At 68.7% G+C, this 111396-nt stretch carries 110 protein-coding genes and 1 pseudogene (2 of these 111 only partly in view); 41 read left to right on the top strand and 70 right to left on the bottom strand.

The annotated features are described in order from the left end of the window. Both MRBLMI13_RS10430 and MRBLMI13_RS10425 read right to left on the bottom strand, forming a co-directional pair. On the bottom strand, positions 1–209 hold the 5' end (the start) of the coding sequence (locus MRBLMI13_RS10430; protein ID WP_042538041.1) for a LamB/YcsF family protein. Its footprint begins 556 nt before the window's first position; 209 of the gene's 765 nt are visible here — the first part of the coding sequence; the start codon lies at positions 207–209; its stop codon lies beyond the left edge, outside the window. Positions 210–213: 4 nt separating this feature from the next. Further along, a complete protein-coding gene (locus MRBLMI13_RS10425; protein WP_042538044.1) occupies positions 214–1491 on the bottom strand; it encodes an NRAMP family divalent metal transporter in 1278 nt (425 codons plus the stop codon). Between the two features lie 174 nt (positions 1492–1665). Here MRBLMI13_RS10425 and MRBLMI13_RS10420 point away from each other — a divergent pair, with 174 nt between their 5' ends. Further along, positions 1666–2322 (top strand): GntR family transcriptional regulator, encoded by a 657-nt coding sequence (locus MRBLMI13_RS10420; protein WP_367822337.1) that lies wholly within the window; start codon positions 1666–1668, stop codon positions 2320–2322. 34 nt (positions 2323–2356) lie between these two features. Here MRBLMI13_RS10420 and MRBLMI13_RS10415 read toward each other — a convergent pair whose 3' ends face one another. Then, on the bottom strand, positions 2357–3022 hold the full coding sequence (locus MRBLMI13_RS10415) for a TetR/AcrR family transcriptional regulator (RefSeq protein ID WP_367822335.1): 666 nt from the start codon (positions 3020–3022) through the stop codon (positions 2357–2359). Positions 3023–3160: 138 nt separating this feature from the next. On the opposite strand from MRBLMI13_RS10415, the gene MRBLMI13_RS10410 reads away from it, so the two are divergent. After that, positions 3161–3955, top strand: coding sequence for a DUF1266 domain-containing protein (locus MRBLMI13_RS10410; protein WP_367822333.1), 795 nt, complete (start codon positions 3161–3163; stop codon positions 3953–3955). A 98-nt stretch (positions 3956–4053) separates the two neighbouring features. Here the strand turns inward: MRBLMI13_RS10410 and MRBLMI13_RS10405 are convergent, their stop codons facing one another. From MRBLMI13_RS10405 to MRBLMI13_RS10385, 5 genes are all read right to left on the bottom strand, one after another. Next, the gene (locus MRBLMI13_RS10405) at positions 4054–5049 is read right to left on the bottom strand and encodes a LacI family DNA-binding transcriptional regulator (protein WP_079112134.1); all 996 of its coding nucleotides are present in this window, start codon (positions 5047–5049) and stop codon (positions 4054–4056) included. Positions 5050–5105: 56 nt separating this feature from the next. Further along, positions 5106–6536 (bottom strand): GH1 family beta-glucosidase, encoded by a 1431-nt coding sequence (locus MRBLMI13_RS10400; RefSeq protein WP_367822331.1) that lies wholly within the window; start codon positions 6534–6536, stop codon positions 5106–5108. A 5-nt stretch (positions 6537–6541) separates the two neighbouring features. Then, complete coding sequence (locus MRBLMI13_RS10395) at positions 6542–7432, bottom strand: carbohydrate ABC transporter permease (RefSeq protein WP_367822329.1); 891 nt, start codon at positions 7430–7432, stop codon at positions 6542–6544. Beyond that, positions 7429–8517, bottom strand: coding sequence for a carbohydrate ABC transporter permease (locus MRBLMI13_RS10390; RefSeq protein ID WP_367822327.1), 1089 nt, complete (start codon positions 8515–8517; stop codon positions 7429–7431). Before MRBLMI13_RS10390 ends, MRBLMI13_RS10395 begins: the two co-directional genes overlap by 4 nt. A 168-nt stretch (positions 8518–8685) precedes the next feature. Further along, positions 8686–9993, bottom strand: coding sequence for an ABC transporter substrate-binding protein (locus MRBLMI13_RS10385; RefSeq protein WP_367822325.1), 1308 nt, complete (start codon positions 9991–9993; stop codon positions 8686–8688). A gap of 157 nt (positions 9994–10150) precedes the next feature. Between MRBLMI13_RS10385 and MRBLMI13_RS10380 the strand changes: the two genes are divergently transcribed. The 3 genes from MRBLMI13_RS10380 to purQ all read left to right on the top strand — a co-directional run bounded on the left by MRBLMI13_RS10380 (position 10151) and on the right by purQ (position 11778). Further along, positions 10151–10681, top strand: coding sequence for an adenine phosphoribosyltransferase (locus MRBLMI13_RS10380; RefSeq protein WP_042538063.1), 531 nt, complete (start codon positions 10151–10153; stop codon positions 10679–10681). Between the two features lie 144 nt (positions 10682–10825). Beyond that, positions 10826–11074: a phosphoribosylformylglycinamidine synthase subunit PurS gene (gene purS, locus MRBLMI13_RS10375; protein WP_079112131.1), complete on the top strand. Its 249-nt coding sequence runs from the start codon at positions 10826–10828 to the stop codon at positions 11072–11074. Beyond that, positions 11071–11778 carry a phosphoribosylformylglycinamidine synthase subunit PurQ gene (gene purQ / locus MRBLMI13_RS10370; protein WP_367822322.1) on the top strand — a complete coding sequence of 236 codons (708 nt, stop codon included), beginning with the start codon at positions 11071–11073 and terminating at the stop codon, positions 11776–11778. The genes purS and purQ overlap by 4 nt, the downstream gene beginning before the upstream one ends. A 242-nt stretch (positions 11779–12020) precedes the next feature. On the opposite strand, the gene MRBLMI13_RS10365 is transcribed toward purQ, so the two are convergent. Beyond that, positions 12021–13250: a hypothetical protein gene (locus MRBLMI13_RS10365; RefSeq protein WP_367822320.1), complete on the bottom strand. Its 1230-nt coding sequence runs from the start codon at positions 13248–13250 to the stop codon at positions 12021–12023. Positions 13251–13444: 194 nt separating this feature from the next. Here MRBLMI13_RS10365 and MRBLMI13_RS10360 point away from each other — a divergent pair, with 194 nt between their 5' ends. Continuing rightward, positions 13445–13894: a VOC family protein gene (locus MRBLMI13_RS10360; RefSeq protein WP_367822318.1), complete on the top strand. Its 450-nt coding sequence runs from the start codon at positions 13445–13447 to the stop codon at positions 13892–13894. Here the strand turns inward: MRBLMI13_RS10360 and MRBLMI13_RS10355 are convergent. Then, positions 13891–14319, bottom strand: a complete 429-nt coding sequence (locus MRBLMI13_RS10355; protein WP_079112128.1) for a DUF1761 domain-containing protein — start codon at positions 14317–14319, stop codon at positions 13891–13893. The genes MRBLMI13_RS10360 and MRBLMI13_RS10355 overlap by 4 nt on opposite strands. Before the next feature lie 138 nt (positions 14320–14457). On the opposite strand from MRBLMI13_RS10355, the gene MRBLMI13_RS10350 reads away from it, so the two are divergent. Further along, the gene (locus MRBLMI13_RS10350) at positions 14458–16119 is read left to right on the top strand and encodes an alpha-amylase family glycosyl hydrolase (RefSeq protein ID WP_367822316.1); all 1662 of its coding nucleotides are present in this window, start codon (positions 14458–14460) and stop codon (positions 16117–16119) included. A 69-nt stretch (positions 16120–16188) separates the two neighbouring features. After that, on the top strand, positions 16189–17196 hold the full coding sequence (locus MRBLMI13_RS10345; RefSeq protein ID WP_367822314.1) for a LacI family DNA-binding transcriptional regulator: 1008 nt from the start codon (positions 16189–16191) through the stop codon (positions 17194–17196). 34 nt (positions 17197–17230) lie between these two features. Here the strand turns inward: MRBLMI13_RS10345 and nhaA are convergent, their stop codons facing one another. The 3 genes from nhaA to MRBLMI13_RS10330 form a co-directional block, all read right to left on the bottom strand. Further along, entirely contained in the window at positions 17231–18496 is a 1266-nt protein-coding gene (nhaA, locus tag MRBLMI13_RS10340; RefSeq protein WP_367822312.1) for a Na+/H+ antiporter NhaA, read from the bottom strand. 64 nt (positions 18497–18560) lie between these two features. Further along, positions 18561–18734: a hypothetical protein gene (locus tag MRBLMI13_RS10335; RefSeq protein WP_164481681.1), complete on the bottom strand. Its 174-nt coding sequence runs from the start codon at positions 18732–18734 to the stop codon at positions 18561–18563. Positions 18735–18766: 32 nt separating this feature from the next. Next, a complete protein-coding gene (locus MRBLMI13_RS10330) occupies positions 18767–19108 on the bottom strand; it encodes an ArsR/SmtB family transcription factor (protein ID WP_042538075.1) in 342 nt (113 codons plus the stop codon). Positions 19109–19191: 83 nt separating this feature from the next. Between MRBLMI13_RS10330 and MRBLMI13_RS10325 the strand changes: the two genes are divergently transcribed. Next, complete coding sequence (locus MRBLMI13_RS10325; RefSeq protein WP_367822309.1) at positions 19192–20550, top strand: FAD-dependent oxidoreductase; 1359 nt, start codon at positions 19192–19194, stop codon at positions 20548–20550. Beyond that, the gene (locus tag MRBLMI13_RS10320) at positions 20547–20954 is read left to right on the top strand and encodes an arsenate reductase ArsC (protein ID WP_042538078.1); all 408 of its coding nucleotides are present in this window, start codon (positions 20547–20549) and stop codon (positions 20952–20954) included. The genes MRBLMI13_RS10325 and MRBLMI13_RS10320 overlap by 4 nt, the downstream gene beginning before the upstream one ends. Positions 20955–21073: 119 nt before the next feature. Here MRBLMI13_RS10320 and MRBLMI13_RS10315 read toward each other — a convergent pair whose 3' ends face one another. Genes MRBLMI13_RS10315 through fdxA form a run of 3 tightly spaced genes read right to left on the bottom strand, consistent with a single transcriptional unit; the run spans position 21074 to position 22569 of the window. After that, the gene (locus tag MRBLMI13_RS10315) at positions 21074–21703 is read right to left on the bottom strand and encodes a superoxide dismutase (RefSeq protein ID WP_042538081.1); all 630 of its coding nucleotides are present in this window, start codon (positions 21701–21703) and stop codon (positions 21074–21076) included. Positions 21704–21724: 21 nt separating this feature from the next. Next, positions 21725–22246, bottom strand: coding sequence for a flavin reductase family protein (locus tag MRBLMI13_RS10310; protein WP_056375434.1), 522 nt, complete (start codon positions 22244–22246; stop codon positions 21725–21727). Then, positions 22243–22569 carry a ferredoxin gene (gene fdxA / locus MRBLMI13_RS10305; protein ID WP_042538086.1) on the bottom strand — a complete coding sequence of 109 codons (327 nt, stop codon included), beginning with the start codon at positions 22567–22569 and terminating at the stop codon, positions 22243–22245. Before fdxA ends, MRBLMI13_RS10310 begins: the two co-directional genes overlap by 4 nt. A gap of 79 nt (positions 22570–22648) precedes the next feature. On the opposite strand from fdxA, the gene soxR reads away from it, so the two are divergent. After that, the gene (gene soxR / locus MRBLMI13_RS10300) at positions 22649–23131 is read left to right on the top strand and encodes a redox-sensitive transcriptional activator SoxR (protein WP_042538088.1); all 483 of its coding nucleotides are present in this window, start codon (positions 22649–22651) and stop codon (positions 23129–23131) included. 19 nt (positions 23132–23150) lie between these two features. On the opposite strand, the gene MRBLMI13_RS10295 is transcribed toward soxR, so the two are convergent. The 6 genes from MRBLMI13_RS10295 to MRBLMI13_RS10270 form a co-directional block, all read right to left on the bottom strand. Beyond that, positions 23151–25397 (bottom strand): glycoside hydrolase family 3 N-terminal domain-containing protein, encoded by a 2247-nt coding sequence (locus MRBLMI13_RS10295; RefSeq protein ID WP_309693387.1) that lies wholly within the window; start codon positions 25395–25397, stop codon positions 23151–23153. Further along, entirely contained in the window at positions 25397–26518 is a 1122-nt protein-coding gene (locus tag MRBLMI13_RS10290) for an ABC transporter permease (protein ID WP_367822304.1), read from the bottom strand. Before MRBLMI13_RS10290 ends, MRBLMI13_RS10295 begins: the two co-directional genes overlap by 1 nt. 1 nt (position 26519) lies before the next feature. Beyond that, positions 26520–27608 carry an ABC transporter permease gene (locus MRBLMI13_RS10285; RefSeq protein ID WP_367822302.1) on the bottom strand — a complete coding sequence of 363 codons (1089 nt, stop codon included), beginning with the start codon at positions 27606–27608 and terminating at the stop codon, positions 26520–26522. Next, positions 27605–28411 carry an ABC transporter ATP-binding protein gene (locus tag MRBLMI13_RS10280; protein ID WP_367822301.1) on the bottom strand — a complete coding sequence of 269 codons (807 nt, stop codon included), beginning with the start codon at positions 28409–28411 and terminating at the stop codon, positions 27605–27607. The genes MRBLMI13_RS10285 and MRBLMI13_RS10280 overlap by 4 nt, the downstream gene beginning before the upstream one ends. Further along, entirely contained in the window at positions 28408–29232 is an 825-nt protein-coding gene (locus MRBLMI13_RS10275) for an ABC transporter ATP-binding protein (RefSeq protein WP_042538098.1), read from the bottom strand. Before MRBLMI13_RS10275 ends, MRBLMI13_RS10280 begins: the two co-directional genes overlap by 4 nt. 144 nt (positions 29233–29376) lie before the next feature. Next, complete coding sequence (locus MRBLMI13_RS10270; RefSeq protein WP_367822299.1) at positions 29377–31044, bottom strand: ABC transporter substrate-binding protein; 1668 nt, start codon at positions 31042–31044, stop codon at positions 29377–29379. A gap of 166 nt (positions 31045–31210) precedes the next feature. Between MRBLMI13_RS10270 and MRBLMI13_RS10265 the strand changes: the two genes are divergently transcribed. Further along, complete coding sequence (locus MRBLMI13_RS10265) at positions 31211–31858, top strand: TetR/AcrR family transcriptional regulator (protein ID WP_042538103.1); 648 nt, start codon at positions 31211–31213, stop codon at positions 31856–31858. 23 nt (positions 31859–31881) lie between these two features. Further along, complete coding sequence (locus MRBLMI13_RS10260; protein WP_367822297.1) at positions 31882–33096, top strand: amidohydrolase; 1215 nt, start codon at positions 31882–31884, stop codon at positions 33094–33096. A gap of 117 nt (positions 33097–33213) precedes the next feature. On the opposite strand, the gene moaA is transcribed toward MRBLMI13_RS10260, so the two are convergent. Together moaA and MRBLMI13_RS10250 are read right to left on the bottom strand one after the other, a co-directional pair. Further along, the gene (gene moaA / locus MRBLMI13_RS10255) at positions 33214–34299 is read right to left on the bottom strand and encodes a GTP 3',8-cyclase MoaA (protein WP_367822295.1); all 1086 of its coding nucleotides are present in this window, start codon (positions 34297–34299) and stop codon (positions 33214–33216) included. Positions 34300–34507: 208 nt separating this feature from the next. After that, positions 34508–35395 carry a helix-turn-helix transcriptional regulator gene (locus MRBLMI13_RS10250; protein ID WP_367822293.1) on the bottom strand — a complete coding sequence of 296 codons (888 nt, stop codon included), beginning with the start codon at positions 35393–35395 and terminating at the stop codon, positions 34508–34510. 124 nt (positions 35396–35519) lie between these two features. Here MRBLMI13_RS10250 and MRBLMI13_RS10245 point away from each other — a divergent pair, with 124 nt between their 5' ends. Beyond that, positions 35520–36500, top strand: coding sequence for an aldo/keto reductase (locus MRBLMI13_RS10245; RefSeq protein WP_367822291.1), 981 nt, complete (start codon positions 35520–35522; stop codon positions 36498–36500). Positions 36501–36630: 130 nt separating this feature from the next. On the opposite strand, the gene MRBLMI13_RS10240 is transcribed toward MRBLMI13_RS10245, so the two are convergent. The 4 genes from MRBLMI13_RS10240 to MRBLMI13_RS10225 are packed head-to-tail and all read right to left on the bottom strand — an operon-like array spanning position 36631 to position 39641. After that, entirely contained in the window at positions 36631–37686 is a 1056-nt protein-coding gene (locus tag MRBLMI13_RS10240; RefSeq protein WP_367822289.1) for a sulfate/molybdate ABC transporter ATP-binding protein, read from the bottom strand. After that, a complete protein-coding gene (modB, locus tag MRBLMI13_RS10235) occupies positions 37683–38471 on the bottom strand; it encodes a molybdate ABC transporter permease subunit (protein ID WP_367822287.1) in 789 nt (262 codons plus the stop codon). The genes MRBLMI13_RS10240 and modB overlap by 4 nt, the downstream gene beginning before the upstream one ends. Next, the gene (gene modA / locus MRBLMI13_RS10230; protein WP_079112114.1) at positions 38468–39247 is read right to left on the bottom strand and encodes a molybdate ABC transporter substrate-binding protein; all 780 of its coding nucleotides are present in this window, start codon (positions 39245–39247) and stop codon (positions 38468–38470) included. The genes modB and modA overlap by 4 nt, the downstream gene beginning before the upstream one ends. Before the next feature lies 1 nt (position 39248). Continuing rightward, positions 39249–39641, bottom strand: coding sequence for a TOBE domain-containing protein (locus MRBLMI13_RS10225; RefSeq protein WP_042538120.1), 393 nt, complete (start codon positions 39639–39641; stop codon positions 39249–39251). A gap of 150 nt (positions 39642–39791) precedes the next feature. Between MRBLMI13_RS10225 and MRBLMI13_RS10220 the strand changes: the two genes are divergently transcribed. From MRBLMI13_RS10220 to MRBLMI13_RS10205, 4 genes are read left to right on the top strand one after another with little or no spacing between them, the layout of a single operon-like run. Next, positions 39792–40559, top strand: coding sequence for a HesA/MoeB/ThiF family protein (locus MRBLMI13_RS10220; RefSeq protein ID WP_367822284.1), 768 nt, complete (start codon positions 39792–39794; stop codon positions 40557–40559). After that, complete coding sequence (gene glp / locus MRBLMI13_RS10215; protein ID WP_367822282.1) at positions 40556–41803, top strand: gephyrin-like molybdotransferase Glp; 1248 nt, start codon at positions 40556–40558, stop codon at positions 41801–41803. The genes MRBLMI13_RS10220 and glp overlap by 4 nt, the downstream gene beginning before the upstream one ends. After that, on the top strand, positions 41800–42279 hold the full coding sequence (gene moaC / locus MRBLMI13_RS10210; RefSeq protein ID WP_367822280.1) for a cyclic pyranopterin monophosphate synthase MoaC: 480 nt from the start codon (positions 41800–41802) through the stop codon (positions 42277–42279). Before glp ends, moaC begins: the two co-directional genes overlap by 4 nt. Then, positions 42276–42509 carry a MoaD/ThiS family protein gene (locus MRBLMI13_RS10205; protein ID WP_367822278.1) on the top strand — a complete coding sequence of 78 codons (234 nt, stop codon included), beginning with the start codon at positions 42276–42278 and terminating at the stop codon, positions 42507–42509. Before moaC ends, MRBLMI13_RS10205 begins: the two co-directional genes overlap by 4 nt. A gap of 13 nt (positions 42510–42522) precedes the next feature. On the opposite strand, the gene MRBLMI13_RS10200 is transcribed toward MRBLMI13_RS10205, so the two are convergent. The 5 genes from MRBLMI13_RS10200 to MRBLMI13_RS10180 all read right to left on the bottom strand — a co-directional run bounded on the left by MRBLMI13_RS10200 (position 42523) and on the right by MRBLMI13_RS10180 (position 46404). Continuing rightward, on the bottom strand, positions 42523–42963 hold the full coding sequence (locus MRBLMI13_RS10200; RefSeq protein ID WP_367822276.1) for a molybdenum cofactor biosynthesis protein MoaE: 441 nt from the start codon (positions 42961–42963) through the stop codon (positions 42523–42525). After that, the gene (locus tag MRBLMI13_RS10195; protein WP_367822274.1) at positions 42960–43448 is read right to left on the bottom strand and encodes a MogA/MoaB family molybdenum cofactor biosynthesis protein; all 489 of its coding nucleotides are present in this window, start codon (positions 43446–43448) and stop codon (positions 42960–42962) included. Before MRBLMI13_RS10195 ends, MRBLMI13_RS10200 begins: the two co-directional genes overlap by 4 nt. A gap of 41 nt (positions 43449–43489) precedes the next feature. After that, positions 43490–45148 (bottom strand): molybdopterin-dependent oxidoreductase, encoded by a 1659-nt coding sequence (locus MRBLMI13_RS10190; RefSeq protein WP_367822272.1) that lies wholly within the window; start codon positions 45146–45148, stop codon positions 43490–43492. Positions 45149–45232: 84 nt separating this feature from the next. Then, the gene (locus tag MRBLMI13_RS10185; RefSeq protein ID WP_367822270.1) at positions 45233–45505 is read right to left on the bottom strand and encodes a hypothetical protein; all 273 of its coding nucleotides are present in this window, start codon (positions 45503–45505) and stop codon (positions 45233–45235) included. A gap of 200 nt (positions 45506–45705) precedes the next feature. After that, the gene (locus MRBLMI13_RS10180; RefSeq protein WP_309693328.1) at positions 45706–46404 is read right to left on the bottom strand and encodes a GTP pyrophosphokinase family protein; all 699 of its coding nucleotides are present in this window, start codon (positions 46402–46404) and stop codon (positions 45706–45708) included. Between the two features lie 98 nt (positions 46405–46502). Between MRBLMI13_RS10180 and MRBLMI13_RS10175 the strand changes: the two genes are divergently transcribed. Together MRBLMI13_RS10175 and MRBLMI13_RS10170 are read left to right on the top strand one after the other, a co-directional pair. Further along, positions 46503–46862 carry a nuclear transport factor 2 family protein gene (locus tag MRBLMI13_RS10175; protein ID WP_367822267.1) on the top strand — a complete coding sequence of 120 codons (360 nt, stop codon included), beginning with the start codon at positions 46503–46505 and terminating at the stop codon, positions 46860–46862. A gap of 93 nt (positions 46863–46955) precedes the next feature. After that, the gene (locus tag MRBLMI13_RS10170) at positions 46956–49043 is read left to right on the top strand and encodes an APC family permease (protein ID WP_056375414.1); all 2088 of its coding nucleotides are present in this window, start codon (positions 46956–46958) and stop codon (positions 49041–49043) included. A 6-nt stretch (positions 49044–49049) separates the two neighbouring features. Here the strand turns inward: MRBLMI13_RS10170 and MRBLMI13_RS10165 are convergent, their stop codons facing one another. Continuing rightward, positions 49050–50456, bottom strand: coding sequence for a PLP-dependent aminotransferase family protein (locus MRBLMI13_RS10165; protein ID WP_367822265.1), 1407 nt, complete (start codon positions 50454–50456; stop codon positions 49050–49052). On the opposite strand from MRBLMI13_RS10165, the gene MRBLMI13_RS10160 reads away from it, so the two are divergent. From MRBLMI13_RS10160 to MRBLMI13_RS10150, 3 genes are read left to right on the top strand one after another with little or no spacing between them, the layout of a single operon-like run. Further along, complete coding sequence (locus MRBLMI13_RS10160) at positions 50455–51405, top strand: DMT family transporter (protein WP_367822263.1); 951 nt, start codon at positions 50455–50457, stop codon at positions 51403–51405. The genes MRBLMI13_RS10165 and MRBLMI13_RS10160 overlap by 2 nt on opposite strands. Then, positions 51405–52016, top strand: a complete 612-nt coding sequence (locus tag MRBLMI13_RS10155) for an FMN-binding negative transcriptional regulator (protein WP_367822261.1) — start codon at positions 51405–51407, stop codon at positions 52014–52016. The genes MRBLMI13_RS10160 and MRBLMI13_RS10155 overlap by 1 nt, the downstream gene beginning before the upstream one ends. A gap of 9 nt (positions 52017–52025) precedes the next feature. Continuing rightward, positions 52026–52631 carry a GNAT family N-acetyltransferase gene (locus tag MRBLMI13_RS10150; RefSeq protein ID WP_367822259.1) on the top strand — a complete coding sequence of 202 codons (606 nt, stop codon included), beginning with the start codon at positions 52026–52028 and terminating at the stop codon, positions 52629–52631. Here MRBLMI13_RS10150 and MRBLMI13_RS10145 read toward each other — a convergent pair. The 5 genes from MRBLMI13_RS10145 to MRBLMI13_RS10125 all read right to left on the bottom strand — a co-directional run bounded on the left by MRBLMI13_RS10145 (position 52618) and on the right by MRBLMI13_RS10125 (position 57167). Then, positions 52618–53319 carry a GntR family transcriptional regulator gene (locus MRBLMI13_RS10145; RefSeq protein WP_079112104.1) on the bottom strand — a complete coding sequence of 234 codons (702 nt, stop codon included), beginning with the start codon at positions 53317–53319 and terminating at the stop codon, positions 52618–52620. The genes MRBLMI13_RS10150 and MRBLMI13_RS10145 overlap by 14 nt on opposite strands. 1 nt (position 53320) lies before the next feature. After that, positions 53321–54055, bottom strand: a complete 735-nt coding sequence (locus MRBLMI13_RS10140) for a GntR family transcriptional regulator (RefSeq protein ID WP_367822256.1) — start codon at positions 54053–54055, stop codon at positions 53321–53323. A 213-nt stretch (positions 54056–54268) separates the two neighbouring features. Beyond that, positions 54269–55447 carry an SLC13 family permease gene (locus MRBLMI13_RS10135; protein WP_367822254.1) on the bottom strand — a complete coding sequence of 393 codons (1179 nt, stop codon included), beginning with the start codon at positions 55445–55447 and terminating at the stop codon, positions 54269–54271. 71 nt (positions 55448–55518) lie between these two features. Then, complete coding sequence (locus MRBLMI13_RS10130; protein WP_056375407.1) at positions 55519–55872, bottom strand: YciI family protein; 354 nt, start codon at positions 55870–55872, stop codon at positions 55519–55521. After that, a complete protein-coding gene (locus MRBLMI13_RS10125) occupies positions 55869–57167 on the bottom strand; it encodes an RNA polymerase sigma factor (RefSeq protein ID WP_367822252.1) in 1299 nt (432 codons plus the stop codon). Before MRBLMI13_RS10125 ends, MRBLMI13_RS10130 begins: the two co-directional genes overlap by 4 nt. Positions 57168–57749: 582 nt before the next feature. Here MRBLMI13_RS10125 and kdpF point away from each other — a divergent pair. The 6 genes from kdpF to MRBLMI13_RS10095 all read left to right on the top strand — a co-directional run bounded on the left by kdpF (position 57750) and on the right by MRBLMI13_RS10095 (position 65596). Beyond that, on the top strand, positions 57750–57839 hold the full coding sequence (gene kdpF / locus MRBLMI13_RS10120; RefSeq protein WP_367822250.1) for a K(+)-transporting ATPase subunit F: 90 nt from the start codon (positions 57750–57752) through the stop codon (positions 57837–57839). 17 nt (positions 57840–57856) lie between these two features. Next, a complete protein-coding gene (gene kdpA, locus MRBLMI13_RS10115) occupies positions 57857–59536 on the top strand; it encodes a potassium-transporting ATPase subunit KdpA (protein ID WP_367823105.1) in 1680 nt (559 codons plus the stop codon). A gap of 1 nt (position 59537) precedes the next feature. Beyond that, positions 59538–61688 (top strand): potassium-transporting ATPase subunit KdpB, encoded by a 2151-nt coding sequence (gene kdpB / locus MRBLMI13_RS10110; protein ID WP_367822249.1) that lies wholly within the window; start codon positions 59538–59540, stop codon positions 61686–61688. Positions 61689–61791: 103 nt separating this feature from the next. Beyond that, positions 61792–62391 carry a potassium-transporting ATPase subunit KdpC gene (gene kdpC, locus MRBLMI13_RS10105; protein ID WP_042538159.1) on the top strand — a complete coding sequence of 200 codons (600 nt, stop codon included), beginning with the start codon at positions 61792–61794 and terminating at the stop codon, positions 62389–62391. A 14-nt stretch (positions 62392–62405) separates the two neighbouring features. Beyond that, on the top strand, positions 62406–64928 hold the full coding sequence (locus MRBLMI13_RS10100) for an ATP-binding protein (protein WP_367823103.1): 2523 nt from the start codon (positions 62406–62408) through the stop codon (positions 64926–64928). After that, positions 64925–65596 (top strand): response regulator, encoded by a 672-nt coding sequence (locus MRBLMI13_RS10095; protein ID WP_367822247.1) that lies wholly within the window; start codon positions 64925–64927, stop codon positions 65594–65596. Before MRBLMI13_RS10100 ends, MRBLMI13_RS10095 begins: the two co-directional genes overlap by 4 nt. Positions 65597–65705: 109 nt before the next feature. Here MRBLMI13_RS10095 and MRBLMI13_RS10090 read toward each other — a convergent pair whose 3' ends face one another. Beyond that, positions 65706–66500 carry a tryptophan-rich sensory protein gene (locus MRBLMI13_RS10090; protein ID WP_367822246.1) on the bottom strand — a complete coding sequence of 265 codons (795 nt, stop codon included), beginning with the start codon at positions 66498–66500 and terminating at the stop codon, positions 65706–65708. Between the two features lie 99 nt (positions 66501–66599). After that, complete coding sequence (locus tag MRBLMI13_RS10085) at positions 66600–67163, bottom strand: TetR/AcrR family transcriptional regulator (RefSeq protein ID WP_042538167.1); 564 nt, start codon at positions 67161–67163, stop codon at positions 66600–66602. A gap of 96 nt (positions 67164–67259) precedes the next feature. On the opposite strand from MRBLMI13_RS10085, the gene MRBLMI13_RS10080 reads away from it, so the two are divergent. After that, positions 67260–68102: an alpha/beta fold hydrolase gene (locus tag MRBLMI13_RS10080; RefSeq protein WP_042538169.1), complete on the top strand. Its 843-nt coding sequence runs from the start codon at positions 67260–67262 to the stop codon at positions 68100–68102. A 139-nt stretch (positions 68103–68241) separates the two neighbouring features. On the opposite strand, the gene MRBLMI13_RS10075 is transcribed toward MRBLMI13_RS10080, so the two are convergent. The 5 genes from MRBLMI13_RS10075 to MRBLMI13_RS10055 form a co-directional block, all read right to left on the bottom strand. Then, positions 68242–71010 carry a glycosyl hydrolase 53 family protein gene (locus MRBLMI13_RS10075; protein ID WP_367822243.1) on the bottom strand — a complete coding sequence of 923 codons (2769 nt, stop codon included), beginning with the start codon at positions 71008–71010 and terminating at the stop codon, positions 68242–68244. 31 nt (positions 71011–71041) lie between these two features. Next, positions 71042–71953 carry a sugar ABC transporter permease gene (locus tag MRBLMI13_RS10070; protein WP_367822241.1) on the bottom strand — a complete coding sequence of 304 codons (912 nt, stop codon included), beginning with the start codon at positions 71951–71953 and terminating at the stop codon, positions 71042–71044. After that, positions 71953–73575: an ABC transporter permease subunit gene (locus MRBLMI13_RS10065; protein WP_042538177.1), complete on the bottom strand. Its 1623-nt coding sequence runs from the start codon at positions 73573–73575 to the stop codon at positions 71953–71955. The genes MRBLMI13_RS10070 and MRBLMI13_RS10065 overlap by 1 nt, the downstream gene beginning before the upstream one ends. Positions 73576–73693: 118 nt before the next feature. Next, positions 73694–74920 (bottom strand): sugar ABC transporter substrate-binding protein, encoded by a 1227-nt coding sequence (locus MRBLMI13_RS10060; RefSeq protein WP_042538179.1) that lies wholly within the window; start codon positions 74918–74920, stop codon positions 73694–73696. A 123-nt stretch (positions 74921–75043) separates the two neighbouring features. Then, positions 75044–77050, bottom strand: a complete 2007-nt coding sequence (locus MRBLMI13_RS10055; RefSeq protein WP_367822239.1) for a beta-galactosidase — start codon at positions 77048–77050, stop codon at positions 75044–75046. 215 nt (positions 77051–77265) lie between these two features. Here MRBLMI13_RS10055 and MRBLMI13_RS10050 point away from each other — a divergent pair, with 215 nt between their 5' ends. Then, positions 77266–78273 carry a LacI family DNA-binding transcriptional regulator gene (locus MRBLMI13_RS10050; RefSeq protein ID WP_367822237.1) on the top strand — a complete coding sequence of 336 codons (1008 nt, stop codon included), beginning with the start codon at positions 77266–77268 and terminating at the stop codon, positions 78271–78273. A gap of 15 nt (positions 78274–78288) precedes the next feature. Here MRBLMI13_RS10050 and MRBLMI13_RS10045 read toward each other — a convergent pair whose 3' ends face one another. Together MRBLMI13_RS10045 and MRBLMI13_RS10040 are read right to left on the bottom strand one after the other, a co-directional pair. Beyond that, entirely contained in the window at positions 78289–79155 is an 867-nt protein-coding gene (locus tag MRBLMI13_RS10045; protein WP_367822235.1) for an alpha/beta fold hydrolase, read from the bottom strand. Between the two features lie 112 nt (positions 79156–79267). Beyond that, positions 79268–80089: an SDR family NAD(P)-dependent oxidoreductase gene (locus MRBLMI13_RS10040; protein WP_367822233.1), complete on the bottom strand. Its 822-nt coding sequence runs from the start codon at positions 80087–80089 to the stop codon at positions 79268–79270. A gap of 59 nt (positions 80090–80148) precedes the next feature. Here MRBLMI13_RS10040 and MRBLMI13_RS10035 point away from each other — a divergent pair, with 59 nt between their 5' ends. Further along, positions 80149–80697: a TetR/AcrR family transcriptional regulator gene (locus tag MRBLMI13_RS10035; protein ID WP_367822231.1), complete on the top strand. Its 549-nt coding sequence runs from the start codon at positions 80149–80151 to the stop codon at positions 80695–80697. A gap of 22 nt (positions 80698–80719) precedes the next feature. Here the strand turns inward: MRBLMI13_RS10035 and MRBLMI13_RS10030 are convergent, their stop codons facing one another. Then, positions 80720–81430 (bottom strand): hypothetical protein, encoded by a 711-nt coding sequence (locus MRBLMI13_RS10030; protein WP_367822229.1) that lies wholly within the window; start codon positions 81428–81430, stop codon positions 80720–80722. Positions 81431–81535: 105 nt separating this feature from the next. On the opposite strand from MRBLMI13_RS10030, the gene MRBLMI13_RS10025 reads away from it, so the two are divergent. Further along, positions 81536–82138, top strand: coding sequence for a GrpB family protein (locus MRBLMI13_RS10025; protein WP_367822227.1), 603 nt, complete (start codon positions 81536–81538; stop codon positions 82136–82138). Positions 82139–82233: 95 nt separating this feature from the next. Here MRBLMI13_RS10025 and MRBLMI13_RS10020 read toward each other — a convergent pair whose 3' ends face one another. From MRBLMI13_RS10020 to MRBLMI13_RS09965, 12 genes are all read right to left on the bottom strand, one after another. Beyond that, complete coding sequence (locus MRBLMI13_RS10020) at positions 82234–82716, bottom strand: HIT family protein (protein ID WP_367822225.1); 483 nt, start codon at positions 82714–82716, stop codon at positions 82234–82236. Between the two features lie 89 nt (positions 82717–82805). Further along, on the bottom strand, positions 82806–83498 hold the full coding sequence (locus MRBLMI13_RS10015; RefSeq protein ID WP_367822221.1) for a class I SAM-dependent methyltransferase: 693 nt from the start codon (positions 83496–83498) through the stop codon (positions 82806–82808). Between the two features lie 2 nt (positions 83499–83500). Then, positions 83501–83698, bottom strand: coding sequence for a hypothetical protein (locus tag MRBLMI13_RS10010; RefSeq protein ID WP_367822219.1), 198 nt, complete (start codon positions 83696–83698; stop codon positions 83501–83503). 54 nt (positions 83699–83752) lie between these two features. Next, positions 83753–84709, bottom strand: a complete 957-nt coding sequence (locus tag MRBLMI13_RS10005; protein WP_367822217.1) for a siderophore-interacting protein — start codon at positions 84707–84709, stop codon at positions 83753–83755. Continuing rightward, a complete protein-coding gene (locus tag MRBLMI13_RS10000; protein ID WP_042538187.1) occupies positions 84699–85499 on the bottom strand; it encodes an ABC transporter ATP-binding protein in 801 nt (266 codons plus the stop codon). The genes MRBLMI13_RS10005 and MRBLMI13_RS10000 overlap by 11 nt, the downstream gene beginning before the upstream one ends. Beyond that, on the bottom strand, positions 85496–86578 hold the full coding sequence (locus tag MRBLMI13_RS09995) for a FecCD family ABC transporter permease (RefSeq protein ID WP_079112091.1): 1083 nt from the start codon (positions 86576–86578) through the stop codon (positions 85496–85498). Before MRBLMI13_RS09995 ends, MRBLMI13_RS10000 begins: the two co-directional genes overlap by 4 nt. After that, positions 86575–87597, bottom strand: coding sequence for a FecCD family ABC transporter permease (locus MRBLMI13_RS09990; protein ID WP_367823101.1), 1023 nt, complete (start codon positions 87595–87597; stop codon positions 86575–86577). The genes MRBLMI13_RS09995 and MRBLMI13_RS09990 overlap by 4 nt, the downstream gene beginning before the upstream one ends. Positions 87598–87650: 53 nt before the next feature. Continuing rightward, the gene (locus tag MRBLMI13_RS09985) at positions 87651–88685 is read right to left on the bottom strand and encodes an iron-siderophore ABC transporter substrate-binding protein (RefSeq protein ID WP_309694459.1); all 1035 of its coding nucleotides are present in this window, start codon (positions 88683–88685) and stop codon (positions 87651–87653) included. Positions 88686–89066: 381 nt separating this feature from the next. Continuing rightward, the gene (locus MRBLMI13_RS09980) at positions 89067–89270 is read right to left on the bottom strand and encodes a cold-shock protein (RefSeq protein ID WP_042538190.1); all 204 of its coding nucleotides are present in this window, start codon (positions 89268–89270) and stop codon (positions 89067–89069) included. Between the two features lie 76 nt (positions 89271–89346). Next, positions 89347–92232, bottom strand: coding sequence for a helix-turn-helix transcriptional regulator (locus MRBLMI13_RS09975; RefSeq protein WP_367822214.1), 2886 nt, complete (start codon positions 92230–92232; stop codon positions 89347–89349). A gap of 68 nt (positions 92233–92300) precedes the next feature. Beyond that, a complete protein-coding gene (locus MRBLMI13_RS09970; protein ID WP_367822212.1) occupies positions 92301–92666 on the bottom strand; it encodes a hypothetical protein in 366 nt (121 codons plus the stop codon). 194 nt (positions 92667–92860) lie between these two features. Next, positions 92861–93316, bottom strand: coding sequence for an SRPBCC family protein (locus MRBLMI13_RS09965; RefSeq protein WP_042538348.1), 456 nt, complete (start codon positions 93314–93316; stop codon positions 92861–92863). A 121-nt stretch (positions 93317–93437) separates the two neighbouring features. Here MRBLMI13_RS09965 and MRBLMI13_RS09960 point away from each other — a divergent pair, with 121 nt between their 5' ends. Continuing rightward, positions 93438–94472, top strand: coding sequence for an FUSC family protein (locus tag MRBLMI13_RS09960; protein ID WP_042538197.1), 1035 nt, complete (start codon positions 93438–93440; stop codon positions 94470–94472). A 33-nt stretch (positions 94473–94505) separates the two neighbouring features. On the opposite strand, the gene MRBLMI13_RS09955 is transcribed toward MRBLMI13_RS09960, so the two are convergent. Continuing rightward, positions 94506–94694, bottom strand: a complete 189-nt coding sequence (locus MRBLMI13_RS09955; RefSeq protein ID WP_042538199.1) for a hypothetical protein — start codon at positions 94692–94694, stop codon at positions 94506–94508. Positions 94695–94798: 104 nt separating this feature from the next. On the opposite strand from MRBLMI13_RS09955, the pseudogene MRBLMI13_RS09950 reads away from it, so the two are divergent. The 3 genes and pseudogenes from MRBLMI13_RS09950 to MRBLMI13_RS09940 all read left to right on the top strand — a co-directional run bounded on the left by MRBLMI13_RS09950 (position 94799) and on the right by MRBLMI13_RS09940 (position 98851). After that, positions 94799–95462 (top strand): annotated as a pseudogene (locus MRBLMI13_RS09950) (DNA alkylation repair protein). Positions 95463–95496: 34 nt separating this feature from the next. Then, positions 95497–96210: a purine-nucleoside phosphorylase gene (gene deoD / locus MRBLMI13_RS09945; RefSeq protein ID WP_042538203.1), complete on the top strand. Its 714-nt coding sequence runs from the start codon at positions 95497–95499 to the stop codon at positions 96208–96210. Positions 96211–96337: 127 nt separating this feature from the next. After that, a complete protein-coding gene (locus MRBLMI13_RS09940) occupies positions 96338–98851 on the top strand; it encodes a DEAD/DEAH box helicase (RefSeq protein WP_367822210.1) in 2514 nt (837 codons plus the stop codon). 89 nt (positions 98852–98940) lie between these two features. Here the strand turns inward: MRBLMI13_RS09940 and MRBLMI13_RS09935 are convergent, their stop codons facing one another. Genes MRBLMI13_RS09935 through MRBLMI13_RS09920 form a run of 4 tightly spaced genes read right to left on the bottom strand, consistent with a single transcriptional unit; the run spans position 98941 to position 102666 of the window. Beyond that, on the bottom strand, positions 98941–99975 hold the full coding sequence (locus MRBLMI13_RS09935; RefSeq protein ID WP_367822209.1) for an acyltransferase family protein: 1035 nt from the start codon (positions 99973–99975) through the stop codon (positions 98941–98943). After that, positions 99972–100928 (bottom strand): D-alanine--D-alanine ligase family protein, encoded by a 957-nt coding sequence (locus MRBLMI13_RS09930; RefSeq protein WP_367822208.1) that lies wholly within the window; start codon positions 100926–100928, stop codon positions 99972–99974. Before MRBLMI13_RS09930 ends, MRBLMI13_RS09935 begins: the two co-directional genes overlap by 4 nt. Further along, complete coding sequence (gene alr, locus MRBLMI13_RS09925) at positions 100925–102061, bottom strand: alanine racemase (protein WP_367822206.1); 1137 nt, start codon at positions 102059–102061, stop codon at positions 100925–100927. Before alr ends, MRBLMI13_RS09930 begins: the two co-directional genes overlap by 4 nt. Next, the gene (locus MRBLMI13_RS09920) at positions 102058–102666 is read right to left on the bottom strand and encodes a M15 family metallopeptidase (RefSeq protein WP_367822205.1); all 609 of its coding nucleotides are present in this window, start codon (positions 102664–102666) and stop codon (positions 102058–102060) included. Before MRBLMI13_RS09920 ends, alr begins: the two co-directional genes overlap by 4 nt. Before the next feature lie 102 nt (positions 102667–102768). On the opposite strand from MRBLMI13_RS09920, the gene MRBLMI13_RS09915 reads away from it, so the two are divergent. Together MRBLMI13_RS09915 and MRBLMI13_RS09910 are read left to right on the top strand one after the other, a co-directional pair. Beyond that, complete coding sequence (locus MRBLMI13_RS09915; RefSeq protein WP_367822203.1) at positions 102769–103440, top strand: response regulator transcription factor; 672 nt, start codon at positions 102769–102771, stop codon at positions 103438–103440. Between the two features lie 28 nt (positions 103441–103468). Then, positions 103469–104551 (top strand): sensor histidine kinase, encoded by a 1083-nt coding sequence (locus MRBLMI13_RS09910; RefSeq protein WP_367823099.1) that lies wholly within the window; start codon positions 103469–103471, stop codon positions 104549–104551. 244 nt (positions 104552–104795) lie between these two features. Here the strand turns inward: MRBLMI13_RS09910 and MRBLMI13_RS09905 are convergent, their stop codons facing one another. Continuing rightward, a complete protein-coding gene (locus MRBLMI13_RS09905; RefSeq protein WP_367822201.1) occupies positions 104796–105449 on the bottom strand; it encodes an FMN-dependent NADH-azoreductase in 654 nt (217 codons plus the stop codon). A 78-nt stretch (positions 105450–105527) separates the two neighbouring features. On the opposite strand from MRBLMI13_RS09905, the gene MRBLMI13_RS09900 reads away from it, so the two are divergent. Further along, positions 105528–105866, top strand: coding sequence for a winged helix-turn-helix transcriptional regulator (locus tag MRBLMI13_RS09900; protein ID WP_042538215.1), 339 nt, complete (start codon positions 105528–105530; stop codon positions 105864–105866). 129 nt (positions 105867–105995) lie between these two features. Here MRBLMI13_RS09900 and MRBLMI13_RS09895 read toward each other — a convergent pair whose 3' ends face one another. The 3 genes from MRBLMI13_RS09895 to MRBLMI13_RS09885 all read right to left on the bottom strand — a co-directional run bounded on the left by MRBLMI13_RS09895 (position 105996) and on the right by MRBLMI13_RS09885 (position 110262). Continuing rightward, entirely contained in the window at positions 105996–107516 is a 1521-nt protein-coding gene (locus tag MRBLMI13_RS09895; RefSeq protein WP_042538217.1) for an SDR family NAD(P)-dependent oxidoreductase, read from the bottom strand. Positions 107517–107758: 242 nt separating this feature from the next. Beyond that, the gene (locus tag MRBLMI13_RS09890; protein WP_367822198.1) at positions 107759–108964 is read right to left on the bottom strand and encodes a hypothetical protein; all 1206 of its coding nucleotides are present in this window, start codon (positions 108962–108964) and stop codon (positions 107759–107761) included. 74 nt (positions 108965–109038) lie between these two features. Next, positions 109039–110262 (bottom strand): hypothetical protein, encoded by a 1224-nt coding sequence (locus MRBLMI13_RS09885; protein WP_367822196.1) that lies wholly within the window; start codon positions 110260–110262, stop codon positions 109039–109041. A gap of 247 nt (positions 110263–110509) precedes the next feature. Here MRBLMI13_RS09885 and MRBLMI13_RS09880 point away from each other — a divergent pair, with 247 nt between their 5' ends. Further along, a protein-coding gene (locus MRBLMI13_RS09880) for a M4 family metallopeptidase (protein ID WP_367822194.1) crosses the window boundary here: on the top strand, positions 110510–111396 show its 5' portion. 178 nt of this gene lie beyond the right edge of the window; the window shows 887 of its 1065 coding nt (coding positions 1–887); the start codon lies at positions 110510–110512; its stop codon lies off the right edge, out of view.

Genomic DNA, 111396 nt, shown 5'->3' with positions numbered 1-111396 from the left:
TCGTAGTCGCGGTAGCCGGGGTGCGCGCCGATCACGACACCTCCGGCCACCGCGCTGGCGAGGGTCGCGCGGATGCCCTCGGGGCTGCCCGCGTGGAAGCCGCACGCCACGTTCGCACTCGTCACGAGGTCGAGCATGCTCTCGTCGTCGCTGACGATCCGGTCGGCGACGTTCTCGCCGAGGTCCGAGTTCAGGTCGATCGATGCCACGGGGTCACGCTCCGGTTCCGAGGAAGGCGAAGATCGGGCCGACCGAGACGATGCCCATGTACCAGGTGAGCAGCGTCACGACCGTGCCCGCGATGAGCAGCCACAGCGGGTACTTCTTCGAGCCGAGCAGGTCACGACGGAACCAGCCGATGTACATGAAGACCGTGAGGCCGATGGGGAGGATGAGACCGTTGAAGCCGCCGACGAACACGAGGATCGCAGCCGGCGCCGTGCCGATCGACAGGTAGACGATCAGCGACACGACGATGAAGGCGACGGTGGCCAGCTGCAGCGGCCAGCCGCCCCTGAGCTTCTTCGTGAAGGTCGAGAGGAAGGTCGCCGACGTGTATGCGGCGCCGATCACCGAGCTGATGGCCGCGGCCCAGAAGATCGCACCGAAGATGCGCAGCCCCGCGTCGCCGAGCACGGCACCGAAGGCCTGTCCTGCGGGGTTCGCGGCCTGGCTCGACAGGTCGAGCGAGACGCCGGAGGCGACCACACCGAGGATCGCGAGGAACAGCACGTAGCGCATGATGCCGGTGACGAGGATGCCGTTCGCCGCGGCGCGCATCACCGGGCCGGCCTGCTCCGGACCGGTGTGTCCGGAGTCGAGGTAGCGGTGGGCGCCCGAGTAGGTGATGTATCCGCCGACCGTTCCGCCGACGATCGTGGTGATCGTGGCGAAGTTCAGTTCGTCGGGCACGAACGTCTGTCGCAGGGCCTCGCCGATCGGCGGCTGGGCGATCACCGCGACGATCACGGTCATCACGATCATGCCCACGCCGAGCACGATCAGCACGACGTCCATCACCGGGCCCGCCTTCTTGACGAGGAAGATGATGATCGCGAGGGCCGCGGTGAGTGCGCCGCCGAGCTTGGGATCGATGCCGAGCAGGGCGTTGAGGCCCAGTCCGCCACCCGCGATGTTGCCGATGTTGAAGGCCAGTCCGCCGATCACGACGAGCACGGCGATCAGGTGTCCGGAGAACGGGATGGCGCTGTTGGCGAGCTCTCCGGCGCGCTTGCCCGATGAGGTGATCATGCGCCAGACGTTCAGCTGCACTGCGATGTCGATGAGGATCGAGACGAGGATCGCGAACGCGAAGGCGGCCCCCATCGTCGCGGTGAACGTGGCCGTCTGGGTGATGAATCCGGGGCCGATGGCGCTGGTGGCCATCAGGAAGATCGCGCCGATCACGGCGCTGCGGCCTGCCCGCCTCTTGGCTCCGGCGAGGCGGACTTCGTCTTCTGCGGACAGCGGGGCTGCGGTGTTCTCTGACATTGCGGGGGATTTCCCATCGTCGTTGGTGGGTGTCGAGTGACACCCAGTGTAGAACGGATCGAGCAATATTGTTCAACAACTTTGTTTCGGCTGTGCTACGACCGAGTTGCGTTCGCGTGATGCCATGGTCGCCTCCTCGAACGATCCGCCGCGCCCGCCGCCTACGATGAAGGCATGAACCAGCAGGGCATGCTCGCCGATGCGCTCCGTCAGCAGATCATCGACGGCGCCTTCGCCCCCGGTTCACGGCTGTCGGAATCTTCCCTCGCCGAGCACTTCGGCGTCGCGCGCAACACGCTGCGAGAGGCGTTCCGCGCGCTCTCCGAGCAGGGTCTTCTCGAGCACGTGCCGCACCGGGGCGTCTCCGTCGCGTCGCCCTCGATAGCCGACGTCATCGACATCTACCGAGCACGCCGCGTCATCGAATGCACGGCGCTCCTGCACTCCGAGCCCGAGCACCCCTCGGTGCAGCGGATGCAGCAGGCGGTGCTCGCCGCCGAGAAGGCCGCCCGGGATGCCGTCCACGACGATGCGGGCGCCTGGCGCGAGGTGGGCAGCGCCAATATGGCATTCCACGTCGCCCTGGTCGATCTCGCCGACAGCCCCCGCCTGGCCCGCACCTATCGCGACCTGGCGGCCGAGCTGCGGCTGGCGTTCCTGAAGATCGACGATCCGCGATCGCTCCACGAGCCGTTCGTGCGCAAGAACCGCGCCGTGCTCGACACCTTCCTCACGCAGGGCGCGCAGGAAGGCGCGGCCGAGCTCGAGCGCTACCTCGTGCAGTCGGAACGCGTCGTGCTCGGTGCGTTCGCCCGGATGCAGCTGGGCTGATCCCGACCGTCGCCGATCGATGTCGGTGCCGGGGTCATCCCTCTGCGCGCAGCGCGCCCGACGCTCTGGTCCTCGCGTCGGGGTCCCGCGGGGCGAGCTGGAGAGGAAGCGGCGCCTGCGGCTCGGGGAGCCCGTAGAGCCGGTGCATCCAGCGGCGAGCGTCTTCGAGAGGATACGTGTCGCCGTAGACGGCGTACTTCATGAAGATGCCCTCGAGGGTGCTGCGCAGCATGATCTCCTCGAGCGCCGGATCCGCGGCGCCGCGTTCGCGGAAGACCCCGCGAACGATGTCCTCCGACGCCCTCGCCTCCTCCGCGTGCCGCTCTTCGGCCTCCGCATACAGGCGGTGGGTGGTCGGCTGCTGCTGCATCGCGAAGACCGCGCGCTGCACCGGAAGGGCGTAGCCCGTGGCGGTGAGGGCGCCGTCGATGATGCCGGCGAGACGGTCGTCGGCCGACCCCTCGGCCTGGGGGATGCCGAACAGCGTCTCGAACCACCGGTCGAGCACTGCGGCGATCAGCCGCTCCTTGTTCCCGAAGTGATAGTTCGCGAGGCCCTGAGCGACTCCGGCTCGCCGCGTGATCTCAGCGATGCTCGCGCCCGAGACGCCGCGCTCGGCGAACAGATCGACCGCTGCCCGCAGGATGGCTTCGCGGGATCGTTCACGCGCCGCCCGGTTGTGTTCGTCTGAACGTGCCATTCGTGTCCCGCTCCCCAGCATCGGACGACTTCGATTTCTCCCCCCGGACGCTATATATTAGCGACTGAATAGCTGTTCAAGCTATGAGCTACGCCAGGCCTCACCCTCAGGAGTGTGATGAGCGCGACAGGATGGTTCATGCGACCCCAGAGGCTCGCACCGTCCGAGCTGTACTCCACGGATGACACCGAGGCGAACGAGATCGCCCTGGGCCTGCTGCAGATCAGCAGCCTGCCGTCCGGCCCGTGGAACGACCCGACGGCCCCCGGCCTCGGAACCGAGGAGAAGGCGCTGCTCGCCGAGCAGTGGGGCATCCACGATCGCGCGGACTGGCTCGGCATGATCGATCACCTGACCACGGTGCGACGACGACGGCATGGCTGGATGCTCCATCTCGCCGTGCGCAACGACCTGCACACAGCCCTCGGGCGGGTGCCGACGACGAAGGAGTGGCTCACCGCGATCGCCGATGAGGGCGGGGACCGACGCGACGCACGACCTTTCGTCCGCGGCATCGAGCACATCGAGCAGGAAGTGCGCAGGCGAGTCGGCAAAGACGTCGTGACGCCCGACCTCTACGTCCGCACCCTCGACGCGTACGCACTCGGCCAGGCCGTGGCGATGACGACCTGGGGTGTGGCGCTCGGATACGCCGACGTCGCCGAGGCGCGTCGCATCATCCACCGGATCAGCGTCGACACCCGCCCGTCGTTCGTGTCGTGGGCCGATTTCGGCCTGAGCTACATCGCCGGACGTGTCATGCACTGGAGCGACGGCGATCTCGACGAGGACTCGTTCGAGAAGTACGGCGATTCGTGGACCGTCTTCGCGAGTGCATCCACCGCGAAGCGGAACGGCCCGTGGGCGACGATGCCGTGGCCCGCGGTCATCGATCAGCGGTCTCGGCGCCGTCACCAGTACCGGATCACCTGACCGACCCAGACCCACGGATGCGGGCCGACCTGGAGGGGCGTATGGTCCGCATCCGTGTTCACTTCCGCGCCGGCGGAGACGCGGATCGCGTGGAGCGGCTACGACGAGGCGCGCACCACGAGCTCGGTCGGGAGGATCGTCGTGTGCGCGGGGTCGCGACCCGCGAGGCGCGAGAGCAGCACTCCGGCCATCGCCTCCCCCTGCGCATACATCGGCTGTCGCATCGTGGTCAGCTGCGGTTCGGTGCTCAGCGCGACGGAGGAGTCGTCGAATCCGACGAGCGCGACGTCTTCGGGAACACGGATGCCGGCGGAGCGCAGCGCCGTCAGGGCGCCACGGGCCATGAGGTCGCTGGCGACGAAGATCGCGTCGGGGCGGCCCTCGGCGAGGATGCGGCGCGCCGCATCCGCTCCGCTGGCCTCGCTGTAGTCACCCGCCTCTTCGGCGAACGGTGAGAGCCCGGCGTCCGCCAATGCGCCGCGGAAGCCCTGCACGCGGTCGACCGACGAGACCATCGTCATGGGTCCCGATATCGTCGCGATGCGTGTGCGGCCGGTCTCGATCAGATGCCGGGTGGCCGTGCGAGCTCCGGCGACGTTGTCGACGTCGACCACGTAGTCACCCTCGCGGATCCGCACCGGTCGGCCGCCCCAGACCACGGGCACGGCGTCGGCGACCCGGTCGATGAAGGCGTCGCTGGTGTGGTGAGACACGATGAGCGCGCCGTCGACACCGCCGTTGCGCACGAAGCTGGTCATCTTGTCGCCGGGATCATCGCTCGCGATGAGCAGGTTGAGCAGGTAGTCCGACCCCCGGAGCGCACCCGTGATGCCCGCGACGATCGACGCGAAGAACGGGTCGCCGAAGAAGCGCGTGGTGTCTTCGGGCACGATCAGCGCGATCGCGTGAGTCTGCCTCGACGCGAGCGAGCGAGCCGCGCGATTGGGCACGTAGCTGAGCTCCTCGATCGCGCGCTTCACCGACTCGAGGGCCTCAGGGCTCACCGCCGTCGAGCCGTTGACGACCCGCGACACCGTCGATCTCGACACCCCTGCGGCCGATGCCACCTCTTCGATGGTCGCTCGTGACGACACGGCTCTCCCCTCTGTCCGGCCGCGAGGCCGGATGCTCTCGACTGTCGCTGCCGGCGTCAGAGAGTGCGGGCGGCGATGATGCGAGCGTACTCCCGACCGGAGTCCTTCAGACTCCGCTCCTGGGTGTCGTAGTCGACGCGCACGATGCCGAAGCGCTTGTCGTAGCCCCATGCCCATTCGAAGTTGTCGAACATCGACCAGTAGAAGTAGCCGCGCACATCGACGCCGGCATCTGCCGCGTCGAGCACGGCCGCGAGGTGCAGCCGCAGGAACTCGGTGCGGTCGGCGTCGTGCACACGGATCTCGCCGTCTTCGACCACGGCGACGTCGTCGTAGGCAGCACCGTTCTCGGTCATGTAGAGCACGGTTCCCGCGGGCTCGGCGTAGTCGGTCCACACGCGCTGCAGCAGACGGGTCAGCCCCTCGGGCTGCACCTCCCAGTTCTGGGCGGTGCGCGGCAGTCCGCGTTCGACCGCGTAGATGCCATCGCTCGACGGGTAGGGGCTGCGTGCGGGGCGATCCGTCGCGGGCCCGCCGCTGACCGGCATCTCCGCCGGCGCCGTGCCCGACACGAAGTCGCCGTGGTAGTAGTTGACGCCCTGCGTGTCGATGGGCTGCGAGATCACGTCGAGATCGCCGTCATGGACGGCATCCGTGAAGCGCGCCACCGCGTCGGCATCCACCGCCCTGATGTCCCTGATGATGTCGTCGGGGTACACGCCGCGGTAGATCGGGTCGAGGAACCAGCGGTTGAACTGGCCGTCGACCCGACGAGCCGCGTCGACGTCGGCGGGATTCGCCGGATCCGCCGGGTCTGCGACGGTGTGGTTCAGGGTGATGCCGAGGTTGAGGCTCGCATCCCGACCGCGCAGCTCGCGCACCGTCTCGCCGTGGGCGAGCAGCAGGTGGTGGGCCGAGAGCAGCCCCTCGGCGACGCTCGTGTGCCCGGGAGCGTGCTCGCCGCCCGTGTAGGAGAGGAACGACGAGCACCAGGGCTCGTTCAGCGTCGTCCACACGTTCACACGGTCGCCCAGTGCGTCGTGCATCGTGCCCGCGTACTCGAGGAAGCGTCCGACGGTGTCGCGGTTCGTCCAGCCGCCGGTCTCCTGCAGCGCCTGCGGCATGTCCCAGTGATACAGGGTCAGCCACGGCAGGATGTCGTTCGCGAGCAGCTCGTCGACGAGGCGCTCGTAGAAGTCGACGCCCTTCGCGTTGACCGCGCCGCCGTCAGGACGCACCCGCGACCACGAGGTCGAGAAGCGGTAGGTCTGCAGCCCGAGCTCCTTCATGAGCGCGACGTCCTGCGGGTAGCGGTGATAGTGGTCGCACGCCACGTCGCCGTTGTCCCCGCCGATGACCGCACCCGGCTCGCGGCTGAAGGCATCCCAGATCGACGCGGTGCGCCCGTCTTCGAAAGCGGCCCCCTCGATCTGGTACGCCGCTGTCGCGGCGCCGAACAGGAAGTTCTCGGGGAAGGCGCGGGTCATAGGGGTCATCCTTTCACCGCGCCCGCCATGATGCCACTGACCAGCTGCCGGCCCGCCACCACGAAGAGGACGAGCAGCGGAAGGGTCGCGAGCACCGCGCCGGCGAGCACGATCGAGTAGTCGATGTAATAGCCGGACTGCAGCTGGCTGAGCGCCGTCTGCAGAGTCGGGTTCTGCGGGGAGAGCACGATCAGCGGCCACAGGTAGTCGGTCCACGCGGTCATGAAGGTGAAGAGCCCGAGGATCGCCATGGCGGGCCGAGCCGCCGGGAGGCCGACGGTGAGGAACGTGCGGAACTGGTTGGCGCCGTCCATGCGCGCGGCCTCGATCAGCTCGTCGGGGATCACGTCGACCAGGTACTGCCGCATGAAGAAGACGCCGAAGGCGGTGACCAGGGTCGGCACGATGACCGCGCCGATCGACCCCGTCCAGCCGAGCTCGCGCATCAGCATGAACAGGGGGATGATGCCGAGCTGCGTCGGGATCGCCATGGTCGCGATCACGAAGATCATCAGTCCGTCGCGTCCCTTGAAGCGGAGCTTGGCGAACGCGTATCCGGCGAGCGTCGAGAACGTCACGACCGACAGCGTGATGATGCCGGAGATGAGGAACGAGTTCCCGAGCGCCAGCCAGAACGGGATCGCGTCGAACACCTTGGCGGCGTTGGCGAGGAAGTTGCCGCCGGGGATCAACGGCAGGGTCTCGCCGCGCGTCGAGTTGGTGCCGCTCGCCACGACGACCGACCACCACAGCGGGTAGACGCTGCCGATGATGAATGCGGCGAGCAGGCCGTAGGTGAAAAATCCGGGGCGGCTGCCGATTCCGGCGTTTCCGCCGACGGCGCCTCGGCGCCTGCGGATCTTCTCGGGGACGCTCAGCGCCTGTGTGGCGGTCATCGCGCGTTCTCCTCAGTGGTGGTGGCGATCGTCGAGCCTGCGGCTGCGGCCGTCGCGGCTGCGGCCGCGGCGGTGCGTGCGCGCCGTCGCGCGGCACGGTTCTGGGGAGCATCGCCTGTCGAGATCCGCCTCGAGATGAGGAAGTTGATCACTCCGATGCCCACGATGAGCAGGAACAGCAGGATCGCGACGGCGGATGCCTCGCCGAGGTCTCGACGGAAGAAGGCGAGCTCCCACAGGAACAGCACCGTGGTCTGGAACTGTCGGTCGCTGCCGCCGATGCCGCCCGCGGTCGAGACGTCGAACAGACGGGGCTCGGCGAAGATCTGCAGACCGCCGATCGTGGCCGTGATGATCACGAAGATGAGGGTCGGGCGGATCGTGGGGATCGTGATCGAGAAGAAGCGACGCGCGGCTCCTGCGCCGTCGAGCGCGGCCGACTCGTAGCGGTCGCGAGGCACCGCCTGCATGGCGGCGAGCAGGATGAGGGCGTTGTAGCCGGTCCAGCGGAAGTTCACCATCACGGCGATCGCCAGGTGCGAGAGCGCGGTGTCGTGCTTCCACTGCTGGTCGGCGATGCCGATCAGGTTGAGCAGGTTGTTGGCGAGGCCGTCGGCCTCGTTGAAGATGCTCGAGAAGATGATGGCGACGGCGACGGGCGTGACCACGAACGGGATGAGGATGCTCATGCGCCAGAAGGTGGGGGCGCGGAGGCCGCGATCGAGCAGGTACGCGATCACCAGGGCGACCGCGAGCTGCGGGATCGCCGACAGCAGGAAGATGCTCAGGGTGTTGAAGATCGAGTTCCAGAACATCGCGTCGCCGAGGATCTCGATGAAGTTCCCTGCGCCGATGAACTCACCCTGCCCCTTGAGCAGGTCCCACTCGTGCACGGCCACCCACACCGTGTAGAGCAGAGGGAAGAGTCCGACCAGCCCGAACAGCAGGAAGAACGGCGAGATGTAGAAGTACGGGGACGCGTTCTGGTCGAACCGCGAGAGGCGGTGCCGCCAGGGACGCCGGCCAGCGGCATCCGCCTTCGGCGCATCGGATGCCGTCTCGCGGCGTTCCGCTGTGAGGGTCATGAGGGGTTCCTTCGTCTGAGTGGCGCGTGTCGTCTCGCTCGGCTCCGCCGTGCTCGCTCAACGACCGGAGAGTCGTCGGTCGTTGAGCGAGGAGCGAAGCCCCGAGACGAGACGCGGTGAGCGTTTCGTCTCGGGCGGCTCCGCCGCGCTCGCTCAACGACCGGAGGGTCAGTCGACCAGCTCGTTCAGGAGCTTGACCGCGGCATCCCAGGCGCCCTGGGTGTCGGTCTCGCCGCGGTCGAGGCCGCTGAGGGCCGGACCGAAGACGTTCTCCTGGATCACCGAGTCATCGGCGCCCTTGAACTGCGCCACGACACCCTTCGCACGCTCGGCGAGGATGGCGCCGGTGGGCGCGTCGTTGAAGAACGCGTTCGGCGTCGCCTCTGCGGAGAGCGTCTCCTGCGCCTCGACGGTGGAGGGGAAGTTGCCCGCGGCGGCGGACTGCTTGACCTGCTGCTCGGGCTGCGTCAGCCAGTCGGCCAGGTCGGCCGCGGCTTCCTTGTGCTCGGAGCTCTCGGGGATCGACAGGAAGGCGCCGCCCCAGTTGGCTGCTCCGCCGGGGAACACGTCGGCGAAGTCCCAGCCGGTCGACGCGTCGCCGCCTCCGGCCTCGACCTGACCCTGCACGACCCCGAGCATCCAGCCGGGGCAGACGAACGTGGCGAAGGTGCCGTCGACGAACGACTTGCCGCCGTTCCAGTCCCATGCGGTCTGCGCGGCGGACTGGCCGCCCTCGGTCGCGGAGCCGAGCAGTTCGAAGCGCTCCTTGAGCTCGGCGTTGTCCTCGACGTTGAGCTCGCCATCGGAGGTGTAGTAGCCCTCGTCGAGCTGGTTGACCATGGCGTTCCAGACGAAGCCGGAGTGGTCGTACCAGGCCTTGCCGGTCTTCGCCGTGTACTCGGCACCCACCGCGAAGTAGTTCTCCCAGTCGCCGTTCAGCAGCTCGGCCACCGACTCGCGGTCGCTCGGGAGTCCTGCTGCCTCGAAGGCTGCGCCGTTGTAGCAGATGCCGCTCGGGCCGATGTCGGTGCCGTAGCCGATCACGCGGCCCTCGGCATCGGTCGCCTGTCCGTACTTCCAGTCGACCCAGTCGGCCTTGCGGTCTTCGATGCCGTAGTCGCGCAGGTCGACGAAGGTGTCGGAGACGTCCATGATGGCGCCGAGCCAGCCCTCCTCGATCGCCACGACGTCGCTCAGGCCCGAGCCTGCCGCGATCTTCGTGAACGCGTCGGTGCGGGCGTTGCCGCCGGTGTCGATGTTGGTCGCCTCGATCGTGACGTTCGGGTTCGCCTTCTCGTACTCGTCGTAGAGGTCGTCGTATCCGAAGGTGCCGAACGTCGTGACGGTCAGCGTGACCTTCTCGTCACCGGTGGCGCTGTCTCCCGAGTCGGCAGAGGCGCAGCCGGTGAGGGCCAGGGCAGAGACGGATGCGACGGCTGCTGCCGTCAGGATCCGCTTGCGGGCACGTGTGTTCACAGTTCACTCCTTTGTGGTGGGTCGTGCGGTGGTGGTGCGTGTGGTGCGTCGGGGCAATGCGCGGAACACTCGTGGGAGCGCTCCCACGCATTGATGAGAGACTCTATGGGAGCGCTCCCACGAATGTCAAGCCCTCGCGTTGGCGTACCCTTGACCGGTGCCCGACACCGAACTCTCCCCCGCCCTCGTCCGCGCCGAATCGCTGATCCGCAGCATCCCGGACTACCCGGAGGCGGGGATCATCTTCCGCGACATCACGCCGCTGCTCGCCGACGCCGAAGCGCTTCAGGCCACGACCGACGCGATCATCGCGCCGTTCGCGGGGCAGTTCGACGTGGTCGCGGGCATCGAGGCGCGGGGGTTCATCCTCGCCGGGGCGGCCGCCATCGCCGCCGGCGTGGGACTCATCCCGATCCGCAAGGCCGGCAAGCTCCCCCGGCCCGCGGCATCCGTCGACTACGCGCTCGAGTACGGCACGGCGACGATCGAGATGCACGACGACCTGCCCGCAGGGTCCCGCGTGCTGCTGATCGACGACGTGCTCGCCACGGGTGGCACGCTCGCCGCAGGACGCGAGCTCGTGGAGCGCCTCGGCAGCCACGTCGTCGGGATCTCGGTGCTGTTCGAGATCGACGGCCTGGGCGGCCGCGAGGCCATCGGCGACCTGCACACCGTCTTCCACGCCTGACGCTCGCGCTCTCGCTCAAGGCGCCTTCCGCGAGCCGGTAGACTGGTCGCGCCCGTCCGCCCGCGACTCCCGCGTTTCGACTCCTCGCTGCGCTCGTCGCTCAACGACCGATAGCTGCGGCCTGCGGCCGCCAGGAGGATCCACATGCCCACCATCGTCGTCGACGTCATGCCCAAGCCCGAACTGCTCGACCCGCAGGGGAAGGCCGTCTCTGGCGCATTCTCCCGTCTGGGCGTCGAGGGCTTCACCGATGTCCGCATCGGCAAGCGCTTCGAGCTCACCGTCGAGGGCGAGGTCACCGACGAGATCCTCGCCGAGGCCCGTCGCATCGCCGACGAGGTGCTCTCCAACTCCGTGATCGAAGACGTCGTGGGCATCGAGGTCGCTGAGTGAGCGTCCGCATCGGAGTCATCACCTTCCCCGGCTCGCTCGACGACCGCGACGCGCAGCGCGCCGTGCGCATCGCCGGCGCCGAGCCCGTCGCCCTCTGGCACGGTTCGCACGACCTCGAAGGCGTCGATGCCCTGGTGCTGCCCGGTGGCTTCAGCTACGGCGACTACCTGCGCGCCGGAGCGATCGCCGCGCTGTCGCCGATCATGAGCGAGGTCAAGGACGCAGCCGCCAAGGGCATGCCGATCCTCGGCATCTGCAACGGCTTCCAGATGCTCGTCGAGGCGCACCTGCTGCCCGGCGGCCTGATCCGCAACGACCACCAGCACTTCGTGCGTCGCGACCAGAAGCTCATCGTCGAGAACTCCGACACGGCGTGGACGAACCGCTTCCGCACCGGCCAGGAGATCACGATCCCGCTGAAGAACGCCGACGGCGGCTACATCGCCGACGAAGAGACGCTCGACCGTCTCGAGGGCGAGGGTCTCGTGGCCTTCCGCTATGCGGGCGTCAACCCCAACGGATCGCTGCGCGACATCGCCGGACTCACCAACGAGGCGGGCAACGTCGTGGGGCTCATGCCGCACCCCGAGCACGCCACCGAGGCCGGCTTCGGCCCCGACACCTCGGCCGCCATGCGCTCGGGCCTCGACGGACTCGACTTCTTCACGAGCGCGGTCGCCGCGGTCGTGCACGTCGCCGCGTAAGCACCGCCTGAGCACCGAAGGGCACGCGGGCGCGCCGGTCAGCAGCCCGCCAGGGCCGGGGCCGGTCGACGCGGCATCCGCACTCCTACCCGGGGTCGATTCCGCACCCCGCACACAGCCGGGGTCAATTCCGCATCGGAAACGACCGAATCGGATGCCTTTTCGACCCCGCATCGGTCTGAAGATGCGAAACCGACCCCGCAATCGCAATCGCAATCGCGTCCGGCGGGAGTCGGCGCCGCTCAGTCGACGGGAACGCTGAAGGGGTTGTCCCCCGCGGCCGCGAGCAGGTACCACGCCGTCGCGCCGGTGTGCAGGCTGGCGTAGTAGAGGTCGCCGAAGCCGGAATCCAGGCCGTCGGTCGACGTCGCCACGATGCCCTTGCCGTCTCCGTTCGCCGCGTCGCGCTGGCCGAGTCGGATGCTGCTCAGCAGCGCCTCCGCGCGGTCGGCGTCGCCCGCTCCGTCCCTCAGCTTCAGGGCCAGTGCCAGGTGTCCGCTGCCCTCGAACCACACCTTGGAGGTGTCGACGTGGCTGATGGACGGGCCGGTGTACGGCCCGTCGGTGGCCATGAGGTTCGCGAGCGCCCAGTCGACAGCCGCACCGTACCGCGGGTCACCCGTGCCGAGCAGCGTCCAGGTCTGGGCGTCGAGCGGCACCGGATAGACGTTCGTGGTCGACCCGTCGAGCAGCGTGCCGGTGTCGACGTGACCGTCTGCGCTCTGCATCGCGGCGACGAATGCCGTGGCCACCGCCGCTCTGTCGGCCCACACGGGGTCGCCGGTCAGCTGGGCCAGCTGCGTGAAGAAGCCGGCGATATCGGTGTTGTGCTCGGTGGACTTCCACTCCAGCGAAGAGCCGTTCTCGAGCTGACCGCCCGTATAGCCGAAGGGGGCCCGCGCCATGTCGGCGGCGTTGGTCTGGATCCACTCGGCGATCCGCACGGCTCCGTCGAGGTACTTCGACTCGCCGGTCGCGTGGAAGAGACGCGCGAGCGCCATGCCCGCCCACGCCTGGTTGCCCGTGAAAGTGCCCGGGCCGGTGATCTCGACGCGCCCCTGTCGGATGCCGTGGGGTTCGTACGACGTGCGGACTCGCCCGTCGCCGATCGGATCGTTCGCCTGCACGAAGAGCAGGGTGTCGCCGATGGTCTGCGCCCGGCGGATGTCGTCCGGCAGGCCCCTGGCGGTGTACGCGATCACGACGAGTGCGTCGTCGTAGACGAAGGACGGAGTGAAGTCCCACGTCGGCAGGTCGGTGAAGAACCCTCCCTCGTAGCTGCGAGGGAGGCAGTGCCCGGCTTCGTCGCAGAACTCGTCGACACGGGCGTCGAGGAACTCGTAGGCCAGGGCGACGGAGAGCGTGGGGTCGGAGGCGACGTCGGCGGTCGGAGCGTCGGCGGGGCCATCGCCCGAGGCTGCGGTCGTCGCGCCCGCGACCAGGGCGGCGGCGATGAGCGCGGCGGCGACCATCCACGGAGCCGATCGACGCGACGAACCCGACATCAAGACCCCCTCAGTGTGGACCGCGGTTCGAGTGCACGACCCGCGAGCGACCAGGAGGTCACGTGCAAAATGCTGGCATACCAAGAAGTCCGAGCGGAAGGGGCGAAGGTCTAGTCTTTCGCCTTATCCGGCGTGTCGCTCCCGCGAGTAACATCCGACGCATGCCCATCACACTGGAGAACGTCGGCATCGCCGTGCGCGACCTCGACGCGACCATCGCCTTCTTCACCGATCTCGGCCTCACTGTGCTCGGCCGCGACGAGGTCAGCGGAGAGTGGGCCGACACCGCAGTCGGCCTCGACGGCAATCATGCGAAGATCGCCGTGCTGCAGACACCGGACGGCCACGGTCAGCTCGAGCTGTTCGAGTACATCCACCCCGACGCGATCGAGACCGAGCCCACGCTGCCGAACGAGATCGGGATGCACCGGGTGGCGTTCTCGGTGGACGACATCGACGAGTCCCTGGCCATCGCCGCCCGGCATGGATTCCGGCCCCTGCGGGGAGTCGCGAACTACCAGGATGTCTACAAGCTCACCTACCTGCGTGGCCCGAGCGGGATCCTCGTGATGCTCGCGCAGGACCTCACGAAGGATGCCTCAGCGGGCTAGCCGAGCGCAGGCGGCCAGACGCCGATGATCAGCGCCATGACCACGATCGTGACGAGCTCGTGGGCGATGTTCATGGTGGTCAGCGCTGTCGGGCGCCCCTCGAACGCATCGTGGGTGATGAACCGCGCGGCGGTGAATCCGGCCCACAGCAGCACACCGGTGACGACGGCCGCCCAGAAGAACGACCCGTCGTAGAAGTGCCACGCGATGGCGGAGGCTCCGGCCAGCACCCAGGCCGTCGCGAAGCTCACGAACACGGTGGTGATGATCGCCATCGTCGCGCTCGAGCCCGGGCGATCCATGTCGACGTTCGCGAGCTTCGACCAGCGCGTGCCGAACACCTTCGGGGAGTACCAGATCGTGCCGACGACCATGCTCGACGCGGTCGCGAGCAGAACCGCCCAATAGTTGATCTCGGGAACCATGACAGCCTCCAGTCGTCGGATGCCCGAAGCCTACTCCCGGGCTGCAAGGCGCTGTGGAGCGGCGTGGAATATCGCGTTGCCGAAACGATTCGATCGCAATGGTGGCAGACCTGCAAGCGTTTGCACTAATCTGATCCCATGGCACAGCTTGAGCAGATCGCAGCCCCCGGTTCCGAGTGGTGGCGCAGCGCGGTCATCTACCAGATCTACCCTCGTTCGTTCGCCGACGCCTCTGGCGACGGCATCGGCGACCTGCCCGGCATCACCAGCCGGCTCGACTCCCTGAAGGAGCTCGGCGTCGACGCGATCTGGCTGAGCCCGTTCATGACGAGCCCGCAGCGTGACGCGGGATACGACGTGGCCGACTACCGCGACGTCGACCCGCTCTTCGGCACGCTCGACGACTTCGACACCATGCTCGACGAGGCGCACGCCCGCGGCATCCGCGTCGTCGTCGACCTGGTCCCGAACCACTCGTCCGCTCAGCACGCCTGGTTCCAGGAGGCGCTGAAGGCGGCTCCCGGCAGCCCCGAGCGAGCACGGTACATCTTCCGCGACGGCAAGGGCGAGAACGGCGAGCTGCCCCCCAACAACTGGGAATCCGTCTTCGGCGGCGGCATGTGGGAGCGCATCACCGAGGCCGACGGCACTCCCGGCCAGTGGTACCTGCACATCTTCGACCCCACGCAGCCCGACTTCGACTGGAACAACGAAGAGGTGCGCGAGGAGTTCCGCTCCATCCTCCGCTTCTGGCTCGACCGCGGCGTCGACGGCTTCCGCGTCGACGTGGCTCACGGCATGATCAAGGCCGAGGGCCTGCCCGACTACACCCCGCCGGCCGACGCCGACTCGATGGGCGGCGGCGAGGACGACGTGCCGTACTGGGGGCAGGACGGCGTGCACGAGATCTACCGCGACTGGCACAAGGTGCTCGCCGAGTACGACGGCGATCGCGCACTGTGCGGCGAGGCATGGATGCCGACGCTGAAGCAGACCGCTCTGTGGGTGCGCCCCGACGAGATGCACCAGACGTTCAACTTCCCGTACCTGATGACCGAGTGGGACGCGAAGGCTCTCGGCGACGTCATCCGCGAATCCCTCGACGCGTTCGGTGCGGTCGGTGCTCCGAGCACCTGGGTGCTGTCGAACCACGATGTCGTGCGCCACGCCTCGCGCCTCGCGCTGACCGCCGAGAACCCGCAGGGTGAGGGCATCGGCCCGAACACCCCGCACAAGCCCGACACCGCGATCGGACTCGCCCGCGCCCGCGCGGCGACGACCGTGATGCTCGCCCTCCCCGGCTCCGCCTACCTCTATCAGGGCGAAGAGCTCGGCCTGCCCGAGGCGATGGAGATCCCCGACGCGTTCCGTCAGGACCCGACGTGGTTCCGCACGAACGGCGAGCGCTACGGACGAGACGGATGCCGCGTGCCGCTGCCGTGGGAGGCGGATGCTCCGGCGTTCGGCTTCAACGAGACCGGCGCGTCGTGGCTGCCGCAGCCGGCTGACTGGGCCTCGTACTCGCGGGATGTCGAGGAGGTCGACCCCTCGTCGACGCTCGCGCTCTACAAGCGCCTGCTCGCCGGACGCCGGGAGTACGGCTTCGGCAGCGGCTCGCTGGTGTGGGAGGACGCCGGAGCGGATGCGGTGGCATTCCGCCGCGGCGACGTCCACGTGCTCGCGAACCTGGGCACCGAGCCGATCCCGCTGCCCGCCGACGCGTTCGTGATCCTGCAGAGCCAGCTGTTCGACGGCGGCGCTGTGCCGGTCGACACGGCCGTCTGGTACACCACGGCGTAAGCCGGACACGGTGGGGCCGCGGCATCCGATGGGGATGCCGCGGCCCCACCGACTCAGAGAGGAATCCCCATGGCGAGCATCGATGAGGTCGCCCGGCTCGCCGGCGTCTCGACCGCGACGGTCTCGCGCGCTCTGAGCGGCCGAGGCCACGTGTCGGAGTCTGCTCGCCAACGCGTGCAGGAGGCGGCGGCGGCGCTCGGGTACGTGGTCTCGTCTCGAGCCTCGAGCCTGGCGTCGGGTCGCACCCGCAACATCGGCGTGGTGGTGCCCTTTCTCGACCGCTGGTTCTTCAGCACCGTGCTGTCGGGGGTGTCGTCGGCGCTGATGCGCGAGGGCTACGACATCACCCTCTACAACATCACCGCCGACAAGGACGTGCGCCGCCACGTGTTCGACACGTTCCTGCGGCGGCAGCGGGTCGACGCCGTGATCGCGGTGTCGATCGAGCTCGACGCCGACGAGACGCAGCACCTGCTCGACCTCGGGCTGCCGGTGATCGCGATCGGCGGCCCGAATCCGAAGCTCGACACGCTGACGGTCGACGACGTGGCCGTCGCGCAGCTCGCCACAGAGCACCTGATCGGTCTCGGGCACCATGACATCGCCCACATCGGCGCGAACCCCGAGTTCGACATCGACTTCCACATCCCGACCAACCGTCGCCTGGGGTTCGAGAAGGCACTGGCGAAGGCCGGAATCCCCCTGAACCCCGCCTTCCTCGAACCGGCCGACTTCACCGTCGAGGGCGGATACCGCGCGGCGAAGCAGCTGCTCGGCCGCCCGGGCCCCCGGCCCACCGCCGTGTTCGCGGCATCCGACGAGATGGCCATCGGTGCGATCCTCGCCGCCCGCGACCTCGGCTTCGCCGTGCCGGACGACCTCTCGATCGTGGGCATCGACGGCCATGAGCTCGGCGAGTTCTTCCGGCTCAGCACGGTCGACCAGTTCCCGCTGGGTCAGGGTGAGCGCGCGGCGGATGCCGTGCTCGCCAAGCTCGCCGACGGAGAGGCCGCGGGCATACCCGCAGCGCTCCCCTATGAGCTGAACGTCCGAGGAACGACCGCGCGCCTGGTCTGATCGCGCTGGCCCCGCGACGGGCCCACTCTCGTCGTCATCGCGCGCGTCGCGCCACGGCATTCCGCCGCGCGAGGATGCTGCCGCCGATGACCGCCGCGATGAGGGATCCCAGCAGCACGCCGATCTTGACGTGCTCGTCGGCGATCGAACTCGACCCGTAGGCGAGCTCGCCGACCAGCAGGGAGACGGTGAATCCGATCCCCGCGAGAAAGGCCATGCCGGTCAGGTCGGGCCAGCGCAGCGTCTCGTCGAGGCGCAGCGCCGGCACGCGGCTGAGCAGGAAGGTGGTCGCGAGGATCCCGATCGGTTTGCCCAAGACGAGTCCGACGATGATTCCGATCGCGATCGGGTCGGTGAGAGCCGACCGCAGCCCCTCGACACCGCCGATGGTGACCCCGGCCGCGAAGAAGGCGAAGACCGGCACGGCGAACAGCGTCGCCACGACGCCCCACCGATCGGCGAAGTGCGGGGCCAGGCCGTCGTACACCGGCTCGCCGTCGGCATCCAGTCCCCGTGGGACCCTGGCACGCTCGGTCGGCACGACGGGAACGACGAAGCCCAGCAGCACACCGGCGACCGTCGCGTGGATCCCTGCGGCGTGGATGCAGACCCAGACCGCTACGGCGAGGGGCAGCAGGATCCACCACGCTCGAACACCCTTCTGCACGAGGAGGGCGAATCCGGCGAGCGGAAGCAGGGCGAGCGTGAGCCACGGGAAGCTGATCGTGTCGGTGTAGAACGTGGCGATGATCGTGATGGCGATGAGGTCGTCGATGATGGCGAGCGTCAGCAGGAAGACGCGCAGAGCGGGCGGCAGGATCCTGCCCACCACGGCGATCACGGCCACGGCGAACGCGATGTCCGTCGCGGTCGGGATGGCCCAGCCGCGCAGGGCGTCACCGTCGCCGGCGTTGATGACGGCGAAGATGACCGCCGGCACGATCACTCCGCCGACGGCCGCGGCGATCGGCAGCGCGGCCTGGCGCGGGTCGCGCAGGCGACCGGTGACGAACTCCTCCTTCAGCTCGAGACCGACGACGAAGAAGAAGATCGCCAGCAGGCCGTCGGCCGCCCAGGCACCGATGCTGAGGTCGAGGTGCAGCGCGGGGATGCCGAAGGTGAAGTCGCGCACGGACTCGTACCACGACACCGCGGAGGTGTTGGCGAGGATCAGCGCGGCGACGGTGGCGGCGAGCAGGAGCGAGCCACCGAGGACGTCGCTGCGGGCGTTGTTCCGGATGCCGCGCCACAGCTCGTGCGGAGCCAGGCGGAGACGGGGACGGGAAGGAGAAGGGGACACGAAGAGACCTCACGCGAGAGAAGGGGTGAACGGCGCGGAAGACCACACCCCATCGAGGCGTGGTCTAGTCGCGTGGCGGCGGGCAGCCCGCGATCTCACCGTGCGAGAGTGTGCCCCAGACGCTGGTCCAGCCGTTCGTGCCCGGGTGCATGACGACGCGCATCGACTTCCTCATCGGGGTCGCCGAACGCAGCTCATGCGGAGCGCGCGTCGAGCCGGCGATCGAGAGAAGGGCCATGGAGCAAGCCTATCGGGGTGTGCCTGAGCGACTCAGACGCGTCGCAGCGCTTCTCCGGCCGCGTCGAGCGCGCCGTCGGCGAGAGAGAAGTACGCCCACTTGCCGCGCTGCTCGCGAGTGACGAGTCCGGCGTCGGCCAGGAGCTTCATGTGGTGCGAGACGGTGCCCTGCGACAGGCCGACCGGGGCGGTGAGATCGCAGATGCAGGCCTCGCCGCCCTCCGCCGACGAGATGAGTGACAGCAGGCGGATGCGCGTGGGGTCTCCCAGCGCTTTGAAGAGGTGCGCGATGCGCTCGGCCTCGGCGACCGGCAGCGCGGCTGCGGTGCCCGGGGTGCAGCAGGCGGTCTGCTCGATCGTCACCGGAAGCGTCATGCGACCATCCTCTCACGTATTGACATTCTTCGATACGTGAGCGACGCTTCTCATATCGATGATTTTCAATCTGAGGAGATGTGATGTCTGAACTGCCCGTCGTGGTGATCGGAGCGGGACCCCAGGGCCTCGCCGCAGCGGCACATCTGATCGAACGCGGTGAAGACGTCGTGGTGGTCGAACGAGGGCAGGGGGCTGCGAGCGCCGTCTCGGAGTGGGGGCATGTGCGCCTGTTCTCGGCATGGCCGGAACTGACAGACTCGGCCGCCCGTCGCCTGCTCGAGCCGACGGGGTGGAGCGCTCCTGCGTCTGGCTACCCGACCGGGGCGGAGTGGGTGAGCGACTACCTGGCGCCGCTCGCGAGTGCCCTGGGAGGCCGCATCCGCTACGCGACGACCGTCACGGGAGTCGCACGCCAGGGGCGCGACAAGGTCGTCGACGCCGGGCGCAGGAGTTCGCCGTTCGTCGTGCACACCGTCGACGTCGACGGTGTCGAGTCCCGCATCCTCGCCCGTGCCGTCGTCGATGCGAGCGGCACGTGGGGCATGCCGAATCCGGCAGGCGCCGACGGCTTCCCGGCGGTCGGCGAGCGGGCGGCATCCGATCTCATCTCGTATCGCATCCCGGCCGACGTGTCGGAGCTCGCCGGCGAGCACGTCGTCGTCGTCGGAGCGGGGCACTCCGCCACCCATGCGGTGCTGCGCCTGAGCGAGCTGGCTCGCCGCGCACCGGGAACCCGGGTGACCTGGCTGCTGCGCCGCGGCAGCGCCGCGAACGTCTTCGGCGGCGGCAGCGGAGACGAGCTGCCGGAGCGCGCCGCACTGGGCGCTCGCGCCCGCAAGGTCATCGACCAGGGCGTCGTCGAGCTGGTCACGGGGTTCCGCGTCGCGGAGTTCCGCGCCGGGGAGTTCCGCGCCGGGGGCGACGGCATGACGATCGTCGCCGAGGACGGACGCGAGGTGGCGGCTGTCGGACGGGTGTTCGCGCTGACCGGCTTCCGTCCGGACACCGGCATCCTGCGGGAGCTGCGCATCGACCTCGACACCTCCCTCGAGGCCGTCGCCGGCATCGCCGCAGAGATCGATCCGAACATCCACTCGTGCGGATCGGTGTCGGCGACCGGCGCGCGCGAGCTCGCACAACCGGAGCTCGGGCTCTTCATCGTCGGCGCGAAGTCGTACGGCCGCGCGCCGACGTTCCTCGCGCTGACGGGGTACGAGCAGGTGCGCAGCGTCGCCGCACACCTGGCCGGAGATCACGAGGCCGCGGCCCGCACTGAACTCGTCCTCCCTGACACCGGCGTCTGCGGCGGATCGGGGGACTTCGGCGAAGCGGATGGTGCAAGCTGCTGCGCCGCACCGAGTGTGCTTCAGATCGGCAGGATTCCGTCGCCGTCGCCGTCGCCCGAGCCCGCACGCTCGCTTACCCTGGAGACATCATGACGACCACCACCAAGCCCTCCGTCCTGTTCGTGTGCGTGCACAACGCCGGACGCTCGCAGATGGCCGCAGGCTTCCTGCGCGAGTTCGCCGGAGACCGCATCGAGGTGCGATCCGCCGGTTCCATGCCCGCCGAACAGATCAACCCGGTCGCGGTCGAGGCGATGGGCGAGCTCGGCATCGACATCACCGCCGAGCAGCCCAAGGTGCTCACGACCGAGGCCGTACAGGCGTCCGACGTCGTCATCACGATGGGATGCGGCGACGCCTGCCCGTTCTTCCCGGGCAAGCGCTACGAGGACTGGAAGCTCGACGACCCGGCCGGTCAGGGCATCGACTCCGTGCGTCCGATCCGTGACGAGATCCGCCGCCGCATCGAGACGCTCGCGGGCGAACTGCTGGCCTGACCCCGACCCCTGCGCCTCGGGAGGAGAACTGCGCTTCGGGAGGACGGATGCTGCGGCATCCTCCTCCCGAAGACGAGATCTCCTCCCGAAGGCACGGACGGGACGGATCAGCAGACGACTCAGCGGGCGACGATGAGGCCCTGCGTCTTCTCCTGCACGGCCTGGAACCGACGCTGCACGTCGGACCAGTTGACGAGCTCCCAGAATGCCTTGACGTAGTCGGCGCGCACGTTGAGGTAGTCGAGGTAGTAGGCGTGCTCCCAGACATCGAGCTGCAGCAGCGGGGTGACGCCGAGCGGGGCGTTGCCCTGCTGGTCGAACAGCTGGAAGATGACAGGTCGCGCTCCGACGCTGTCCCACGCGAGCACGGCCCAGCCCGAGCCCTGCACGCCGAGTGCGGTCGCCGTGAAGTGCGCGCGGAAGGCGTCGATCGAGCCGAACGCGTCGGTCAGTGCCGCCTCGAGCTCGCCCTCGGGGTTGCCGCCGCCGTCGGGCGAGAGGTTCTCCCAGAACACCGAGTGGTTGATGTGACCGCCGAGGTTGAAGGCGAGGTCCTTCTCGAGCTTGTTGACCGCGGCGAAGTCGTTCGAGTCGCGGGCTGCGGCCAGCTGCTCGAGCGCGGTGTTGGCACCGGTCACGTAGGCCTGGTGGTGCTTCGAGTGGTGCAGCTCCATGATCTTGCCCGAGATGTGCGGGGCGAGAGCCGAGTAGTCGTACGGCAGCTCGGGGAGGGTGTACGCAGAGGTCATGCTGTTCCTTTCGGTGGGGTTTCAGTGCTGGTCGTTCGGCAGCGAGTGGAATCGGCGGTCGAGATACACGAGCGGGCGGCCGGGCTGCCCCAGGAGCACCTCGTCGACCTCGGCGATCACGACGGTCGAGGAGCCGACGGCGACAGTCGTCATCGGGTGGCAGCGCATCGCCACGCGGGCTTCGCGCAGATACGGCTCGCCCGTGGGCAACGAGCTCCAGCCCTGCTCGGGGGTGAACCGATCAGCGCCGCTCACGGCGAAGCTCTGCGCCAGCGCGGAGTGCTCGTCGTCGATCAGGTGCACGACGAACGTGTCGGCCGAGAGGATCGACCCGGCACTGCCGGTCGCCCTGGTGACCGAGAAGACGATCGCGGCGGGATCGACCGCCACGGACGCGACGCTGGATGCCGTGAGGCCGACCGGCCCCGCGGGGGTCATCGCCGTGATGATCGCGACTCCCGCCGGATGCGCGCGGAACGCGGCCTTGAGCCCTTCACCGACCTCTGAGGGAACCGGCGCTGCGGGGTGCTGCTGACTGCTCATTCGGGTGCCTCCTGGGGCGGAAGTGCGGAGATGATCGGGTGGTCGCGCTCGATGATGCCCAGCTTCGCGGCGCCACCGGGTGACCCCAGCTCATCGAAGAACTCGACGTTGGCCTTGTAGTAGTCCTGCCATTCTTCCGGCAGGTCGTCTTCGTAGTAGATCGCCTCGACGGGGCAGACGGGTTCGCACGCACCGCAGTCGACGCATTCGTCGGGGTGGATGTACAGCGAGCGCTCGCCCTCATAGATGCAGTCAACCGGGCATTCGTCGATGCACGCACGATCCTTGACATCGACGCAGGGAAGGGCGATCACGTAGGTCATAGGGTGGCGGTCTCCGTTCGGGTCACGGTTGCAACCGTATGACCTCAAGTACACTTGAGGTCAAATCGAGGAGGCCGGGATGAGCGCAGACACCGATACGGACCGCACCGTCCACGGCCCTGACGAGCCGTTGACGATCGGCGAGATGAGCAGGCGCACCGGGGTCGCCCCCTCGGCCCTGCACTTCTACGAGAGTCTCGGCCTCATCGCCTCCACGCGCACGGCCGGCAACCAGCGGCGCTATGCCAGACACATGCTGCGCCGGGTGTCACTCATCACCGTGGCGAAACGCCTCGGTATCCCCCTCGCCGACGTGCAGCACGCATTCGCGGATGTTCCGCTGACGCAGACGCCGAGCCACGAGGACTGGCAGCGCGCATCGCGACGCTGGAAGCGCGAGCTCGAGAAGCGCCGCGAGGGCATCGAGCGCCTGGAACGCGAGCTGACCGGGTGCATCGGCTGCGGTTGCCTGTCGATGAAGGCGTGCGGCCTGCTGAACCCGGGTGACGCACTCAGCAGCCAGGGCGCGGGCCCGCAGCGCCTCCGCGACGAGGACGCCTGAGCGCCCCCGTCACAGATGATCAGGCCACGGTGAACGCGGCGCTCAACAGCACCTCGTCGCGCGAGCTCGGACCCACGAGCAGTTCGAACGCACCGGATTCGACGCGACGGATGCCGGCGGCGTCGACGATCGAGCACTCCGCCACCGCGAGCTCGAGACGCACTCGCGCCGACTCCCCCGGCGCGAGGTCGACCTGACGGTAGCCCTTGAGCTCCCGGTCGGCCCAGCTCACGCTCGTGATGGAGTCGCGCACGTAGACCTGCACGGTCTCGCGCACCGGACGCTCCCCCGTGTTCGTCACCGTCACCTCGGCGATGATCGTGTCGTCGCGACCCAGCGTCGTCGAGGCGAGCGACAGCTCGCCGTACGACACCGTCGAGTACGACAGCCCCTCACCGAACGCCCAGGCCGGGGACTGCGTGAGGTCGGCGTAGCGGTCGCCGTGCTGTCCGCGGATCTGGTTGTAGTACGTGGGCTGCTGACCGACGTGACGCGCGAACGAGATCGGCAGTCGCCCTGACGGCTCGACCGCACCCGAGATGATCTCGGCGAGCGCGCGCCCGCCCTGCATGCCCGGGTTCGCCGCCCAGATCACGGCGGCTGCCTGCGAAGCGGATGCCGGAAGCACCAGCGGCTTGGATGCGAGCAGCACGATCACCACGGGCTTCCCCGTCGCGATCAGCGCGTCGAGCAGGGCGTTCTGCCCACCGATCAGCTCGAGGGTCGCGGTCGAGCGCCCCTCGCCGACGAGCTCGATGCGGTCGCCCACGACGGCGACCACGACATCGGATTCCGCCGCCGCAGCCACGGCCTCGGCGATCAGCGTCTCGTCCGGTGCGCTCGGCACGACGACCGAGGGCCGGGGCTGGCCATCGGGGAACTTCGCGCCCCGAGGGTCTTCCTCGAGCGTGAGGATGTCGGCGCCACGCGCATGCGTGACCGACCACCCCTCGACGCCTGCGAGGCCGTCGAGCACGGTGGTGATCATCTCGCGCGGCTGACCGTCGAGCCATCCGGCCTGGCCGGAGCCACCGGCCCAGTCGCCGAGCTGCGTCTGGGCGTCGTCGGCGAGCGGACCGACGACGGCGACCTTCAGCGCTGTCGCGGCATCCAGGGGCAGCACGCCGTCGTTCTCGAGCAGCACGATCGAGCGACGCGCGGTCTCGAGGTTGAGTTCGGCGTGCGCGGCGCTGCCGACCACGGCATCCAGGTCGTCCTGCGGAAGCCGCGGGTCTTCGAACAGCCCGAGCTCGAACTTGAGGGTGAGGATGCGGGCCACGGCGTCGTCGAACGCGTCTTCGGCGAGCAACCCGTTCGACACCGCCTCGAGTGCGCCCTCGAAGAAGCCCGGAGTGTTCATGACCATGTCGTTACCGGCGCTCACGGCGGCGGCCGAGGCGTGGGCGTAGTCGGGCTGCACGTGCTGCTCCCACACCATGCGGCCGACGTTGTCCCAGTCGGTGATGAGGGTGCCGGTGTAGCCCCACTCGCCACGAAGAACGTCGCTGAGCAGCCAGTCGTTGACCGTGATCGGCACGCCGTCGGTCGTCTGGTAGCCGAGCATGAACGTGCGGCATCCCTCGCGTGCGACCCGCTCGAACGGCGGCAGGAACCACGACCGCAGCTTGCGCCGAGAGATGTCGGCCTCGCTCGCGTCGCGTCCGCCCTGCGTCTCGGAGTAGCCGGCGAAGTGCTTGGCCGTCGCGAGGATGGCGGTCGGGTCGTCGAGGCCGTCGCCCTGATATCCGCGCACCATCGCCGAGGCGAGTTCGCCGATCAGGAACGGGTCTTCGCCGAAGGTCTCGTCGATGCGGCCCCAGCGCAGGTCGCGCGCGATGCACAGCACCGGCGAGAAGGTCCAATGGATGCCGGTCGCCGCGACCTCGACCGCGGTCGCTCTCGCGACCTTCTCGACGAGCTCGGCATCCCACGTCGCAGCCATCCCGAGCTGTGTCGGATAGATGGTCGCTCCGGGCCAGAACGAGTGGCCGTGGATGCAGTCCTCTGCGACGAGCAGCGGGATGCGCAGCCGTGTCTGGGAGGTCAGCTCGTTCGCCCGGATGATGCGCTCGGGCGAGGTGTGCAGGATCGAGCCGACGTGCTTGCCCAGCACGTGGTCGTCGAGGTCGTCGCGGGCGTCGAGCTGCAGCATCTGCCCGACCTTCTCCTCGACCGTCATGCGGTCGAGGAGGTCGGCGACGCGCGCCGCGATCGGCAGTTCGGGGTCGAGGTAGGGCAGGGATTCGGTCAGGGTCTGAGAGGTCATCACTTCGTGTTCTGTGTCTTCGTGTCGTGTGTCTGGTTCGTCGTATCGTCCGCGGCGCTCTGCACGGTACCCGAGTCGGTCGCCGGGATGCTGCGCACCGCCGTCACCGGGTCGTTCACGTTGAGCCCCTTCTTCTTCATCGCACGGGCGCGCTCACCCGCCGACCGCAGCCGCGGGTTGACGTACTCATCGATGCCGAAGTTGATGAGCGACAGGGCGACGCCGATGATCGCGATGCAGAGCCCCGCGGGCACGTACCACCACCACAGCCGCGGGAACGCGCCGTTCTGCTGCGCCCAGAAGAGGATCGTGCCCCAGTTGAGGTTGCTCACCGGGATCACGCCGATGAAGGCGAGGGTCGTGAGGCCGAGGATCGCCGCCGTGACAGTGCCGACGAAGCTCGACGCGATCAGCGCCATGAGGTTCGGCAGCATCTCGACCGTGATGATGCGGTGCAGCGGTTCGCCGTTGGCGCGGGCGGCCTGGATGAAGTCGCGGTTGCGCAGCGACATGGTCTGCGCGCGCAGCACACGCGCACCCCACGCCCAGCCCGTGAGTCCGAGCACCGCGGCGATCACGATGAGCGGCGGGTTCTCGAACTGCGACGCCACGATGATGATCAGCGGGATGCCGGGGATCACGAGGAACACATTGGTGAGGGCCGAGAGCGACTCGCTCTTCCAGCCGCGCACGTAGCCGGCGATGACGCCGATCGTGATGGCGATGATCGTCGCGATGATGGCCGACAGGAAGCCGACCACGACGACGCCGCGCGTGCCGAAGATCAGCTGGCTGAGCACGTCTTCACCCATGTGCGTGGTGCCGAGCCAGTGGTCGAGCGAGGGCGGCTGCCGCAGGGCCGTGCGGTCCTTCTGCGTGGCCCCGTAGGGGGCGAGCAGCGGGGCGAAGATCGCGATCAGCACGAACACCCCGAGGATGATCAGGCCGGCGATCGACTTGGGGTTGCGGAACATGGCGAACGAGTGCGCGAGCTGCGACCAGAAGGTCTTGCGGCCGGGCGCGCCGTCGCGCGCGGTGCGGAACGTCGCGGTCTCCGGCATCCCGGTGGGGACCGTGCTGCCGTCGGGGGCCGTGGTGTCGGTCGAGGTGGGAACGCTCATGTCAGGCCTCCGTCTGGCGCGTGCGCGGGTCGAGGTATGCGTAGACGATGTCGGCGAGGATGTTGGCGACCAGCACCGACAGCGTGATCACCAGGAAGACTCCCTGCATGAGGGCGAAGTCCTTCGCATTGGTGGCGTCCAGCAGCAGCTTGCCGACGCCCGGGTAGCTGAAGACCATCTCCATGACGATCGTGCCGCCGACGATGAAGCCGATCGACAGCGCGAAGCTCTGGATCTGCGGCAGCACGGCGTTGCGGGCGGCGTATGCCCACAGCACCCGCCTGTTCGGCATGCCCTTCGCCTGCGCGACCGTGATGTAGTCCTCGTCGAGCACCGTGAGCATCATGTTGCGCATGCCCAGCATCCATCCGCCGAGCGACGCGATGATGATCGTGACCGCCGGCAGGGTGCCGTGCATGATCACCTGACCGATGAAGTCGAGGCTCCATTCGGGCGACTGGCCCTTGTCGTAGGCGTGCGACGACGGGAACCATTTGAGCGTCGACGAGAAGATCGCGATCGCGATCAGACCCAGCCAGAAGTACGGGATCGTGTTGAAGAACGTTGTGATCGGGATGAGCGCGTCGAGCCTGCTGCCGCGCTTCCAGCCGACGATCGCGCCGCCGATAGTTCCGAGCGCGAAAGAGATGATCGTGGCGATTCCGACGAGGCCGAGCGTCCACGGAAGAGCGGATGCCAGCACCTCGGTCACCGGACGAAGACCGTGCAGCGTGGAGATGCCGAGGTCGCCGCGGAACAGCATCGCCCAGTAGTCGAGGTACTGCTGCCACATCGACTTGTCGGTGTCGACGCCGAGCAGGATGCGCAGCGACTCCGCAGCCTCGGGGCTGACGTTGCGGTTGCGGGCGAGGTACGAGCTGACCGCGTCGCCCTTCATGAACCGGGGCAGGAAGAAGTTGATCGTGATGGCCGCCCACAGCGTGAACAGGTAGAACCCTGCGCGTCCGGCGAAGAACCGCCAGGGTACGAGCTTCCTCCCCTTCTGCGCGGTGGTCGCCGTCGTGCCGACCTCGAGCGCGTCGCGGTTCTCCTGTTCGATCTGACCCAGATCGGGGGATGCGGTGGTCACAGTGCACCTCCGTGCGAGCCGGTCGTCGCGAAATGCGTGTCGGGGTCGGGAGACGCCGCCCGCAGCTCGCGCGTGTAGGGGTCCTGCGGGTTGAGGATCACGTCGTCGGCATCGCCGTACTCGACGACGCGACCCTGGTTGAGCACCATGATCTTGTCGCTGAAGTGCCGCGCGGTCGCGAGGTCGTGGGTGATGTAGAGCACTCCGAGGCCCTCTTCTCGCTGCAGATCGGCGAGCAGGTTCAGCACCCCGAGACGGATCGACACGTCGAGCATCGACACGGGCTCGTCGGCGACGAGCAGTGACGGACGCGAGGCGAGCGCGCGGGCGATGGCGACGCGCTGACGCTGGCCACCGGAGAGCTCGTGCGGACGGCGGTCGATCACGGCATCCGCATCGAGGCGCACGCGCTCGAGCAGTCGGCGCACCTCTGCCTCGGTCTCGTTCTTGGGCACGACGTCGTCGAGCCGGATGGGGCGCTCGAGGTGGTACCTGATCGAGTGGTACGGGTTGAGCGACGCGAACGGGTCTTGGAAGACCATGCGCAGCTGTTGACGGTACTTCCTCAGGCCCTTGCCGCGCCGGGGAATGGGCGTGCCGTCGAGCCGCACCTCGCCCGACGTGGGCGTCTCGAGCTGGGTGAGGATCTTCGCGATGGTCGACTTGCCGCTGCCCGACTGACCGACGAGACCGATGGTCTGGCCGGAGTTCAGGGTGAAGCTGACGTTGTCGAGAGCCTTGAGCTGACCGGCTCCTCTGACGTTGTAGACCTTGGTGACATCGGCGAACTCGAGAGTCGTCATCGGGTCAGCACTCCTCTCGCGCCGGTGAGACGGGGGAACGACGACAGCAGGGTCTTCGTGTAGTCGTTCTGCGGGTTCGTCCAGATCTGCTCGGCGGAGGCGAGCTCGACGATCTCGCCCTCGCGCATGATCGCGATGCGGTCGCTGATCTCGAGCAGCAGCGGCAGATCGTGGGTGATGAAGATGACCGAGAAGCCGAACTCGTGACGCAGCTGCGAGATCTGCTTGAGGATCTCGCGCTGCACCAGCACATCGAGAGCCGTGGTCGGCTCGTCCATGACCATCAACTGCGGGCGCAGCGCCAGTGCCATCGCGATCATGACGCGCTGACGCATGCCACCCGACAGCTCGTGCGGGAACGAGCGCGTGCGCTGACGGCCGACCTTGACGATCTCGAGCAGCTCCTCGGCCTCGGCCCTGCGCTGCTTGCGAGTCATGCCGGGCCGGTGGATCTCGAACACGTCCTCGAGCTGCGAGCCGATCGTCGCCACCGGGTTGAGCGCGTTCATCGCGCCCTGGAACACCATGGAGACCTTGTCCCAGCGGAACTTCTGCATCGCATCGACGTCGAGCGCGTTGATGTCGACGTCGACACCGGATGCGTCGTGGAACGTCACGCTGCCGCCCGCGATCACGGCCGGAGCCCGCAGCAGACGCTGCACGCCGTAGGCGAGGGTGGTCTTGCCGCATCCGCTCTCTCCCGCGAGGCCGAGGATCTCTCCTCGCTGCAGTTCGAGCGTCACGTTCTTCACCGCCTCGACGGGCGGATCGACGTCGTACACGACAGAGAAGTCGCGCACGCTGAGCAGGGGTTCTGACATGGGATGTCCTTCGTCGGTCGGGTGGGGCGCGTTCCGTCTCGGTCCTTCGGTCCTCGCTCAACGACCGGGGAGGGTGGCCTCCCCCGGTCGTTGAGCGAGCGAAGCGAGACGAAACGCGCCGAATCTGCGTACGACGCCTCGTGCTTACTCGGCCGGCTTCAGCTTCGTGAGGATCTGCACGATGTTCTGCTGAGTCGGGTCGCCCGAGGCATACGGGTCCTCCTCCGAAGGCCACCCGACGTAGTTGCGGGTGTTGTACTCGCCGAGCAGCGGGTGCGCGCCGAGCGGGATCGCCGGGACCTGCTCGACGAAGATCTGCTCGAGCGTCGTGATGGCCGCGGTGCGCTCGTCATCGGACGACGCGTTGGCGTAGGTGTTCAGCGCGTCGGTCGCAGCGGGGTCTTCGAAGCGTCCGAAGTTGAACCCGGCGATGCCCTCGGGTGAGATCCAGCGCGGGTCCATCGTCGACGTGTAGAGACCGTAGGCCGTGCCGCTGTCTTCGAGCCAGTGGATGATGGCCGAGAACGATCCGTCGTCGCGGGGTCCTGCCCAGCCGCCCCAGTCGGGCATGTCGATCTTGACCTCGGCGCCGATGGCCTCGGTGACGTCTTCGGCGATGAGCTCCTGCGCGGTGTTCCAGTCGCTCCACCCCGAGGGCACCGAGAGCGTGAACGAGACGGGCGTGCCGTCGGGGGCGATCAGCGCGTCGTCCTTCCAGGTGTATCCGGCTCCCTCGAGCAGGTCGCGCGCCTTCTCGGCATCGACGGAGTACTCCTCGCCCTGGAACTCGGGCTGGATCTCGTCTTCGAGGATCGACGAGAGTCCGGTCACAGACCACACCGGCTCGCTCGCCCCTTCACGGGCGATGTCGACGTACGCGTCGCGATCGATGACCCAGGCGAGGGCCTGGCGGAACGCCACGTCGTCGAACGGCTTCTGCTGCAGGTTCATGAACAGCGTCGCAGAGCCGGTCGTCGGGGCCACGAAGAACTTGTTGTGCTCGGGGTCGGCGTCGAGGAACTGCTCCTGGATCTGCGGGATGAACGCCTGCGCCCAGTCGGCCTCGCCCTGTGCGAGAGCGGTGGTCAGTGCCGTGTTGTCGCCGTAGGAGACGTAGTGCAGTTCGGGAACCGCGAGGTCGCCGCCCCAGTAGTCGTCGCGCGCCTCGAGGGTGACCGACTCGGTCGACCAGTTCGACAGCGCGTAGGGGCCGGTGCCGACCAGGTCGTCGCCCTTGACGGGGTCGGTGGCAGGCTCGTCGAGGTTCTCCCAGATGTGCTTCGGCACGATCGGCACGTGCAGCACGCGGGCCTGGTTCACGTACTTCGACTCGCCGAAGTTCAGCGTCACAGCGTCGCCGTCGACGGTCGCGCCCTCGAACTTGAGGCCTGCGGTGTCGAGCGCAGGGGTCGAGACGAGCTCGTAGGTGAAGACGATGTCGTCGGCGGTGAAGGGCTCGCCATCGCTCCAGGTGACGTCCTTGCGAGGCACGACGGTGAGGGCCGTGTAGTCGTCGTTCCACTCGATGCTCTCGGCGAGCCAGGGGGTGACCCCCCGATCGCCGGTCTGGTTCACGAGGGCGAGGGTCTCGAAGATGACCTTGCCGTAGCCGTACTTCGAGGCCGACGAGTCGCCGACGTAGGGGTTGTTCGACTCGGTGGTGATCGCACCGTCGGGCTTGGCGATCGTCAGGGCTGCGCCGCCTGCTCCGGCGTCTCCGTCGTTCGATCCGCCGGCTGCGCAGCCGGCGAGGGCCGAGACGCCGAGGGCGGAGATCGCCGCGACAGCGATCATGGACTTTCTGAGCTTCATTGCTTCTCCTTGGGCACGGGTCGTTGTGCTGTGTGGCTGTCGGTGCACGGGCATCCGACCTCATTCGCTTACTGGCGAGAAAGTAAGCTGGTGCGAGGTTACCCGCCAGTAAGTAGAGTTGGCAAGTACGATCCAGTGCAGGATTCGGTGCAGAAGAGGATGGACCATGTCGAAGGATGCTGTCGCCCACACGTCCGTCCGGCCTGCCACACGCGAGAAGCGGGAGCAGATCCTCAAAGCCGCCGTCGAGATCTTCGGCAACAAGGGGTCGACGAACGGCACTCTCGCCGATGTCGCGGAGCAGGTGGGCATCACCCACGCCGGCGTGCTGCACCATTTCGGCTCGAAGCAGAAGCTGCTGCTCGAGGTGCTCGCCTACCGCGACCAGGCGGACGTCGCAGAGCTCGCCGAGAAGCACATCCCCGGCGGGCCGGAGCTCTTCCTGCACCTCGTGCGCACGGCGGTCGCGAACGAACGGCGCCCCGGCATCGTGCAGGCCTACACCGTGCTGTCGTCGGAGTCCGTGACCGACAACCACCCCGGTCGCGACTACTTCGAAGACCGCTACACGACCCTGCGGCGCGAGGTCACCGACGCCTTCCACCTGCTGTGCGCGCAGGAGGGTGTGACGGAGCCCGACACCGTGGCCACCGCCGCCGCCAGCATCCTCGCCGTGATGGACGGGCTGCAGCTGCAGTGGCTGCTGCACCGTGACGTCTTCGACCTGGGCGAGGCGAGCGAGTTCGCGATCCGCTCGATCGTCAACGGTGTGCTGCACCCCGGACCGGCACTGGAGTCGTACCGCCGCGACTAGGTGCCACGACTAGGCTCGGGGCCATGACGATCGACCTCGAAGCGCTCTACACAGACCTGCACCAGCACCCTGAACTGTCGTTCCAGGAGACGCGCACCGCCGGCATCGCCGCCGGTCACCTGCGGGATCTCGGCCTCGAGGTGCACGAGGGCATCGGCGTCACCGGCGTGGTCGGCATCCTGCGCAACGGCGAAGGTCCGGTCGTCTGGGCGCGCGCCGACATGGATGCACTGCCCGTGGGCGAAGAGACCGGCCTCGCCTATGCCAGCACCGCGACCGGCATCGACCCCGCCGGCAACACCGTGCCCGTCATGCACGCCTGCGGTCACGACATGCACGTCACCGCCATGATCGGTGCGGTCGAGAAGCTCGTCGCCGAGAAGGACGACTGGTCGGGAACCGTGGTCGTGCTGATCCAGCCCGCCGAGGAGTACGGAGCAGGCTCCCGCGCCATGCTCGACGCCGGCCTCCGTGACCTCGTGCCCCACCCCGATGTCGTCCTGGGCCAGCACGTCACTCCCCTGCCCGCCGGCACGATCGGCGTACGCCCAGGCACCCAGATGGCGGCATCCGACGGCCTCACCGTCGTGCTGCACGGACGCGGCGGTCACGGCTCGCGGCCGCACTCGACCATCGACCCCGTCGTCATGGCCGCGGCGACCGTCATGCGACTGCAGACCATCGCCTCGCGAGAGGTCGACCCCCGCGACGTCGCCGTGGTGACGGTCGGCTCGATCCACGCGGGTCTGAAGAACAACATCATCCCCGCCGAGGCGAAGCTCGAGCTCAGCCTGCGCTACCCGAACGACGAGATGCGCGACAAGGTGCTCGCGAGCGTCGAGCGCATCGTGCGCGCCGAGGCCGCGGCATCGGGAGCAGAGCGCGAGCCCGAGATCCGCACCGACCACACCCTGCCGCCGACGATCAACGATGCGGATGCCACGGCACGCGTCACATTGGCGCTGCAGCGCGCGCTCGGTGAGGCGTCGGTGATCGACCCCGGCATGTTCACCGGCAGCGAGGACGTGTCGTGGTTCGCCCGCGACACCGGGGCGCCCCTGGTGTTCTGGTTCTGGGGCGGCGTCGATGCGGCGAAGTTCGCCGCGGCATCGGCGGCCGGGACCCTCGACAAGGACATCCCGACGAACCACTCGCCCTTCTTCGCACCGGAGATCCACCCGACGATCGAGGTCGGCGTCACGGCGCTGTCGGCGGCTGCGCGCGAGTTCCTCGACTGAGGCTGTTCGCTCGCCGTTCACAATTCAGCATGGACGGCCGGAACCGGGCCGCAAGCCTGCCCTGAGCCCGCGGAACGCGCGTTCTCTGCTGAATTGTGAACGCGAAGAGGCGCTGCCTCAGCCGCCGATGGCGTTCATGCCGCGGGCGGGCTGCAGGAAAGACGGGTCGTTGATGGCGTGGCCCGGCAGCTTGCCGTGCACGCATGAGCGCAGCATGGCACCGATCCCCTCGGCACGGTGACCCGCATCGGGGGCCTCGTCCCCGCGCAGCACACCGATCAGGTCGTACTCGGCGTTGGAGAACAGGCAGTTGCGCAGCTGACCGTCGGCCGTCAGGCGCAGCCGGTCGCACGCGCCGCAGAAGGGGGCGGTGACCGAAGCGATCACACCGACCTCGTGCGGGCCGCCATCGATGCGCCACTTCTCGGCCGGTGCTCCGCCGCGTCCGGGAACGGGCTCGAGACTCCACCGCGCGCCGAGCTTCTCGAGGATCTCCTCGCGCGTGACCATCGAGGCGCGGTCCCACGTGTGGCCGGCGTCGAGCGGCATCTGCTCGATGAAGCGCAGCTGTGCGCCGACCTCCATCGCGAAGGCGACCAGGTCGGGCAGCTCGTCGTCGTTCACGCCGCGCATCGCGACGGTGTTCAGCTTGAGCGGGCGCAGTTCGGATGCCGCCGCTGCCGCGATGCCCTCGAACACGTCGTCGATGCGGTCGCGGCGGGTGAGGTCGGCGAAGCGCTGACGGTCGACCGTGTCGATGCTGATGTTCAGACGTGTGAGCCCGGCGTCGATCAGTGCGGGCAGGTGCTTCGCGAGCGTGATGCCGTTGGTGGTCATGGCGACCTCGACGGGGCCCTCGTCGCCCTGGATCGCCGAGACGCGGCGAACGACCTCGACGATGTCGGCGCGCAGCAGCGGTTCACCGCCCGTGAGCCGGAAGGTGCGGATGCCGAGCGAGGCCGCGACCTGCGCCACCTCGACGATCTCGTCGGTCGACAGGATGCTGGTGCGCGCGAGCCATTCGTTGCCCTGCTCGGGCATGCAATACGTGCAGCGCAGCGAGCAGCGGTCGGTCAGCGAGATGCGCAGGTCGCGGTGCACGCGACCGTGCGTGTCGACGAGGCCCTGCGACGCGGGCGCGGCGGCATCGAGGACCGCGGCGCTCGGCGCTCGCATCCCGATCACGACCGGCACAGCCGTCATCGCTCGTTCCCTCTCCCCGACATGTTCCGAGACTACCCGCGCCTCCGACACCGCGGCCCATGCGGGCGCGACGACCGGCATATTGCCAGGTCGCGGAGCCGGTCGGCTCGGACGGGACCGCCTGGCTGGTGTTCGCCCACCTGGCGGCATCCGCGGCCGCATCCGATCAGCCATCCGGGATCCCGCCGGCACCCGGAGCCGCGGCGAATCAGGCTCGACCGTTCTCCTTCGCGGCTTCGCGCACCGCCGTGTGCTCCAGGTTGGCGAGCAGTTGGAGGCGCTCATGGGTGGCCGAGCCCGGCTCAGCAGAGAAGACGATCATCGAGAGACCCCGGTCGGACGCGAGGTCCATGGCCTGGAATGTGAGGTCCAGGTCTCCGACCACGGGGTGGTGCACCTTCTTCATCCCCGTGCGGTGCTCCCGCACATCGTGGGCTCCCCACAGCGTACGGAAGAGATCGCTGCGGGTGGAGAGCTCACCGACGAGATCGCTGAGCTTCCGGTCGTACGGCGACCGACCTGCCTCGGCACGGAGCACAGCGACGATCTGACGCGTCTGCGCGTCCCACTCCCGGTAGAAGGACTGGGCGCGTGGATCGAGGAACATGAACCGTGCCGCATTGGCCGGGGGATGCGCGTCATCGAGCATCTCGGAGAACAGCGCCCGACCGAGGGCGTTGGTCGCGACCGCGTCCAGACGACCGTTCTGCACATAGACGGGAACGGTGGAGATCGCATCGATCGTCTGCCGCAAGCCCGGCGTGAGCTGCTGCGCCCGTACGGGACGACGACGCGGCTGCCGATGCGCTCCGGCGTTCGCCGCCCTGATGAGGTCGTGCAGATGCGCGTGTTCGGCATCGTCGAGCTGCAGGGCCCGGCTGACTCCGTCGATGACCTGCTCCGACACCCCGGCCGCGTTGCCGCGCTCGAGGCGCTTGTAGTACTCGGCACTCATTCCGGCGACGAGGGCGACCTCTTCTCGGCGCAGCCCCGGCACCCGACGACGACCGCCGAAGTCGGGCAGCCCGACTTGCTCGGGGGTGAGCTTGGCACGCCTCGTCGTGAGGAACTCGCTGATGGCGTCGTGGGTCTCCATGCCAACGACGGTACGCCGATCCGCTCGGTCGAGAGGGGTCCTGTCGGTGCACCCATAGCCGGGGCCACGCTAACTCGGGCCGAAGAGCGTTGACTCGAATCATCATCCGACAGAAGGAACAGTCATGAAGAACGCACACCTCGGAAGCCTGGACGTCTCGCGCATCGGCCTCGGCGCCATGACCATGGCGGGCACATACACGACCGGGGGTGGCCTCGACAACGACGAGTCCATCCGCACCATCCACCGCGCCCTCGACCTGGGCGTCACCCACATAGACACCGCCGAGATCTATGGGCCGTACCTCAGCGAGGAGATCGTCGGTCAGGCCATCAGGGGGCGCCGCGATCAGGTGAAGATCGCCACCAAGTTCGGGCTCGTCTCACACTCCGGCGGCGGACCGGGTGTGACCGACAGCAGCCCGGAGAACGTGAAGGCCGCCGTGGAAGGCTCCCTGCGACGCTTGGGCACCGACCACATCGACCTCTACTACCAGCACCGTGTCGACCCGAACACGCCGATCGAAGACACGGCGGCCGCGGTCGCCGACCTGGTCGCCGAAGGCAAGGTACTGCACTTCGGGCTCTCCGAAGCCTCCGCCCAGACGATCCGACGCGCGCACACCGTGCATCCGGTGTCGGCGCTGCAGACCGAGTACTCGCTGTGGACCCGTGATGTGGAGTCGGAGATCCTGCCGCTGCTGCGCGAACTGGGCATCGGCTTCGTTCCCTACTCACCGCTCGGACACGGTCTGCTGACCGGTCAGATCCGTTCAGCGGCCGACATCCCCGACGACGACTGGCGCAAGACCAACCCGCGGTTCGTGGGCGAGAACTTCACGCGAAACCTCCGCCTCGTCGACGAGGTGCGCGCGATCGGAGCCGAGATCGGCGCGACGCCGGCGCAGACCGCCCTGGCGTGGATCCTCACTCGCGGCGACGACATCGCGCCCATCCCCGGCACGCGCCGCGTTGCCCGAATGGAGGAGAACACCGCCGCGGACGCCGTCGAGCTCACCGCCGACCAGGCCGACCGACTGACCGCGCTCGAACCGGCTGCGGGCGCACGGCATGACGACGCGAACATGGCCACGATCGACAGGTGAATGGGCTGTGCGGATGAACCATCGATGCTGGAACCTTTCCGGCTGACGAGTCCCCGGGTGGCCGGCGGAGAGGCCGAATCCGATCAGCCATCCGGGATGCCGTGAGCAATCCGGCGCAGCGGAGGCGGACTCAGGTGACGGCGACGAATCCCACGAGCGCCGGGTCGATGCGCAGCCGCAGCCTGTCCCCGACCGTGAGGCCCCCGGCAGCATCCAGCGACAGGTCGACCGCACCCGCATCGGTGTGCACGCGCACGCCTCCCAGCGTGGGCTCGACGCGCGTCACCACGGCCGTCCACGACTCCGGGCCAGCCTCCGCGACCCGTACATCCCCCGGACGGAACACCGCGGCGAGCGCGGCACCGTCCGTCGCAGCGAGCGCACGCGACGCCGGATCCGCGCTGGTCAGCAGCACCTCACCGCTGCGCCACGCGCCTCCGCTCGCCATACCCACCAGGCGATTGAGCCCGGCGATCGAGGCCACGAACCTGGATGCCGGGGTGGCGAGCACGTCGCGCACCGGCCCTGACTGGGTGACACGGCCCGACTCGACGACGATCAATCGGTCGGCGAGCGCGACGGCATCCGCCGCATCGTGGGTGACGGCGACGGTGGTGGTCGAGGCGAGCTGATCGCGCAGCATCCGCCTGATGTCTCCGGCCGTCTCGGGGTCGAGGGCCACGAGCGGCTCATCGAGCAGCACGATGCGAGGGGATGCGGCGAGCGCACGAGCGACGGCGACGCGCTGCTGCTCGCCACCGGACAGCTCGTGCGGCATCCGCTCTCCGGAGCCGGCGAGCCCGACCCGTGCGAGCCAGTCGTCGGCGCCTGCGCGGGCAGCACGATTCTCGATGCCCGCAGCGCGCGGACCGAAGGCGACGTTCTCGCCGACCGAGAGATGGGGGAACAGCCTCGGCTTCTGCCCGAGCAGCACGACACCGCGGCGCATCGGCTCGGTGCGCACCCGTGGCTTGGCGACACGATCCACGACGCGCCCCTCGACCGCGATCTCTCCGGCATCGAGCGACTGGAGTCCGGCGATCGCCTGCAGCAAGGTCGACTTTCCCGCACCGCTCGGGCCCATCACGGCCACTGTCGCGCCGGCGGGCACCTGCAGCGACACGTCGACGACGAAGTGCTCACGCTGCACGACGACGTGGGCGCGAAGACCCTCTGCGCCGGTCATCGCGCCGCCCCGGGACGCCATCCACGCACGAGCAGCAGCACGAGGATCGCGGTGGCGAGCAGCAGCAGCGCGAGGGCGACCGCAGCGCCCTGGGTGACGCCGGCGCCGTTGAAGGCGGTGTAGATCGCCAGCGGCATGGTTTGCGTGACCCCGGGGCGATTGCCGGCGAAGAGCGCAGTGGCTCCGAACTCGCCGATGGCCCGGGCGAAGCACAGCACCACTCCGGCGACGATGCCGGGCGCGGCGAGCGGCAGCGTGATGCGGCGGAGGATCGTCCAGCGTCCGGCGCCCAGAGCCGCCGCCGTGCGCTCGTACTCGACCCCGGAGGTGCGCACGGCACCCTCGACGGCCAGCACCAGGAAAGGCAGCGCCACGAAGGTCTGCGCGAGCACGACGGCCGGAGTGCTGAACGAGAGGCCGAGCCCGCCGAACCACCCCGCTCGTCCGAACAGATAGAGCAGCGCGACGCCGCCGACCATGGGCGGCAGCACGAGCGGAACGGTGACGGCGGCCCGCAGCACGGCGGCGAGACGCGGGCCCGAGCGGGCGATCGTCAGAGCCAGCGGCACTCCGATCACGATGCAGAGCACGGTGGCGATGAGACCTGTGCCGAGCGAGAGCAGCAGCGCCGAGCGTGCGGCCTCCGACGTCACGTCGGCGATGAACGTCGACCACTCGACGCGGGCGACGAGAGCCGCGAGCGGCAGGATGAGGAACGCCAAGCCGATCAAAGCCGGGATCGCCAGCGTGCGTGGAGCGTATCCGCGCGAGACCGCGGCGCTCACGGCGCCCCGAAACCGTGGTCGGCGAGGATCCGCTGGCCCTCGTCCGAGAGCACGAAGGCGACGAACTCCTCAGCCCCCGCCGAGTTCGATGCCTCGGACAACGCTGCGATCGGATAGTGGTTGACGACCTCGTCGGCACCGTCGGGCACGATCGCCTCGACATCGTCGCGGCCGACCACGTCGGTCGCGTAGACGAGCCCGGCGTCCGCCTCCCCTGCTGCGACCTTGGTGAGCACCGCTGTGACGTTCTGCTCGAGGCTCGCCGCATCGACTTCGACTCCGGCAGACGACAGCAGGGTCGTGGATGCCGCGCCGCACGGCACCTCGGGCGCGCAGAGCACCGTCGTGACGTCGGCCAGGTCATCGAGGGTCTCCACCCCGCCGGGGTTGCCCGCAGGAACGGCGATCACCAACGTGTTGGAGGCGAACAGGGTGGGGTCGACCGCAGCATCCTCGAGCTTGCGCATGTTGGCCTCGTCTGCAGAGGCGAACACATCGGCGGGGGCACCCTCGAGCAGCTGGGTGACCAGCGTCGACGAGCCGTCGTACACGCCGGTGAACCGCACCTCGGGATTCTCCTGCTCGAACGCATCGCCGATCTCGTCGAAGGCGCCGGACAGCGACGCGGCGGCGTACACCGTGAGCTCGCCGCTCACCGCGCCCCCGGACGCCCCCTCAGTGCCAGCGGGTGTCGGCGACTCGACGGCACACCCGGTCAGCACGAGGGCGGCGGCAGCCAGTGCGATCGCGACGGTTCGGCGCGGTGTGCGGCGCATGTCAGGCCTTCGGCACTTCGACGACGACCTGCGTCGCCTTGACGGATGCCGTGGCCAGAGAACCCACCTCGAGGTGCAGATCGCGTGCCGCCTCGGCCGACATGAGGGAGACGACGCGATGCGGACCGGACTGCAGGTCGACCTGGGCCATCAGCCCGTCGATCTGCACACGGGTCACGATGCCGACGAAGCGGTTGCGGGCGCTCGAGTGGGCGTCGCTGGATTCGTGCGCCTCATCGGCCAGCTCGACTGCCCGCGCTGCGAGGGCATCGCCGGGGATCTCGGCGGGCACTGCATCGGTCGTCGGCAGCAGGCCCTGATCGACCCAGCGCCGCACGGTGTCGTCACTCACGCCGAGCAGCTGCGCGGCCCGGGCGATTCGAAAGGTCTGCATGCGTGAACATTACCGCGAATGCGGATACTTCGGGATAAATCGACCGCATATGCGGAGCACGACACCCTGGCGCGTTCCCGTCCACTCTCCGACGTCGACGAATCTCGCTGACTTCACCGCGACGTCGCACGCCGGGCATAGCCTGGTGCCATGCAGCCGCTCGTCGCACCCGCACCCGCCCTCGATCCGGCGGAGCTCGTTCGCACCGCCCGGCACGCCGTGCTCGCGGGCATCGGCGAAGAGGGGCAGCGCCGGCTCTCGGCCGCCCACGTCGCGGTCGTCGGTGCCGGCGGCGTCGGCTCCCCCGTGCTGCTCGCGCTGGCAGCCGCCGGCATCGGCACCATCACCGTGATCGACGACGACGTGGTCGAACTGACGAATCTGCAGCGCCAGCTCGCGCACCGCGTCGAAGACATCGGCCGCCCCAAGACCGCCTCCGCCGCCCGCGCGATCACGGCCCTGTCGCCCGACGCCGACGTCCTGCTCGCCACTGAGCGACTCGACTCCGAGAATGCCGAGCGCCTGTTCGCCGGCGCCGACATCGTGGTCGACACGAGCGACTCCTTCGACACCCGCCGCGACGTCGCGGCCGCGACCGAGGCCCTCGGCATCCCTCTCGTCTGGGGAGCCGTGCAGGAGTGGCACGCGCAGGCCACCGTGTTCTGGTCGAACCCGCCCGAGAGCGATCCCGTCGTGCTGACCGATCTCTTCCCACTCGGCACCGAGGGCGAGCCGCCGAGCTGCGCGCAAGTGGGCGTGCTGGGTGCGCTGTGCGTGCAGGTCGGAGGGATGCTGGCGACCGAGGTCGTGAAGCTCATCACCGGCGCGGGCGAGCCACTGCTCGGACGCCTCGCCATGATCGACGCCCTCACCTCGAGGCAGCACGAGATCGCGATCCGGTCGGCGGTGTCGGCATGAGCGCCGCAGGAGGCGGCCGCCGATCGGTCGAGGAGCAGCTCGCTCGCGTGCTCGACGCCGTGCGCACCCTGCCCGGTGAGACACGGGCGATCCGCGACGCCGCCCACCGCACCCTCGCCGAGCCGGCGACGGCAGCCCACGACATCCCCCTCTTCGACAACTCCGCGATGGACGGCTTCGCGGTGCGAGCGGCCGATGTCGCCGCGGCATCCGAAGAGAACCCCGTCACGCTGCGGGTCGTCGCAGACCTGCCCGCCGGGGTGTCGGACGACCCGCCGCTCGCGGCAGGCGAGGCCGCGCGCATCATGACCGGCTCCCCTGCCCCGACCGCGGCGGATGCGATCGTGCCCTTCGAAGACACTGCGGGAGGCCTCGCTGACTCTCTGGGCGAGGTGCGAGTGCTGCGCGCGCCGGCCGCCGCCGAAGCCTTCATCCGTCGCCGCGGCGCGGACCTGAGATCCGGGGATGCAGTGGTGCACGCGGGCGAACGTCTGGGCGCCTTCCAGCTCTCCGCAGCCGTCGCCGCCGGGGTCGAGAGTGTGACCGTGACCCGGGCGCCGCGGGTGGCCGTCGTCTCGACCGGCAGCGAACTGCTCGAACCAGGCGAGAGTGCGGCCCGCGGCCGCATCCCCGATTCCAACGGCCCCCTGCTCGAGCTGCTCGTCGCGGATGCCGACGCCGAGGTCGTGCTCGTCGCCCGCGTGGCCGATGACGCCGAGGCCGTGCGCACCGTCACGGCGACGGCGGTCGAGCGCGGTGCCGACGTGATCGTGTTCACGGGCGGTGTGAGCGCCGGCGCCTACGAGCCCGTCCGCGGTGCGTTCGACGGCCGCGGCGAGGTCGAGTTCGCGAGCGTCGCGATGCAGCCGGGCAAGCCGCAGGCGTTCGGTGTGCTCGACACCGGCACCCTCGTGTTCGGACTGCCTGGCAACCCTGTGAGCGTCGCTGTGTCGTTCGAGGTCTTCGTGCGACCGGCGCTGCTCGCACTGCAGGGTCGCACCGAGATCCATCGCCCCCGCGCATCCTTCACCGCCGATGCGTCCTGGACGCCCCCTCCCGGCCGCCGTCAGTACCTCCCCGCGGTCGTCGACCTCGCGAACCGCACAGTGCGCCCGGCGACCGCCGGAGGCTCGGGCTCGCACCTCGCCGGAGGTCTCGCCAGAGCGCGTGCATTCGCGATCGTGCCCGCAGAGGTCGAGGCCGTCGCCGTGGGCGATGCGATCGATGTCATGCTGGTCGAATGAGCTTCACGCACCTCGACTCGGCCGGCCATGCCCACATGGTCGATGTGACCGGCAAGCAGCCGACCGTCCGCACCGCCACCGCGCGCGGCTTCGTGCGCTGCAGCCCCGACGTGATCGCCGCGCTGCGTGACGGCACCGCTCCCAAGGGCGACGTGCTGGCGGTCGCGCGGATCGCCGGCATCCAGGCCGCCAAGTCGACGCCGACCCTGCTGCCGCTCGCTCACGTGATCGGCGTGCACCGCGCCAACATCGAGCTCTACATCGTCGACGACGGCGTGCACGTCGAGGCGACCGTCGGCACCGCCGACCGCACGGGCGTCGAGATGGAGGCGCTCACGGCCGTGTCGGTGAGCGCTCTGGCGATCGTCGACATGATCAAGGGCCTCGACCGGTCTGTGGTCATCGAAGACGTGCGCATCGTGGCGAAGTCGGGCGGACGCTCGGGCGACTGGGTGCGCGAGGGAGAATCGCGATGACCCGCGTGCGCTACTTCGCCGCCGCAGCCGAGGCGGCGGGCGTCGATGCGGAAGAACGGCATGAGACGTCGCTCGAAGCCCTGCGCGCCGCGGTCGTGGCGGAGCATCCGGCTCTCGTCGACATCCTTCCGCGATGCGCGGTCATGGTCGACGGCGTGCGCAGCGACGACGACCGGTCGCTCGACGACGCCCAGCTGATCGACGTGCTGCCGCCCTTCGCCGGGGGCTGACTCGGGCGTCGGCTCAGCCGCCGATGCCCTTCCACGACGTGGAGCCGTCGGACTCGACCTGACGCTTCCACACGGGCAGCGACGTCTTGATGTCCTCGATCACCGCGCGGCACACCTCGAAGGCCTCGGCGCGGTGCTCGGCGGCGACCGCGATCACGACGGCTGCATCACCCACATCGAGTCGACCGATGCGGTGGCTCACGGCCACCACCACTCTCGCATCGCCGACGGCATCCGCCGCAGCCTCTTCGGCGATGCGTCGCAGCGTCGACTCGGCATCGGGGTGCGAGCTGTATTCGAGGCCGACCACCGCAGTCGTCGCATCGGGGTCGTTGTCGCGCACGCGACCGATGAACGTCGTGACCCCACCCAGGGCGGGATCATCGACCGCGGCGAGATGTGCATCGACGTCGAGACGCTCTTCGGAGATCCCAGCGATCCGCACCTCGTTCACGAGTGGTCACCGCCCGCGACCTGGTCGACCACGTGTCTCGCGACGGTCAGCACGACGGGAACCCCGCATGCCACGGCACGCGGGGATCCGGGAAGGTTCACCACGAGGACTCCGGCGGGGTCGACGATCCCGGCGACTCCGCGAGACAGCACCGACAGCGGAGTGTCGGCGAGACCGCTGCGGCGCAGCTCCTCGGCGAGGCCCGGCACCTCACGGGTGATCGCCCGACGGGTTCCCTCCGGGGTCTCATCGCGCGGGCCCACGCCGGTCCCCCCGGTGGTCACGATCAGTTTCACGCCGCGCGCGACCGCCCGGCGCAGCGCGTCAGCGACCGAGGAGGCACCGTCGGCGATGACTTCGGCATCGGGGCAGTGCCACCCGGCATCTCTCAGCAGGCCGACCGCGATGGGGCCGCCCCGATCTTCTCGTTCACCCGCGAAGGATCGGTCGGAGACGGTGATCACGCAGGCGGGGAGCGACGTCATGGCTCCCACACTAGGGCGAGATCCGGCAGGACGCGCCGGCATCACGCGACGCGGATGAGCGAGCGCTGCCAGCCCGACGAACCGTTCGGCGCGATCGGCGCACGCTCTTCGATCTGCATGTCGCCGTTCTTGTTGATCGCCCGTACGGCCACATAGTGCGTTCCGGGGGTGGCATCCCACTCCATGAACCACTGCACCCAGGTGTTCTCGTTGATCGGCGCAGAGAGGGTCGCCGGCATCCATTCGCCCTCATCGATGCGCACCTCGACGCGCTCGATGCCCACCGTCTGCGCCCAGGCGACACCCGCGATCGGGATGCGCCCGGCGTCGACCGCCTGGCCCACCTTGGGGGTGTCGACGCGCGAGGCGAACTTGATCGGTGCCTCGGCGCTGTATCCGCGAGGTGTCCAGTAGGCCTCGTCCTTGTCGAAGGTCGTGACCTTCAGCTCGGTGAGCCACTTCGTCGCCGACACGTAGCCATACAGGCCGGGCACGACCATGCGAACCGGGAAGCCGTGCTCGAGCGGCAGCGGCTCGCCGTTCATGCCCACCGCCAGGATCGCGTCGATGTTGTCGTCGGTCAGCGACGACAGAGGCGTGCTCGCCGTGTAGCCGTCGACGCTCTTCGAGAGCACCATGTCGGCACCGGACTTCACGCCGGCCTTCTTCAGCACATCGCGCAGCGGCACACCGAGCCACTTCGCGTTGCCGACGAGGTCGCCGCCGACCTCGTTCGAGACGCAGGTGAGGGTGATCGCATACTCGTCGAGTCCCATGTCGAGGATGTCCTGGAAGCTCATCTCGACCTGCTGATCGACCATGCCGTCGATCACCAGACGCCAGGTGCTGGGGTCGATCGTGGGCACGGTCAGTGCGGTGTCGACGCGGTAGAAGTCCTTGTTGGGAGTGAAGAGCGTGCTGAGTCCGGGGATGTCGAGCTCGGCGCCCTTCGGCACGGTGACGGTCGACTTCGGCGCGGGCAGCTTGAGGGCGTCGCGGATCGTCGCGACGGAGGCGACGGTCATGCTCACGGCACGCGAGGCGATGCCGACGACGACGGCTGAGGCGCTGGCGATGCCCGCGAGGATGAAGAACTGACGGCGCCCCATCGCCTTCGGGGGTTGCTCGGCATCCTGGCCCACCGTCTCGCGATCGGTCACGGCGAGACCCTCGCCCTTGCGGTCGGTCATCGCGACGGGAACGGCCGACGCCTTCCACGTCTTCAGACGGCGGATCAGGAGGACGATCAGGATCGCCCCTGCGATGGTGCCGAGCACCGGAGGCAGGAAGGCGAGGGGCGTGACTCCCGCCCTCGTCACGATCGCCGCGGTGGAGAGCGCGCCCGCGACCACCAGGGCGATCACGCCGAGCGGGGGACGGAGCAGCTGAAGGATTCCGGCGATCGCCGACGCGATCACCACCGCGAGACCGAGACCGACCAACAGCGCGATCTTGTCGTACTCGCCGAAGGTCGCGATCGCGAACTCCTTGAACGGCTGGGGCACGATGTCGATCACGAACCCGCCGACCGCGAGGATCGGACTCGCTGAGCGCGCGAAGATCAGCGCGAACAGCTCAGCGGTGGCGAGGAAGACGGCCCCGCTGATCACACCAGAGAGTGCGGCCCAGAAGATGAATCGTCTGCCCTTGCCGGGCTGAGTGTTCTTGCTGCGCTGAATGTCTTTGCTGCGCTGTGCCATGGTCTGCTCCTTCGCACCGCCGACGGTGTGGTCAGCGTTTGTTCGGAGCGGAGACGCGAACGGATGGGCGCGCGGGAGCTGTCGCTAGAGGCGGCGCGCGGTGATGGTGTCGCGGTCCTGCAGCTGACGCAGGGTGCGCAGGCATCGGGAGCACAGGATCTCGACACGACGAGGGTGGTTCTCGCCGCAGACGCAGTCGACGGTCACGCGCCATTTGGCCTTGCGGCCGCAGGCGGCGTACGCCTCGTCGTCACCGTGGTCGCACTCGCAGAGCTGGCGTCCGCGATCGTCGAGACCGGGGAGCTCCACAAAGGTTCGCTCGACGTCGGAGACCGGAGGCTGCTGCGTTTTCACCACCTGCCGATGTTCCCAGGGGTGCGCGGCTGCGCGCAACACGGTCGCGCGGGCGGCACACCGCGGTCCTCGCGTGCGCCGCCGTGCACGATTCAGCACGAAAGCCGCGAGAACGGCCAGAACACCCCCAGAACCGGCCCATTCGATGCGCTCATGCTGAATTGTGAACGAACCGCCTACGCACCCATCGCGCGGGCGGCGTGTCAGACCTGCACGACGTGCGGCGGGGGCGGCGGCGCGAGCTGGCGCTGCGGCACCCCGTGTGCCTCGCGGTGCAGGCGCTCCATGCGGCTGTCGAGCTCGGCTGCGGCCTCGGCCGCGTCGGTCAGGCTCTCGACGAGGTGCGAGGGCACCTGATTCGAGAACTTGTAATAGATCTTGTGCTCGAGGCTGGCCCAGAAGTCCATCGCGATCGTGCGGAACTGCACCTCGACCGGCACTGACAGAGCTCCGGTCGACAGGAACACCGGCACCTCGATGATCGCGTGCAGGCTCTTGTACCCGTTGTCCTTGGGGTTCGCGATGTAGTCCTTGACCGTGACGACGGTCACGTCGTCCTGAGCAGTCAGCAGATCGAACAGGCGATACACGTCGGCGACGAAGCTGCAGGTCACACGCACGCCCGCGATGTCGGTGATCTCCGAGCGGATTCGCTCGAAGTCCGGCTCGGCGATCCCCTTGCGCGCGATCTTCTCGACGATGCTGTCGGGAGTCTTCAACCGGCTCTTCACGTGCTCGATCGGGTTGTAGGCGTGATGGTGGGTGAACTCGTCGCGCAGGATCCCGATCTTCGTCTCGACCTCCCGCATGCCGAACTCGTACTCGCGCAGAAAGCGCTGGAACTCGTCGCGGAGCTCCCGAGTCTGCTGGATCGCGTCGTCGGTGACCTGAAGAGACGTCATGCCTTCGACGTTATCCGTCCGTGATCGGAAGTGGCTGTGCATCTTCGATGGAGTCGAGAACCTTGACGATGTCGGAGGCCGGGTCTAGAACGGAGGACATGACCAGCGCAGGAGAGAAGTGGACCCAGGCGTACGTCGAGGCCTGGAAGTCGAACGATCCCCAGCAGATCTCCGCGCTCTTCAGTGAAGACGCGATCTACCTCACCAGCCCCGACGCCGAGCCGCGCGTCGGCCGGGCGGACATCGTCGCCGGCTGGCTCGACGACCTCGACGAACCGGGGACGTGGTCGTTCGACTGGTGGATCGTGCGCGAAGACGACGAGTTCGTCGTGGTCGAGGGGCGCACGAAGTATCCGGCGGAGCGCGACTACGTGAACCTCTGGATCGTCCGACTCGATGCGGAGGGGCGGGCGACCTCCTTCACCGAGTGGTACATGCCTCGCCCTCATCAGGAGTGACGGCGGCAGGGGCCCGTGAGGATTCCGTTAGGGACGCTCGAGCACCCGTAGGGATTCCGTGAGGAAGGCGTGAGGAAGGCGTTTGCGGGCGTAATGTCGCCCGACGTGTCAGAAGAAACCCGCGGCAACACCGACGCTCCTCCTCGCGTGAAGCGCATCCTGATCGGCGACCCGCTGACGAGTGCGCAGGTCGACGATCAGCTGCTCCCCAAGAAGATGGCGTTGCCGATCTTCGCATCGGATGCGCTGAGCTCGGTCGCCTATGCGCCGCAGGAGCTGGTGATGATCCTGCTCATCGGCGGGCTCACCTTCCTGTCGTTCACGCCGATCGTCGCGGTGGCCGTGGTGGTGCTGCTGATCGTCGTGGTGCTCAGCTACCGTCAGCTCATCAAGGCCTACCCATCGGGTGGCGGCGACTACGAAGTCGCCTCGAAGAACCTCGGCGAGATCCCCGGCGTCATCGTGGCGGCCGCCCTGCTGGTCGACTACGTGCTGACGGTCGCCGTGTCGGTCGCTTCCGGTGTCGACAACATCATCTCGGCCGTGCCCGGGCTCGATCCCCTGCGGGTCGAGCTCGCGGTCGGATTCGTGATCCTCATCATCATCGTGAACCTGCGCGGGGTGCGCGAGGCGTCGCTCGTCTTCGCCATCCCCACCTACGTGTTCATCGGCTCGGTCGGCTTCATGATCGTGACGGGACTCATCCGCACGTTCCTCGGCGATGCACCGGTGGCGTCGAGCGCCGAGTTCGCCGTGCACTCCGAAGACCTCGGCCAGGCTGCGGTCATCCTCCTTATCCTGCGCGCGTTCTCGAGCGGATGCTCGGCCCTCACCGGCGTCGAGGCGGTGTCGAACGGCGTGCCCGCCTTCCGGACGCCCAAGGTGCGCAACGCGCAGACCACGCTCGTGCTGATGGGCTCGATCGCGGCCTGCCTGTTCGCCGGTCTCACCGCACTCGCGCTGATCACCGGGGTGCACTACGCCGAGAACCCGTGCGACCTGATCGGCTTCGACTGCTCGAACCCGCAGCCGAGCCTGATGGCGCAGATCGCCTCGGCGACGTTCGGCGGCGGCAGCATCCTGTTCTTCATCATTCAGGCCGCCACCGCGTGCGTGCTGCTGCTGGCGGCCAACACCGCCTTCAACGGCTTCCCGCTGCTCGGCTCGGTGCTCGCCCGCGACGGATACGCGCCCAAGGCGCTGAACACCCGCGGTGACCGCCTGGTGTTCTCGAACGGCATGATCGTGCTCGGCATCGCCGCGATCGCGGTGCTGGTGGTGTTCCAGGCGAAGCTCACCACGCTGATCCAGCTGTACATCATCGGCGTCTTCGTGTCGTTCTCGCTCGGGCAGATCGGCATGGTGCGTCACTGGAGGCGCATCCTGCGCGGACCGGCCGAGAAGACGTCAGGATCGGGGATCGACGGCGCCTCGGCATCCGATCGCCGCTCGGCGAGGATCGGCCTGGTCATCAACTCGGTGGGTGCCGCGATGACCGTCGCGGTGCTGCTGATCGTGACGATCACGAAGTTCACGCACGGCGCGTACCTGGTGTTCTTCGCCATCCCGGTGCTGGCGTTCCTGATGATGGGCGTGAAGCGGTACTACCGCGACGTCGAGCACGAGATCGCGATCGACGACACGACGAAGTTCGGCGCGACGGGCGATCTGGCGATCGTGCTCGTCAACCGCCTGCAGAAGCCCGTCATCAAGGCCATCGACTATGCGGTCGCCGCGAAGCACGGCAAGACGCTGGCGGTGCACGTCGCCGTGGCATCCGACGACGCCGCGCAGCTGCAGAAGGAATGGGCCGACCACCTCGTGCCGATCCCCCTGGTGATCGTCGAGTCGCCGTTCCGGTCCTTCGCTCAGCCTGTGACCCAGTTCATCACGCAGTACCGCGAGAAGCACGGCTCGTCGGTGGTCACGGTCTACCTGCCGCAGTACATCGTGGGGCACTGGTGGGAGACATTCCTCCACAACCGGCGCTCGCGTCGTCTCGCCAACCAGCTGATGCTCGTGCACGGGGTGTCGATCACGCTCGTGCCGTGGCTGCTCGACTCGTCCGAGCTGATCTATGGACGGCGCTCGCGTCCCCTGCCCGGGCAGGAGCGTGCCGGGCGCCCGGTCGTCGTGAGCGGGCGTCGCGCGCATCGGCCCGAAGGTCCGCCCGAGAGCTGACGCTGCTCAGGATGCGGCGAGCACACCCCCGAGGATTCTTGCCGCCTCCGGGAAACGCGACGGGTCGGCGTGGGCGTAGTTGAGGCGCACATACGACCCGGAGGGCTCGGCCGGGAACCACTCGGACCCGGGAGAGATGATGAGGCCGCGCGCCTCGCATGCGCGAACGATTGCGACGACATCGGTGCCCTCCGGTAGCCGCGCCCAGAGATTGAGGCCGCCGGTCGGCACCGTCTCGACTATCGCCGTCGGCGCGTGCTCGGCGAGGCTCGAGAGCAGCAGATCCCGTCGCGCCCGCAACTGTTCTCTGAATCCGCGGAGGTGAGTCCGCCAGGCCGGTTGGGTCACGACGTCGAGCGCTGCGGCCTGCAGCACCCCGCTCACGTACATCGACTCGGCGGCGCGGTCGGCGAGGATGCGTTCGCGAGCCGGGCCGCGGGCGATCAGCGCTGCGATCCGCAGCGACGGTGAGACGCTCTTGGTCAGCGAGCGGAGATAGACGACATGGCCGTCATCGTCCATCGCCGCGATCGGCCGTGGATCGCCCTCGATGGCCAGATCGTGCGCCCAGTCGTCCTCGATGAGGAAGGCCCCGTGTCGACGCACGCTTTCGAGCACGGCGAGGCCCGTCGCCGCCGGCCACCTGGCGCCGGTCGGGTTCGCGAATGTGGGTTGCGCGTAGAACGCGCGAGCCCCGGTCTCGGCGAAGGCTCGGTCGACGGCATCCGGATCCGGACCGTGGGGGCCCGACGGGATCGGCACCAGAACCACCCCTGCCTGCTCAGCAGCGAGCAGCGCACCCCAGTAGGTGGGGGACTCGATCAGCAGCGGCTGGCCGGCGCCGACCACGGCCCGGAAGATCGAGCTCAGCCCGCTCTGACTGCCCGCGATCACGAGAGCATCCCTCGCGGATGCCGGAGCGACGTCTGCCGGTGCGGATGCCGCGAGCTCGGCGGCGAACCATGCCTGGAGTTCGGGCAGCCCGGCGGCGGGTGAACGGGTGAGCGCCGAGGAGGTGCGCGCCGCGCGGGTGATCGCCTGGCGGACGAGCCGTTCGGGAAGCAGCTCGACGGCGGGGTACCCCGAGTGCATGCCGATCGCATCGGGGGCGACGGTGCGCTGCGTCGAGGTGAGACCGGCGAGTCGGGCGGGAGGCGCCCCGAGGGCGGACGTCTGCCAGCCGTAGTCCGCGGCGCGGGGAGGTCGCTGCGCCCGCACGAACGTGCCCGCCCCCGGTCTCGACTCGACCAGCCCCAGTCGCGCCAGGTGCGCCATGGCCTTCTGCACCGTGACGGGGCTCGCACCGTACTCTGCGACGAGGGCGCGATTCGACGGCACGCGGGCGCCCGGCGGAGCCGACGCGATCCACCGGCGGAGGCCGGCCACGATTCGGTCACTGCTATCCTGACTCATGAAACATCAGAGTAGCGTTATCGTCCGCCCACGTGCGCCGCTATCCTCGAGTCCCGGACTCTGGTGGGGACTCCTCGGCGTCACCGCCTTCTCGTTCACTCTCCCGTTCACCCGCATCGCGGTCGGCGGCCTCTCGCCGCTGTTCATCGGATCCGGCCGCGCGGTCGTCGCCGCAGCACTCGCCGCCCTGGCGCTGGCGGTGACACGTCAGCATCCACCCACCAGTGCGCAGTGGTGGCGCCTCGCGATCGTCGCCGGCGGCGTGGTCGCGGGGTTCCCCCTGCTGACGTCGTTCGCCATGACCGCTGCGCCTGCGAGCCACGGCGCCGTGGTGATCGGCCTGCTGCCCGCAGCGACAGCCGTGATGGTGGTTCTGCGCACCCGCGAGCGCCCCGGACGAGCGTTCTGGTGGTTCGCTGCTGTGGGTGCCGCCGCGGCGGTCGTCTTCGCCTCACTGCAGAACGGCGGCCTGGGCGAACTCCACTGGGCCGATCTGCTGTTGTTCGGCGCGGTGCTCGCAGCGGCCATCGGCTACGCCGAGGGCGGGTTGCTGGCGCGGGAACTCGGATCGTGGCAGACCGTGTCCTGGGCGCTCGTGCTCGCGGCGCCGCTGATGCTCGCGTTGAGCCTGGCTTCGGCGTTCACCGACCCGCCGACCGCCTCACCCGCGCAGTGGCTCGCCTTCGCGTACCTCGCCGTGGTCAGCATGTTCCTCGGATTCTTCGCCTGGTACCGCGGGCTCGCGATCGGGCCCATGGCCCAGGTCAGCCAGATCCAGCTGGTCCAGCCCGTGATGAGCATCGCCTGGGCCGCGCTGCTTCTTCACGAGCAGATCGGCTGGCCCACCGCACTGGGTGGCATAGCCGTCATCCTTTCCGCCGCGCTCGCCGTGCGCACCCGACTGATCAATCCCCGACCCACCACTCACGCCCTGAACGAGGAGTTCTGATGCGCCACACACCCCGCTACCTGATGACCGACCCACTCGAGGTGAAGCGCCTCATCCGCGGCAACCCGTGGGCCACGTTCGTGTCGCCCGCGAGCACCGGACTGGTCGCCTCGCACTATCCCGCCCTGCTGATCGAAGACGAGCACGAGATCGTGATCGCGAGTCACTTCGGCCGCCCCGACGAGCAGCTGCACGAGCTGGGCGACCACGAGGTCCTCGTGATCATCCAGGGCCCGCACGACTACGTGTCGCCCAGTCTCTACGCGCCGGGAGACCTGGTGCCGACCTGGAACCACGTCACCGCCCACCTCTACGGCACACCCGAGATCCTCAGCGAGGAGGAGAACTACGCCATGCTCGCGCAGCTCACCGACCACTTCGAGAAGGGCACGCCGCACGGGCGCAGCCTGTCGGAGGACGAGGCCGGCACGCGTCGCGCGGCGAAGGGCACCGTGGGCCTGAGAATGCGCGTCGACCGCTTCGATGCGCGCGCCAAGCTGAGCCAGAACAAGTCTCCCGAGGTGCGACACAACATCACGGGGCATTACGAGCGGACGAACGCGGCGCTCGCTGCCGAGATGCGCCGCGTCGCGGATCAGACGGCTCAATAGGCTGGGGCGATGACAGATTCGCCGCGCACCGACGTCTGGCCCGTCCGCACCGAGCGGCTGCAGATCCGACCGATGAGCGCCCCCGATGTCGACGCGATGTGGCAGTGGCGACGCCAGCCCGAGGTGAACCGCTGGCTCGGGCTGGCGCCTGCAACGATCGAGGCGTTCCGCGAGCGATACCTCGACCCTGAGCGGCTCGCCTCGATGCACATCGTCGAGCTGCTGCCCGCAGACGACGACCTGGCGCCCGTGCCGATCGGCGACATCATGATCAGGATCGGCGACGGGTGGGCGCAGCTCGAGGTCGCGGATCAGGCGAAGGGCATCGAGGCCGAGCTCGGATGGGTGCTCGACCCGGAATACACAGGGCGCGGCTACGCGACCGAGGCGATCCGCGCGGTGATCGACGTCTGCTTCGGTCCGCTGGGGCTGCGCCGCGTGCACGCCGGATGCTTCGCCGACAACGAGCCGTCATGGCGCCTCATGGAGCGACTCGGCATGCGTCGAGAGGAGTTCAGCCGCAAGACCGCTCTGCACCGGTCGGGCGAGTGGCTCGACGGACTGAACTACGGCGTCCTCGCCGAGGAGTGGACGCCGACGGTCAGAGGTCTGTGACCCCGTCGACCACGAAGGTGTAAAGGTCTCTGACCAGGTCGGTCGCCTCGAGCCGGTCGCGATCGCGCGCGGCGGCGACCAGAACGTCGACGACCGATCGCAGCATCGCGGGGTTGCGAGGTCGGCTGAGCGAGCGGATGCCGAGCACCAGCGCAGGCCTCTTCGACGCGTGCAGGGCGCTCAGGTATCGGTTGCGCGAGAACACCGCGAGCAGGTCGAGCAGCTCCCACAGCCCCTCTGCTCCGACGACCTGGTCGTTGTCGTCGGTCTCCCAGAGTTCTCTGACGGTCGCCGCCCTCGCGGCGAACTCGGTGACCTGCGCCTCGGTCGCGTGCGCGATGCCCAGGTCGGCCGCCGCGATCGACAGCCCCGAGCACTCGGCGGCGACGGCGACGAACCACGCGGGGGTCGGTGTCACGACGACGGACGCCCTGTTGAGCCGGTGGTCGATCAGGTGCATCGCCTCGAGCGCGCCGAGGGCCGATCGCACCGTGCCGGCGGCGACGTTGAGGCGCTGCACGAGGGCCGTGACCGACAGGGGGTCGCCGGGGGCCAGCTCGCCCGACTCGATCGAGTGCGCGAGCGAGTCGACGACGGCATCCGCTCTCGAGGTGAAGAGGGGCAGTGGCTGCTCGACCCCTCCCAGCAGTCGCGTGGAGTTCAGCTTGTCGATCCGCCGGTCGGGCATGTCATTCCCCGGGTGATCGGCCGATGCGTGTCGGATCGCTGGATGCGGATGCGGCGGCGAGCGCAGCCGCCGCTCGGAGCGGCTCGATCGTCGATCTCAGGAACAGAGGTTCGATGACCTCGCGCACCCCCACGCCATCCCGTCGCTCGAGCAGCGCGCGCAGCTGCTCGAGACCCGTGCGCATGAAGTCGACGAGCTCGGCGGCGACCGGTTGCGCTGGCACGGTTCTGGTCAGGTGCAGGGCGAGCTGCCCGTCGAGGATGTCGATCATCGTCTGGTTGTGGGCGCTCAGCACGATCTCACCCCACAGCGCGTACCAGAGGCTGAGCCCCTCACGGCTGGAGGCTTCTGCGAGGCCGGCGGCGAGCAGACCGTCGATGCGCCCCTGCAGCGACGCGACCTGTTCGTCGGTGTAGGTCGGCACGGCTTTGACCGCGCAGTATCCGATCATCGCGACGGCGGTCTCGACCCGGTCGGCCTGGGCGTCGAGATCGACCGGGGCGACGCGAGTGAACCGGTTGGTGCTGACTTCGATGAGCCCGAGGTCGGCGAGGCGGTTCAGGGCCTCGCGGATGGGCGTGCGGGAGACGCCGTATTCGGCCTGCAGATCCTGGTCGCGGATCTCTTCGAGGGGCTGCATGCGCCCAGAGATGATCTCTTCGGCGAGCGTGGCGAAGACCTGGTCGCGGATCAGCTGCCGCGGCCGAATCGGCAGAGATGCGCTGATGTCGCCCACGGGCACACTTTATGCCGGTGTCATGGCCTCGCACCATACATCAGGCACTGAAGTTTCACCGGATCCGGCGACATGTGCGTAGCGTGGAGGCGTAGGGCAGCGACCCTCACCCGGCACACACTCCCCCATGTCGTGCTGCGGACCTCCCCCAGATCCCGTGACCTGCGTCGCTGCCCTTTTCCCTACCCCGGGCCAGCGCCGGGATGAACGGTCTCAGCCTGCGACGAACGCGAGCACGAGAGTGGCGACCAGCACCGTCGGCACGGCGACGATCGCACCCCAGAGCATCAGGCTGCCCCAGCGGATCTCGACACCCAGCGACACCACTCTGTGGTGCCAGAGCAGCGTGGCGAGCGACGCCCACGGTGTGATCAGCGGTCCGAGATTCACCCCGATCAGCAGTGCCATGAGCGCGACCGGGTCGCCGGCGGTGGGTTCGAGGATCAGGTAGGCGGGCAGGTTGTTGACCCCGTTCGCGGCGAGCGCTCCCGCTGCCGAGAGACGCAGCAGCTCTGCGGGCGCGTGTCCACTGGTCGCGAGGACCGACAGGAAGTCGAGGATGCCGTTCGCGTGCGCGGTCTCGACCACGACGAACAGGGCCGCCGCCAGGCCGATCGCCTGCCATGGCACGAGCGAGAGCCGCAGCACATGACGACGCCGGATGCCGAACACGACGATGAGCACGAGCGCTGCGACCGTCGCGGGGATCCAGACGTCATGCGTCACTGCGAGCAGGGGCATCAGGAGCAGCAGGATGCCGGAGGCCGCCCAGAAGAGCACCCGGTCGGAAGGGTCGCCGCCTGTAGGAGTGCGATACCCGCCGAAGAGCGTGCGTCGGTGTCGCAGCGTGAGGATCACGACGGGTACGAGCACCCCGACGAGCGTCGGCGCCCAGCTCAGCGCGAGGAACGCGAGCGGGTCGTCACCGATCGACCGTGCCGCGAGCAGGTTCGTGAGGTTCGAGACGGGCAGTGCGAGAGATGCGGTGTTCGCCAACCACACCGTGACGAGGGCGAACGGCAGCGGAGGGATGCCGACGCTCTGCGCGAGCACGACCACGACCGGCGTCACGATCACCGCCGTGGTGTCGAGCGACAGGAACACCGTGCTGATGACGGCGAGCACCACGACAGACAACCAGAGCAGGATGACGCGCCCGTGCCCCCACCGAGCCAGACGCTGAGCGACGACGTCGAACACCGCGGCATCCCGGGCCAGCTCGGCGACGATCGTGATCGCGATGACGAACCCGAGCACGGGTGCGATGCGGGCACCGAGCGCCCCGGCATCCGCTGACGGCAGGACGCCCGTGACGATGCAGACGAGTGCCACGGCGATGAGCGCCAGGACGATGATCGTCCCTGCTCCCAGCCGCCGTCGCGTCGCACTCACTCGCTGAGTGTAGATCCGGTGGGGGTGTGATCCGGTGAGCGTCCGGCTCGCGGCCTGTCAGCCGGGTGTGGTCACTCGTCCCAGGGGAGCTTCACCACCGGCAGGATGTAGACCCGCCCCATGACGGCGGTGGGATGCTTCGCCATGAAGCTCGCGGCCTCGTCGATCGACTCGGCGGTCACGATGTCGTAGCCCGCGAACCACTCCTTGAACTCGGGGAACGGACCGTCGGTGACGAGCACCTTGCCGTCTCGCACAGCCACAGACTTCGCCTCCTCAGGGCCTGCTACGGGTGCACCGTCGCCCAGCCGGCCGGCCGCGTCGCCTTCCTCGGCCCAGTCTTCGAGCAGGCGCTGATCCTCTCCCTGCGGCATCGTGCCTCCAGTCGGGTCGGTCATGTGGATCACGAGGTACTTGTTGCTCATCTGCTCTCTCCGTTCGACGTGGTCCCGGCGGGTCCGGGCACGAGTGGCACCGCGATCTCATCGCGGCGCCGGGTCAGGTGGGCGATCTCGGCGTCGTTGCTCGCCAACGAGATCGCTCGGTTGTAGGCGTCCATGGCATCTGCAGGTCTGCCCGCCGCGCGCAGCAGCTCGGCCCGAGTCACGTGCAAGCCATGGAAGTCCGCCAGTGCATCGCGCAGCGACTCGACGATGACCAGCGCCTGCTGTGGTGAGTCCCGTTCGGCGATCGCCACGGCCTTGCCCAGGGTGACGACCGGACTCGGGTCGACGCGCTCCAGCTGCTCGTAGAGCTCGACGATGCGTTGCCAGTCGGTGAGCTCAGCATCCACGGCCGCCGCATGCACCGCATTGATCTGGGCGAGCAGCGTGTAGCGACCGGTAACCGCCCCGCGCAGTCGGTCGAGAACCGACAGGCCCTCGTCGATCAGCTCACGAATCCACAACCCGCGGTCCTGCTCATCGAGCCGCACGAGCTCGCCTTTCGCCGTGATCCGGGCCGGTGAGCGCGCCTCGCTGAGCAGCATCAGCGCCAGGATCCCCGCGACCTCTGCGTCGTCGGGCAGCAGCTCTCTCACGAGTCTGGTGAGCCGGATCGCCTCGGTGGTCAGCTCGGTGCGGATCGCCGGCATCTCGGAGCCGGATGCGAAGTAGCCCTCGTTGAACACGAGATAGAGCACCGCCAGCACCCCGTCGATGCGCACGCGCAGATCTTCAGGCGCGGGCACCTGATAGGGGATCTGCGCGGTCTTGATCTTCGACTTCGCTCGTGTGATGCGCTGCCGCACAGCGGATTCCTGCATCAGGAAGGCTCGCGCTATCTCCTCGACCGTGAGGCCGGCGACCACGCGCAGAGTGAGGGCGACGCGCCCTTCGAGCGACAGCGCCGGATGGCAGCACGTGAAGAGCAGGCGCAGCCGATCGTCGTCGATGGCGCCGGTCGGCTCGGGCGGTTCGGGATCGTGCAGCATCAGTGCCTCCCGCTGCTTCGCGTCGCGGGACGACTCCCGACGCAGCCGATCGATGGCCTTGCGATAGGCGGTGGTGGTGATCCATCCGCCCGGATTCGGTGGCACGCCCTCGGCCGGCCACCGCTCGACTGCAGAGGCGAACGCCTCAGCGGCCATCTCCTCGGCGAGCCCGAGATCACCACAGCGCCGCGTCAGACCGGCGACGATCCTCGCCCACTCCTCGCGGTACACCTGGGCGACGCGCACGTCGATGTCAGCGCGTCGCGACCGCCCGGCATCCGCAATCATCGCGTCATTCCGGGACGAGACCCGTGGGCGCCGCCCCATCGCGTCATCTGTGCTCTCTCCATCCGGTCGAACCAGCAGGATCTGCAGCGAACCAGCCGTCACCATGATCATTGCCGCTCACGGCGTCGGCGAGAAGGGCCGCCCGTCCAGAGGCGGCGAGCGCGAGTCCACAGCGACGGCCGCCTGATCATGCCGGGATGCTCGAGGGCGACGCGGCGCCGCTCGATGGCCTGCTCTGCCTCCTCTGCCTCCAGCCGGTAGAGAACACTCGCCATCATCGGATCGTTGTACACGTCGTCACCGTGCCTCTCATCTGCGAGACCACCCGAAACGGTCGCCTCCTACCTGCACCACGAACGACGACGGCGGGATGCGACATCGAGGCGCGAAAAAGTCCACGCGACCTCGGAACGTGAGCAACTCGCATGCATCCCGCACGCCCCCGTAGGCAAAGCGTGAGGATCGCCATATGCCGGTCCGCACGGGAGTTGTATCGAGTCTCGTGCTCGACATCATCTACATCGCGCTGACTCTCGCGCTGTTCGCCCTCGTCTCCCTGGTCGCGAAGGGGGTGGAACGACTGTGATCGTCTTCGAGATCATCGCCGCCGCCCTCGCCGTGGCCGCCGTCGTCTACCTCGTGGTGGCTCTCGTCACCCCGGAGAAGTTCTGATGGGCGCCGGCTCTTCGATGAACGCCGAACTCTGGTTCGGCGTTCTCCAGGCCGCCGTCCTGATCGTCGCCCTCGTGCTGCTCTACCGCCCCGTCGGCGACTACATGGCGCACGTCTTCAGCACCCCTCGTGATCTGAAGGCCGAGCGGGGCATCTACCGTCTGATCGGCGTCGACCCGGCATCCGAGCAGACGTGGCGTGCCTACGCCCGCAGCGTCCTCGCGTTCTCGGTCGTCGGCCTGCTGCTCGTCTACGGGCTGCAGCGTCTGCAGGGCTTCCTGCCCGAGTCGCTCGGACTCCCGGCCGTGCCCGAGGGGCTGGCGTTCAACACCGCCGCGTCTTTCGTCGCGAACACCAACTGGCAGTCGTACTCGCCCGAGCAGACGATGGGCTACACCGTGCAGCTCGCGGGCCTCACAGTGCAGAACTTCGTCTCGGCCGCCGTCGGCCTGGCCGTCGCCGTCGCACTGATCCGCGGCCTGGCCCGTCGCGGCTCGACCACGATCGGCAACTTCTGGGTCGACCTGATCCGCGGGCTCGGACGCATCCTGCTGCCGATCGCGCTGCTCGGCGCGATCGCCCTGATCGCGGGCGGCGTGGTGCAGAACTTCGCCGGCTTCACCGATGTGACCACTGTCTCCGGGGGCACGCAGACCGTCCCCGGTGGGCCGGTCGCCTCACAGGAGGCCATCAAGCTGCTCGGCACGAACGGCGGTGGCTTCTTCAACGCCAACTCGGCGCATCCGTTCGAGAACCCGACCGGCTGGACCAACCTGCTGCAGATCCTGCTCATCCTGGTGATCCCGTTCGCACTCCCCCGCACGTTCGGCCGCATGATCGACGACAACCGCCAGGGCTACGCGATCGCCGCCGTCATGGGAACGATCTTCCTGGTCTCGACCTTCGCTCTCTCGGCCCTCGAGCTCGCCGGCCGCGGCAGCGCTCCCGAACTCGCAGGGGCGGCCATGGAGGGCAAGGAGGCGCGCTTCGGCATCCTCGGATCCACGCTCTTCGGCAGCGCCAGCACCCTGACGTCGACCGGCGCCGTCAACTCGATGCACGACTCGTACACGGCACTCGGCGGCATGATGCCGATGCTCAACATGATGCTCGGCGAGGTCGCCCCCGGCGGCGTCGGATCGGGTCTCTACGGCATGCTCGTGCTCGCGATCATCGCGGTGTTCGTCGGCGGACTGCTCGTCGGCCGCACCCCCGAGTACCTCGGCAAGCGCATCGGCCCGAAGGAGATCAAGCTCGCGAGCCTCTACATCCTCGTGACGCCCACCCTCGTGCTGGTCGGCACTGCCCTGAGCTTCGCGATCCCGGGAATCCGAGCGGACGTCGAGGCGACCAGCATCCTCAACCCCGGCGTGCACGGCATGAGCGAGGTGCTCTACGCCTTCACCTCGGCGTCGAACAACAACGGCTCGGCCTTCGCCGGCCTCACCGCGAACACCCCGTGGTTCAACACCGCACTCGGCATCGCGATGCTGCTCGGCCGCTTCCTGCCGATCGTGCTCGTGCTGGCCCTCGCCGGATCGTTCGCCGCGCAGCAGCGCGTGCCGGAGAACACCGGAACGCTGCCCACGCACCGACCGCAGTTCGTCGGCCTCCTCTCGGCCGTCACGGTCATCATCACGGCACTCACCTACTTCCCCGTGCTCGCACTGGGACCCCTCGCTGAAGGACTCGTCTGACATGACCCTCATCACCACCCCCTCCGAGACGCCGTCGGAACAGCAGGATGCCGCGGCATCCGCCTCGACCGAACCGCCCCGAGCGTTCGGCTGGGCGCAGCTGACCCAGGCTCTGCCCGGCGCGCTGCGCAAGCTCAACCCCGCCTCGCTCGTGCGCAACCCCGTGATGCTGCTCGTCTGGGTCGGCGCCGCGTTCACCACCGTGCTCGCGATCGCCGAGCCCTTCCTCGGAGGCCCCGCCGACTCGGGCGGAACCCCGGTGCCCGCGCCGTTCACCTGGGGCATCGCCATCTGGCTGTGGCTCACCGTGCTGTTCGCCAATGTCGCCGAGTCGGTGGCCGAGGGCCGCGGCAAGGCCCAGGCTGCGAGCCTGCGCAAGACCCGCACCAGCACCATGGCACGCAAGGTCGTCCGGTACGACGCCGGTGCGGATGCCACGGCAGAGCGCTCCGAAACCGTCGACGTCTCGTCGGCCGAGCTCCAGCGCGACGACATCGTGATCGTCGCGGCGGGAGAGCTGATCCCCGGAGACGGCGACATCGTCGCGGGCATCGCGACCGTCGACGAGTCGGCGATCACCGGCGAGAGCGCGCCGGTCATCCGCGAATCCGGCGGAGACCGCAGCGCCGTCACCGGCGGCACACGGGTGCTGTCTGATCGCATCGTCGTGCGCATCACCTCGAAGCCCGGCGAGACGTTCGTCGACCGCATGATCGCCCTCGTCGAGGGCGCGAGCCGTCAGCGCACCCCCAACGAGATCGCGCTGAACATCCTGCTCGCGAGTCTGTCGATCGTGTTCGTCGTCGTGGTGCTGGCGCTCAACCCGATCGCGTCGTACGCGGCCTCGCCCGTCAGCATCCCGGTGCTGATCGCCCTGCTCGTGTGCCTGATCCCCACGACGATCGGCGCCCTGCTCTCGGCCATCGGCATCGCCGGCATGGATCGCCTCGTGCAGCGCAACGTGCTCGCCATGTCGGGACGCGCGGTCGAGGCCGCGGGAGACGTCACCACCCTGCTGCTCGACAAGACCGGCACCATCACCTACGGCAACCGACAGGCCCACGAGGTGCTGCCGCTCGCGGGTGTCGACCCCGAGGAGCTGCTGCGCGTCGCCGCCCTCGCGTCCCTCGCCGACCCCACGCCCGAGGGCGCGTCGATCGTCGCGTTGGCCGCGTCTCACGGCATCCAGGTCGAGGAGCCGGTCGGAGCCGTCGTCGTGCCTTTCACCGCACAGACCCGCATGTCCGGCCTCGACCTGCCCGACGGCACGCAGATCCGCAAGGGTGCAGGCTCGGCGATCAGCGCCTGGCTCGGACTCGACTCGAATGCCGGGCTCACCACCCTGACCGACGGCGTCGCGTCGAGCGGTGGAACCCCCTTGGTCGTCGCCGTGAAGCCTGCCGAGGGCATCGGCGAGGTGCTCGGCGTCGTGCACCTCAAGGACATCGTGAAAGACGGCCTGCGCGAGCGGTTCGAAGAGCTCCGCAGCATGGGCATCCGCACCGTCATGATCACGGGCGACAACCCGCTGACCGCCGCCGCGATCGCGAAGGAGGCAGGGGTCGACGACTTCCTCGCCGAAGCGACTCCCGAGCAGAAGCTCGAACTGATCAAGCGCGAGCAGGAGGGCGGCCGCCTGGTCGCGATGACAGGCGACGGCACGAACGACGCCCCGGCGCTCGCCCAGGCCGACGTGGGCGTCGCGATGAACACCGGCACGTCGGCAGCGAAGGAGGCCGGCAACATGGTCGACCTCGACTCCGATCCCACGAAGCTCATCGACATCGTGCGAATCGGCAAGCAGCTGCTCATCACCCGCGGAGCCCTCACGACGTTCTCGCTCGCGAACGACATCGCCAAGTACTTCGCCATCATCCCGGCGATGTTCATGGGCGTCTTCCCCGGCCTCGCGGCGCTCAACATCATGCAGCTGCACTCGCCGGCATCCGCCGTGACCAGCGCGATCATCTTCAACGCCATCGTGATCGTGTTCCTGATCCCGCTGGCACTCCGAGGAGTGAAGTATCGCCCGGCGAGCGCCTCGCAGATCCTGCAGCGCAACCTGCTCGTCTACGGCCTCGGCGGCGTGATCGCTCCGTTCATCGGCATCAAGCTGATCGACCTCGTGATCACCCTCATCCCCGGCTTCTGAGCGCGACTCACCGCGTTTCGTCTCGGGGCTTCGCTCCTCGCTCAACGACCGGGCGAGGTCACCCGCTCCTCGCTCAACGACCGACTTCTTTGAAAGGCATCTCATGTCCTCCTCTCGCACCGTGGCCCGCACCACCGGCGTCGCCATCCGCGCGATGCTCGTGCTCACCCTCGTGCTCGGCGTCGGCTACACGCTGGTGGTCACCGGCATCGGCCAGCTGCTGATGCCGTTCCAGGCGAACGGCTCGCCGCTCGCAGACGACAAGGGCAGCTCGCTGATCGGGCAGTCCTTCACGGATGCCGACGGCGAGGCGCTTCCCGAGTACTTCCAGTCGCGTCCGTCTGCCGCCGGTGACGGGTACGACGGAGCGGGCTCGAGCGGCAGCAACCTGGGGCCCGAGAACCCCGACCTCGTCACGGCGATCGGCGAGCGTCAGGCGGCCATCGCGGAGCGCGAAGGAGTGAGTCCTGATGCCGTTCCGGCCGACGCCGTGACGGCATCGGGCTCGGGCCTCGACCCGCACATCAGCGTCGCCTACGCCCTGCTGCAGGTGCCGCGGGTGGCCGAGGAGCGCGGCCTGCCCGAACAGCAGGTGCGCGACCTCGTGGAGTCTAGGATTCAAGGGCGGGATCTGGGATTCCTCGGCGAAGAACGCATCAACGTCGCCGAACTCAATCTCGCGCTCGATGAGCAGGAGGGCTGATGACGGCAGAGCGGATGCCGCGACGCGGCCGACTCCGCGTGCTGCTCGGCGCAGCCCCCGGTGTCGGCAAGACCTTCGAGATGCTCGTCGAAGGTCGCCGACTGCTCGACGAGGGCCGAGACGTCGTGATCGCGATCGTCGAGACTCACGACCGCGCGGCGACGGCGGCGCAGACCATCGGCATCCCCGAGGTGCCGCGCCGCACCGATCTGCACCGAGGCGTGCCGCTGAGCGAGATGGACCTGCAGGCGGTTCTCGCCCGGCACCCCGAGATCGCGCTGGTCGACGAGCTCGCCCACACCAACACCCCCGGTTCGCAGAACGCGAAGCGCTGGCAGGACGTCGACGCGCTGCTCGACGCAGGCATAGACGTCGTCACGACCGTGAACGTGCAGCACATCGAGTCGCTGAACGCCGTGGTCGAGAAGATCACAGGCATCACTCAGCAGGAGACCATCCCGGATGCCGTGGTGCGCGCCGCCGACGAGATCGAGGTCGTCGACCTGGCGCCGCAGTCGCTGCGCGATCGACTCTCGGCGGGCCTCGTCTACCCGGCCGAACGGATCGACGCGGCGCTGTCGAACTACTTCCGCCTCGGAAACCTGACGGCGCTGCGCGAACTCGCGCTGCTCTGGCTCGCCGACGAGGTCGACAGCGCGCTGCGCAGCTACCGCGCCGACCACGGCATCGAGGGCACCTGGCAGGCGCGCGAGCGCGTGGTCGTCGCCCTCACCGGTGGCCCCGAGGGCGAGACGCTGCTGCGTCGAGGGGCCCGAATCGCTGCACGCTCGGCCGGTGGCGAGCTGCTCGCAGTGCACATCGCCGCACAAGACGGCCTCCGCGACGAGACCCCGGGGGCACTGGCCGCCCAGCGCTCACTGGTCGAGTCGCTCGGCGGCAGCTTTCACCAGATCATCGGCGACGACATCCCCGGCACGCTCGTCGAGTTCGCGCACGGCGCCGACGCCACGCAGCTCGTGATCGGCGTCAGCCGACGCGGTCGCCTCGCGGCCGCGCTCACCGGACCCGGCATCGGGTCGGAGGTCATCCGCCGCTCGGGCGACATCGACGTGCACATCGTGACGCACGCCGCCGCGGGCGGGCGCGCTGCGCTCCCCCGCATCACCGGCGGCGCGCTCGGCTGGCGACGCCAGCTGCTCGGCTTCGTGATCGCGCTCATCGTCGGACCGCTGCTCTCGTGGGCGATGTTCGCCTTCCGCAGTCCCGAGTCGATCACGGTCGAGGTGTTGGCCTTCCAGCTGCTCGTCGTGATCGTCGCGCTGGTGGGCGGGCTGCGACCGGCCGTCTTCGCGGCGGTGCTCTCGGGCATCACACTGGACTTCCTGTTCGTCTCGCCGATCTTCACCATCACGATCGCGCATCCGCTGCACGTGCTCGCCCTCGCGCTCTATGTGATCATCGCGATCCTCGTCAGCATCATCGTCGACCAGGCCGCACGGCGAGCCCGCACGGCCCAGCGCGCCGCCGCCGAGGCCGAACTCCTCGCCGCGGTCGCCGGCAACGTGCTCCGCGGAGACAACGCCGTGCTCGCGATGGTCAGTCGCACGCGCGAGGCCTTCGGCCTCACCGGTGTGCGCCTGCTCACCGCCGAGGGCGAGGTGCTGGCGAGCGACGGCGAACCCGTGCCAGACGGTCGGGCCACCTCGATTCCGGTCGGCGCGGGCGGCTCGTCTCCCGCCGTGCTCGAGCTGCACGGCGAGCCCCTCGACACCCCCGCCCGGCGACTGCTCGATGCGATCGTCGCCCAGCTCGCGGCGGCGATCGAGCACACCGACCTGCGTGCCACAGCGCGCGAGGTCGCCGCTCTCGCCGAGACCGACCAGGTGCGAAGTGCCCTGCTGTCGGCGGTGAGCCACGACCTTCGCCGACCACTCGCGTCGGCCGTCGCCGCGATCGGCGGACTCCGCGGGGCGCACAGACTGTCGGCATCCGATCGGGAAGAACTGCTCGCCACGGCGGATGAGAGCCTCGCCACCCTGTCGTCGCTGGTCACGGATCTGCTCGACGTCAGCCGCGTGCAGGCGGGAGTGCTCGCGGTCTCGAGCATGCGACTCGATGTCGCGGGTCCCGTGCTGGCGGCGGTCGATGAACTCGGCCTCGGCCCCGACGACGTGGAGCTGGCATTGGATGCCGATCTGCCGGCGGTGTCGGCCGATCCGGTGCTGCTGCAGCGAGTGCTGGTGAACGTGATCGCGAACGCGCACCGCCACTCGCCCGCCGACAGTCGGGTGATCGTGTCGACGAGCACCCTCGGCGAGCGCGCCGAGATCCGCGTCATCGACCGGGGCAAAGGCGTGCCGGCAGAGAATCGCGACCGCATCTTCCAGCCCTTCCAGCGCCTCGGCGACACCGACAACACCACCGGTCTCGGTCTCGGCCTCGCGCTGTCGCGCGGATTCGCCGAGGGCATGGGCGGTACCCTGACACCCGAGGACACCCCCGGCGGTGGACTCACCATGGTCATCTCGCTGCCGCTGGCAGGAGAGCCCGATCTCACGCAGGAGGAGACGGAGTGAAGCTCCTCATCGCCGATGACGACCCGCAGATGGTGCGGGCGCTGCGCATCACCCTCGCCGCCCACGGCTACGAGGTGGTCGTGGCCGCTGACGGTGCCGCTGCCGTGGCCGCCGCCGCGCAGACGCACCCCGACATCATCATGCTCGACCTCGGCATGCCGCGGCTCGACGGCATCGAGGTGATCCAGGCGCTGCGCGGCTGGACGACCGTGCCGATCATCGTCGTCTCCGGCCGCACCGGATCAGCGGACAAGGTCGAGGCGTTGGATGCCGGAGCCGACGACTTCGTCACCAAGCCGTTCCAGGTCGACGAGCTGCTCGCGCGGCTGAGGGCGCTGTCTCGCCGGTCGGTGCCGGCTGGCGGCGAGTCGACCGTCGGATTCGGCGACGTCGTGGTCGACCTCGCGACGAAGACCGTCACCAGGGCAGGCACGCGGGTTCATCTCACGCCCACCGAGTGGCGCATGCTCGAGCATCTCGCCCGGCATCCGGGCGCCCTGGTGACTCGGCAGGATCTGCTGAAGGAGATCTGGGGCAGCGAGCAGGTCTCCGACTCCGGCTACCTGCGGCTGTACATGTCGCAGCTGCGCAAGAAGCTCGAGGCCGAACCGAGCGCACCGACACACCTGCTCACCGAGTCGGGGATGGGTTACCGGCTCGTCCTCTGACATCCTCCGCGATCGCCTGACATCAGGAGAACCGCCTGAGATCAGGAGAATCTGCGCCGGATGCTCCTGACCTCGAACGGTCGTCCTGTTCTCGCGACCGAGCGCTGAATCAGAGCGCGATGTCGGCGCGCGGGCGGCGCAGCACTCCCCAGACGCCTGCGGCGACGAGGACGATCGCGACGATGATCGCGGCGATGGCGGTGACGGTGCTCTCGGGTTCGCCGGTCAGGCGGCCGACGGCCAGCCAGCCGAGGCCCCACGCGGTCGCGAGAGCGGGGGCGATGCGCCGAGTGACGAGCGCGCTGGCCACTCCGATCACGAGCACGACGGCGAGCACGGCGACCGCCCAGATCTCCGCCTGGTCTGCCCACGCTGCCGGGGCGATCTGCGTGAACCACGCCGTCGTGTTGGCCACGGTCGCGATGGTGACCCAGCCGAAGTGCAGGCCGTTCGCGCCGTCGACCACGATGCGCTCGGGCCAGGTCCGGGCACGGCTGCGGCCGAGGATCACGATGACACGGGCGAGGGTGGCGAGCAGCAGTGCGATCACGAGCACCGTCAGCGGAAGAGACAGGAACTGCGCCGTCACGAGCCAGAGCCCGTTCAGGATCATCGATGCGGCGATCCATCCGCCGACCGCGCGCTGACGTTCATCCGCCCGCTGCGGCGGAAGCGCCTCCCACACCGTGTAGGCGATGAGGCCGAGGTAGATCAGCGACCAGATCGAGAAGGCGGGGCCGGCCGGGGCGAGATACGACCCCTGCGCCGAGAGCGCTCCGTCTTGCAGCTCGCTGACCGAGGTGCCACCGAAGGCGCCGGACCCCACAGCCGCGGCTATCAGCATGAACGTGGCCGAGGCGATGATGATCGACTGGCGGGCGATGTCCTGCGTCCGGGATTCCATGCTCGCACCATACGCGCGTGAGCGCGGGAACACACCAGCCTTGACACCGGCATCCGAGAAGGCTAGCCAGGCTAGCTAAATCCCGCGAGTGCGCCGCGGTCAGGCGGCGACGGCGGCGTCGATCAGCACCTCGGCCGCATTGCGCGCCTGCACGGCGACCTGCGGATCGGCCGCGATGGCGGCTGTGCTCTGGGCCCCCTCCGCGAGGATCGACAGCTGCGCGGCGAGCGATGCCGGCGCCCCGGCCGCGACCACGAGCCCCGCCATATACGCCTGGAAGGAGGCCTTGTGGTCGCGGACGATCTTGGCCACCTCGGGGTTCGTGCCGCCGAGCTCGCCGAACGCGTTGATGAAGGCGCAGCCGCGGAAGTCGTCGGTGCAGAACCAGTCCTCGAGATACCCGTAGACGGCGAGCAGTCTGTCGCGCGGATCAGCCCCGGCATCCGCCACCGCCCCCGTGAGTCCCGACTCCCATTCCCCGTGCTTGCGGGCGAGGACAGCCGTGACGATGTCGGTCTTCGACGGGAACAGCGCATAGAGGCGGCGCAGCGACACGCCGGCCGCTGCCCTCAGCTCGTCCATGCCGACAGCCGCGTATCCCTTGCGGTAGTAGAGCTCGTCCGCCGCCGCAAGGATCTGTTCACGCACCGTTTGCTCCGTCATATCCTCAGTGTACTTGACATGAGAACGAGCGTTCTCTACAGTGGACAACATCAGCCGAGAACGACCGTTCTCACAGGATCGAAAAGGATCAGGATCATGGGTTACATCACCGTCGGAAACGAGAACAGCACCCCGATCGAGCTCTACTACGAAGACCAGGGATCGGGCCAGCCCGTCGTCCTGATCCACGGCTACCCGCTCGACGGACACAGCTGGGAGCGCCAGACCCGCGAGCTCCTCGCTCAGGGTTACCGCGTCATCACCTACGACCGCCGCGGGTTCGGTCAGTCGTCGAAGGTCGGCACCGGATACGACTACGACACCTTCGCCGCCGACCTCAACACGGTGCTCGAGACCCTCGACCTGCGCGACGTCGTGCTCGTCGGCTTCTCGATGGGCACCGGCGAGCTCGCCCGCTACGTCGCCACGTATGGCCACGACCGCGTCGCCAAGCTCGCGTTCCTCGCCTCGCTCGAACCGTTCCTCGTGCAGCGCGATGACAACCCCGAGGGCGTGCCGCAGGATGTGTTCGACGGCATCGAGGCCGCAGCCAAGGGCGACCGCTTCGCCTGGTTCACCGACTTCTACAAGAACTTCTACAACCTCGACGAGAACCTCGGCTCGCGCATCAGCCAGGAGGCCGTCACCGGCAGCTGGAACGTCGCGATCGGCAGCGCTCCTGTCGCCGCCTACGCCGTGGTCTCGTCGTGGATCGAGGACTTCCGCGGCGACGTGGATGCAGTGCGCGATGCCGGCAAGCCCACGCTGATCCTCCACGGCACCAAGGACAACATCCTGCCGATCGACGCCACCGCCCGCCGGTTCCACCAGGCAGTGCCCGCGGCGACCTACGTCGAGGTCGAGGGCGCCCCGCACGGCCTGCTCTGGACCCACGCCGACGAGGTCAACGCCGCGCTGAAGGACTTCCTCAGCAAGTAGTCCTTCCTTCCGGTCGTTGAGCGAGGAGCGCAGCGACGAGACGAAACGCGGTGGGATGCCGGAGTTCAGCGCTCTGGAACCCCACCGCGTTTCGTCTCGCTCCGCTCGCTCAACGGGCGGAAGGTCTCTCGTATCGAGTTCAGCGCTTGACCGTCACCGTGAGCGTCTTGCTCTCAGTACTGCCCGCGGCGTTCACGAACTCCACACGGTAGGTGCGCTTTCCCACCGACCGCCCCGACACCGGCACCGTCACACGCTGCGCGGCGGGGCTGTTCGCGACCATGTCGCCCTCGGAGATCAGCACACCGTCTTCGTACAGGCGGTACGACGTCGCGTTCGTGCCCCACCACATGTCGGCGGTGAGCGTGTACGACCCGTCGCCGTCCCAGTTGTCGGCCGACAGCACGGGCGTGCCGGGAGCCGCATCCTTCACCTTCACCGTCACGGGCTTCACCGCCGTCACGCCTCGCGAGTTGACCAGTTCGCCGGTGTAGACGTAGCTGCCGTTCGCCTTGCCGGTCACGGCGACCTGTGCCGTCTGCGCACCGGTGCCTCCGAACGTCAGCGGCACCGTCTCGATCAGCACGCCGTTCTCGAACACTCGCAGCTTGGTGGCGTTCTGCCCCCACCACAGATTCATGGTGAGCGTGAAGTCGCCGTCGAGCAGCCCGGTGTCATGGCCGTTGTCGTGCGACAGCACTCCACGAGCCGGGGCGGCCGTCGCCGAGTCCTTCCGCACGAGTGCGTCGACGGCGTCATCGAGCGTCGCCACGGCTCCTGCCACGGCATCCTCACTCGGGCTGGTCGCTGCGAGCACGATGTCGGCACGCGCGATCGCACCGGGCATGGCGGTCGTCGACGACTCGACATACGTCGTCAGGTCGAGAGCCGCAGCCGCGTCGCGCCGCTCCCGCAGCTGCGTGGTGTCGGCACCGGGCATCGGTTCGCGCACGAGCTCGAGATCGTCGATCGTGCCCCACGCCCCCGCCGGCAGCGCCGCGGAGATCCGCACGGTCGCCGTGCCCTCGGCACCCACCTGCAGCGCCTCGGTCGTCGGCGTCGACCACACCCGCCAGCCGTCGAACCCGAGGGCCGCAGCGGGGCCCGCTGCAGACGACGACGAGAGCGACAGCGAAGCCCGCCCGTCCGAGCCTTCACCGTCGCCCTGCAGCGACGCCCGTGCGACGTACGAGCCTGCGGGCAGCCCGCTCACGGTCTGCGACAGCTCGAACGAGTATCCGGATGCCGCGTAGAAGTGCGCCGAATGGGTGCCGCTCCGAGGGTCATCCCATGCTCGCAGGGTGAGGCCCGACCCGGTCGCGCTCCACATGCTCGTGTCGGCATCCTCGAATCCCGGGTTGCGCAGGTAGTTGCGCGCGGCGACCGACACTGTGGCTGAGGCCGCGAGTCCCGCTTCCGTCACGCCCGCGATCGCATACTCGCCGACGCCCTCGATGTACTCCGCCCCGGTCGACCATGTGACCGTCTGCTGCTCCGACGAGCCGTCGTTGTAGAGCACGGATACTTCGCCGGGCAGCTCGACCGCATCGCCCTCGACCAGCTGCAGCGCCACGGGCTGCACCGACTCGACAGCGCGAGGGGCCTGGGCTCCGGTGCGCACGTAGGAGAAGATGTTCAGCGCATCGGATGCCGTGCCGTCGAACCCGAACAGCGCCTGGTTGTCCCACGCGGATCCGCCGAACCACTGGCCGGCATCATGCGGCTCGTACTCGCCGGCGAAGCTCGACGCCCACCCCGAGCCGTCGCGCTCCCACAGCACCTTGTTCGCATCGAGCTGAGCGGGCGTGCCGACCGGCAGCCATGCGGGCTCCCAGTAGTACACGCCGATGCCGGCCTCGCCGACGTCGGCGACAGCCTGCACGACCGCGCGCACCGCATCGGCCTGACCCTGCACGCTCACCGGATACTGCGTCGCCTCGGAGGGCAGGTCGACCACATTGCCGTGGCCGTCTCCGTCATCGAGGGTGAACGCCCACGAGGTCTCGGCGACCATGACCTTCTTGTCGTACGTGTCGGCGACGTGCGAGAGCACCACCGTGAGGTTCTCGGGCGTGCCGTGCCAGAACGGGTAGTACGACGACGCGAACACGTCGTAGTCGACGTCGCGGCGGTCGAGCTGGGCTGCGACGTCGGCATAGAAGCCGGCCCGCTCGGGGTTGGTGAAGTGCACGGCGACGAGGGTGTCGGGCGCTTCGGCGCGCACGGCGGCGGAGCCTGCCGAGAACACCTTCGCCATGTCATCCCAGCCGCGCACCCCGGCCACGCCGCCGTTGGTCTCGTTGCCCACCTGCACCATGCGCAGATCGACGCCCGCATCCACCAGTCGTCGCACGGCATCACGGGTGAAGGTGCCGACCTCGGCGGCGACCTGGTCAGCCGTCATCCCCTCCCAGGCCTTGGGCACCTGCTGCTTGGCAGGGTCTGCCCAGAAGTCGGAGTAGTGGAAGTCGACGAGCACGCCGAGTCCGGCATCCGTCGCGCGCTGCGCGATCTCGATCGCACGATCGACGTCGACGTCGCCGCCGCCGTAGCCGTTGCCGTTCGCGTCGAACGGGTCGTTCCACACGCGCACCCGCACATCGGTGACCCCGGCGTCGGCGAGGATCTCGAACAGATCGCCCGGCGTGCCGTCGGAGTCTCGGAACACGACGCCCGACTCTTCGAGAGACAGCACCGACGACACGTCGACGCCGCCGATGAAGTCGTCGGGCAGGTTCTCGACTCGAGGGACGGTGATGCCGGCATCCACCGGTTCGGCGGCGGCGACAGCAGCCGCCACGGATGCCGGGGATGGCGCGGCCGACGCCGGCAGCGCGACGCCGATCAGGGCGACGGCGGTGACCGTGGCCAGGGCGGTGGAGAGAAGGGAACGCGTGCGACGGTGCATGACGGCCTTTCGAGCGGTGCGGAAGAGAGGATCAGCCCTTGACGGATCCCTGGGTGAGCCCGCCGACGATGTACTTCTGCAGCGAGAAGAACAGTGCGAGCACGGGCGCGGCGGCGACGACGACACCGGCGGCGAAGAGCCCCCAGCGCGAGGTCAGCTGGTTCGAGACCCACTGGTACATGCCGACGGCGAGGGTCCAGTTGTCCTCGGAGGTGAGGATGATCTTCGACAGGATGAAGTCGCCGAACGCCGCGAGGAACGCGAGCAGGGCGACGACCGCGAGGATCGGCACGACCAGCGGCATGATGAGCCGCCAGAAGATCTGCGCATGGCTGGCGCCGTCGATCTTCGCCGACTCGTCGATCTCGACGGGGATCGTGTTGAAGAAGCCGTACATCAGGAACGTGTTCGCGCCGAGTGCGCCGCCGAGGTAGACGCAGATCAGGGCGATCTTCGAGTTGATGCCGAGAGCAGGGACCACGTCGCCGAGGGTCTGCAGCATCAGGAAGATGGCGATGAACGCCAGCGCCTGCGGGAACATCTGCAGCACGAGCAGGGTGGTGAGGCTCGCGCGCCGCCCGCTGAAGCGGAAGCGCGAGAACGCATAGGCGCCGCAGGCTCCCATCAGCACCGAGCCCACCGCGGTCACGCCGCCGATCAGCAGGGTGTTGCCGAACCACACCCAGTAGCGCGATTCGCCGAGGGCGATGTAGTTCGCGGGATCGAACGCACTGAACAGAGCGCTGGATGCCGCAAGGCTGCCGTTCGGGTTGAGCGACGCAGACAGCACGTAGACGAGCGGGAACGCGGCGAAGAACAGCACGCCTGCGGCCAGGATGTACTTCCATCCGACCTCGCCCCACCACCGACGCCGTCGAGCGCCTGCGCGCGCGGCATCCGCTTCTTTCGATGAACCGGTCACGATGACTCTTGTCTCACTCATCACTGGTACTCCTCGAGCTTGCGGGTCTGTCGGAAGCTCAGCGCTGAGATGAGACCGACCACGATGAAGGCGATGATCGACAGCGCGCTCGCGAGGCCGTAGTCGGCCGCACCACCCGAGACGCCCGAGACGTCGTAGATGGCCGAGACCAGGATGTCGGTCGAGCCCAGTGCGTACGGAGCGCCGGCGATGGCCGGCCCGCCGTTGTTGAAGGTGTAGATCACGGTGAAGTTGTTGAACGCGACGGCGAACGAGGCGATCAGCAGGGGGGCGGTCGACACGAGCAGCAGCGGCAGCACGATCGCGCGGAAGCGCTGCAGCTTGTTCGCACCGTCGATCTCGGCCGCTTCGAGCGTCTCGCCCGGCAGCGACTGCAGCGCGCCCGTGCACACGAGGAACCAGTACGGGTAGCTCAGCCACACGTTCACGAAGATCACCGCGGCTCGGGTGAGCCACGGGTCGCCGAGCCAGTTGATCTGCGAGCCGAAGAAGAACAGGTCGTTGATCACGCCGAACTCGGCGTTGAACATGCCGCGGAACAGCAGCGCGGCCATGAATGCGGGGAACGCGTAGGGAAGGATGAACAGCGCTCGCAGGAACCGGCGACCCTTGACGCGCGGGTCGTTGTAGACGATCGCGAGGCCGAGTCCGACGGCGAAGCTCAGCACGACCGACAGGATCGCGAACGCGAAGGTCCAGACCGTGACGCTCAACAGGGTGCCAGCGAGGTTCGCATCCGTGAAGAGTTTGAGGAAGTTGGCGAACCCGACGTTCACCGACCACCCCGTCGGCAGCGCCGTGCCGTCTGCAGCCACGAACGCACCGAGATCCGTGGCCGTGTAGACCGTGCCCGACTGCGTGTCGGTGATCGTCTGCGCCTCGGCATCCCACACCAGCGTCGGTTCGTAGACCGAGCCGGTCGAGCCCTCCCGAGTGCGGATCGAGCCGTCGTTCGGGTCGTCCGAGACCGGCACCCTGAGGTCCTTGATCGTCGCTCCGAGTGTCGGATCGGTCAGCACGGTCGCCCGCGGGACGACCTCCCACCCGGGCACCTCGCTCGGGGCGCCGGTGGTGCCGATCTCGGCATCGGATGCGGTGGTCAGCGGTTCGGTCGCGGATCCGACCTGCACGTCGCCGTCGTCGTCGACGATCGCGAAGCCTAGCTCGTCGCCGCGCTGCACGATCGAGAGCGGGTAGTCCGACGAGCCCTCGATGCGACGCTCGCCCTGGATCAGCGCGGCCTCGACCGCCTGCTCCTGCGTGCCGACGTGACCGGTGCCGTAGTTCGTGAAGGCGATGTACGCCGTGTAGCCGAAGATGAAGACCTGGAAGACGAGCAGGAAGATCAGCCCGGGGAGCAGGTATTTCAGCGGCAGCGCCTTGCGGGTGAAGTACACCCAGTCGGCGATGATGACCAGCAGCACGACGACGCCGAGAACGATCCACGACTCGGCACTCCAGGCCGAGATCGCGGTCATGATGCCGAAGGCGTTGACCAACGCCATCAGGGCGAGCTTGATGAGGAAGCCCCAGCCGAGGCCGCGGAAGCGACGGGCGTGGGATTCGCGCGAGGGCTTCACCACGGGGGTGGGGGCCTCGGCCGGTGGTGCCTGGATCGTCATGTCATCAGTCCTGTCTGGCGGGGCGTTTCGTCTCGCTCCGCTCGCTCAACGACCGGGAATGTTCGTTGAGCGAGGGAGCGAAGCGAAGCGACCGAGACGAAACGCCCCACAAGTCGGGTCAACCCGCGAGAGTCGTCTCGAGGTCGGCGACCATGGTGTTCCACGTCGACACGGGGTCGGCGCCGTTGATGATCTGCGCCTGCGCGGCGTTCCAGAGATCCCAGACAGAACCCATCTCGGGGATCGACGGCATCGGCACGCCGCTCTGGGCGGAGGCCACGAAGCCGGCGGTGATCGGGTCGGACGAGACCTCGTCGGCGAGCGTCGACCACGCGGGGATGCGGGGGTCGGCCTCGTAGAGGGCACGCTGCGCGTCTTCGGTGCCGAGGTAGTTCACGAGGAACTCCTGGGCGAGAAGGGCGTTCTTGCTCTTGCTCGAGAGGTAGAAGCCCTGCACGCCGACGAACGGGGCTGCGGGCTCGCCGCCCGCAGAGGGGATCGGGTTCACAGCGACGTCGATGCCCTCGAACGCGCTGATGGCCCACGGGCCCTGGATCGTGTACGGGGCCTTGCCCGACGCGAACAGCTCGTTGTTGATGTCGTAGTCGACGGTGGTCGAGATGTAGCCGGTGCCGCTCGAGCCGTTGGCGCCGAGCCAGCTGGCGAACGCCTCGCCGGGTGCTCCGCCCATGCCGACCTCGCTCGTGTACGAGCCGGTGTCGTCCTGCACGAAGACGGGGGCGCCGAACGAGGTCTGCAGTCCGTACATCGTGTATCCGTCGCCGGTCTCGCCGCCGGTGTTGATGACGAACGGACGCTCGGTGCCCGCCGCGACACCCTTGGCGATCATGTCGTCCCAGGTGGCCGGGGCCTCGGCGCCGACGAGGTCGACGTTCTGCACGAGGGCGATGGTCTCGAGCGAGTACGGCATCGCATACAGCTGGCCGTCGTAGGTCATGGCGTCGAGGGCGACCTGCTCGAACTCCGACGCCTTGTCGCCGAGGTCGATCGTGTCGACCACACCGGCCGCGACGAGCGCGCCGAGCCAGTCGTGCGCGCCGACCGTGATGTCGGGTCCCTCGCCGGTCGGAACCTGCGCGATGAAGTCGTTGCGGAGGTCTTCGAAGTTCTTCTGCACGAGGGTGACCTTGGCTCCGGTCTCCTCCTCGAACGCCTCGGCGGCTGCGGTGATCGCGGCTTCGCGCTCGGCATCCGTCCAGATGACGAGTTCAGCGCCGTCGCCGGATGCGGCGTCGTCGCCGCCTTCGGGTGCGCCGGCGGAGCAGCCCGCGAGGACCACGGCCGCGGCCAGAGCGAGTGCGCCGACTCCGATGTGCTTGCGCATGCGTTTTCCTATCTGTCGTGGCCGACGATGCGCTGCGCGTCATCGCGACCGGGGTGGGTGTTGCTGTGTGGTTCGTGGTGGTGCAGGGTGATGCGGGTCGTGCGGGTCGTGCGGGTCGTGCTGTCAGTGGGAGGTGCGGATGACGGCGACCCCGCCCGCCGCGATCGTCAGGGCGCCCGAGATCTCGGCGCCGCTGAGGAGCTCGACGCCTGCGGCTTCGAGCTCGACGTCGTCATCACGGTGGTTCACGGCGATGCGGTAGACCGCGTCGCCGCCGTGACGGGTGATGACCTCGAGGCCTTCGACGACACCCGACGAGGTGACGTCGGCATCCGCGTAGACCTCGTGCAGGAGCGCGCGCATTCCCGGCGCATCCAGCCGGGTGCCGACGTACCAGCCGGTGCCCGCCCCGTGACGGTGACGCGTGATCGCGGGCTCGCCCTCACCGGGTCCGCCCGAGAAGTTGGCGATGACCTCGGCTCCTTCGAGCGCGATGTCCTCCTGCCAGACGTCGGCGATGATGCCGTCGTGATCGACCCAGTCGAGTCCGTGGCTCTCGCCCTCGCGCAGCGGCAGGAACTCCTCGACCGTGAGCCCGAGCGCCTCACGCAGCGGGGCGACGAAGCCACCGGCGTGCACGGCGTCGTTCTCGTCGACGATGGCCGAGAAGAACGACACGAGCAGCGTGCCGCCGTCGCGGACATACGAGGTGAGGTTCGCGGCATCCGCGGTGCTCAACAGGTACTGCGCCGGAGCGACCACCAGGCGGTAGCCCGAGAGGTCCTGGCCCGGCAGGGCGAAATCGACCGTGATGCCGTCACGCCACAGCTGCTCGTAGAAACGGCGAACCTGGGCGGCGTGCGTGACGTCTGCGGAGGGGCGCCATTCGAGGTCCTGTGCCCAGAACGACTCGAAGTCCCAGAGGATCGCGACGTCGGCTTTCACCGTGCTGCCCTGCACCTCGTCGAGGCGGCCGAGCGCGGCACCCAGATCGACGACCTCCCGGAAGACCCGCGACTCGGTGCCGGCGTGCGGCAGCATCGCGGAGTGGAACTTCTCGGCGCCCGAGCGGCCTGCGCGCCACTGGAAGAACAGGATGCCGTCGGCTCCGCGGCCGAGGTGCGTGAAGGAGTTGCGCTGCATCTCGCCGCGACGCTTGGCGATGTTGCGCGGCTGCCAGTTGACGGCCGAGGTCGAGTGCTCCATGAGGATCCACGGCTTGCCGCCGCCGACCGAGCGGCTGAGGTCGGCTGCGATCGCGAGCCCGATGTGCGCGTCCTCGTCGGCGGCCCACAGGTAGTGGTCGTCAGAGACGATGTCGACCTCGCGGCCCCAGGCCCACAGGTCTGTGGTCCAGCTCTGGTTCGCCATGAAGTTCGTCGTGACCGGCTGATCGGCGTGCGCGCGGATCGCGTCGCGCTCGGCGATGAAGCACGCACGCAGCTGGTGATCCGTGAAGCGCGCGAAGTCGAGGCGCTGAGCCGGGTTCACGACGCTCGGGGCGATGGCGGGCGCACCGACGTGCTCCCACGCCGAGTAGTGCTGACCCCAGAAGGCGGTGCCCCACGCGCTGTTCAGCGCATCGAGCGAGCCGTACTTCTCCTGGAGCCAGAGCCTGAAGGCGGCGACCGCGTTCGGCGAGTAGTCCTCACCGACGGGAACGCCGTACTCGTTGTGCACGTGCCACAGCACGACGGCCGGATGCTGCGCATAGCGCGCCGCGAGAGCATCCGCGATCCGCACGATCGCCTCGCGGTAGGCCGGCGACGAGTGCGAGGCCATGCCACGCGAGCCGAAGCCCATCGTGCGACCCTCGCGGTCGATCACGTGGGCGTCGGGGTGGTTCGCGAAGAACCACGCCGGCGGGGATGCCGTGGGCGTGCCCAGGTCGACCTTGATGTCGTTCGCGTGCAGCAGGTCGAGCAGCTCGTCGAGCCAGGCGAAGTCGAACTCGCCCTCGGCGACTTCGATGAGCGCCCACGAGAAGATGCCGACGCTGACCAGGTTCACTCCGGCCTCGCGCATCAGGATGACGTCTTCGCGCCACGTCTCGGGCGACCACTGCTCGGGGTTGTAGTCGCCGCCATAGGCGATTCCGCGCAGCTCAGGCCAGGCGTGGGGCGAGGTCATCGGCACTCCATCGGGTCGGTGTGGTCGTGGTGCGGGTCCCGGCGTGCTGTCGCTCATTCGACTGGGACCGGTCTCAGCCTGACTCAGGAGAGCGACTGGGACCGGTCTCAGTTCTACCCCAGGTCTGCCGTCGATCACAACTGCCGTTACCGAACTGAGACCGGTCCCAGGTTGGACTACCGCTCGACGGGATGCTGTGGGTAGAGTCACAGGCGATGAGTGATGTCAGCGCGAAGCGCAAGCCGACGATCCGCCAGATCGCGGCGCAGGCGGGGGTGTCCCGCAGCACGGTCTCGCGTGTGATCAACGGCGGGCACTGGGTGTCCCCCGATGCCAGGCAGGCCGTCGAAGAGGCGATCCTCGCCTCCGGCTACACGGCGAACCATCACGCGCGCAGTCTCGCGACGGGCCGCGCCGGCTCACTGGCCTTTCTGCTGACCGAGCCGCAGCAGCTGCTGTTCGACGACCCGACCTTCGCACTGCTGCTGCGCGGAGCGGCCGAAGCCCTCGCGCAGCGGGCGATGACACTGGTGCTGCTCGTCGCCGGAACGCCCGCCGAGCGCGAGAGCGTCGCCCAGTTCCTCAGCGCCGGTCATGTCGACGGCGTCATGCTGATCTCATCGCACGAGTCCGACCCGCTGCTCGATCAGCTGATCGAGGTCGGCATCCCCACCGTCTGCTGCGGCCTGCCCCTCGGACACGAACGAGAGCTCTCGACGATCTCGGTCGACGAAGTCGCCTCAGCCCGCACGATGGCCGCGCACCTCGTGGCGCAGGGCCACCGCCGCATCGGCATGATCACGGGCCCCGACGACACCCCCGGCGGGCGCTACCGCCTGGTCGGCTTCCGCGAAGAGCTCGGCGAGCAGTTCGACGAGACGCTGGTCGAGGTGGGCGACTACTCGTACGAATCAGGGCAGGCCGCCATGACGAGGATGCTCGAGCACGACGTCGACGCCGTGTTCGCAGCATCCGACCGGATGGCCGCCGGAGCCATCGCCGCCGCCCGCCGTGCCGGACGCCGCGTGCCGGAGGACATCGCGATCGCCGGGTTCGACGACTCGGGCCTCGCCGCCACCCACGAGCCTCCGATCACGACCATGCGTCAACCCTGGGACCAGATCAGCGCGCAGATGGTCGCCGTGCTGCTCGAGGTCATCGCCGGAGCATCCCCTAGATCCGTGATCCTCGACACCGAGCTCGTGGTGCGCGAGAGCGCGTAGGCGGCGTTCTCACCTCTACGATCGGTCGAGCACCTCGCGGAGCTTCGCCGCGAAGGCTTCGGGCTGGCCTGCATAGCCGAATTCGCCGCCCATGAAACCGCCGTGGTGACTGGGGAAGACCGTCGCCTGCTGGCCGAGCTGCTCGGCCAGGGCGATCGCAGTGCGTCCGGTGTAGACCTTCAGCGACTCCTCCCCGACCGCCACCACGATCCGGGTCGGCGCCGCCTTCAGAGCTTCGATGTCCGGCACATAGAGGGGCACCGCCCACGACAGCTCTGACAGCAACGGGTCATCCCTCGAACCGTCGTCTTCGGTCGGCATCCCGAACGCCGCGGGGTCAGGCGCAGGCCGAGCGAGATAGTCGTCTGTGACTTCGCCCTCCCATGAGGTCATCACGATGAACGCCGCCATTCCAGCGCCCCAGCCTTTGTCCTGATACGCCTTCGTGTAGGCCACGCGCGCACGATGGACAGCCTCGGCGTCTGGCAGCACGCTGTCGATCGGCGGCTCGTGGGCGACCAGAGTCGCGACGTCGTGCGGGTGCGCCGTGACCAGAGCGAGTGCGGTCACAGCACCGCCGCTGCTCGCGAGCATGTCTACCGGGCCGGCGCCGAGCGCCTCGATGATCGCGTGGACGTCCTCGGCCTGGGTCTCCGGTTCGTTGGTCACACCGCCGTCCTTGCGTGTGCTCCGGCCCAACCCACGCGGGTCGTAGGTCACCACGGTGCGATCGCCGAACAGCGCCACCTGGACCTGGAATCCGGTCGCGTCCATCGGCTGACCGATCATCATCAGCGGAGGACGACCATCCGCAGTCGGGAGCGGCCCATGCACGTCATAGACGAGATCGACCTCCGGAAGCTCGAGCGTGTGCTGCGTCATGGACGGCCTCCTCGTCGTCGAACGATTCCACTGGGATGCTACGACGCGGCAACCCCGTGCGCCACCAGGTCGGTCGTTTCGCGAGCGCTCGCGCGAAATCGAATGCAGCGCGTCAGGCGGTCGGAAAGCGAGGATCGAGTGCGTAGTCCTTGTGACGCAGTGCGAGAGCCGCGGCGACCTGATCAGGTGCGTCGTCGCCGACGAGCACCCGGAGGCGGGGGTCGTCCGCCGCGGCGACTCGGGCGAGGATCGCCGCCGCGGCATCCTCCGGTCTCGCGCCGCCGCTCGACTCGCCCGCAGGCCAGGGAACCTGCGGGGTGCCGAACATCTCGATCCGCTGCTCGTCGTAGGTATCCAGGGGCGAGCTGAACCGCATGCTCGAGCCGGCCCACTCCGTGTCGAGCGCGCCCGGCTCGATCAGAGAGACGCGGATGCCGAATCGCTCGACTTCCGCCGCCATCGCCTCGCTGAAGGCCTCGAGACCCCACTTGGTGGAGTTGTAGAGACCGAGCATCGGCATCGTCCCGACGGCTCCCACCGTCGAGATCTGCACGATGTGTCCACCGCCCTGGCGGCGCATGATCGGAATGACCGCTTGACTCAGCCATAACGGACCGAGCAGATTCGTGTCCACGATCGCGCGGACATCGTCTTCCGACGCCTCTTCGACGGCCCCGATCACGCCGTAGCCGGCGTTGTTGACGAGCACATCGATTCCGCCGAGCAGCTCGGCGGTGCGCTGGACGGTCTCGTGCGCCGCCGCGCGGTTCCGCACGTCGAGCTGCACCACGGTCAGCCGCTCATGGTCAGGCAGCGTGCTATCGCCTCTGACCGTCGCCACGACAGCGTGCCCCGCGTCGAGCGCGGCGCGGGTGAGCGCTCGACCCAGACCTCGACTGCTGCCGGTGATCATCCATGTCTGCGGTGAAGTCATGCCGAGATCGTATCGCGAACTGGACGCACCGTCTCGTTTGCTCGGGTATCGTTGGGGGCATGGCCCGTGAGCGAACCCGCACCAAGGTGCACGCGGCGGCGCTTTCTCTGGCCGGCGAGCGCCAGGTGGGGGCGATCACGATGGAGGGTATCGCCGCACGAGCGCTGGTCAGCAAGCAGACTCTCTATCGGTCGTGGTCATCGACGGGTGAGATCCTCTTCGACGCCCTCCTGGCCCGCAGCACCGACGAGAACGGCAGGGTCACCGTGCCGAACTCGGGCGATCTGACTGTCGACCTCACCGCGTTGGCGACCGGCATGATCGACGAGCTGACCGACCCGACCCAGGAGCGGTTGCTGAGAGCCGTCACCGCCGAGGTGCAATCCGACGAGGAGCTCGCCACTCAGTTCCGCGAGCTGTTGCTCGGGCCGCAGCTGACCGGGATATCCGACCGGCTGCGTCAGGCGGACGTGTCTTTCGCGGACGATGTCGCGGAACTGTTCGTCGGGCCGATCTTCCACCGCTGGCTGCTTCGCAGCCGACCGTTCGATGCGGAATGGGTGACCGCTCACGTGGAGCGGGTCCTGCGAAGCGTCGGCGCGGGGTGACGTCAATCGCGGATCGGGCGGCTCACTCGAAGTTCGTGATGGCGAGGTCGATCATCGGCAGGCTGTCGCGCGGCACGACGACAGTGCAGACCACGTTCTCATCGACGCGGAAACCCACCGCGTAGACGAAGGGATCGGTGTCGATCTGCACACCCGGTCGGTTCCGGCCATCGACCGCGACGACGGCATCCCTCGCCGCCGATTTCTTCGCCTCCCAGCCGCCGTCGTCACCCTCGCTCGGCAGGTCGGGGAGTCCGAGCTCCTCACGGAATCTGTTCCGCAGTATGTGATTGGCGTGGTCGACCAACTGCTGCGAGAGCGCGTGCCGCTCGGGATCGGGCGACGCCTGCCAGCTGGTGCGCACCGCCTCCCAGAGCATCGGGTACTTGAGCAGCTGAGCCCGCTCGATCAGCCACGCTGGGCGGCCCCACGGCGGTTCCTCCTCGATCGATCGTCGGATGCCGGGGTCCAGCTCGATCTCGTTGCGCGGGTCGGAATGGTCGTCGGGATTCCTCCACAGCGTGTAGGTGAGCGACACCGACGACTCCGCCAGTCCCATCGGCGCGCCCGCTGCCGCCGACGCGCCCATCTCCGTGAACGAGGCACCCGGTATGCGCGTGAGCGACGGCTGCGGCCGCAGCTGGAACACCGGATAGGACAGCCCGCGCACGCGAGCTTCGAAATCGGCGCTCGGGTCGGGGGCGTCCATCGGCACTACTCCGGCGTACTCCATCCGCCCAGTCTGACCTCTGCCGTGGCGGAACTCCAGGGATCGGAGCGCGAAGCCCGCGGGCGAGCAGCACGTCGACCGCATCCGGCACGTCCGTACACTGGCCGGGTGAGTGACGAGGAGAATCCGGCGGCGCTGGTCGAGCACCAGACGGATTGGGCGCGACGAGCCGCCCGCCTGCTCTCGGGTCTGAGCGACGCCCTCACCGGACTGACCGGGGCTGAGGAGGCGACGCTCGATCACATCGGCTCGACGGCCGTGCCCGGGCTGCCCGCGAAGCCGTTCCTCGACCTACAGCTGCGTATCTCCCCTCTTCCGCGCGAAGCCGACCTCTGCAGCAGGCTTGATCAGCTCGGGTTCGTGCGCGCCCGCGGTGCGCGGCCCGACTCACCCGGAGTCGACCGCGACATCCCGCGAGGTTCAGCCCCGGTAGACCCCGCCGTCTGGGAGAAGCTGCTGTTCTGGCACGAAGAGGAGCAGGCGATCCTTCACGTCCGACGTGCAGACTCCCCCTGGGGTCTGTACACGATCTGGTTCCGAGACTGGCTGCGGGCCCGCCCCGATGCGAGGCATCGGTACGAAGTCGGGAAGCGGAGGCTCAGCGCCGGCCAACGGGGCAAAGCCGACTACGACGATTACACCCGAGCGAAGACGGAGTACTTCGACAAAGTGCAGTCCGAGTTCGACACGTGGGCATCGAGCCACGGTTGACCTCGCGGACTCACCTGCACGGCGGACTCTCGCAGAGCCGGAGCAGTATCGGTGATGCCGCTGACGAGGAACGCGATGCCCGGGGAACGTCCCGATCAGTCGAACGTGGAAGGCAGACCGAGCGCGTCCCTCAACCGCAGTGCGAAGAGCTCCCGGTCGGAAGGGGATACCCATCGCGCCTCGTCCTGTCGTTGATAGAGACGATCATCTGCGTGGCGCGGGAAGACATGGACATGAAGGTGCCAAACATCCTGATTGCCGGCGGGCTCATTGTGCTGGCGGATCGACGTGCCTTCGCAGTCGTAGGAGGAGCGCATCCCGATCGCAACCTGCTGCGTCAGCTCCCACACCGCCTGACCGACCTCCGGAGAGAGGTCATAGATGTTCTCCACATGCTCCCGGGGAATGACGAGGACCGCGCCCGGATTTGCCGGCCACCACTTCGGAGCGATGCGAGCGTAGGCGCGTTCCGTGACGGCGACGATGTCAGCAGGCCGATTGCGTTCGTCGAAGATTCCCTGCGGCAGGCGACAGAACGGACACGAGTATCCGGCTGGCTCATGTGACGTCGAAAGCACACGTGATCCTCTCACGATGGGTGACGCGTGTCGTCATGGGTCTCCGATCCCCGCACCGGCGTGGCCCACCCCTGCCGCGAGCGGGGTTGTCAGGACTCGAACCTCGGATGCTTTATGAGCGAGAACGCGATGAAGCCGGGTTCGGTCGACAGGCGCTCATTCACCAAGGGGTATGCGTCTGCCATAGATGGCGCGGGTGTCGGTTCGACGAGTGCTTCGATGGCGAACCCCGCCGAGGCGAAGTCGGCGATCAGAGCCGTCAACGGTGCGCGACGGATCTCGGCATGCCAGTCGGTCTGCCAGGTCTCAACGAGACGCTCGTCAGTGAAGTAACTCCCACCGAGGCGTAGCCAGTCGGCCACCGGATGCACTGTCGAGACGACGAGTCGACCGTTCGGTCTCAGCACTCGATGCAGTTCGCGGAGCGTGGCGCGTGGCTCATGAAGGTGATGCAGAACGAGCGCCATCACGATGCGATCGAACGAGTCGTTCTCGATCCACGACAGCGGGAACTCGAGATCGTGCACGCGAAAGTCGGCCTGCGCGACCCGGTTCTTGGCCAGGCGTATGAGCTTCTCACTCGCGTCGATCCCGACGACGTCGGCCCCGCACGCGACGAGCTGCTCTGCGTAGAGCCCCGGGCCGCAGCCAGCATCCAGAACGGACATTCCGTCGACGTCGCCGAGCAAAGAGAGGGTCGCCGGCCGGTCGTAGTGGGCGTTGTAGGCACTCGTGGCCGCGTGAGCATCGAACGCTTCCGCGAATGCGTCGTAGTCAGCCATCTCTACAGCGTTCCACAGACCATCCGATGGACTCTCACCGGCATCAGGCGCGCAGCGTCACCGATGCGAGCTGATCGGCACGAGACAGTCGACTGCACCGCGTCGACATCGAGGGCGACGTCGCGGCTGAGCGCCGGAGTGTCGACGAGCGTGACGACGTCGATACGACCGAGTTCATGCCTGACCGGATGGTCGTTCATGCCGTCGTGTCTAGCACTTTTCCGCCCGGCGCCAGCTCAGTCGCACATGAAGGCTCAGCCGCGCATAGCGACGCCGCGGCGCCAGTAGCCCATGAAAGCGACCTGCGAGCGGTCGATTCCGAGATCCTTGACGAGGTGTCGGCGCAGCGTCGTGACGACGCCGCTCTCGCCGGCGATCCAGAAGTATCGTTCGGCGGGAGCATCCGCTGCCGCGATCTCCTCGCCGAGACCCGAGTAATCAGGAGTCTCCCAGAGCAGCTCCTCGGACTCGATGTCCTTCACGTCGATGGCATCCGCCGCATCCGCATCGCCGAGATACTCGAGCACGGCGGGAATGAGCCGCACGCCATGAGGCTCGCCCGCATCCCGGGGCAGCCAGTGCACCTCGACGCCGGCGGGAGCGTCGATGCGCAGGATGTCGGCGGGAGTCGGCACCTCGATGAACGCGCAGCCTCGGAGGTCGCCCGGAGCGTCTTCGAGGATGCGGGCGATCGCGGGAGCCGCGGTCTCGTCACCGGCGAGAACGACCGACGCAGCGGTGCCCGGCTCGTACTCGGCACCGCCGTGAGCCGCTGCGGCGACCCCGCGACGCGGTCCGACGATGAACAGCTCCTGGCCGGCGGCGGCCGCATCGGCCCACCTCGACGCGGGGCCCGTCAGTCCAGGCGCCAGGTGCAGCACGAAATCGACGTCGAGCTCGGTGCCGGCATCCGTCACGCGAAGCTCGCGCACCGAGTAGGTGCGCATGGATCCGCGCTCTTCCTCGGGCACGGCGAGGAACGACCCCCACCAGTCGTCGGTGTCCCGATCGAGCTCGGGAAGGATGCCGGATGCCGGCGGGAACACGATCTTGATCCGAGAGTCGAAGGTGTCGCCGGGCGTGCCGAACTCGAAGAGGTCGTCACCGCCGAAGGTGACGCGCACGAAGTTCGGCGACACCCGTTCGACCGCGCGCACCTCGGCGCGGGCCAGCACGTAGGTGGGGCGTTCGGTCGTCGTCTCAGCGGACATGATGCCTTCCGATCGGGGTGACCATCGGCTTTCCCGAGACCGGGTCGATGGTGATCTGGTTCGCGAGGTCGAAGACCTCTTCGACGAGCTGGGCGGTCACGACATCCTGCGGAGCGCCGGTGGCGTGCACCCTGCCCTCCTTCATCGCGACGAGCTCGTCGGAATACCGCGCGGCGAGGTTGAGGTCGTGCAGCACCATGACGATCGTGGTGCCGCGCGAGACGCTCAGGTCGGTGAGCAGGTCGAGCACCTCGACCTGGTGCGCGACGTCGAGGAACGTGGTCGGCTCGTCCAGAAGCAGGATGTCGGTCTCCTGCGCGAGTGCCATCGCGATCCACACGCGCTGACGCTGGCCACCCGAGAGCTCGTCGACGCTGCGGTCGGCGAGGTCGGTGGTTCCAGTCGCCTCGAGGGCGTCCGCCACGATCTCGTAGTCGTGGGCACTCCAGCGGGCGAGCATCTTCTGGTGCGGATGCCGGCCACGACCCACGAGGTCGGCGACGGCGATGCCCTCCGGCGCGACGGGCGACTGCGGCAGCAGACCGAGGATGCGCGCGACCTCCTTGGTGGGGCGCGCGTGCACCGACTTGCCGTCGAGCACGATCTGGCCGGCGGTCGGCGAGAGCAGACGCGCGAGCGAGCGCAGCAGCGTCGACTTGCCGCATCCGTTGGCTCCGACGATCGTCGTGATCTTGCCGGGGGCGATCGCGAGGTCGAGGCCGTCGATGATCGTGCGGTCGCCGTAGGCGAGCGTGACGGACTCGGCCGTCAGAGTGTGCGCCTCGGTCACAGTGAGCCTCCCGAGCGGTTGGTGCGGATGAGCAGGAAGATGAGATACGGAGCGCCGAGCACGCCGGTGATCACGCCCACCGGGTAACGATCCCCGAACGCGAACTGGCCGAGCAGATCGCCGCCGAGCACCAGCACGGCACCGACGAACGCGCTCGGAAGCAGCAGGTTCGCTCCCGGGCCGGTGATGCGGGCGGCGATGGGACCCGCCATGAACGCGACGAACGCGATGGGGCCGCAGGCCGCAGTCGCGAAGGCGAGCAGGGCGACGGCACCCAGGATGAACAGCAGGCGGGTGGTGTTGACCCGCACGCCGAGACCGGACGCCGAATCATCGCCGAGCTGCATGGCTCCGAGCGCGCGCCCCTGCGAGAGCAGCAGCGGCATCAGCACCGCCGCGGCTATCGCGAGCGGCATGACGCGCTCCCACGAGGCATTGTTCAGACTTCCGGTGAGCCACTGCATCGCGGTCTGGATGTCCCAGCTCGCTGCGCGCGACAGCATGTATGAGATGACGCTCTGCAGCATCGCCGCGACGCCGATGCCGATCAGGATCAGTCGCGTGCCCGCGAAGCCGTTCTTGATCGACAGCAGGTAGATGATGCCCGCGGTCACGATCGCCCCGACGAGAGCCAGGAGCGAGACCACCGGGCCGTTCAATGACAGCACCACGATGCCGAACACCGCAGCGGCGCCGGCGCCGTTCGAGATGCCGATGATGTCGGGAGACGCGAGCGGGTTGCGCAACAGCGTCTGGAACGAGACGCCCGCGATGCCGAACGCGAACCCGGCGAGGATCGCGAGCACCGCGCGGGGCAGACGCAGCTCACCCACTGTGAACGACGCCCCCGGAACCGTCTCGCCCACGATGACGCGGATCACCTCGTCGAGCGGATAGAACGTGTTGCCGATCATCAGGGCGACGGCGAACAGCACCACGAGCATCGCGCCGAGAACGATGGTCGCGACCGCGTGGCGGCGGTGTCGTGAGCGACGGCCGGCGACGATCGCGGCGACGGACCCGCCCCTTCGTTCGGATGCCGCAGGAGTCTGGGCCGCAGCCCGGTCGATGGTGCTCACAGTTCACGCACCTTCTGACGGCGGACGATCCAGATGAAGAACGGGGCTCCGATGATCGCGGTGATGATGCCGACCTGGATCTCCTCCGACGAGGGCGCGATCACGCGGCCGACGATGTCGCTCGCGAGAAGCAGCGCTGCGCCGGCCATGGCCGAGAACGGCAGAAGCCAGCGGTGGTCGGTGCCGATCAGCATCCGGCACACGTGCGGAACGACGAGTCCGACGAAGCCGATCGGACCCGCGATGGCGGTGGCGGCGCCGGCGAGGATCACGGCGCCGAGCGCCGACATGAGGCGCGTGCGGAAGACGTGCTCGCCGAGGCCCTTGGCCATGTCGTCGCCGAGGGCGAGGGAGTTCATGCCGCGGGCGCTCACGAAGCAGATCAGCGCTCCCAGCGCGAGCACGGGCGCCGTGATCGCGATGCGCGGCCATTCGGCGCCGCCGACGCCCCCGATCTGCCACGACTGGAATGCCTGCAGGAGGTCGACGCGCGGCAGCATGATGGCGCTGATGAGCGAGGCGAAGGCGGCCGACGTGGCTGCACCCGCGAGGGCGAGCTTGAGAGGAGTGGCGCCGCCGCGGCCGAGCGAGCCGACCGTGTAGACGAAGGCTGCGGCGAGTGCGGCGCCGATGATCGCGAGCGCCATCTGGCTGTATGCGTCGGTGAGGCCGATGAACGCGAGACCGATGACGACGGCGAGCGAGGCGCCGTTCGAGACACCGAGGATGCCGGGATCGGCGATCGGGTTGCGGGTGACCGCCTGCATCGTCGCGCCGGAGAGGGCGAGGGCGGCACCCACGAGGAGCGCGAGCACGGTGCGCGGGAAGCGCTTGATGATCGCGGCCTGGGCGAGGGTGTCATCCTGCCCGCTGAGCGCGGCGAAGATGTCGTCGATGCTCACGGAGCGCACGCCGAAGCAGATCGACAGGATGCAGAGCACGAGCAGCACTCCGAGACCGACGAGCAGCCAGAGCGAGCGCGCCCATGCCGGGCGCCGCAGGTCTGCGGCGCCCGGCATGGGAAGGGTGACAGCGGTCACGGGAATTCAGTGCGCGAGGGTGACGCTGAAGGTCACTTCGCGGCGAGCGGTGCCGCCAGCAGGCCGAGGTAGTCGGAGAGACCCCACGGGATCGACAGCGGCGAGGGGTTCGCCGACGCGGCGATCGGAGTGGCATCCGGGAGGATCGCGATGCGGCCCTCGGCGATCGCCGGGATCTTCGACAGAAGCGGGTCTGCCTGCAGCGTCGCGATGAGCGACTCGTCGCCGTAGGTCACGAAGACGTCGACGTCAGCGAACTTGTCGGCCTCTTCGGAGCTCACGGTCAGGTAGAACTGGTCGCTGTCGGCGTTCTCCTCGACGACGGACGGCAGAGGAAGGCCCAGGTCGTCGTGCAGGTATCCGGGGCGCGTGTCGATCGCGGTGTAGTAGCCGACCTGGCTCAGGTCGCTCGGGTCGATGTAGGCGAAGAGGACCTTCTTGTCCTTGAGAGCGCTGTTCTCCTCGAGAGCGGCCTCGGCGTCGGCGTGCAGATCCTCGATGAGGGCATCGCCCTCTGCTTCGAGTCCGAGAGCCTTCGAGTTCATCTCGATCATCTCGTCGACCGGCGTGCCCCAGGCGACCTCGGGGTACGCGACGACCGGAGCGATCTTCGAGAGGGTGTCGTACTCCTCCTGCGTGAGGCCGGAGTACGAAGCGAGGATCACATCGGGCTCGGTGTCGGCGACGGCCTCGTAGTCGATGCCGTCGGACTCGTCGAAGAGCACGGGCTCTTCACCGCCGAGCTCGTCGAGCTTCTCCTCGACCCAGGGCAGGATGCCGTTGTCGTCGTCGTCGCCCCACGAGGCCTTGCTCATGCCGACCGGAACGATGCCGAGGGCCAGCGGCACCTCGTGGTTGGCCCAGGCGACGGTCGCGACGCGCTCGGGCTTCTTCTCGATCGTGGTCTCGCCATAGACGTGCTCGATCGTGACGGGGAAGGCACTGTCATCGGCGGGGTTTCCGCCGGCGGAGTCGGAGGTCGAGTCGTTCGATGGCGTCGCGCAGGCCGTGAGGCCGAGGGCGAGGGCCGCGGCGACACCGGCGGCGAGAAGACGAGAGGTGCGCACAGGCATTCCCTTCGGGTTGGGATGAGGGGGTGCGGCGCGGAGGGGCGCCAGGCTTTGGTAAGCCTGGCCTAATCTAACAGAAAGTTAGGCAAGCCTCATCTCGGGTCCGGGCGTCGGGCGGCGTCCATCCCGCGCGTGCCTGGTCGAAAACGCATGCCCGGATGCAGGCTTGACCCCGCAGCGGTCAGCAGCGAGTCCGCGCGTGCGGGGTCAAAAACGCATCCCCCACGCCCGATTCGGGCGCTTTATTGACCCCGCACGCCCGCTCAGATGCGTAATTGACCCCGCACCGCATCACGTCCGTCTCGGAAAGCTCCCGGGCATACAGAAAGCCGGCCGGATCCGTGAGGATCCGGCCGGCTTCAGGAAGTCTGCTCGCGCTCAGAGAGCGCGGATGTTCGCAGCCTGCATGCCCTTGGGGCCACGCTCAGCGTCGAATTCGACCTTCTGGTTCTCACGGAGCTCCTTGAAACCGGAGCCGGTGATTGCCGAGTAGTGGGCGAAAAGGTCGTCCGTGCCGTCATCGGGAGCGATGAAGCCGAAGCCCTTTTCAGCGTTGAACCATTTCACAGTGCCAGTGGCCATGTGTTTTCTACTTTCTTTTTCAAACGGCCGCTTGCGCGGCCTGCGCCGTGACGGAACGTCCGACATACGCGCAAGCTCAACGTACCACGGCATCCTGACGTGAAACCCCGAAGTTCGGATTCTTTTGCAGGACCGCCGCCTCGGTGCGCGTGCTGACGCCGAGTTTTCGCAGCACGGCCGACACGTGAACGCTCACTGTCTTGACGCTGATGAAGAGCCGCTCGCCGATCTGACGATTGCTCAGACCCTCGGCGATCAGGTCGAGAACCTGCCGTTCGCGGGCCGTGAGCGGGTCGGACTCTTCCGCGCTCTGCGCACTCGCCGGTGCCGCCGCGAGGCCTGCCGCAGCCGCGAACGCACCGATCGTCCGGGTGAGGGGAACGTGCCCGAGGCGTTCGGCCTCGTTCATCGCATGGGCGAGCACCGCCGTCGCCTCGGAGCGATCGCCGGCATCGACCAGCAACCGGGCGAGCTCGAGCCGAGTGATGAGGCGGAAGGTCACGGGCACGTCAACGCCGTCGGCGAGTTCGACGGCTTCTCGCAGGCTCTCTGTCGACGGCGACAGCAGCGACTCGAGAATCGACCACCACGTGTCGCCGAGCAGCTGACCCGGCTGGGCGAGCCACGCCGCTCGGACTTCGTCACTCGCCTCGCTGACGTCGACACCCGCCGCCCGGAGCTCGGCGATCAACCAGCCCGCCTCGAGAAGAAGCCGCCTCTGGTGCAGGAAGACCGGACCGTCATCGGCGAGCATCGCACGGATCTCGTCGAGCGCACCTGCGTGGTCTCCTCCCCCCTCGGCGACGGCGACGCGCATCATCACCTCGTCGTACCAGATCTGCCGCTCGACACGACCGGTCTCCTCGAAGGCGGGATGCCACTCGCGCAGGATCTCGGCCGCCTCGTCGTGTCGCCCTCGCCACGAGAGCACGCGCACGCGGGTCATCGTGGAGTACATGTGAGAGATGCGCAGCGTCCTCTGCGCGAGTTCACGGGACAGCATCCCCTCGACCCGCTCGATCTCCCCCATCTCGAGCAACGGCACGGCCATGTTCTGCGTCATCAACGCACCGGTCGTGCGTTCGACGCCGAACGCACGCGCTCTGGCCAGGCCGTCTTCGGCCACGGAGACGGCATCTCTATAGCGCCCGAGCAGCCCGAGCAGGTCGGAGTAGTTGACGCGATATCGCATCTCGGGGTTCGCACCGCGCGCCAGATCGAGTGCGGCCGCATACTCCCTGTGCCCGGCCTCGAGATCACCGAGCTGCGCTCGAGCCCCGCCGCGCACGTTCGCGGCGATCGACGCCTCATCGTCGGCCCCGACCCGCTCGGCGCGCTCACCGGCCTCGGTCGCCAGCGCGATCGCGTCATCGAGTCGCCCGGCGATCATGTAGCGACTCGCGAGCTGATTGAGCACCGATGCGCGCAGTCGATCATCGTCGACCTGCCTCTCGAGGATCTCCAGCGACTGCTGCAGCAGCTGGATCGGCCCCGATCGGCCGAGGTTCATCATGTAGTAGGCCTTGTCTCGCAGCAGCCTCGCGTGCATCCGCGGGTCGACGGTGTCGGGGTCTACCTCGTCGAGCGCGAGATTGACGACAGCAAGCGCTCGCTCGCCGTCACCGGCGTTGCGGAGCACCGAACCCAGAGTGCGGAGCACCTCGAGGCGACCGAGACCCACGACGCTCTCGGCATCTGGCACCTGGATCCACAGATCGAGGGCGAGCTCTCCGAAGCGTGCCGCGCTCGCGAAGGCGAACCGCGACTTGGCATCGAACATCGCGGCGACGGCCGCGGCGAGCGCTCGGTGGTCGTCTTGCGCGAGCTGCCAGTGATAGGCGAGCGCGGCCGAGTCGGCGGTGTCGGAGCCGTCGCCGTTCTCCTCCAGCGCCTCGGCATACGCTCGGTGCAGCCGCGCCCTCTCACCCGGAAGCAGATCGTCGTGCACCGCCTCGCGCAGCAGCGCGTGCCGGAATCGATAGTCGTCGTCGGCCACGACGAGGATGCCGCTGAGCGTCGCCTCACGGATCGCCTCATCGAGGCGCGCCTCGGCCAGACCCGCGAGCCGCGTGACCAGCGGATGGGTCAGCGGACGCTCCGCCCCCGAGACCACCTGCACCACCCTCCTCGCGTCATCGCCGAGTCGGTCGAAACGGGCCAGCAGCAGATCACGCAGGCTGCCCGGAAGCGGACCCGCGGAGCATCCGGCGAGCTCTTCGACGAAGAAGGGAACTCCTTCGGCGCGGTCTTGGATGCGCTCGAGGGCCGCATCGCTGAGGGGCTGCCCGGTGATCGATTCGGCGAGCTGGCGAACCGCCGAGGTCTCGAGCCGTTCGACGGTGACCCGCTCGAGCAGGCGCGCGCGAGTGGACTCGCCGATGAACCGGCTGACCGCGTCTCCGCGGCGGACGTCGTCGGAGCGGCAGGTGAGGAGAAGAAGGATGCGCCCATGGGTCAGCGTGCGCAGCAGGAAGGAGAGGAGCGCGAGGGTCGATTCGTCCGCCCAGTGCAGGTCTTCGACGACGAGCACCTGCGGCGCGTGCTCGGCCGCGGCCTCGATGAGTGCCGCGATCGCATCGCGCAGCCTGTCGGGGCTGGTCTGCGAGCGCTCGGTGGGATTGAGTTCGGGCAGCAGCATCCCCAGAGCCTCGACGCCGACACCGAGCTCTTCGCGCACGCGATCCGCGCCCATACGCGTGACGATCGAGCGAAGAATGCCGGTGATCGGCCCGAAGGGCGTGCGCGAGGCCCCGAGATCGAGGCACCACCCGACATGCACATCGGCTCGGTTGACCACCTCGGCGCCGAACTCGCGCAGCAGCCGGGACTTGCCTATGCCCGCCTCGCCCTCGATGAGCGCCGCGAGCGGGACCCCCTCGACGACTCGGTCGAAGAGGCCGCGCACGACTGCGATCTCGGCCTCTCGACCGACCATCGCAGCGCTCGTGGCGGAGAGTGACATGGACTCATCGTCCCACTCCCCTCCGACATCCGGGCGGGGTGGCGCGGTCGGTGCCAGGGATGCCGAACTCACCGAACCGCCGCGGGCTCGCAGCAGACGGCGGCCAGACTGGCGGCTGGTGCACCAGTCGCCATTTCAGCGGGCGCAGCGACCCGCGAGGCTCGCGGAGCGACCGTCGTGGCGGTGCGCGGGGCGGCCGCGGCGGCATCCGGTGCAACGTCCGCGGCAGGATGCGCGGCGGCATCCGGCGCATTCGACTGTCGCCGGGTGACTGTGCGCAGCATCCGCTGTCCGAACCGTCCCACCGGACCGGGCGCCCGCGGGACGATCTGGTCGGCGTGCTCAGCGAGGAAACGACGGCGTTCAGCCGCCTGCTCCAGACGCTCGTTCTCGTACTCGCTGATCTTCTCGGCGAAGTAGGGGTGCTCGTACATGACATCTCCTCAGTTGGGATGTCCTCAGACTCCGCTCTGAGGTGCCCCGTCGACATCGGGAGGATGCCCTATCTTCTGCGTCGAGCGCGCCCTAGGCCGCAGCAGCCAGGCTGGCGGCAGGCTGCGAGCAGGCAGCGAAAGAGGCCCGGGCGGTGATGGGGGCACCACCGCCCGGACCTCGGATCAGGGGTCGATCAGGCGTCGACGTCGCCGCGCCAGGCACCGGTCTCGGCGCCACGCTTCTCGATGAACTCCTTGAAGTTCTTCAGGTCCTTCTTCACGGCGTGCGAGCCGGCGCCGACGAGCGAGCCGACCTTCTCGAGAAGGCCCTCGGGCTCCCAGTCGATCTGCACCGTGACGCGAGTCGTGAGGTCCTCGAGCTTGTGGAAGGTCACCACGCCCGCGTGCTCGGTGTCGCCACCGACGCTCTTCCAGGCGACGCGCTCGTCGGGGTGCTGCTCGGTGATCTCGGCGTCGAATTCACGCGTCGCACCGCCGACCTTCACGGTCCAGCGGTTGTGCGTGTCATCGATCTGGACGATCGACTCGACCTCGTCGAGGAAGTGGGGGAAGCTCTCGAACTGCGTCCACTGGTTGTAAGCGATGTCGACCGGAACGTGTACGTCGATGGTCTCGATGATCTGCGCCATGTGATGCTCCTCACTGTTCGTCGTTCGTGTGATCCCATTCAGCTGCATGCGACGGGGATCCGCGACGGGGTTGACATCGAGGGCGCCACGACCGAGCATGCGCGCGAGTAGCGTGGAGTGCATGCGCATCCACGCCGCGATCCGCGCCTCGAAGCGCTCGCCCCTGCTGCAGGTGGTGAAGTCCGCCGCGGCGACGATCGCCGCGTGGCTGCTGGCCGGCTGGGTGGTTCCGGGGCAGCTGCCCGTGTTCGCGGCGATCGCAGCGCTCCTCGTCGTGCAGCCGAGCGTCAACCAGTCGCTGTCGAAGGCGCTCGAGCGCAGCATCGGCGTGATCGTCGGCGTCGTGATCGCGGTGGCTCTCGGCTTGCTGCTGGGTTCGCCGAGCTGGATCGTCCTGCTCGCCATCGTCGTGGCGATGCTGGTCGCGTGGGCGTTCAAGGCGACGCCGGGCACCGGCAACCAGGTCGCGATCTCGGCGATGCTCGTGCTCGCCCTCGGTTCGACCCCCGACTACGCGATCGCGCGCATCTTCGAGACCCTGATCGGCGTGGTCATCGGCATCGTCGTGAACGCGCTGATCGTGCCGCCGGTGCTGGTCGCCCCCGCCCGCCGCGACCTCGGACTGCTCGGCAGCGAGCTCGCCGCGAGCCTCGACCGTCTGGCCGACGCGCTGCCCGAACCGCAGACGCCCGCGAAGCTGCAGGAGCTCATGCTCGAGGCCCGGCTGCTGCGCCCGATGAAGGATGCCGCCGAGGCCTCCATCGCGGCCGGCGAGGAGTCTCTCACCCTGAATCCGCGCCGCTCGACGCACCGCGAGGAGCTCCGCGAGATGCGGGCGCTGCTCGAACGACTGTCGCCGATCGTGACGCAGACCATCGGGATGACCCGCGCGTACTTCGACCACTACGACGACTCGATCGGCCAGGAGCCGGCCGTCACGGCGATCGCCGAGCAGCTGCGGCGTGCAGGGCATGACGTGCGGCTGGCCGTGCAGATCGCCGACGTGTCACCCGAACCCGAGACCCTGACTTCGGCGATCCCCGCGCTCACGGCGCCGCTCGTCATCCGGCCGCCGTCGTCAACCCATTGGATCCTGATCGGGTCGCTGATGGAAGACCTCCGGCGCATCCGCGGGGAGCTCGTCGAGGAGGAGTGAGCGCCGCCCACTCACGAAGGGGCGGCAGTGGGGTCAGTCCTGGTCGGGGTCGTCGGCGAGCACGTCGCCGTCGTCGTCGGAGGCAGGGCCCGAGGGGACGGCAGTCGCCGGCTCTCCCTTGTTGTCTTCGGTGCCGAGGTTGTCGTTCTCCTCCGCACCGGGCGACGGCTCTGTGCTGATGTCGTTGCGCTCGGACTCGATGTCATTGCTGTCGCGGTTCATGCGCGTTCCTCTCGTCGGCGTTCGGTCTGCGTGCACGCGAGGTTACGGGCCATCAGCCCCTGAAGCGCGGGCCTTGACAAGCACCCGAGGCCTACCCTGGTCACATGCCCGACATGACCGTGCCCGAAGCCCTCGCCGAACTGGCAGCCCTCGAGGATCCGAAGATGCGCGCCGCCAACGAGAAGCGCGGCGACGACCACGGCATGAACCTCAGCCGGCTGCGCGGGGTGGCCAAGCGCATCAAGACCGACCAGGCCCTCGCGAAGGACCTATGGGCGACCGGCGAGACGTCCGCCCGTCTGCTCGCGCTGCTCATCTGCAAGCCACGCGAGTTCACCGCGGATGAGCTCGACGCGATGCTGCGCCAGACCCAGGCCCCCAAGGTCAACGACTGGTTCGTGAACTACGTCGCCAAGAAGACTCCGCTCGCTGAAGAGCTGCGACTGCGCTGGTTCGACGACTCAGACCCGACGGTCGCCGCCGCCGCCTGGTCGCTCACGACCGTGCGCGTGGCGAAGGATGCCGACGGCCTCGACCTCGAGCACCTGCTCGACCTGATCGAGCGCGACCTGGTGGATGCCCCGAAGCGCCTGCAGTGGGCGATGAACGAGACGCTCGATCGGCATCTTCCACCCGGAGCTGCGGGCCAGGGCGCTGGAGATCGGTGAACGCCTGCAGGTGCTCGCCGATTACCCCACCGCCCCCGGCTGCACCTCGCCGTTCGCCCCGATCTGGATCGGCGAGATCGTGCGCAGGCGCGAGGGCTGAGCATCCTCATCGGATCCCCTCGTACGCTGAAGCCATGAGCACGCACATCGCCGCACAGCCCGGTCAGATCGCCCCCATCGTCCTGTTCCCCGGCGACCCGCTGCGGGCGAAGTGGATCGCCGAGAACTTCCTCGACGGCGCCGAGCTGTATTCCGAGACCCGCGGGATGCTGGGCTACACCGGCACGTGGAACGGCCACCGCGTCTCGGTGCAGGGGTCGGGCATGGGTCAGCCGTCGATGGCGATCTATGCGAGCGAGCTGTTCGAGGAGTACGACGTGCAGACGATCGTGCGCGTCGGCTCGTGCGGGGCGCTGACCGAGAAGCTCAAGGTGCGCGACATCATCATCGCGAACGGCGCCTGCACCGATTCGGGCATCAACCGCGTGCGCTTCCACGGCCTCGACTACGCACCCGTCGCGGACTTCGGGCTGCTGCGCGCCGCGGTCGAGGCGAGCGAGGCCGAGCCGCTCGACGCCGCCGTGCACGTGGGCCTGCTCTTCTCGAGCGACCAGTTCTACAGCACGCGCCCCGAGCTCACCGAGCCGTTCGTGCAGCACGGCGCGCTCGGCGTCGAGATGGAGGCCGCAGGGCTGTACACCCTCGCGGCGTTCCACGGGCGCCGCGCCCTGGCCATCTGCACGGTGTCCGATCACATCGTCACGGGCGAGCAGACCACCGCCCAGGAGCGCGAGCAGACGTTCGGCGACATGATCCGCATCGCGCTGCGCGCCGCGACCTCGGTGTGAGGCGTTCACAATTCAGCATGAGATCGTGCTGACCGCTCGAATCCGGTGATCTCGGCCGCATCGGACGATTCCCTGCTGAGTACTGCACGAGGTTCGCCCGTGCCGGAGGTGGGATGATCGACAGACCATGCCTGCGATCCTCGACCACACGACGCTGACCGACGGATCCGATGCGGATGCCGTCTACACGGCGTTCGTCGAGTGGGCGGAGTCGACCGGCATCAGTCTCTACCCCGCGCAGGACGAGGCTGTCATCGAGATCGTCTCGGGCAACAACCTGATCCTGTCGACGCCCACCGGCACCGGCAAGTCGCTCGTCGCGGTCGGGGCGCACTTCGCGGCACTCGTCGAGGGGCGTCGCTCGTTCTACACGGCTCCGATCAAGGCGCTCGTCAGCGAGAAATTCTTCTCCCTCGTCGACGTGTTCGGCGCCGCGAACGTCGGCATGATCACCGGCGACTCCTCGGTCAACCCCGATGCGCCGATCATCTGCTGCACGGCGGAGATCCTCGCGAACCTCGCACTGCGCCAGGGCACGGATGCCGCGGTGCACCAGGTCGTCATGGACGAGTTCCACTTCTACGCCGACCCCGATCGAGGGTGGGCGTGGCAGGTGCCGCTGCTCGAGCTGCCACAGGCGCAGTTCATCCTGATGTCCGCGACGCTCGGCGATGTCTCGCAGCTGTCGAGCGACCTCACCCGCAGAACGGGCCGCGACACGGCATCCGTCACGGGCGTCGAGCGTCCCGTGCCGCTGCACTACTTCTACGAGACCACGCCGATCCACGAGACGATCGACGACCTGCTCGGCACCGGCCAGGCCCCGATCTACGTCGTGCACTTCTCGCAGGCGGCGGCGATGGAGCGGGCACAGGCGCTGTCGAGCACAAAGGTCGCCACGCGTGAGCAGCGCGATGAGATCGCCGCGCTGATCGGCGGATTCCGGTTCACCACCGCCTTCGGCAAGACCCTCTCGCGGTTCCTGCGTGCCGGCATCGGCGTTCACCATGCCGGGATGCTTCCGAAGTACCGGCGCCTCGTCGAGCAGCTCGCCCAGCGTGGACTGCTGCGCGTGATCTGCGGCACGGACACCCTCGGCGTCGGCATCAACGTGCCCATCCGCACGGTGCTGCTCACGGCTCTGACCAAGTTCGACGGCACCCGGATGCGGCAGCTCAGCGCGCGCGAGTTCCACCAGATCGCCGGGCGAGCGGGACGTGCAGGCTTCGACACCGCCGGCACCGTGGTCGCCCAGGCTCCCGAGCACGAGAGCGACAACATCGCCGCGATCAAGAAGGCCGGCGACGACCCGAAGAAGAAGCGCAAGATCATCCGCAAGAAGGCACCCGACGGCTTCGTGTCGTGGGGCGAGCCGTCGTTCCGCAAGCTGATCGACGCCGAGCCCGAGACCCTGACCTCGCATATGCAGATCACGAGCGCGATGATGCTCAACGTGATCGGCCGCGGCGGCGACGTGTTCGGCAACATGCGTGCGCTGGTCTACGACAACCACGAGCCTCGCAAGAGCCAGCGCGAGCTCGCACTGCGCGCCATCGGCATCTACCGGACGCTGCTCGAATCGGGCGTCGTCGAGCAGACGGACGACGGCGAGATCCGCCTCACCGTCGACCTGCAGCCGAACTTCGCGCTGAACCAGCCGCTGTCGCCGTTCGCCCTCGCGGCGTTCGACCTGCTCGACCGCGATCCGGCTGCGGGCACGGGAACCGGCTCCTACACCCTCGACATGATCTCGATCGTCGAATCGACGCTCGACGACCCTCGGGCGATCCTCGGACAGCAGGAGTTCCTTGCCCGCGGAGAGGCCGTCGCCGCCATGAAGCGCGAGGGCATCGAATACGACGAGCGCATGGAGCTGCTCGAGGAGATCACCTACCCGAAGCCCCTCGATGAGCTGCTCACGGCCGCGTTCGAGACGTTCAGCGCCGCGCAGCCGTGGATTCGCGACTTCGAACTGCATCCGAAGTCGGTCGTGCGCGACATGTACGAGCGGGCCATGTCGTTCGGAGAATACGTCGCGTACTACAAGATCGCCCGCTCCGAGGGCGTGGTGCTGCGCTATCTGTCCGACGCCTACAGGGCAGCATCCCAGACGATTCCCGAGGAGGCGAAAGACGAGGACCTCCGCGACCTGATCGAGTGGCTCGGGGAGCTCGTGCGTCAGGTCGACTCGAGCCTGCTCGACGAATGGGAAGAGCTGGTCAACGGCGTGCTGCACGGCCCGGATGACGAGCCAATCGTGCCGCCCGCTCCGAAGCGCCTGACGTCGAACACCCGCGCTTTCCGCACCCTCGTGCGCAACGAGCTGTTCCGACGGGTGCAGCTCGCGGCCCGCGAGGACGTCTCCGCTCTCGCGGACCTCGACCCGTCGTTCGGTGCGGACGCCTGGTCGGACGCGCTCGACGGCTACTTCGCCGACCACGACGAGATCCTCACCGGAGCGAACGCGCGCAGCGCACAGCTGCTGCTCATCACCGAGGGCACGACCGAGTGGACCGTCCGTCAGATCCTCGACGATCCGGCGGGCGATCACGACTGGGGCATCTCCGCGACCGTCGACCTCGCCGCCTCCGACGAGGTGGGCGCTGCGGTGCTCACCGTGACGGGCGTCGACCGGCTCTGAGCGCGGTCGGACGCCTGATCCTTCCCCGGCGGGCTGACCGCACACGCCTCCTCGGTCAGCCATCCGTGCCTGAGTCATCCGTCCGGGGCTCAGTCAGCAATCCGTGCCTGAGTCATCCGGTCGATCGGTCGCAGCGGATCGAAGAGCACCCCGAGCCCCACTCGCACGAGGCCGGCATGCACCGCGAGGCAGACGGTGATCACCACCGCGGTGAGGACGATCGGCCAGACGGCCTCGACCGCCGGCGTCACGACCCATCCCGATCCGCGCAGCGCACCGTCGATCAAGGCGAGCGGAATCATGTGGATCACGTAGATCGGCAGCGTGCGCTGTCCCACCCACCGCAGCGGCCGTGCGATGACGCTCGCATGTCGGTCGATCGTCACGCACGCCATGACCCCGAATGCCACCGCGACGACCGCGAGAAGCGGCCACACTCCCGGCCATCGACGCATGCCGAGCACTCCGACTGCACCGACGGCCGCGACATATGCCCCTCCGAGCATGAGCATCCGCAGCGGCGTCGCACCCGCGGCGAATCGCTCGATCACGCTCCGCAGCCGCAGCCCCGCGAGGAAGAAGAACAGGTTCTGCACGAGCTGCCACAGGTTGCCCAGGTCGGGGATCACCCCCGCCGCCGCGACCGCAGCGATCACGAACGCGACCGGCAGCACCACGGCGGTCGGCACGTGCCTCACGAGGCGCGCGACGAGCAGGTACACCGCCAGGGCGAGCAGATACCAGAGGTTGGTCGGGCTGATCGTGAGCTGCGCGAGCAGCTGCCATCCGTTCTCCGCCCTGGCCGTGTCGAAGTCCGGAGTGAGGGCGAGCACGAACGTCTGGATCACGACCCAGATGACATAGACCGCCGCGAGGCGGCCGGCGCGACGTCGCCAGGGGGTGCCCGCGGGCGCGTTCACGGCGCGCGCTGCGAACATCCCCGAGATCAGGAAGAACAGCGGCATCCGCAGCGGCAGCAGCTGCGCGTTGAGCGTCGCCCAGGCATCGGTGACGGGCCCGGCACCTGAGACCGTGATCGCGTGCTTGGTGACGACGTGCCAGAGCACCACGAGGATGATGCACACGCCCTTCGCGACATCGGGCCAGCCGACGCGCGCGGTCACCGCCCCGGCACCTCGGCGGCGCGGACGAGGCGCGACACCAGCTCGACGTACGACACGTCGGCCGCCGCGAACATCCGCGGCACCTGGGATGCCGCAGTCAACCCCGGCATCGTGTTGACCTCGTTCAGCACCGGCCCCTCGGCGGTGAGGAAGAAGTCCATGCGGGCGACCCCGGCACACCCGAGGGCGTCGAACATGGTCAGCGCGGCGCGCGTGAGCGAGATCGCCTCAGCCTCCGAGAGCTGCGCCGGCACCGTGAACCGCGCACTGCCGTCGTACTTCATGGCGGTGTCGAACAGCCCGGCCGCGTGGATCTCGAGCGACGGCGCCGCCCAGCGCACCCCTCCGGCCTCCTTGATCACGGCGACGTCGATCTCCCTCCCGTGCACGACCTCCTCGACGAGGATGCGTCGATCGAAGCGCGCCGCCTCCCGAAGCGCCGCACCGAGTTCGGCCTCCTCACGCACGAGCGAGACCCCGTAGCTCGACCCGGCCGACACGGGCTTCACGACCACAGGGCCATCGAACTCGGAATCTCCGCAGTCGGCTGCATCGATCAGTCGACCCTTCGCGGTGCGCAGCCCCGCCGCGTCGGCGACGAGCTTCGTCGCCCACTTGTCCATGCCGATCGCCCCGGCGCGCGGCCCTGACCCGACCACCCGCACGCCCGCGAGAGCGCACAGGGAAGCGAGCGCTCCGTCTTCACCCAGCGCTCCATGCACCGCAGGGAATACGACATCAACTGCGGCTATGAGCGGCATCGCGAGAACGAGAGACTCGGCGGCGGTGGCACCCTCCGAGACGCCCGCCACCTCCCAGACACCCTCTCGCGAGATGGTGACCGTGCTGACGTCGTATCCGCCGACACGCAGCGCGTCGGCGACCGCGGCCGCCGACGCGAGCGAGACCTCGTGCTCGGCGTTCTGCCCTCCTCCGATGACCAGCACCCTCACGCGATCGCCCTCTCGACGCGGCGACCGATTCCCGTGACGATCGTGTGCGGGATGCTCCCCGCCCACCGGGCCCACTCCTGCACGGTCGGCACCGCCCCGCCCTCCGGGCCGAACACCACGGCTGTGGTGCCTCTGGGCGGGGTCAGATCACCCGTGTCGACGACGATCTGATCCATCGACACCCGCCCGACGATCGGGCATCGGATGCCGTCGATCGCGACCGCTGCCCCTACGGCGAGCTCCCGCGGGATGCCGTCGGCATAACCGACGCCGATCACGCTCAACCGGGTCGCGCGCTCGGTCACATATGCGCCGCCGTAGCCGACCGGGGTCCCCGCCGGCACGACGCTGCTGTGCACGACGGATGCCGTCAGCCGCGCCGCACCCTGCAGCGCCACGCTCTCCGACGGGTCTATGCCGACGAGCCCGGCGCCGACGCGAACCATGTCGAAGTGCGTCGCCGGATCCGTCAGCGTGCCGGACGTCGCCGCGAGATGCACGATCAGCGGACCGAAGCCGGCGCGCAGCACGGCATCCCTCGCCTGCCTCATCCGCAGCACCGCGGGCGCGTTGATCGCGGGGTCAGCGGCGTCGGCGTCGGGAAGATGCCCCATCACCCCCACCACCTCGACGCGACCGCGTCCGGAGCGCGCCACCCGCAGCAGCTCGGCCCAGTCCTCGAGCGGCACCCCACCCCGCGACATCCCCGTGTCCATGTGCAGATGCACGCGCACGCGTCCGTCAGGCAGCGACGACGCATCGGTGATCAACTGGCGCAGCTCTTCGACAGAGCCGACCGCGATGTCGACGCGATCCGCGACGACCTGAGTGACATCGACCCCCGCCGGATTCAGCCACGCGAGGATCGGCACCTCGATGCCCGCATCACGCAGCTCGGCGGCATCCCCCGCGTCGGTCACGCCCAGCCATTCGGCTCCGGCGTCGATCGCGGTGAGAGCGACGGCGACGGCGCCGAGACCGTAGCCGTCGGCCTTCACCACCGCCATGATGCGGGACTCGGTGGTCGCCCGCATCCGCCCGACGTTCGCCGCGACCGCGTCGCGAAGGGTGTGCAGGGTCGGTGCGTGCATGCGCGAGAGTGCGAGGTGCGGGGTCGTGAGAGCGGTGGTCATCGCTGGGTCCTCGGGTCGGCAGTCGGGTCGTCGTACATCAGTGGGCAGCCGTTCGCCACGGCTGCCGGACGCAGCTCGAAGTGCCACCGCTCGTTCGCATAGATCTGGCACAGACCGAACTCATCACCGTGCTGCGCCAGCCAGTCCTGCGCGGTGAGCGGACCGAGGTCGATCGCATCCCCCGACACGTGCTCCGAGTTCTCGGGCGTCGCGACCCAGCGCGCGGCCTCTTCCTCTGATCCGTATTCGGCGACCGCATCCTGCCGCAGCACCTGCTGGTACTCGGCCGACCTCCATCCGCTGTTCACGTGCATGCGCACGCCGTCCTGCTCTGCCGCCGTGGCCGCAGCGCGCACCGCGGCCAGCAGATCGGAGTCGAGGTTCGTCACGGCGGGCGTCTCGTCGAACACCGACACGGCGCCCTCATCGCGGATCACCCCGTCGGCCTCGGTGAGCGATGCAGGCGAGACGGTCGGGGGGACGGATGCCGACGCCAGAGACTGCTGGCCGATCAGCACGGCCGAGCCCGTGATGGCCGCGGCGAGCAGGGCGACACCGATGACCGCAATGAGGCGTCGTTGTCTGAGGGCAGTGCGTGTGTTCATGTCCTCAGTCAAGAAGGGGCCCTGTTGCGACGGCGTATGCGCTTTTGCATATGCTCCCGATATGCCCGGATGCGTAAGCTCTGAGCACATGGGAGCTGTGTCGTGAGGGTGCTGATCGTCGAGGACGAGCCCTACCTCGCAGAGGCCGTGCGCGACGGACTGCGGCTCGAGGCGATCGCCGCCGACATCGCCGGCGACGGAGACACGGCACTCGAGCTGCTCAGCATCAACTCCTACGACCTCGCCGTGCTCGACCGCGACATCCCCGGCCCCTCGGGCGATGACGTCGCCCGCTCGATCGTGGCGTCGGGCAGCGGCATCCCGATCCTCATGCTCACCGCGGCCGACCGCCTCGACGACAAGCAGACAGGTTTCGAGATCGGCGCCGACGACTACCTGACCAAGCCGTTCGAGCTGCGCGAGCTCGTGCTGCGCCTGCGTGCCCTCGATCGCCGACGGCAGCGCGTGCGGCCACCCGTGCTCGAGGTGGCGGGGTTGCGACTCGACCCGTTCCGCCGCGAGGTCTTCCGTGACGGCAGGTACGTCGCGCTCACGCGCAAGCAGTTCGCCGTGCTCGAGGTGCTCATCGACGCGGCCGGCGGAGTCGTCAGCGCCGAGCAGCTGCTCGAGCGCGCGTGGGACGAGAACGCAGACCCGTTCACGAACGCCGTGCGCATCACGGTCTCGTCGCTGCGCAAGAGACTGGGTGAGCCCTGGCTGATCCTCACGGTGCCGGGCGTCGGCTACCGCATCGGGACGGATGCCGATGGCTGACCTCACCCGCCCGAAGCGGCGCCGCGGCATGAGCGCCCGCTGGAAGCTCACGTTGAGCTATGCGGGCGTCGTCGTGGTGTCGGGCATCGGGCTGCTCGCGGCCGTCGCCCTCTACCTGCTGCGGTACGTGCCCGACGTGAACATTCCCACCGATCTCGATATGTTCGTGCCGAACCGCTCCGACCTCATCCGCGCCTTCATCCCCGCGGCGGTCGCGATGATGCTCGTGCTGCTCGCGATCGGGCTGGGCGGCGGCTGGATCATCGCCGGTCGGATGCTGGCTCCCCTCGACCGCATCGGGCGCGCTGCACGGCTCGCGGCTCAGGGGTCGTTGTCGCACCGGGTGGCCCTCGAAGGGCCGCGCGACGAGTTCCGCGACCTCGCCGACGTGTTCGACTCGATGCTCGAGCAGCTGGAGGCGCACCTCGCCGAGCAGCAGCGATTCGCGGCGAACGCCTCGCACGAGCTGCGCACCCCGCTCGCGATCTCGCAGACCATGCTCGAGGTCGCCCGCAACGACCCCGACCGCGACGTCGACGCGCTGATCGACCGGCTGCACGAGGTCAACGCACGGGCGATCGAGTTGACCGAAGCGCTGCTGATGCTCAGCCGCGCCGAGCGCCGCACGTTCACGCGCGAGCCGATCGACCTCTCACTGCTGGCCGAGGAATCGGCTGAGACGCTGCTTCCGCTCGCCGAGCGCCGCGGCGTGACGATCGACGTCGGCGGCGACACGGCGAACGTGCTCGGGTCCCCCGCCCTGCTCCAGCAGCTGATCACCAACCTCGTGCACAACGCGATCGTGCACAATCGCCCCGTCGACGGCACCGTCGTCGTCCGGACGCACACCCTGCCGCATGCCGTCGCGCTCGTGGTCGAGAACACCGGTGATGTGCTGCCTGCCCATCTCGTGGCGACGCTCGCCGAGCCCTTCCAACGCGGTGCCGACCGCACCCGCAGCGACGATCACGGGGGCGTCGGCCTGGGCCTCGCGATCGTGCAGCGCATCGCTCAGGCGCACGAGGGGTCGCTCGTGCTCACCGCTCGCCAGGGGGGCGGGTTGAACGTGACGGTGTGGCTGCCGCATCCGTTCCCCGGGCCCCTCGCCTGACGGTGTCCGTCTGAAACCGGGCATCTGAAGCCGGGGCGCCGCCGGTCCGGGGCTGAAGCCGCATGCCGGACGTCCAGGACTGAGGCCGACCGCCGGCGGTCCAGGCGTGATGCCGTCTGCAGGACCGAAGCACGGATGCAGGACGAGAAACGTCGTTCAGCCCCGCATCCGTGCTGTGATCCTGCAGATGGGCCGCCGCTGGGGCGGGGCCGCCCCGATGGGACGGGCCCCTCCGGATGCCGGGTCAGGCGACCTCGCCCCGGAGTGCAGCGAGCTCGCGGCCGTAGGTGCGCGCCGACTGCTCGGCGTTCTCCTTGAGCTCGCGGGCGGTGTCGGCGAAGGCGTCGAGTGCCGGGTTCACACCCACGAGCGTGAAGGGCCGCTCGACGACGCGCAGGTCGAGACCCCAGACGTCCTCGAGCACGCGGCGCAGCCATCCGGTGGAGTGGTCCCAACCCTCCTTGGGGGTTCCCGGTGCGTAGTTGCCGCCGAGCACGGTGACGAGGGTCGCGGGCTTGCCGCGGAGCGCAGTGCCCTGGGGGTCGATGCGCGGATCGGTGTAGGCCAGGTCGAACCAGGTCTTGAAGTGCTGCGAGACGCCGTAGTTGTAGAGCGGCACGGCGAACAGCAGCGCGTCAGCGGCGATCAGCTCGTCGGCGAAGGTCGTGGCGAGGGCGCGGGCCGCACGCTGGGCATCGGTGCGCTGCCCCTCCTCTACGAAGCCGCCGGTCACGGCATCCGCCCATGCCGTCGCGGGCACGGGGTCGGCGGCGAGGTCGCGGCGGGTCACGGTGGAGTCGGGGTGGGATGCCGTCCACTCTGCTTCGACGAGGTCGGCGAGCGAACGGCTGGCGGACGACGCAGGAAGGATGCTGGCGTCGAGGCGGAACAGGGACATGGAGGGTGCCTTTCGTTTGCGTAGTCGCTCTGTTTTTCTTAGCGACTCGCGTTAACGTAGCACAGGTATGATGGGGCCATGGCCGAGATCGACGAAGAGCGTCACGTGTGCGACGCCGCCGTCACACTGGCCTTCAGCGTGCTCGGCAAGCGCTGGAACGGCATGATCGTCTCATCGCTCGGCGGGGGCTCTTCGACCTTCGTCTCATTGCGCCGCGCGGTCTCGGGCATCAGTGACACCGTGCTCTCCGACCGTCTCGCCGAACTCGCCGAGGCAGGACTCGTCGCCCGCGCGGTCGACGCGGGCCCGCCGGTCACGGTCTCGTACTCGCTGACCGACAGCGGCCGAGGGCTGCTGCCCATCCTCGACCAGCTCGGCACCTGGGCCTCCGCGAACCTCGAGCTCCGCGCTCGATGACGCCGGCCGAGTGGTCGCCTCCCGCACCCCACCTGGCTGACCGATTCCCGTCGGGCTGACCGGGGCGATCCGTTCACCCAGCCATCCGGGCACTCATCAGCCAGACGACCGGGTGTGCGGCCGCCCGAGTCACCAGGGGCTGGGCTCGTAGTCCTTCAGGAAGACGCCGTGGATGTCTTCGCCGGCCTCGCCGCGCACGATCGGGTCGTACACGCGGGCGGCCCCGTCGACGAGGTCGAGCGGAGCATGGAAGCCCTCTTCGGCGAGGCGCACCTTCGTGTAGTGCGGGCGCTCGTCGGTGATCCAGCCGGTGTCGACGGCGGTCATCAGGATGCCGTCGGTCTCGAGCATTTCGCCGGCGCTCGTGCGCGTGAGCATGTTGAGAGCGGCCTTCGCCATGTTGGTGTGCGGGTGGCCCGGGCCCTTGTAGCGGCGCGAGAACTGCCCCTCCATGGCCGAGACGTTGACCACGTACTTGCGGGTCGACGACGATGCGGCCATCGAGGCACGCAGGCGGCTGATCAGCAGGAACGGCGCGGTCGTGTTGGCGAGCTGCACCTCGAGCATCTCGAGCGGATCGACCTGGTCGATCGACTGCACCCAGCTGTTCGAGGTGTTCACGTCTGGCACGAGACCGCCCGCGTCGATCGCGGTGCCGTCTGCGTGCTTCTCGAGCGACGACGACCCGGGGGCCATCGCGAGACGCGCGAGGTCTTCGGCCGTCAGCGCCTGGCCGCCCTGCTCGGCCACGGTTCCGCCGAGGGCCGCGACCGACAGCAGCGGGTGCGAGTCGACGGAGGCCTGCAGCGCCTGCGGATGCGGGTCGACGGTGTGGCCGAAGGTCTCCATCTCGGGCAGCGGACCGTCGGGAAGCGGCTGCAGCTCGGCATCCGCCAGCAGTGAATACGAGCCCGGCGAGCGGCGCACGGTCTGCGCCGCGTTGTTGATCAGGATGTCGAGCGGACCCTGCGCGGCGACCGAGTCGGCGAGCCCGATCACCTGGGCGGGGTCGCGCAGGTCGATGCCGACCACGCGCAGGCGGTGCAGCCAGTCACCCGAGTCGGGCAGCGCCGAGAAGCGGCGAACCGCGTCACGGGGGAAGCGCGTCGTGATCGTCGTGTGGGCTCCGTCGCGCAGCAGCCGCAGCGCGATGTGCATGCCGATCTTGGCGCGGCCGCCGGTGAGCAGCGCGCGCTTGCCGGTGAGGTCGGTGCGGGCGTTGCGCTTGCCGTGACTGAAGCGCGCGCAGTCGGGGCAGAGCTGGTGATAGAACGCGTCGACCAGCGTGTACGGCTGCTTGCAGATGTAGCAGTTGCGGGGCTTGAGCAGCTCGCCCGCGATGGGGGCGTCGACGACGCTGGTCGCGAGGTCGTGGCCACGGGTCTCGTCATCGATGCGGTCGGGCGCACCGGTGGCGGTGCGGGCGACGACGGCCCTGTCGGCGTCGGCGATCGCATCGCGGATCTCCTTGCGACGCACCCGCTTGACGGCCTTGAACATCGCGGCGGTCGCGTGGCGCACGGCGACGAAGTCGGGGTGCTCGTTGTCGATCTGGTGCAGCTCGGACAGAACCCGCAGCGTGGTGGCCAGATCTTCGGGGTCGATGCCGGGTCCGAGGTCGGGTGCAGCGTCGGAGGGGGCATCGGTCATTGTGCCGATTTTACGCGAGATCGCGCGGTGCTTTCCTGGGAAGGCTGGACCGCGGATCGCCGGTCGGCGTTCACAACTCAGCAGGAATCGGCGTCGTCGACGAGAGGCGGGCCGAAACAGCGGGAAAAAGCGGCTTCCCCAGTCGCTGTCTGTGCTGAATTGTGAACGCCTCACTGCTGAGGAGCGGGACCGCGCACGGCCCCGCCCCTCAGCATCCGATGGCTCCGGTGGCTCTGACCGGGTCAGTGTCCGGCGGCGCCGACCACCACGAACTCGCCGGGCACGACGTCGAGCGTCGCCTCGGCGGAGATCTCGCCGGTGTGCAGGTCGACGGCCAGGATGCGGTTCTCCGCGGGCTCCGTCACGTACGCGATGTCTCCGACGACGCGCAGGCCCGGGTGCGGCTGCTGCCACTCTTCGGGGCTCTCCCACGGCTCGATGACATCCCACGAATCGACGACAGCGCCGGCCTCGTCGAGCACGTTGAGCGTGCCGTCGGATGCCAGCACGATGATGTTGTCGTGGCCGTCACGGCCGACCCCGCGCCAGGTGTACTCCACACCCTCGGGCAGGGCGACGACGGACAGGGTCTGCGCATCGGTGTCCACGAGCGCGAGCTGCGAGAGCAGGTAGCCCTCCTGATCGGGGTCCGACTTGTAGTCGAGCGCTGCGATCGCGCTGGTGTCGGTCACGAAGGCATTTCCCGAGCGACCGAACGCGTCGGGGGCGTCGAGCTTCGTGAAGGCTCCGTCTGCGAACACGAGCACGCCGTCTTCGCAGCCGAACACGATGGTCTCGCCCTTCAGGGCGCCCTCGCCGTGCACCCCGGGGCACTGCTCGTCGCGGGCGAGCTCCGAACCGTCGTCGGCGAGCAGACGCACGCCGCTGCGCGACTCCGACGTGCCGATGGTCGACAGCAGCGTGCCGTCCGACAGCTCGATGGCGACGCCGTGGTGAGCCGCTTCCGACTCGACGGTCTGCGACTCCGGCAGGGTTCCGGTGCCGACGGCATCGGTGTCGAAGAGGGTCACGTCGCCGGTGCCGTCGTCGAACAGCGCGGTGCGCCCGGCGTGCGGGGTGGCGTGGCCGGGGATGACCGCGTCGAACACCTCGCCCGTGAACTCGACGGTGTCGGACGCGAGGCCGGTGTCGAGCACGTGGAAGCCGTCGGCCGCGGTGACGAAGACGTGTCCGTCATGGTCGCCGGCCGGGTTGACGCGCAGGAATCCGTCGAGCTCGGCGGAGTCGACGGTCTCGAGGGTCTCGCCGTCGAGCACGACGATGCCGCCGTCGTAGGCGACGGCGACCCTCGTGTCGCCCTCGTGCGCCGATGAGGATTCGTGTTCTCCGGACGCGGATGGCGCTGCGGTCGCGCATCCGGCGAGCGCGACCACGGCGAGCGCGGCGAGCGCGCCGGCCGCGAGGCGGCTGCGGGCAGGTCGGGGCATGGGGTTCTCCTTCTTCTGGGTGGGTGCGCAGGCTGCGCGTGACGACGGATGCCGTCGATGAGTTCGGGTGCGGCTCAGCCGACGAGCTGGATCTGATGGGGATCGAGGCCGTCGAGGGTGCGGGTCACGGCACCGTCGGCGTGGTCGATCTCGAACAGGGCTCCGGTCGCCGGGTCGGAGACATAGGCATGGCGGGCGTCGACCAGGAGCTGCACCCGATCGCGCAGGGAGGGGTCGGAGGTGGATGCCGCGAGGAGCGGCTCTGTTCTGGCGAGCTCGGTGCCGTCCGGAGCGAGCACGCGCACGGTGCCGTCGGTCGCGATCACGACCGTGCGACTCTCGTCGTCGCCGATCGCCGCGGCACGGAGCAGCGGGGTGTCTGCGGCGAGCAGCATCCATTCGCGGGCTCTGACGTCGAGCAACCAGGCGCCCTGGTCGGCGGCGATGCCCGCGAGGTCGGGGCGGTCGGCGCGTCCGGCGAGGTCGGAGGCCGGCGCGGATCCCGCCGGATACGGGATGAGCTCAGCGGCGAGCGCTCCCCCGACCTGTCGGGTGACGAGCACCGCTCCGGCGTCGCAGGCGAAGACGGCGCCCACGCGGGTGAGGTCGGCATCGGTCGAGCTCGTGCAGGGCGCGCCGACGCCGGTCGCGGTGCCCTCGGTGTCGACGATGTGGATCATCTCGTCTGCGGCCGCGAGGAGGTGTCCCGAGAACGGGACGACGGGGCCGGTCGGATCGACGGGGAGAGTGACGCGTGGGGCGTCCTCGATGTCGGCGAGCTTCTCGTGATCGACGAGGGCGACCTCTCTGCCGAAGCGGACGGCGGTGGCGGTGTCGCCGACCCGGATGTCGGCGGGGCCGGTTCCGTCGATCGACCCGGTGATGCCGGCATCGCCGAGGAAAGAGTGCGTGTGGTCGCCGTGCGGCACCGTCCACCGGCCCGAGTCGATGATGTCGACACGGGTGCCGTCTCCGTCGACATGGATCAGGTGGGCGAAACGGCCGACGCCGAGCACGGCATCCGCATCCGCATCCGCATCCGCATCCGCGAGCGTCGAGCGTTCTTCGGTCTCGAGGTCGAGCAGGGTGAGCTCACCGTCCGCGTCGGCGATGACGAGTGCGAGCGCCGGCGATGCGACCTCGGCGGCTCCCCCGCCGTCGACTCCGTCGTTCGGCGCGACCGCCGCGCTCGAGGCGGGTGCGGGAGCGTCGGATGCTGCGCACGAGGTCACGGTCAGACCGGCGGCGAGCAGCGAAGCGAGAACGAGTGTGCGGCCGGCGCGGGGAGAGGGGGTCACGAGACTCCACACTATTGAGAACGATTCTCAATCTCAAGTCGAGGCGCTGTGCGTGGGAGTTCGGGCAGGTCGGACGACACGGCGAAGTACGCGTGCATGGGGGGAGCCCGTGGGCGTTTGCTCCGTCCGGATGCGGAGACTGGGACCTCTGGGGCGCTTTTCACCGTGACGGGCGTAGACGCTGCGCCCACGTCCGACGCGCGCCGGCCCTTGCCGAAACGTCGGACCCTCGGCGTAGGGTCTGAACATGAGCAGCCACACCGAAACCCCAGGAGTCGTCCCGTCCTACCTGCTCGCGCGCCTCGCCGAGTCGGGCCGCTACCCCCGCGCCGCAGCGGCCGCGCGGCAGACGCTCACGGCGGGCAGACCGCCGTTCCGCGCACGCCTCGACCTCTCGATCGACGAGAACGGCGACCTCGTCGCTCAGCTTTCCGATGCTCCCAACCGCACGATCAGCGACGCGGGCAACACGCAGACCCTCCCCGGTGCGATCGTGCGCAGTGAAGACGACGAGCCGGTCGCCGACACGTCCGTCAACGAGGCGTTCGACGGCCTCGGGGCCACGTTCGAGATGCTGCTCTCCGCCTTCGGCCGCAACTCGCTCAACGACGCCGGCGCACCGCTCGATGCGACCGTGCACTACGGCATCGACTACGACAACGCCTTCTGGGACGGCGAGCGCATGGTGTTCGGCGACGGCGACGGCGAGGTCTTCGTCGGGTTCACCTCGTCGACCACCGTGATCGGTCACGAGCTCGCGCACGGCGTCGTGCAGTACACCGCCAACCTGGAGTACCAGGGGCAACCGGGTGCGCTCAACGAGTCGATCGCCGACGTGTTCGGCGCTCTCACCGAGCAGCACCTCCTCGGGCAGAGCGCAGCGGATGCGACCTGGCTGATCGGTGCCGAGATCTTCACGGATGCCGTGCAGGGCAGCGCACTGCGCTCCATGATCGAGCCGGGCACCGCCTACGACGACGACGAGCTCGGCAAAGATCCGCAGCCGGCGCACATGAGCGATTTCGTCCGCACGACCGAAGACAACGGCGGCGTGCACATCAACTCCGGCATCCCCAATCGCGCCTTCGCCCTCTTCGCGATCGACCTCGGCGGCAACGCGTGGGAGACCGCAGG

Origin of the sequence: Microbacterium sp. LMI13-1-1.1 (assembly GCF_040815625.1) — a bacterium.
Taxonomy (GTDB): domain Bacteria; phylum Actinomycetota; class Actinomycetes; order Actinomycetales; family Microbacteriaceae; genus Microbacterium; species Microbacterium forte.
The sequence above is the reverse complement of the archived record's forward strand: the minus strand, read 5'-3'. Positions and strand labels throughout refer to the sequence as shown.

What these genes read in the sequence shown, in the direction of transcription:
- MRBLMI13_RS10425 (WP_042538044.1), bottom strand. Translation starts at nt 1,491, where the DNA reads ATGTCAGAGAACACCGCAGCCCCGCTGTCCGCAGAAGACGAAGTCCGC.
- MRBLMI13_RS10420 (WP_367822337.1), top strand. Translation starts at nt 1,666, where the DNA reads ATGAACCAGCAGGGCATGCTCGCCGATGCGCTCCGTCAGCAGATCATC.
- MRBLMI13_RS10415 (WP_367822335.1), bottom strand. Translation starts at nt 3,022, where the DNA reads ATGGCACGTTCAGACGAACACAACCGGGCGGCGCGTGAACGATCCCGC.
- MRBLMI13_RS10410 (WP_367822333.1), top strand. Translation starts at nt 3,161, where the DNA reads ATGCGACCCCAGAGGCTCGCACCGTCCGAGCTGTACTCCACGGATGAC.
- MRBLMI13_RS10400 (WP_367822331.1), bottom strand. Translation starts at nt 6,536, where the DNA reads ATGACCCGCGCCTTCCCCGAGAACTTCCTGTTCGGCGCCGCGACAGCG.
- MRBLMI13_RS10395 (WP_367822329.1), bottom strand. Translation starts at nt 7,432, where the DNA reads ATGACCGCCACACAGGCGCTGAGCGTCCCCGAGAAGATCCGCAGGCGC.
- MRBLMI13_RS10390 (WP_367822327.1), bottom strand. Translation starts at nt 8,517, where the DNA reads ATGACCCTCACAGCGGAACGCCGCGAGACGGCATCCGATGCGCCGAAG.
- purS (WP_079112131.1), top strand. Translation starts at nt 10,826, where the DNA reads ATGCCCACCATCGTCGTCGACGTCATGCCCAAGCCCGAACTGCTCGAC.
- MRBLMI13_RS10365 (WP_367822320.1), bottom strand. Translation starts at nt 13,250, where the DNA reads ATGGTCGCCGCCGCGCTCATCGCCGCCGCCCTGGTCGCGGGCGCGACG.
- MRBLMI13_RS10360 (WP_367822318.1), top strand. Translation starts at nt 13,445, where the DNA reads ATGCCCATCACACTGGAGAACGTCGGCATCGCCGTGCGCGACCTCGAC.
- MRBLMI13_RS10355 (WP_079112128.1), bottom strand. Translation starts at nt 14,319, where the DNA reads ATGGTTCCCGAGATCAACTATTGGGCGGTTCTGCTCGCGACCGCGTCG.
- MRBLMI13_RS10350 (WP_367822316.1), top strand. Translation starts at nt 14,458, where the DNA reads ATGGCACAGCTTGAGCAGATCGCAGCCCCCGGTTCCGAGTGGTGGCGC.
- MRBLMI13_RS10345 (WP_367822314.1), top strand. Translation starts at nt 16,189, where the DNA reads ATGGCGAGCATCGATGAGGTCGCCCGGCTCGCCGGCGTCTCGACCGCG.
- MRBLMI13_RS10335 (WP_164481681.1), bottom strand. Translation starts at nt 18,734, where the DNA reads ATGGCCCTTCTCTCGATCGCCGGCTCGACGCGCGCTCCGCATGAGCTG.
- MRBLMI13_RS10330 (WP_042538075.1), bottom strand. Translation starts at nt 19,108, where the DNA reads ATGACGCTTCCGGTGACGATCGAGCAGACCGCCTGCTGCACCCCGGGC.
- MRBLMI13_RS10325 (WP_367822309.1), top strand. Translation starts at nt 19,192, where the DNA reads ATGTCTGAACTGCCCGTCGTGGTGATCGGAGCGGGACCCCAGGGCCTC.
- MRBLMI13_RS10320 (WP_042538078.1), top strand. Translation starts at nt 20,547, where the DNA reads ATGACGACCACCACCAAGCCCTCCGTCCTGTTCGTGTGCGTGCACAAC.
- MRBLMI13_RS10315 (WP_042538081.1), bottom strand. Translation starts at nt 21,703, where the DNA reads ATGACCTCTGCGTACACCCTCCCCGAGCTGCCGTACGACTACTCGGCT.
- MRBLMI13_RS10310 (WP_056375434.1), bottom strand. Translation starts at nt 22,246, where the DNA reads ATGAGCAGTCAGCAGCACCCCGCAGCGCCGGTTCCCTCAGAGGTCGGT.
- fdxA (WP_042538086.1), bottom strand. Translation starts at nt 22,569, where the DNA reads ATGACCTACGTGATCGCCCTTCCCTGCGTCGATGTCAAGGATCGTGCG.
- soxR (WP_042538088.1), top strand. Translation starts at nt 22,649, where the DNA reads ATGAGCGCAGACACCGATACGGACCGCACCGTCCACGGCCCTGACGAG.
- MRBLMI13_RS10295 (WP_309693387.1), bottom strand. Translation starts at nt 25,397, where the DNA reads ATGACCTCTCAGACCCTGACCGAATCCCTGCCCTACCTCGACCCCGAA.
- MRBLMI13_RS10290 (WP_367822304.1), bottom strand. Translation starts at nt 26,518, where the DNA reads ATGAGCGTTCCCACCTCGACCGACACCACGGCCCCCGACGGCAGCACG.
- MRBLMI13_RS10280 (WP_367822301.1), bottom strand. Translation starts at nt 28,411, where the DNA reads ATGACGACTCTCGAGTTCGCCGATGTCACCAAGGTCTACAACGTCAGA.
- MRBLMI13_RS10275 (WP_042538098.1), bottom strand. Translation starts at nt 29,232, where the DNA reads ATGTCAGAACCCCTGCTCAGCGTGCGCGACTTCTCTGTCGTGTACGAC.
- MRBLMI13_RS10270 (WP_367822299.1), bottom strand. Translation starts at nt 31,044, where the DNA reads ATGAAGCTCAGAAAGTCCATGATCGCTGTCGCGGCGATCTCCGCCCTC.
- MRBLMI13_RS10265 (WP_042538103.1), top strand. Translation starts at nt 31,211, where the DNA reads ATGTCGAAGGATGCTGTCGCCCACACGTCCGTCCGGCCTGCCACACGC.
- MRBLMI13_RS10260 (WP_367822297.1), top strand. Translation starts at nt 31,882, where the DNA reads ATGACGATCGACCTCGAAGCGCTCTACACAGACCTGCACCAGCACCCT.
- moaA (WP_367822295.1), bottom strand. Translation starts at nt 34,299, where the DNA reads ATGACGGCTGTGCCGGTCGTGATCGGGATGCGAGCGCCGAGCGCCGCG.
- MRBLMI13_RS10250 (WP_367822293.1), bottom strand. Translation starts at nt 35,395, where the DNA reads ATGGAGACCCACGACGCCATCAGCGAGTTCCTCACGACGAGGCGTGCC.
- MRBLMI13_RS10245 (WP_367822291.1), top strand. Translation starts at nt 35,520, where the DNA reads ATGAAGAACGCACACCTCGGAAGCCTGGACGTCTCGCGCATCGGCCTC.
- MRBLMI13_RS10240 (WP_367822289.1), bottom strand. Translation starts at nt 37,686, where the DNA reads ATGACCGGCGCAGAGGGTCTTCGCGCCCACGTCGTCGTGCAGCGTGAG.
- modA (WP_079112114.1), bottom strand. Translation starts at nt 39,247, where the DNA reads ATGCGCCGCACACCGCGCCGAACCGTCGCGATCGCACTGGCTGCCGCC.
- MRBLMI13_RS10225 (WP_042538120.1), bottom strand. Translation starts at nt 39,641, where the DNA reads ATGCAGACCTTTCGAATCGCCCGGGCCGCGCAGCTGCTCGGCGTGAGT.
- MRBLMI13_RS10220 (WP_367822284.1), top strand. Translation starts at nt 39,792, where the DNA reads ATGCAGCCGCTCGTCGCACCCGCACCCGCCCTCGATCCGGCGGAGCTC.
- glp (WP_367822282.1), top strand. Translation starts at nt 40,556, where the DNA reads ATGAGCGCCGCAGGAGGCGGCCGCCGATCGGTCGAGGAGCAGCTCGCT.
- moaC (WP_367822280.1), top strand. Translation starts at nt 41,800, where the DNA reads ATGAGCTTCACGCACCTCGACTCGGCCGGCCATGCCCACATGGTCGAT.
- MRBLMI13_RS10205 (WP_367822278.1), top strand. Translation starts at nt 42,276, where the DNA reads ATGACCCGCGTGCGCTACTTCGCCGCCGCAGCCGAGGCGGCGGGCGTC.
- MRBLMI13_RS10195 (WP_367822274.1), bottom strand. Translation starts at nt 43,448, where the DNA reads ATGACGTCGCTCCCCGCCTGCGTGATCACCGTCTCCGACCGATCCTTC.
- MRBLMI13_RS10190 (WP_367822272.1), bottom strand. Translation starts at nt 45,148, where the DNA reads ATGGCACAGCGCAGCAAAGACATTCAGCGCAGCAAGAACACTCAGCCC.
- MRBLMI13_RS10180 (WP_309693328.1), bottom strand. Translation starts at nt 46,404, where the DNA reads ATGACGTCTCTTCAGGTCACCGACGACGCGATCCAGCAGACTCGGGAG.
- MRBLMI13_RS10175 (WP_367822267.1), top strand. Translation starts at nt 46,503, where the DNA reads ATGACCAGCGCAGGAGAGAAGTGGACCCAGGCGTACGTCGAGGCCTGG.
- MRBLMI13_RS10170 (WP_056375414.1), top strand. Translation starts at nt 46,956, where the DNA reads ATGTCGCCCGACGTGTCAGAAGAAACCCGCGGCAACACCGACGCTCCT.
- MRBLMI13_RS10160 (WP_367822263.1), top strand. Translation starts at nt 50,455, where the DNA reads ATGAAACATCAGAGTAGCGTTATCGTCCGCCCACGTGCGCCGCTATCC.
- MRBLMI13_RS10165 (WP_367822265.1), bottom strand. Translation starts at nt 50,456, where the DNA reads ATGAGTCAGGATAGCAGTGACCGAATCGTGGCCGGCCTCCGCCGGTGG.
- MRBLMI13_RS10155 (WP_367822261.1), top strand. Translation starts at nt 51,405, where the DNA reads ATGCGCCACACACCCCGCTACCTGATGACCGACCCACTCGAGGTGAAG.
- MRBLMI13_RS10150 (WP_367822259.1), top strand. Translation starts at nt 52,026, where the DNA reads ATGACAGATTCGCCGCGCACCGACGTCTGGCCCGTCCGCACCGAGCGG.
- MRBLMI13_RS10145 (WP_079112104.1), bottom strand. Translation starts at nt 53,319, where the DNA reads ATGCCCGACCGGCGGATCGACAAGCTGAACTCCACGCGACTGCTGGGA.
- MRBLMI13_RS10130 (WP_056375407.1), bottom strand. Translation starts at nt 55,872, where the DNA reads ATGAGCAACAAGTACCTCGTGATCCACATGACCGACCCGACTGGAGGC.
- MRBLMI13_RS10125 (WP_367822252.1), bottom strand. Translation starts at nt 57,167, where the DNA reads ATGATTGCGGATGCCGGGCGGTCGCGACGCGCTGACATCGACGTGCGC.
- kdpA (WP_367823105.1), top strand. Translation starts at nt 57,857, where the DNA reads ATGAACGCCGAACTCTGGTTCGGCGTTCTCCAGGCCGCCGTCCTGATC.
- kdpB (WP_367822249.1), top strand. Translation starts at nt 59,538, where the DNA reads ATGACCCTCATCACCACCCCCTCCGAGACGCCGTCGGAACAGCAGGAT.
- kdpC (WP_042538159.1), top strand. Translation starts at nt 61,792, where the DNA reads ATGTCCTCCTCTCGCACCGTGGCCCGCACCACCGGCGTCGCCATCCGC.
- MRBLMI13_RS10100 (WP_367823103.1), top strand. Translation starts at nt 62,406, where the DNA reads ATGCCGCGACGCGGCCGACTCCGCGTGCTGCTCGGCGCAGCCCCCGGT.
- MRBLMI13_RS10090 (WP_367822246.1), bottom strand. Translation starts at nt 66,500, where the DNA reads ATGGAATCCCGGACGCAGGACATCGCCCGCCAGTCGATCATCATCGCC.
- MRBLMI13_RS10085 (WP_042538167.1), bottom strand. Translation starts at nt 67,163, where the DNA reads ATGACGGAGCAAACGGTGCGTGAACAGATCCTTGCGGCGGCGGACGAG.
- MRBLMI13_RS10080 (WP_042538169.1), top strand. Translation starts at nt 67,260, where the DNA reads ATGGGTTACATCACCGTCGGAAACGAGAACAGCACCCCGATCGAGCTC.
- MRBLMI13_RS10075 (WP_367822243.1), bottom strand. Translation starts at nt 71,010, where the DNA reads ATGCACCGTCGCACGCGTTCCCTTCTCTCCACCGCCCTGGCCACGGTC.
- MRBLMI13_RS10070 (WP_367822241.1), bottom strand. Translation starts at nt 71,953, where the DNA reads ATGAGTGAGACAAGAGTCATCGTGACCGGTTCATCGAAAGAAGCGGAT.
- MRBLMI13_RS10065 (WP_042538177.1), bottom strand. Translation starts at nt 73,575, where the DNA reads ATGACGATCCAGGCACCACCGGCCGAGGCCCCCACCCCCGTGGTGAAG.
- MRBLMI13_RS10060 (WP_042538179.1), bottom strand. Translation starts at nt 74,920, where the DNA reads ATGCGCAAGCACATCGGAGTCGGCGCACTCGCTCTGGCCGCGGCCGTG.
- MRBLMI13_RS10055 (WP_367822239.1), bottom strand. Translation starts at nt 77,050, where the DNA reads ATGACCTCGCCCCACGCCTGGCCTGAGCTGCGCGGAATCGCCTATGGC.
- MRBLMI13_RS10050 (WP_367822237.1), top strand. Translation starts at nt 77,266, where the DNA reads ATGAGTGATGTCAGCGCGAAGCGCAAGCCGACGATCCGCCAGATCGCG.
- MRBLMI13_RS10045 (WP_367822235.1), bottom strand. Translation starts at nt 79,155, where the DNA reads ATGACGCAGCACACGCTCGAGCTTCCGGAGGTCGATCTCGTCTATGAC.
- MRBLMI13_RS10040 (WP_367822233.1), bottom strand. Translation starts at nt 80,089, where the DNA reads ATGACTTCACCGCAGACATGGATGATCACCGGCAGCAGTCGAGGTCTG.
- MRBLMI13_RS10035 (WP_367822231.1), top strand. Translation starts at nt 80,149, where the DNA reads ATGGCCCGTGAGCGAACCCGCACCAAGGTGCACGCGGCGGCGCTTTCT.
- MRBLMI13_RS10030 (WP_367822229.1), bottom strand. Translation starts at nt 81,430, where the DNA reads ATGGAGTACGCCGGAGTAGTGCCGATGGACGCCCCCGACCCGAGCGCC.
- MRBLMI13_RS10015 (WP_367822221.1), bottom strand. Translation starts at nt 83,498, where the DNA reads ATGGCTGACTACGACGCATTCGCGGAAGCGTTCGATGCTCACGCGGCC.
- MRBLMI13_RS10010 (WP_367822219.1), bottom strand. Translation starts at nt 83,698, where the DNA reads ATGAACGACCATCCGGTCAGGCATGAACTCGGTCGTATCGACGTCGTC.
- MRBLMI13_RS10005 (WP_367822217.1), bottom strand. Translation starts at nt 84,709, where the DNA reads ATGTCCGCTGAGACGACGACCGAACGCCCCACCTACGTGCTGGCCCGC.
- MRBLMI13_RS09990 (WP_367823101.1), bottom strand. Translation starts at nt 87,597, where the DNA reads ATGCCGGGCGCCGCAGACCTGCGGCGCCCGGCATGGGCGCGCTCGCTC.
- MRBLMI13_RS09980 (WP_042538190.1), bottom strand. Translation starts at nt 89,270, where the DNA reads ATGGCCACTGGCACTGTGAAATGGTTCAACGCTGAAAAGGGCTTCGGC.
- MRBLMI13_RS09975 (WP_367822214.1), bottom strand. Translation starts at nt 92,232, where the DNA reads ATGTCACTCTCCGCCACGAGCGCTGCGATGGTCGGTCGAGAGGCCGAG.
- MRBLMI13_RS09970 (WP_367822212.1), bottom strand. Translation starts at nt 92,666, where the DNA reads ATGTACGAGCACCCCTACTTCGCCGAGAAGATCAGCGAGTACGAGAAC.
- MRBLMI13_RS09965 (WP_042538348.1), bottom strand. Translation starts at nt 93,316, where the DNA reads ATGGCGCAGATCATCGAGACCATCGACGTACACGTTCCGGTCGACATC.
- MRBLMI13_RS09960 (WP_042538197.1), top strand. Translation starts at nt 93,438, where the DNA reads ATGCGCATCCACGCCGCGATCCGCGCCTCGAAGCGCTCGCCCCTGCTG.
- MRBLMI13_RS09955 (WP_042538199.1), bottom strand. Translation starts at nt 94,694, where the DNA reads ATGAACCGCGACAGCAATGACATCGAGTCCGAGCGCAACGACATCAGC.
- deoD (WP_042538203.1), top strand. Translation starts at nt 95,497, where the DNA reads ATGAGCACGCACATCGCCGCACAGCCCGGTCAGATCGCCCCCATCGTC.
- MRBLMI13_RS09940 (WP_367822210.1), top strand. Translation starts at nt 96,338, where the DNA reads ATGCCTGCGATCCTCGACCACACGACGCTGACCGACGGATCCGATGCG.
- alr (WP_367822206.1), bottom strand. Translation starts at nt 102,061, where the DNA reads ATGACCACCGCTCTCACGACCCCGCACCTCGCACTCTCGCGCATGCAC.
- MRBLMI13_RS09920 (WP_367822205.1), bottom strand. Translation starts at nt 102,666, where the DNA reads ATGAACACACGCACTGCCCTCAGACAACGACGCCTCATTGCGGTCATC.
- MRBLMI13_RS09910 (WP_367823099.1), top strand. Translation starts at nt 103,469, where the DNA reads ATGAGCGCCCGCTGGAAGCTCACGTTGAGCTATGCGGGCGTCGTCGTG.
- MRBLMI13_RS09905 (WP_367822201.1), bottom strand. Translation starts at nt 105,449, where the DNA reads ATGTCCCTGTTCCGCCTCGACGCCAGCATCCTTCCTGCGTCGTCCGCC.
- MRBLMI13_RS09900 (WP_042538215.1), top strand. Translation starts at nt 105,528, where the DNA reads ATGGCCGAGATCGACGAAGAGCGTCACGTGTGCGACGCCGCCGTCACA.
- MRBLMI13_RS09895 (WP_042538217.1), bottom strand. Translation starts at nt 107,516, where the DNA reads ATGACCGATGCCCCCTCCGACGCTGCACCCGACCTCGGACCCGGCATC.
- MRBLMI13_RS09890 (WP_367822198.1), bottom strand. Translation starts at nt 108,964, where the DNA reads ATGCCCCGACCTGCCCGCAGCCGCCTCGCGGCCGGCGCGCTCGCCGCG.